At 72.6% G+C, this 111,705-nt stretch carries 111 protein-coding genes, 2 pseudogenes and 1 riboswitch (2 of these 114 only partly in view); of the genes and pseudogenes, 68 read left to right on the top strand and 45 right to left on the bottom strand.

Annotated features, from left to right (window positions below; genetic code table 11):
• The 4 genes from ADK65_RS31050 to ADK65_RS31035 all read left to right on the top strand — a co-directional run.
• On the top strand, positions 1-1,706 hold the 3' portion of the coding sequence (locus tag ADK65_RS31050; protein ID WP_053674312.1) for an ABC transporter transmembrane domain-containing protein. Its footprint begins 100 nt before the window's first position; only the last 1,706 of its 1,806 coding nucleotides appear in the window; the start codon falls outside the window, past its left edge; its stop codon occupies positions 1,704-1,706.
• Positions 1,703-3,484 (top strand): ABC transporter ATP-binding protein, encoded by a 1,782-nt coding sequence (locus ADK65_RS31045; protein ID WP_053674311.1) that lies wholly within the window; start codon positions 1,703-1,705, stop codon positions 3,482-3,484. Before ADK65_RS31050 ends, ADK65_RS31045 begins: the two co-directional genes overlap by 4 nt.
• A gap of 208 nt (positions 3,485-3,692) precedes the next feature.
• The gene (locus ADK65_RS31040) at positions 3,693-4,163 is read left to right on the top strand and encodes a DUF5709 domain-containing protein (protein WP_053674363.1); all 471 of its coding nucleotides are present in this window, start codon (positions 3,693-3,695) and stop codon (positions 4,161-4,163) included.
• Between the two features lie 66 nt (positions 4,164-4,229).
• A complete protein-coding gene (locus tag ADK65_RS31035) occupies positions 4,230-4,475 on the top strand; it encodes a type B 50S ribosomal protein L31 (protein WP_053674310.1) in 246 nt (81 codons plus the stop codon).
• 83 nt (positions 4,476-4,558) lie between these two features.
• On the opposite strand, the gene ADK65_RS31030 is transcribed toward ADK65_RS31035, so the two are convergent.
• Positions 4,559-5,353: a metal-dependent hydrolase gene (locus ADK65_RS31030; protein ID WP_053674309.1), complete on the bottom strand. Its 795-nt coding sequence runs from the start codon at positions 5,351-5,353 to the stop codon at positions 4,559-4,561.
• A gap of 145 nt (positions 5,354-5,498) precedes the next feature.
• Between ADK65_RS31030 and ADK65_RS31025 the strand changes: the two genes are divergently transcribed.
• The 3 genes from ADK65_RS31025 to ADK65_RS31015 all read left to right on the top strand — a co-directional run bounded on the left by ADK65_RS31025 (position 5,499) and on the right by ADK65_RS31015 (position 9,940).
• The gene (locus ADK65_RS31025) at positions 5,499-8,012 is read left to right on the top strand and encodes a DEAD/DEAH box helicase (protein ID WP_053674308.1); all 2,514 of its coding nucleotides are present in this window, start codon (positions 5,499-5,501) and stop codon (positions 8,010-8,012) included.
• A gap of 37 nt (positions 8,013-8,049) precedes the next feature.
• Positions 8,050-8,922 carry an acyl-CoA thioesterase gene (locus tag ADK65_RS31020; RefSeq protein ID WP_053674307.1) on the top strand — a complete coding sequence of 291 codons (873 nt, stop codon included), beginning with the start codon at positions 8,050-8,052 and terminating at the stop codon, positions 8,920-8,922.
• Positions 8,923-9,043: 121 nt separating this feature from the next.
• On the top strand, positions 9,044-9,940 hold the full coding sequence (locus tag ADK65_RS31015) for a DMT family transporter (protein ID WP_053674362.1): 897 nt from the start codon (positions 9,044-9,046) through the stop codon (positions 9,938-9,940).
• A 109-nt stretch (positions 9,941-10,049) separates the two neighbouring features.
• Here ADK65_RS31015 and ADK65_RS31010 read toward each other — a convergent pair whose 3' ends face one another.
• The 5 genes from ADK65_RS31010 to ADK65_RS30990 form a co-directional block, all read right to left on the bottom strand.
• Complete coding sequence (locus ADK65_RS31010) at positions 10,050-10,292, bottom strand: hypothetical protein (protein ID WP_234353007.1); 243 nt, start codon at positions 10,290-10,292, stop codon at positions 10,050-10,052.
• Positions 10,293-10,466: 174 nt separating this feature from the next.
• Entirely contained in the window at positions 10,467-11,252 is a 786-nt protein-coding gene (locus ADK65_RS31005) for an Fpg/Nei family DNA glycosylase (RefSeq protein WP_053674305.1), read from the bottom strand.
• 10 nt (positions 11,253-11,262) lie between these two features.
• Positions 11,263-11,634: a VOC family protein gene (locus tag ADK65_RS31000; RefSeq protein ID WP_053674304.1), complete on the bottom strand. Its 372-nt coding sequence runs from the start codon at positions 11,632-11,634 to the stop codon at positions 11,263-11,265.
• Positions 11,635-11,755: 121 nt separating this feature from the next.
• Positions 11,756-12,760, bottom strand: a complete 1,005-nt coding sequence (locus ADK65_RS30995) for a DUF6397 family protein (protein ID WP_053674303.1) — start codon at positions 12,758-12,760, stop codon at positions 11,756-11,758.
• 151 nt (positions 12,761-12,911) lie between these two features.
• Positions 12,912-13,325 (bottom strand): roadblock/LC7 domain-containing protein, encoded by a 414-nt coding sequence (locus ADK65_RS30990; RefSeq protein ID WP_053674302.1) that lies wholly within the window; start codon positions 13,323-13,325, stop codon positions 12,912-12,914.
• Positions 13,326-13,429: 104 nt separating this feature from the next.
• On the opposite strand from ADK65_RS30990, the gene ADK65_RS30985 reads away from it, so the two are divergent.
• Positions 13,430-13,858 carry a PPOX class F420-dependent oxidoreductase gene (locus tag ADK65_RS30985; RefSeq protein WP_053674301.1) on the top strand — a complete coding sequence of 143 codons (429 nt, stop codon included), beginning with the start codon at positions 13,430-13,432 and terminating at the stop codon, positions 13,856-13,858.
• A gap of 21 nt (positions 13,859-13,879) precedes the next feature.
• Here ADK65_RS30985 and ADK65_RS30980 read toward each other — a convergent pair whose 3' ends face one another.
• The 5 genes from ADK65_RS30980 to ADK65_RS30960 all read right to left on the bottom strand — a co-directional run bounded on the left by ADK65_RS30980 (position 13,880) and on the right by ADK65_RS30960 (position 19,084).
• Positions 13,880-14,485, bottom strand: coding sequence for a GTP-binding protein (locus ADK65_RS30980; protein ID WP_053674300.1), 606 nt, complete (start codon positions 14,483-14,485; stop codon positions 13,880-13,882).
• 122 nt (positions 14,486-14,607) lie between these two features.
• A complete protein-coding gene (locus ADK65_RS30975; protein ID WP_053674299.1) occupies positions 14,608-15,018 on the bottom strand; it encodes a DUF742 domain-containing protein in 411 nt (136 codons plus the stop codon).
• A 22-nt stretch (positions 15,019-15,040) separates the two neighbouring features.
• A complete protein-coding gene (locus ADK65_RS30970) occupies positions 15,041-15,478 on the bottom strand; it encodes a roadblock/LC7 domain-containing protein (RefSeq protein ID WP_053674298.1) in 438 nt (145 codons plus the stop codon).
• Complete coding sequence (locus ADK65_RS30965; RefSeq protein ID WP_053674297.1) at positions 15,475-18,081, bottom strand: nitrate- and nitrite sensing domain-containing protein; 2,607 nt, start codon at positions 18,079-18,081, stop codon at positions 15,475-15,477. Before ADK65_RS30965 ends, ADK65_RS30970 begins: the two co-directional genes overlap by 4 nt.
• Before the next feature lie 229 nt (positions 18,082-18,310).
• The gene (locus ADK65_RS30960; RefSeq protein WP_053674296.1) at positions 18,311-19,084 is read right to left on the bottom strand and encodes an MHYT domain-containing protein; all 774 of its coding nucleotides are present in this window, start codon (positions 19,082-19,084) and stop codon (positions 18,311-18,313) included.
• A gap of 152 nt (positions 19,085-19,236) precedes the next feature.
• Here ADK65_RS30960 and ADK65_RS30955 point away from each other — a divergent pair, with 152 nt between their 5' ends.
• Positions 19,237-19,836: a class I SAM-dependent methyltransferase gene (locus ADK65_RS30955; RefSeq protein WP_053674361.1), complete on the top strand. Its 600-nt coding sequence runs from the start codon at positions 19,237-19,239 to the stop codon at positions 19,834-19,836.
• Positions 19,837-19,919: 83 nt separating this feature from the next.
• On the opposite strand, the gene ADK65_RS30950 is transcribed toward ADK65_RS30955, so the two are convergent.
• Entirely contained in the window at positions 19,920-20,819 is a 900-nt protein-coding gene (locus ADK65_RS30950; RefSeq protein ID WP_053674360.1) for an oxygenase MpaB family protein, read from the bottom strand.
• A 97-nt stretch (positions 20,820-20,916) separates the two neighbouring features.
• Here ADK65_RS30950 and ADK65_RS30945 point away from each other — a divergent pair, with 97 nt between their 5' ends.
• Both ADK65_RS30945 and ADK65_RS30940 read left to right on the top strand, forming a co-directional pair.
• Positions 20,917-21,213, top strand: a complete 297-nt coding sequence (locus ADK65_RS30945) for a hypothetical protein (protein ID WP_053674295.1) — start codon at positions 20,917-20,919, stop codon at positions 21,211-21,213.
• Between the two features lie 135 nt (positions 21,214-21,348).
• Positions 21,349-22,215: a hypothetical protein gene (locus ADK65_RS30940; protein WP_053674294.1), complete on the top strand. Its 867-nt coding sequence runs from the start codon at positions 21,349-21,351 to the stop codon at positions 22,213-22,215.
• A 54-nt stretch (positions 22,216-22,269) separates the two neighbouring features.
• Here the strand turns inward: ADK65_RS30940 and ADK65_RS30935 are convergent, their stop codons facing one another.
• Complete coding sequence (locus ADK65_RS30935) at positions 22,270-22,452, bottom strand: hypothetical protein (RefSeq protein ID WP_010040978.1); 183 nt, start codon at positions 22,450-22,452, stop codon at positions 22,270-22,272.
• 362 nt (positions 22,453-22,814) lie between these two features.
• Here ADK65_RS30935 and ADK65_RS30930 point away from each other — a divergent pair, with 362 nt between their 5' ends.
• Genes ADK65_RS30930 through ADK65_RS30920 form a run of 3 tightly spaced genes read left to right on the top strand, consistent with a single transcriptional unit; the run spans position 22,815 to position 27,408 of the window.
• Complete coding sequence (locus ADK65_RS30930; RefSeq protein ID WP_053674293.1) at positions 22,815-25,553, top strand: DEAD/DEAH box helicase; 2,739 nt, start codon at positions 22,815-22,817, stop codon at positions 25,551-25,553.
• Entirely contained in the window at positions 25,550-26,824 is a 1,275-nt protein-coding gene (locus ADK65_RS30925; RefSeq protein ID WP_053674292.1) for an SWF or SNF family helicase, read from the top strand. The genes ADK65_RS30930 and ADK65_RS30925 overlap by 4 nt, the downstream gene beginning before the upstream one ends.
• Positions 26,821-27,408 (top strand): GNAT family N-acetyltransferase, encoded by a 588-nt coding sequence (locus ADK65_RS30920; RefSeq protein WP_053674291.1) that lies wholly within the window; start codon positions 26,821-26,823, stop codon positions 27,406-27,408. The genes ADK65_RS30925 and ADK65_RS30920 overlap by 4 nt, the downstream gene beginning before the upstream one ends.
• Before the next feature lie 44 nt (positions 27,409-27,452).
• Here the strand turns inward: ADK65_RS30920 and ADK65_RS30915 are convergent, their stop codons facing one another.
• Together ADK65_RS30915 and xylA are read right to left on the bottom strand one after the other, a co-directional pair.
• Complete coding sequence (locus tag ADK65_RS30915; protein ID WP_053674290.1) at positions 27,453-27,815, bottom strand: hypothetical protein; 363 nt, start codon at positions 27,813-27,815, stop codon at positions 27,453-27,455.
• Positions 27,816-27,962: 147 nt separating this feature from the next.
• Positions 27,963-29,129, bottom strand: a complete 1,167-nt coding sequence (gene xylA / locus ADK65_RS30910) for a xylose isomerase (protein ID WP_053674289.1) — start codon at positions 29,127-29,129, stop codon at positions 27,963-27,965.
• Between the two features lie 129 nt (positions 29,130-29,258).
• Between xylA and xylB the strand changes: the two genes are divergently transcribed.
• From xylB to ADK65_RS30880, 6 genes are all read left to right on the top strand, one after another.
• Positions 29,259-30,704, top strand: a complete 1,446-nt coding sequence (gene xylB, locus ADK65_RS30905; protein WP_053674288.1) for a xylulokinase — start codon at positions 29,259-29,261, stop codon at positions 30,702-30,704.
• 15 nt (positions 30,705-30,719) lie between these two features.
• A complete protein-coding gene (locus ADK65_RS30900; protein WP_053674287.1) occupies positions 30,720-31,928 on the top strand; it encodes an ROK family transcriptional regulator in 1,209 nt (402 codons plus the stop codon).
• A 224-nt stretch (positions 31,929-32,152) separates the two neighbouring features.
• Positions 32,153-32,752 (top strand): N-acetylmuramoyl-L-alanine amidase, encoded by a 600-nt coding sequence (locus tag ADK65_RS30895; protein WP_053674286.1) that lies wholly within the window; start codon positions 32,153-32,155, stop codon positions 32,750-32,752.
• A gap of 120 nt (positions 32,753-32,872) precedes the next feature.
• Complete coding sequence (locus ADK65_RS30890) at positions 32,873-33,271, top strand: luciferase family protein (RefSeq protein ID WP_053674285.1); 399 nt, start codon at positions 32,873-32,875, stop codon at positions 33,269-33,271.
• A gap of 3 nt (positions 33,272-33,274) precedes the next feature.
• Complete coding sequence (locus ADK65_RS30885; protein WP_053674284.1) at positions 33,275-34,453, top strand: bifunctional class I SAM-dependent methyltransferase/NUDIX hydrolase; 1,179 nt, start codon at positions 33,275-33,277, stop codon at positions 34,451-34,453.
• Between the two features lie 127 nt (positions 34,454-34,580).
• Complete coding sequence (locus ADK65_RS30880) at positions 34,581-35,816, top strand: phosphodiester glycosidase family protein (RefSeq protein WP_053674283.1); 1,236 nt, start codon at positions 34,581-34,583, stop codon at positions 35,814-35,816.
• Between the two features lie 2 nt (positions 35,817-35,818).
• Here the strand turns inward: ADK65_RS30880 and ADK65_RS30875 are convergent, their stop codons facing one another.
• From ADK65_RS30875 to ADK65_RS30850, 6 genes are all read right to left on the bottom strand, one after another.
• Positions 35,819-36,013: a hypothetical protein gene (locus ADK65_RS30875; RefSeq protein ID WP_053674282.1), complete on the bottom strand. Its 195-nt coding sequence runs from the start codon at positions 36,011-36,013 to the stop codon at positions 35,819-35,821.
• A gap of 122 nt (positions 36,014-36,135) precedes the next feature.
• Positions 36,136-36,999, bottom strand: a complete 864-nt coding sequence (locus ADK65_RS30870) for a phosphatidylinositol-specific phospholipase C/glycerophosphodiester phosphodiesterase family protein (protein ID WP_053674281.1) — start codon at positions 36,997-36,999, stop codon at positions 36,136-36,138.
• Between the two features lie 204 nt (positions 37,000-37,203).
• On the bottom strand, positions 37,204-38,304 hold the full coding sequence (locus tag ADK65_RS30865; protein ID WP_053674280.1) for an acyl-CoA dehydrogenase family protein: 1,101 nt from the start codon (positions 38,302-38,304) through the stop codon (positions 37,204-37,206).
• Positions 38,283-39,464, bottom strand: coding sequence for an acyl-CoA dehydrogenase family protein (locus tag ADK65_RS30860; RefSeq protein ID WP_053674279.1), 1,182 nt, complete (start codon positions 39,462-39,464; stop codon positions 38,283-38,285). The genes ADK65_RS30865 and ADK65_RS30860 overlap by 22 nt, the downstream gene beginning before the upstream one ends.
• Complete coding sequence (locus ADK65_RS30855) at positions 39,461-40,426, bottom strand: NADPH:quinone oxidoreductase family protein (protein ID WP_053674278.1); 966 nt, start codon at positions 40,424-40,426, stop codon at positions 39,461-39,463. Before ADK65_RS30855 ends, ADK65_RS30860 begins: the two co-directional genes overlap by 4 nt.
• Before the next feature lie 128 nt (positions 40,427-40,554).
• A complete protein-coding gene (locus tag ADK65_RS30850) occupies positions 40,555-41,127 on the bottom strand; it encodes a helix-turn-helix domain-containing protein (protein WP_053674277.1) in 573 nt (190 codons plus the stop codon).
• 77 nt (positions 41,128-41,204) lie between these two features.
• On the opposite strand from ADK65_RS30850, the gene ADK65_RS30845 reads away from it, so the two are divergent.
• From ADK65_RS30845 to ADK65_RS30810, 8 genes and pseudogenes are all read left to right on the top strand, one after another.
• Positions 41,205-42,134, top strand: coding sequence for an NAD(P)/FAD-dependent oxidoreductase (locus ADK65_RS30845; RefSeq protein WP_053674276.1), 930 nt, complete (start codon positions 41,205-41,207; stop codon positions 42,132-42,134).
• Positions 42,135-42,280: 146 nt separating this feature from the next.
• Complete coding sequence (locus ADK65_RS30840) at positions 42,281-43,819, top strand: ATP-dependent DNA ligase (protein ID WP_053674275.1); 1,539 nt, start codon at positions 42,281-42,283, stop codon at positions 43,817-43,819.
• Entirely contained in the window at positions 43,816-44,274 is a 459-nt protein-coding gene (locus ADK65_RS30835; RefSeq protein WP_053674274.1) for an NUDIX domain-containing protein, read from the top strand. Before ADK65_RS30840 ends, ADK65_RS30835 begins: the two co-directional genes overlap by 4 nt.
• A gap of 76 nt (positions 44,275-44,350) precedes the next feature.
• Complete coding sequence (locus tag ADK65_RS30830) at positions 44,351-45,736, top strand: NADP-dependent succinic semialdehyde dehydrogenase (protein ID WP_053674273.1); 1,386 nt, start codon at positions 44,351-44,353, stop codon at positions 45,734-45,736.
• A gap of 25 nt (positions 45,737-45,761) precedes the next feature.
• A complete protein-coding gene (locus ADK65_RS30825) occupies positions 45,762-45,998 on the top strand; it encodes a DUF6213 family protein (RefSeq protein WP_033307522.1) in 237 nt (78 codons plus the stop codon).
• Between the two features lie 204 nt (positions 45,999-46,202).
• Positions 46,203-47,270, top strand: a pseudogene (locus ADK65_RS30820) (type III polyketide synthase); the annotation flags it as partial.
• A 1-nt stretch (position 47,271) separates the two neighbouring features.
• Positions 47,272-48,171, top strand: a complete 900-nt coding sequence (locus ADK65_RS30815; RefSeq protein WP_053674271.1) for a hypothetical protein — start codon at positions 47,272-47,274, stop codon at positions 48,169-48,171.
• Between the two features lie 7 nt (positions 48,172-48,178).
• Positions 48,179-48,700, top strand: a complete 522-nt coding sequence (locus ADK65_RS30810) for a cupin domain-containing protein (protein WP_053674270.1) — start codon at positions 48,179-48,181, stop codon at positions 48,698-48,700.
• On the opposite strand, the gene ADK65_RS30805 is transcribed toward ADK65_RS30810, so the two are convergent.
• Entirely contained in the window at positions 48,697-49,923 is a 1,227-nt protein-coding gene (locus tag ADK65_RS30805; RefSeq protein WP_053674269.1) for an acyl-CoA dehydrogenase family protein, read from the bottom strand. The genes ADK65_RS30810 and ADK65_RS30805 overlap by 4 nt on opposite strands.
• A gap of 172 nt (positions 49,924-50,095) precedes the next feature.
• Between ADK65_RS30805 and ADK65_RS30800 the strand changes: the two genes are divergently transcribed.
• A complete protein-coding gene (locus tag ADK65_RS30800) occupies positions 50,096-50,740 on the top strand; it encodes a TetR family transcriptional regulator (RefSeq protein ID WP_053674268.1) in 645 nt (214 codons plus the stop codon).
• Positions 50,741-50,857: 117 nt separating this feature from the next.
• Here ADK65_RS30800 and def read toward each other — a convergent pair whose 3' ends face one another.
• Positions 50,858-51,397, bottom strand: coding sequence for a peptide deformylase (def, locus tag ADK65_RS30795; RefSeq protein WP_053674267.1), 540 nt, complete (start codon positions 51,395-51,397; stop codon positions 50,858-50,860).
• A 158-nt stretch (positions 51,398-51,555) separates the two neighbouring features.
• Between def and ADK65_RS30790 the strand changes: the two genes are divergently transcribed.
• The 5 genes from ADK65_RS30790 to ADK65_RS30770 all read left to right on the top strand — a co-directional run bounded on the left by ADK65_RS30790 (position 51,556) and on the right by ADK65_RS30770 (position 56,177).
• Complete coding sequence (locus ADK65_RS30790) at positions 51,556-52,794, top strand: MurT ligase domain-containing protein (protein ID WP_053674266.1); 1,239 nt, start codon at positions 51,556-51,558, stop codon at positions 52,792-52,794.
• A 23-nt stretch (positions 52,795-52,817) separates the two neighbouring features.
• The gene (locus ADK65_RS30785) at positions 52,818-53,546 is read left to right on the top strand and encodes a type 1 glutamine amidotransferase (protein WP_033307231.1); all 729 of its coding nucleotides are present in this window, start codon (positions 52,818-52,820) and stop codon (positions 53,544-53,546) included.
• A 203-nt stretch (positions 53,547-53,749) separates the two neighbouring features.
• Positions 53,750-54,775, top strand: a complete 1,026-nt coding sequence (locus tag ADK65_RS30780) for a 6-phosphofructokinase (protein ID WP_053674265.1) — start codon at positions 53,750-53,752, stop codon at positions 54,773-54,775.
• A gap of 191 nt (positions 54,776-54,966) precedes the next feature.
• Positions 54,967-55,917, top strand: a complete 951-nt coding sequence (locus ADK65_RS30775) for a cytochrome c oxidase assembly protein (protein WP_053674264.1) — start codon at positions 54,967-54,969, stop codon at positions 55,915-55,917.
• Between the two features lie 80 nt (positions 55,918-55,997).
• Entirely contained in the window at positions 55,998-56,177 is a 180-nt protein-coding gene (locus ADK65_RS30770; protein ID WP_030835374.1) for a hypothetical protein, read from the top strand.
• A gap of 4 nt (positions 56,178-56,181) precedes the next feature.
• Here ADK65_RS30770 and ADK65_RS30765 read toward each other — a convergent pair whose 3' ends face one another.
• From ADK65_RS30765 to ADK65_RS30750, 4 genes are read right to left on the bottom strand one after another with little or no spacing between them, the layout of a single operon-like run.
• Positions 56,182-57,396 (bottom strand): sensor histidine kinase, encoded by a 1,215-nt coding sequence (locus ADK65_RS30765; RefSeq protein ID WP_053674263.1) that lies wholly within the window; start codon positions 57,394-57,396, stop codon positions 56,182-56,184.
• Positions 57,393-59,105 (bottom strand): cation acetate symporter, encoded by a 1,713-nt coding sequence (locus ADK65_RS30760; protein ID WP_053674262.1) that lies wholly within the window; start codon positions 59,103-59,105, stop codon positions 57,393-57,395. The genes ADK65_RS30765 and ADK65_RS30760 overlap by 4 nt, the downstream gene beginning before the upstream one ends.
• Positions 59,106-59,132: 27 nt before the next feature.
• The gene (locus tag ADK65_RS30755; protein WP_053674359.1) at positions 59,133-59,495 is read right to left on the bottom strand and encodes a hypothetical protein; all 363 of its coding nucleotides are present in this window, start codon (positions 59,493-59,495) and stop codon (positions 59,133-59,135) included.
• Between the two features lie 2 nt (positions 59,496-59,497).
• Positions 59,498-60,247, bottom strand: coding sequence for a LytR/AlgR family response regulator transcription factor (locus ADK65_RS30750; RefSeq protein WP_053674358.1), 750 nt, complete (start codon positions 60,245-60,247; stop codon positions 59,498-59,500).
• Positions 60,248-60,369: 122 nt separating this feature from the next.
• Between ADK65_RS30750 and ADK65_RS30745 the strand changes: the two genes are divergently transcribed.
• The 5 genes from ADK65_RS30745 to ADK65_RS30725 all read left to right on the top strand — a co-directional run bounded on the left by ADK65_RS30745 (position 60,370) and on the right by ADK65_RS30725 (position 67,493).
• Positions 60,370-60,885 (top strand): Lrp/AsnC family transcriptional regulator, encoded by a 516-nt coding sequence (locus ADK65_RS30745; RefSeq protein WP_053674261.1) that lies wholly within the window; start codon positions 60,370-60,372, stop codon positions 60,883-60,885.
• A 126-nt stretch (positions 60,886-61,011) separates the two neighbouring features.
• On the top strand, positions 61,012-61,842 hold the full coding sequence (gene ddaH, locus ADK65_RS30740; RefSeq protein ID WP_053674260.1) for a dimethylargininase: 831 nt from the start codon (positions 61,012-61,014) through the stop codon (positions 61,840-61,842).
• On the top strand, positions 61,839-63,092 hold the full coding sequence (gene rocD / locus ADK65_RS30735; protein WP_053674259.1) for an ornithine--oxo-acid transaminase: 1,254 nt from the start codon (positions 61,839-61,841) through the stop codon (positions 63,090-63,092). The genes ddaH and rocD overlap by 4 nt, the downstream gene beginning before the upstream one ends.
• 636 nt (positions 63,093-63,728) lie before the next feature.
• Positions 63,729-66,197, top strand: a complete 2,469-nt coding sequence (locus ADK65_RS30730; RefSeq protein WP_053674258.1) for a SpoIIE family protein phosphatase — start codon at positions 63,729-63,731, stop codon at positions 66,195-66,197.
• Between the two features lie 57 nt (positions 66,198-66,254).
• Complete coding sequence (locus ADK65_RS30725; RefSeq protein ID WP_053674357.1) at positions 66,255-67,493, top strand: PP2C family protein-serine/threonine phosphatase; 1,239 nt, start codon at positions 66,255-66,257, stop codon at positions 67,491-67,493.
• A 1-nt stretch (position 67,494) separates the two neighbouring features.
• Here ADK65_RS30725 and ADK65_RS30720 read toward each other — a convergent pair whose 3' ends face one another.
• Complete coding sequence (locus ADK65_RS30720; protein ID WP_053674257.1) at positions 67,495-67,950, bottom strand: RpiB/LacA/LacB family sugar-phosphate isomerase; 456 nt, start codon at positions 67,948-67,950, stop codon at positions 67,495-67,497.
• A 354-nt stretch (positions 67,951-68,304) separates the two neighbouring features.
• Here ADK65_RS30720 and ADK65_RS30715 point away from each other — a divergent pair, with 354 nt between their 5' ends.
• Positions 68,305-69,024, top strand: coding sequence for a lysophospholipid acyltransferase family protein (locus ADK65_RS30715; protein ID WP_053674256.1), 720 nt, complete (start codon positions 68,305-68,307; stop codon positions 69,022-69,024).
• Positions 69,025-69,082: 58 nt separating this feature from the next.
• A complete protein-coding gene (locus ADK65_RS30710) occupies positions 69,083-70,114 on the top strand; it encodes an NAD-dependent epimerase/dehydratase family protein (RefSeq protein ID WP_199825733.1) in 1,032 nt (343 codons plus the stop codon).
• A gap of 50 nt (positions 70,115-70,164) precedes the next feature.
• Here ADK65_RS30710 and ADK65_RS30705 read toward each other — a convergent pair whose 3' ends face one another.
• The 8 genes from ADK65_RS30705 to ADK65_RS30670 form a co-directional block, all read right to left on the bottom strand.
• Positions 70,165-71,766, bottom strand: a complete 1,602-nt coding sequence (locus ADK65_RS30705; RefSeq protein WP_053674254.1) for an alpha/beta hydrolase — start codon at positions 71,764-71,766, stop codon at positions 70,165-70,167.
• A 178-nt stretch (positions 71,767-71,944) separates the two neighbouring features.
• Entirely contained in the window at positions 71,945-72,712 is a 768-nt protein-coding gene (locus tag ADK65_RS30700; RefSeq protein WP_420709111.1) for an urease accessory protein UreD, read from the bottom strand.
• The gene (gene ureG, locus ADK65_RS30695; protein ID WP_053674252.1) at positions 72,709-73,386 is read right to left on the bottom strand and encodes an urease accessory protein UreG; all 678 of its coding nucleotides are present in this window, start codon (positions 73,384-73,386) and stop codon (positions 72,709-72,711) included. Before ureG ends, ADK65_RS30700 begins: the two co-directional genes overlap by 4 nt.
• Before the next feature lie 135 nt (positions 73,387-73,521).
• Entirely contained in the window at positions 73,522-74,196 is a 675-nt protein-coding gene (locus ADK65_RS30690) for an urease accessory protein UreF (RefSeq protein WP_053674251.1), read from the bottom strand.
• A 10-nt stretch (positions 74,197-74,206) separates the two neighbouring features.
• Positions 74,207-75,928, bottom strand: coding sequence for an urease subunit alpha (locus ADK65_RS30685; protein WP_053674250.1), 1,722 nt, complete (start codon positions 75,926-75,928; stop codon positions 74,207-74,209).
• Complete coding sequence (locus tag ADK65_RS30680; RefSeq protein WP_053674249.1) at positions 75,921-76,232, bottom strand: urease subunit beta; 312 nt, start codon at positions 76,230-76,232, stop codon at positions 75,921-75,923. The genes ADK65_RS30685 and ADK65_RS30680 overlap by 8 nt, the downstream gene beginning before the upstream one ends.
• 13 nt (positions 76,233-76,245) lie before the next feature.
• Positions 76,246-76,548, bottom strand: a complete 303-nt coding sequence (locus tag ADK65_RS30675) for an urease subunit gamma (protein ID WP_053674248.1) — start codon at positions 76,546-76,548, stop codon at positions 76,246-76,248.
• Between the two features lie 128 nt (positions 76,549-76,676).
• Positions 76,677-77,309, bottom strand: coding sequence for a TetR/AcrR family transcriptional regulator (locus ADK65_RS30670; protein ID WP_053674247.1), 633 nt, complete (start codon positions 77,307-77,309; stop codon positions 76,677-76,679).
• A gap of 149 nt (positions 77,310-77,458) precedes the next feature.
• On the opposite strand from ADK65_RS30670, the gene ADK65_RS30665 reads away from it, so the two are divergent.
• From ADK65_RS30665 to ADK65_RS30650, 4 genes and pseudogenes are all read left to right on the top strand, one after another.
• Positions 77,459-78,451 (top strand): hypothetical protein, encoded by a 993-nt coding sequence (locus ADK65_RS30665; RefSeq protein ID WP_053674246.1) that lies wholly within the window; start codon positions 77,459-77,461, stop codon positions 78,449-78,451.
• Between the two features lie 189 nt (positions 78,452-78,640).
• Positions 78,641-78,835 (top strand): annotated as a pseudogene (locus ADK65_RS39495) (ATP-dependent Clp protease proteolytic subunit); the annotation flags it as partial.
• A 461-nt stretch (positions 78,836-79,296) separates the two neighbouring features.
• Positions 79,297-79,509, top strand: a riboswitch (cyclic di-AMP (ydaO/yuaA leader).
• A 3-nt stretch (positions 79,510-79,512) separates the two neighbouring features.
• Positions 79,513-79,986, top strand: coding sequence for a C40 family peptidase (locus ADK65_RS30655; RefSeq protein ID WP_053674244.1), 474 nt, complete (start codon positions 79,513-79,515; stop codon positions 79,984-79,986).
• An 82-nt stretch (positions 79,987-80,068) separates the two neighbouring features.
• Positions 80,069-80,686: a DUF6328 family protein gene (locus tag ADK65_RS30650; RefSeq protein ID WP_053674243.1), complete on the top strand. Its 618-nt coding sequence runs from the start codon at positions 80,069-80,071 to the stop codon at positions 80,684-80,686.
• A 174-nt stretch (positions 80,687-80,860) separates the two neighbouring features.
• On the opposite strand, the gene ADK65_RS30645 is transcribed toward ADK65_RS30650, so the two are convergent.
• On the bottom strand, positions 80,861-81,319 hold the full coding sequence (locus ADK65_RS30645) for an ATP-binding protein (RefSeq protein WP_053674242.1): 459 nt from the start codon (positions 81,317-81,319) through the stop codon (positions 80,861-80,863).
• Positions 81,320-81,532: 213 nt separating this feature from the next.
• Here ADK65_RS30645 and ADK65_RS30640 point away from each other — a divergent pair, with 213 nt between their 5' ends.
• Together ADK65_RS30640 and ADK65_RS30635 are read left to right on the top strand one after the other, a co-directional pair.
• Positions 81,533-82,393, top strand: coding sequence for a helix-turn-helix domain-containing protein (locus ADK65_RS30640; RefSeq protein ID WP_053674241.1), 861 nt, complete (start codon positions 81,533-81,535; stop codon positions 82,391-82,393).
• A 9-nt stretch (positions 82,394-82,402) separates the two neighbouring features.
• Positions 82,403-82,633 (top strand): DUF397 domain-containing protein, encoded by a 231-nt coding sequence (locus tag ADK65_RS30635; RefSeq protein WP_053674240.1) that lies wholly within the window; start codon positions 82,403-82,405, stop codon positions 82,631-82,633.
• Positions 82,634-82,696: 63 nt separating this feature from the next.
• Here the strand turns inward: ADK65_RS30635 and ADK65_RS30630 are convergent, their stop codons facing one another.
• On the bottom strand, positions 82,697-83,824 hold the full coding sequence (locus tag ADK65_RS30630; RefSeq protein WP_053674239.1) for an 8-amino-7-oxononanoate synthase: 1,128 nt from the start codon (positions 83,822-83,824) through the stop codon (positions 82,697-82,699).
• A gap of 150 nt (positions 83,825-83,974) precedes the next feature.
• On the opposite strand from ADK65_RS30630, the gene bioB reads away from it, so the two are divergent.
• The 5 genes from bioB (at position 83,975) to ADK65_RS30605 (ending at position 88,946) form a co-directional block, all read left to right on the top strand.
• Complete coding sequence (gene bioB, locus ADK65_RS30625) at positions 83,975-85,147, top strand: biotin synthase BioB (protein ID WP_053674238.1); 1,173 nt, start codon at positions 83,975-83,977, stop codon at positions 85,145-85,147.
• On the top strand, positions 85,140-86,420 hold the full coding sequence (locus ADK65_RS30620) for an adenosylmethionine--8-amino-7-oxononanoate transaminase (protein WP_053674237.1): 1,281 nt from the start codon (positions 85,140-85,142) through the stop codon (positions 86,418-86,420). Before bioB ends, ADK65_RS30620 begins: the two co-directional genes overlap by 8 nt.
• 1 nt (position 86,421) lies before the next feature.
• Positions 86,422-87,147, top strand: coding sequence for a dethiobiotin synthase (bioD, locus tag ADK65_RS30615; RefSeq protein WP_053674236.1), 726 nt, complete (start codon positions 86,422-86,424; stop codon positions 87,145-87,147).
• An 83-nt stretch (positions 87,148-87,230) separates the two neighbouring features.
• Positions 87,231-88,130: a class A beta-lactamase gene (bla, locus tag ADK65_RS30610; protein WP_063788067.1), complete on the top strand. Its 900-nt coding sequence runs from the start codon at positions 87,231-87,233 to the stop codon at positions 88,128-88,130.
• Between the two features lie 141 nt (positions 88,131-88,271).
• The gene (locus ADK65_RS30605) at positions 88,272-88,946 is read left to right on the top strand and encodes a class I SAM-dependent methyltransferase (protein WP_053674235.1); all 675 of its coding nucleotides are present in this window, start codon (positions 88,272-88,274) and stop codon (positions 88,944-88,946) included.
• Here the strand turns inward: ADK65_RS30605 and ADK65_RS30600 are convergent, their stop codons facing one another.
• Both ADK65_RS30600 and ADK65_RS30595 read right to left on the bottom strand, forming a co-directional pair.
• A complete protein-coding gene (locus ADK65_RS30600; protein ID WP_053674234.1) occupies positions 88,947-89,321 on the bottom strand; it encodes a hypothetical protein in 375 nt (124 codons plus the stop codon).
• A 4-nt stretch (positions 89,322-89,325) separates the two neighbouring features.
• On the bottom strand, positions 89,326-89,601 hold the full coding sequence (locus tag ADK65_RS30595) for a hypothetical protein (RefSeq protein WP_053674233.1): 276 nt from the start codon (positions 89,599-89,601) through the stop codon (positions 89,326-89,328).
• Positions 89,602-89,734: 133 nt separating this feature from the next.
• Here ADK65_RS30595 and ADK65_RS30590 point away from each other — a divergent pair, with 133 nt between their 5' ends.
• The 8 genes from ADK65_RS30590 to mug all read left to right on the top strand — a co-directional run bounded on the left by ADK65_RS30590 (position 89,735) and on the right by mug (position 99,118).
• A complete protein-coding gene (locus ADK65_RS30590) occupies positions 89,735-90,556 on the top strand; it encodes an ABC transporter ATP-binding protein (RefSeq protein WP_053674232.1) in 822 nt (273 codons plus the stop codon).
• Between the two features lie 4 nt (positions 90,557-90,560).
• Positions 90,561-93,128: an ABC transporter permease gene (locus ADK65_RS30585; protein WP_053674231.1), complete on the top strand. Its 2,568-nt coding sequence runs from the start codon at positions 90,561-90,563 to the stop codon at positions 93,126-93,128.
• Positions 93,129-93,183: 55 nt separating this feature from the next.
• Complete coding sequence (locus tag ADK65_RS30580) at positions 93,184-93,609, top strand: GNAT family N-acetyltransferase (RefSeq protein ID WP_053674230.1); 426 nt, start codon at positions 93,184-93,186, stop codon at positions 93,607-93,609.
• A gap of 176 nt (positions 93,610-93,785) precedes the next feature.
• Positions 93,786-95,126: a hemolysin family protein gene (locus tag ADK65_RS30575; protein WP_053674229.1), complete on the top strand. Its 1,341-nt coding sequence runs from the start codon at positions 93,786-93,788 to the stop codon at positions 95,124-95,126.
• Positions 95,123-96,136 carry a hemolysin family protein gene (locus ADK65_RS30570; RefSeq protein ID WP_053674228.1) on the top strand — a complete coding sequence of 338 codons (1,014 nt, stop codon included), beginning with the start codon at positions 95,123-95,125 and terminating at the stop codon, positions 96,134-96,136. The genes ADK65_RS30575 and ADK65_RS30570 overlap by 4 nt, the downstream gene beginning before the upstream one ends.
• A 108-nt stretch (positions 96,137-96,244) precedes the next feature.
• A complete protein-coding gene (locus tag ADK65_RS30565; protein ID WP_053674227.1) occupies positions 96,245-97,024 on the top strand; it encodes an SGNH/GDSL hydrolase family protein in 780 nt (259 codons plus the stop codon).
• 92 nt (positions 97,025-97,116) lie between these two features.
• Positions 97,117-98,559, top strand: coding sequence for an adenylosuccinate lyase (gene purB / locus ADK65_RS30560; protein WP_053674226.1), 1,443 nt, complete (start codon positions 97,117-97,119; stop codon positions 98,557-98,559).
• Positions 98,560-98,572: 13 nt separating this feature from the next.
• A complete protein-coding gene (gene mug / locus ADK65_RS30555) occupies positions 98,573-99,118 on the top strand; it encodes a G/U mismatch-specific DNA glycosylase (RefSeq protein WP_053674225.1) in 546 nt (181 codons plus the stop codon).
• 4 nt (positions 99,119-99,122) lie between these two features.
• Here mug and ADK65_RS30550 read toward each other — a convergent pair whose 3' ends face one another.
• From ADK65_RS30550 to ADK65_RS30540, 3 genes are read right to left on the bottom strand one after another with little or no spacing between them, the layout of a single operon-like run.
• The gene (locus ADK65_RS30550; RefSeq protein ID WP_053674224.1) at positions 99,123-99,554 is read right to left on the bottom strand and encodes a hypothetical protein; all 432 of its coding nucleotides are present in this window, start codon (positions 99,552-99,554) and stop codon (positions 99,123-99,125) included.
• A gap of 55 nt (positions 99,555-99,609) precedes the next feature.
• Positions 99,610-100,335: an ABC transporter permease gene (locus ADK65_RS30545; protein WP_053674223.1), complete on the bottom strand. Its 726-nt coding sequence runs from the start codon at positions 100,333-100,335 to the stop codon at positions 99,610-99,612.
• A gap of 2 nt (positions 100,336-100,337) precedes the next feature.
• Positions 100,338-101,258: an ATP-binding cassette domain-containing protein gene (locus ADK65_RS30540; protein WP_053674222.1), complete on the bottom strand. Its 921-nt coding sequence runs from the start codon at positions 101,256-101,258 to the stop codon at positions 100,338-100,340.
• Positions 101,259-101,372: 114 nt separating this feature from the next.
• On the opposite strand from ADK65_RS30540, the gene ADK65_RS30535 reads away from it, so the two are divergent.
• The 3 genes from ADK65_RS30535 to ADK65_RS30525 all read left to right on the top strand — a co-directional run bounded on the left by ADK65_RS30535 (position 101,373) and on the right by ADK65_RS30525 (position 104,459).
• Positions 101,373-102,542 carry a sensor histidine kinase gene (locus ADK65_RS30535; RefSeq protein WP_053674355.1) on the top strand — a complete coding sequence of 390 codons (1,170 nt, stop codon included), beginning with the start codon at positions 101,373-101,375 and terminating at the stop codon, positions 102,540-102,542.
• A 14-nt stretch (positions 102,543-102,556) separates the two neighbouring features.
• A complete protein-coding gene (locus tag ADK65_RS30530; RefSeq protein WP_053674221.1) occupies positions 102,557-103,219 on the top strand; it encodes a response regulator in 663 nt (220 codons plus the stop codon).
• Positions 103,220-103,310: 91 nt separating this feature from the next.
• Entirely contained in the window at positions 103,311-104,459 is a 1,149-nt protein-coding gene (locus ADK65_RS30525; RefSeq protein ID WP_053674220.1) for an ROK family transcriptional regulator, read from the top strand.
• Positions 104,460-104,559: 100 nt separating this feature from the next.
• Here ADK65_RS30525 and ADK65_RS30520 read toward each other — a convergent pair whose 3' ends face one another.
• Positions 104,560-105,321 carry a GntR family transcriptional regulator gene (locus tag ADK65_RS30520; RefSeq protein ID WP_053674219.1) on the bottom strand — a complete coding sequence of 254 codons (762 nt, stop codon included), beginning with the start codon at positions 105,319-105,321 and terminating at the stop codon, positions 104,560-104,562.
• A 168-nt stretch (positions 105,322-105,489) separates the two neighbouring features.
• Complete coding sequence (locus tag ADK65_RS30515) at positions 105,490-106,374, bottom strand: RNA polymerase sigma-70 factor (protein WP_053674354.1); 885 nt, start codon at positions 106,372-106,374, stop codon at positions 105,490-105,492.
• Positions 106,375-106,484: 110 nt separating this feature from the next.
• Between ADK65_RS30515 and ADK65_RS30510 the strand changes: the two genes are divergently transcribed.
• From ADK65_RS30510 to ADK65_RS30490, 5 genes are all read left to right on the top strand, one after another.
• Entirely contained in the window at positions 106,485-107,138 is a 654-nt protein-coding gene (locus ADK65_RS30510; RefSeq protein WP_053674353.1) for an NADPH-dependent F420 reductase, read from the top strand.
• Positions 107,139-107,245: 107 nt separating this feature from the next.
• Positions 107,246-108,076, top strand: coding sequence for an alpha/beta fold hydrolase (locus tag ADK65_RS30505; protein WP_053674218.1), 831 nt, complete (start codon positions 107,246-107,248; stop codon positions 108,074-108,076).
• 41 nt (positions 108,077-108,117) lie between these two features.
• The gene (locus tag ADK65_RS30500) at positions 108,118-109,557 is read left to right on the top strand and encodes a PLP-dependent aminotransferase family protein (protein WP_053674217.1); all 1,440 of its coding nucleotides are present in this window, start codon (positions 108,118-108,120) and stop codon (positions 109,555-109,557) included.
• A gap of 126 nt (positions 109,558-109,683) precedes the next feature.
• Entirely contained in the window at positions 109,684-111,246 is a 1,563-nt protein-coding gene (locus ADK65_RS30495) for an alkaline phosphatase D family protein (protein WP_053674216.1), read from the top strand.
• Positions 111,247-111,376: 130 nt separating this feature from the next.
• On the top strand, positions 111,377-111,705 hold the beginning of the coding sequence (locus ADK65_RS30490; protein ID WP_234353015.1) for a GNAT family N-acetyltransferase. It continues 907 nt past the right edge of the window; 329 of the gene's 1,236 nt are visible here — the first part of the coding sequence; its start codon is at positions 111,377-111,379; its stop codon lies beyond the right edge, outside the window.

Genomic DNA, 111,705 nt, shown 5'->3' with positions numbered 1-111,705 from the left:
AGCTCAAGTCGCTCAGCTGGGGGCTGCTGCACTTCGCCTCCGTCGCCGCCCTGCCGTTCTGTGTCGGGGTCGCCGTGCAGGCCGTCGTCGACCGCTCCGGTACCCGGCTCGCCTGGGCGGGCGGCCTGTTGGCCGTGGCCTGCGTCGGCAACGCGGTCGGTGACACCTACCTGCACCGCACCGCGATCACCAACTGGATCACCGCGGCCGCCCGCGTCCAGCAACTGCTCGCCCGCAGGACCGCCCATCTGGGCTCGGCGCTGACCCGGCGGGTCGCGGCCGGCGAGGTGGTGGCGGTGTCGACGGGTGACGTCGAGAAGATCGGCTGGTTCGTCGAGGCCCTGTCCCGCTTCACCGCGGCCGTGGTCACCGTCGTGCTGGTCTGCGCCGGCCTGCTCGTCTACCAGCCGGCGCTCGGCATCGTCGTCGCCGTGGGGCTGCCCGCGCTGGCGCTCGCCGTGCTGCCGCTGCTGCCCCGCGCCACCCGGCGGGCCGACACCCAGCGCGAGAAGGCCGGACGCGCCACCGAACTGGCCTCCGACACCGTCGCCGGTCTGCGGGTGCTGCGCGGCATCGGCGGCGAGGAGCTGTTCCTCGACCGCTACCGCAGCGCCTCCCAGGAGGTCCGCCACGCTGCCGTACGCAGCGCCCGGATGTGGTCCCTGATCTCCGCGATCCAGGTCCTGCTGCCCGGGCTGCTGCTCATCGCCGTCGTCTGGTACGGCGTGGGGCTGGCGCGCGAGGGCCGGATCACCGTCGGCGAACTGGTCACCGTCTACAGCTCGGTCATGGTCCTGACCTATCCGCTGCGGCACTTCGAGGAGATCGCCATGGCGTACTCCTTCTCCCGGCCGTCCGCCAAGCGGGCCGCGGGGGTGCTGTCGCTGCAGCGGCCCACGGACACCGCCGGGTCACGCGCGGCCGAGGTTCCCTCGGGCGACCTGTACGACCCGCAGACCGGGCTGCTCGCGCCCGCCGGCCGGCTCACGGCCGTGGTGTGCGGCGACCCGGACGCGGCGGGCCTGCTGGCGGAACGGCTGGGCGGACACCCCTCCCACGAGGGCACCTCGGTGCTGCTGGGCGGCGTGCCGCTCGACGAACTCCCGCTGGACAGCGCGCGTACGGCCGTCCTGGTCCAGGACAAGGACCCGGTGCTGCTGTCCGGCACGCTGCGCGAGCTGCTCGACGTACCCGCGTCGGGTGCGGTGGCTCCGCGGGAGGCGCTGGCCGCCGCGCAGTGCGACGACGTGCTGGCGGCGCTGGTGCAGGGCTCCCTGGACGCGGCCGACCCGATGGACGCCCGGATCACCGAACGCGGCCGGTCCCTGTCCGGCGGCCAGCGCCAGCGGCTCGCGCTCGCCCGGTCGCTGGTCACGGACCCCGAGGCACTCGTCCTGGACGAGCCGACCTCGGCCGTCGACTCGCACACCGAGGCGCGGATCGCGCAGGGCGTGCGGGAGCTGCGCGCGGGGCGCACGACCGTGGTGTTCACCTCCTCCCCGCTGCTGCTGGACTGCGCCGACCGCGTGGTGTTCCTGCACGACGGGAAGGCCGTGGCGGTCGGCGCCCACCGCGAACTGGTGAGCACCGAGCCGCGCTACCGGGCGGTGGTCACCCGCGAGACGGACGACGAAGCCGCACTGAACGGCTCCGTCGCTCTCGAGGACGTACTGCAGGAACTGGAAGAGATCGAGGAGAAAGCATGATCGGCGTCGCGCCACCGGCCTACGACCCGGCGGCCCCGACGACGGCGAACACCCTGCCGGTCGGCGCCCCCGAGACCGTCCGCGGCTACGTGGCCGAACTGCTGCGCCGGCACCGGCGGGCGTTCCTGCTGCTGGTCGCCGTCAACACGGCCGCCGTGATCGCCTCGATGGCCGGCCCCTGGCTGCTGGGCGGACTGGTGGAGCGGGTGTCCGACGGGGTCGGGAACCTGCGGCTGGAGCTCACGGCCGGCCTCTTCGTGGCCGCGCTGGCCGTCCAGGCCGTGTTCGTCCGGCAGGTGCGGCTGCGCGGCGCGATGCTGGGCGAGCGGATGCTGGCCGACCTGCGCGAGGACTTCCTCGTCCGGTCCGTCGGACTGCCGCCCGGGGTGCTGGAGCGGGCGGGCACCGGTGACCTGCTGTCGCGCATCACGACGGACATCGACCGCCTGGGCAACGCCATGCGCGAGGCCGTACCGCAGCTGTCGATCGGCGTGGTGTGGGTGGTCCTGCTGATGGGCGGACTGGTGATCACGGCGCCGCCGCTGGCGCTGGCGGTGCTGCTGGCCCTGCCGCTGCTGATCGCCGGCTGCCGCTGGTACTTCCGGCGGGCGCCGTCGGCCTACCGTTCCGAGGCCGCCGGGTACGCCGCCGTGGCCGCCGCGCTCGCCGAGACCGTGGACGCCGGGCGCACCGTCGAGGCCCACCGCCTCGGCGAGCGCCGCGTCGCGCTGTCGGAGCGCCGGATCCGGGAGTGGACGGCGTGGGAGCGGTACACGCTCTGGCTGCGGTCGGTGCTCTTCCCGGTCATCAACACCACCCACGTGACCGTGCTCGCGTCGGTCCTGATGATCGGGGGCGTGTTCGCCCTGCACGGGTGGATCGACGTGGGTCAGCTGACGACCGGCGCGCTCATCGCGCAGATGCTGGTCGACCCGGTGGGCATGATCCTGCGCTGGTACGACGAGCTGCAGGTGGCCCAGGTGTCGCTGGCCCGGCTCGTAGGAGTCCGGGACATCGAGCCGGACGCCGGGGATCCGAGTGTGGCCCCCGACGGGCGGCATGTGCACGCCGACCGGGTGCACTTCGGCTACCTGGAGGGCGTGGACGTCCTGCGCGAGGTCTCCCTGGAGGTGGCCCCCGGTACCCGGCTGGCCCTGGTCGGCCCCTCGGGTGCGGGCAAGTCCACCCTGGGCCGGCTGCTCGCCGGGATCTACGCGCCCCGGGACGGCCGTATCACCCTGGGCGGCACCGAGCTGTCGAGGATGCCCGCCGAGCACGTCCGCTCCCACGTGGCCCTGGTCAACCAGGAACACCATGTCTTCGTGGGCTCCCTGCGCGACAACCTGCGGCTCGCGCGGACCGGTGCGGTCGACGCCGAGCTGTGGGCGGCGCTGGGCGCGGTCGACGCCGACGGCTGGGCCCGGGCGCTGGAGGACGGCCTGGACACCGAGGTCGGCTCGGGCAGTCTGGCGCTCACCCCGGCCCAGGCCCAGCAGATCGCGCTGGCCCGCCTGGTGCTGGCCGACCCGCACACGCTGGTCCTGGACGAGGCGACCTCCCTGCTCGACCCGCGAGCCGCCCGCAACCTGGAACGCTCCCTGGCCCGGGTCCTCGACGGCCGCACCGTCGTCGCCATCGCCCACCGGCTGCACACGGCCCACGACGCGGACGTCATCGCCGTCGTCGAGAACGGCCGGATCAGCGAGCTGGGCAGCCACGAGGAACTGGTGGCGGCGGACGGGGCGTATGCGGCGCTGTGGAGGTCCTGGCACGGGTGAGCACCTCGTCGCGCCGGGCGGCGTGCGCCTCCTCGGGGGCGGCCACGTCCTTGGCGTTGCGCAGGAGCGAACCGGGGTGGAAGGCTGGAATCAGGCACCGGCTCGGGGAACGCCCGGGAAACAGTGGTCCGGGCGGCGTCAGTGCTCCGTGGCGGCCGCCCGGCACGGGTCCCGTGAGAAGGGGCCCGTCCACCCCCTGGAGGTACCCGTGAACAGCTCCGACGGCTGGGGAGACGACGTCTACCAGCCGGACCAGGACGAGCAGAGGGAGGACACGGGGCTGCTCGACGCCGAGGACACCCTGGAGAACGACGGCGTCGAGGATCCCTTGGACCGGGGCTGGTCCCCTCCCGAGCGGCCCTGGGCCGTCGAGCACCTCGGAGTGACGGCGGCCGAGCGGCAGCGGGGCGAGACGCTGGACCAGCGGCTCTCCGAGGAACTGCCCGACGCCGCCGCCCCGGACGGTGACGGCATCGGGGACTGTGCGGGCACCGACGGGGAACTGCTGGACAACGAGGTCGGCGCCGCACGGTCCGGTCGGCTCGTGGCACCCGACGAAGGCGCCCACGAGGACGAGGAGGAAGCCCTGGTCGCCATGGACGTGGGCATCGACGGCGCCGCCGCGTCGGCCGAGGAGGCCGCCGTGCACATCGTCGACGAGGACACCCTGTCCGGCTGACCGCGAAACCGGCCGAGCCGCTCGAGGAGCATCCATCTCGAGGAGCATCCATCTCGAGGAGCATCCATGCAGCAGGACAAGCACCCCGACTACCACCCCGTCGTCTTCCGCGACCGCGCCGCCGGGTACGCCTTCCTCACCCGGTCCACCGCGAACAGCGATCAGACCATCGAATGGGACGATGGCGAGACCTATCCCGTCGTGGACGTGGAGATCTCCTCGGAGAGCCACCCCTTCTACACGGGCAAGGCCCGCACGGTGGACTCGGAGGGCAGGGTCGCCGCGTTCGAGCGGCGCTACGGCGGCGGCTGAGGCGCGTTGCGTGGCGCGGCCGCGCTCAGATGAAGTGAGCGGGCGTTCCGGGGTGCGCTCCGAGGTCAGGCGTAGAGGCGCGCTCAGATGAAGTTGAGTGCCGCGGCGCAACCCACTCCGCCGAGGAGCATGAACACCGGCATCAGCACCTTGAGCTCGACCCAGCTGCCGGCCCGGAAGCGCATGGCCTTCGGCGGCCCGACCGGGTACCAGCGCTTGCGCCCGACCGGGATGGGCCACAGGATCGGGCAGCCGGACACGGTGAGCGCGTCTCCGATGTCGTGCACGATCGCCCCCAGCACCACCGGCAGCCCCAGCCACAGGTACTCCTGGCCCGGTGCCGTGAACAGCCAGTCCGCACCGTTGCCCGGCTGGTCCAGTATGCCCGCCAGGATCCACGCGGTGGTCGCGGCCAGCAGCCACACCAGCACCTCGCTGCTGGAGCCGCGCGTCGCCCGCCACAGCAGGCCCTCGATGGCGAGGACCATGTGCACGAACAGGACCGCGAGCACGCCCCAGCGGTCGCTGGTGATCGCCACCGCCGAGGTGCCCGCACCGATCAGAACCGCCCACAGCCAGGTGTGCGTCAGCGTGCGGTGCCCGCCGGAGCGGCGCGGGTCACCCTGCTTCTTGGTGGCCTTGTAGACGGCGTACGACAGCTTGTCGACGATCTCGCAGAGCCAGCGCGACAGCGGTCCGAAGGACCGGGAGATGGTGGCCGCCTTGTGGTCCAGGTCCGGGGCGAGTGCGGCTCCGGCGCAGATCAGGGCGCCGACGAGGAGGACCGGCCAGGGCATCGGGTGCCCGGCCGCCGCGGCGGCCGCACCGACGCCGAGCCAGGCGGCGGCTCCCGACAGTGAGTGTGCTGGTCCCATCATGGCCGCTGCCCGCCTCATTCCTCATGTGCCGCTGTCCAGTTGACCGGGCGCGCTGACGTCCCGTCGGCGACCCAGCGTAGCGTTCGTGATCTTCGGGCCCGCAGCCGATTCCCGCATCGGGCACCGGGCCGGGCAAGATGGGGGCGTGACCCTCATCGATCAGCTGCCACGGACCCCCGACCCCGACGCCCTGTACGAAGCCTTCGAGTCGTGGGCCGGCGAGCGGGGTCTCACGCTCTACCCGCACCAGGAGGAGGCGCTGATCGAGGTGGTCTCCGGTGCGAACGTGATCGTGTCGACGCCCACGGGTTCCGGCAAGAGCATGATCGCGGCGGGCGCGCACTTCGCGGCCCTCGCCCGTGACGAGGTCACCTTCTACACCGCACCGATCAAGGCGCTGGTGTCGGAGAAGTTCTTCGAGCTGTGCAAGATCTTCGGCACCGAGAACGTCGGCATGCTGACCGGCGACGCGTCGGTCAACGCCGACGCTCCCGTGATCTGCTGCACCGCCGAGGTGCTGGCGTCGATCGCGCTGCGCGACGGCAAGGACGCCGATGTCGGCCAGGTCGTGATGGACGAGTTCCACTTCTACGCCGAGGGCGACCGCGGCTGGGCCTGGCAGATCCCGATCCTGGAGCTGCCGCAGGCGCAGTTCGTGCTGATGTCGGCGACGCTCGGCGACGTCTCCTTCTTCGAGAAGGACCTCGCCCGCCGCACCGGCCGCCCGACCGCGGTGGTCCGCTCGGCGACCCGCCCCGTGCCGCTGTCCTACGAATACCGGTACACGCCGCTCACCGAGACCCTCACCGATCTGCTGTCCGCCCGGCAGGCGCCCGTCTACATCGTGCACTTCACGCAGGCGCAGGCCGTGGAGCGTGCGCAGGCGCTGATGAGCATCAACATGTGCTCGAAGGAGGAGAAGGAGCAGATCGCCGAGCTGATCGGCAACTTCCGCTTCACCACCAAATTCGGCCGCAATCTCTCCCGTTACGTCCGGCACGGCATCGGCGTGCACCACGCCGGCATGCTGCCCAAGTACCGCCGGCTGGTGGAGAAGCTCGCCCAGGCCGGTCTGCTGAAGGTCATCTGCGGCACCGACACGCTCGGCGTGGGCGTCAACGTCCCCATCCGCACCGTGCTGTTCACGGCCCTCACCAAGTACGACGGCACCCGCGTACGCACCCTGCGCGCCCGGGAGTTCCACCAGATCGCGGGCCGCGCCGGGCGGGCCGGGTACGACACGGAGGGCTTCGTCGTCGCGCAGGCGCCCGAGCACGTCGTCGAGAACGAGAAGGCCCTCGCCAAGGCGGGCGACGACCCCAAGAAGCGCCGCAAGGTCGTCCGCAAGAAGGCCCCCGAGGGCTTCGTGGCCTGGTCGGAGCAGACCTTCGAGAAGCTCATCGGCTCCGAGCCGGAGCCGCTGACGTCTCGCTTCCGCGTGACGCACACCATGCTGCTCTCGGTGATCGCCCGTCCCGGCAACGCCTTCGAGGCGATGCGGCGGCTGCTGGAGGACAACCACGAGCCGCGCAAGCAGCAGTTGCGGCACATCCGCCGGGCCATCGCGATCTACCGCTCACTGCTGGACGGCGGCATCGTCGAGAAGCTCGACCGGCCGGACGCCGAGGGCCGCATCGTCCGCCTCACGGTCGACCTCCAGCAGGACTTCGCCCTCAACCAGCCGCTGTCCACCTTCGCGCTCGCCGCGTTCGAGCTGCTCGACCCCGAGTCCCCGTCGTACGCGCTCGACATGGTGTCCGTCGTGGAGTCCACGCTCGACGACCCGCGGCAGATCCTCGCCGCCCAGCAGAACAAGGCGCGCGGCGAGGCCGTGGCCCAGATGAAGGCGGACGGCGTCGAGTACGAGGAGCGCATGGAGCGTCTCCAGGACATCACGTACCCGAAGCCCCTGGAGGAGCTGCTCTTCCACGCGTACGACACGTACCGCAAGAGCCACCCCTGGGTCGGCGACCATCCGCTGTCGCCGAAGTCCGTGATCCGCGACATGTACGAACGGGCGCTTTCCTTCACCGAGCTGGTGTCCCACTACGAGCTGGCCCGCACCGAGGGCATCGTGCTGCGCTATCTGGCCAGCGCGTTCAAGGCCCTCGACCACACCGTCCCGGACGACCTCAAGTCCGAGGACCTCCAGGACCTGATCGCCTGGCTGGGCGAGATGGTGCGCCAGGTCGACTCCAGCCTGCTGGACGAGTGGGAGCAGCTCGCGAACCCCGCGGAGATGACGGCCGAGGAGGCCCAGGAGAAGGCCGACGAGGTCAAGCCGGTCACCGCCAACGCGCGCGCCTTCCGCGTCCTGGTCCGCAACGCCATGTTCCGCCGCGTGGAGCTGGCCGCCCTCGACCAGGTCGGCGAACTGGGCGAGATGGACGCCGAGTCCGGCTGGGACGCCGACGCCTGGGGCGAGGCGATGGACAAGTACTGGGACGAGTACGAGGATCTCGGTACCGGCCCCGACGCCCGCGGCCCGAAGCTGCTGCTCATCGAGGAGGAGCCGGAGAACGCCCTGTGGCGGGTCCGGCAGATCTTCCACGACCCGAACGGCGACCACGACTGGGGCATCAGCGCGGAGGTCGATCTCACGGCCTCGGACGCGGAGGGCCGCGCGGTCGTCCGCGTCACCGACGTCGGCCAGCTGTGACGGGCCGGGCAGCAGCGAGCACAGGAGAATCCCACCCATGACGACGAACCCGGCCGAGAGGCTCGTCGACCTGCTCGACCTGGAGCAGATCGAGGTCGACATCTTCCGCGGCCGCAGCCCGCAGGAGTCCCTGCAGCGGGTCTTCGGCGGTCAGGTGGCCGGGCAGGCGCTGGTCGCCGCCGGCCGCACCACCGAGGGCGACCGTCCCGTGCACTCGCTGCACGCGTACTTCCTGCGCCCCGGCCGGCCGGGCGTGCCGATCGTGTACCAGGTCGAGCATGTGCGCGACGGGCGGTCGTTCACCACCCGCCGGGTCACGGCCGTCCAGCAGGGCCGCACGATCTTCAACCTCACCGCCTCCTTCCACAAGCCGGAGGAGGGCAGCTTCGAGCACCAGCTGCCCCCGGCCCGCAAGGTGCCGGACCCCGAGTCGCTGCCCACCGTCACGGACGAGATCCGCGAGCACCTGGGCGCACTGCCCGAACAGTTGGAGCGGATGGCCCGCCGCCAGCCCTTCGACATCCGCTATGTGGACCGGCTGCGCTGGACCGCCGAGGAGGCCCGCGACGCCGAGCCGCGCAGCGCCGTGTGGATGCGCGCGGTCGGGCCGCTCGGCGACGATCCGCTCGTGCACACCTGCGCCCTCACCTACGCCAGCGACATGACCCTCCTGGACGCCGTGCGCATCCCGGTCGAGCCGCTGTGGGGCCCGCGCGGCTTCGACATGGCGTCGCTGGACCACGCCATGTGGTTCCACCGCCCGTTCCGCGCGGACGACTGGCTCCTCTACGACCAGGAGTCGCCGATCGCGGTCGGCGGCCGTGGCCTGGCCCGGGGCAGGATCTACGACCGCGAGGGCCGTCTCGTCGTGTCCGTGGTGCAGGAGGGGCTGTTCCGGAAGCTGGGCTGACCTGCGCGAAGGGGAGACCTGGCCCCCCTGGGCCCCGATCGCGTCCCCGACCGGATGCGGCGACCATGGCAGGAGCAGGCACCGCAGGCGTCACACGCCCGCCGCTCCGGAGGTGGCCACGCTGCACACCGTGCTCCCCGTCGTGTTCGCGATCTGCGCCGCCTTCAGCAACGCGGTCGCGACCGTACTCCAACGCAAGGCGGCGCTCACCGTGCCCGCCTCCCAGGGGTTGCGGGCCGGGCTGATCGTCGATCTGCTGCGCCGGCCGGTGTGGCTGGCCGGCATCCTCGCGGTGATCGGCGCAGCCGTCTGCCAGGCGCTGGCGCTGGCCACAGGGCCGCTGACCATCGTGCAGCCGCTCTTCGTGCTGGAACTGCCGCTCACCCTCGTCGTCGCCTCTGTGCTCATGCACCGGCACCTGCCGAGCAAGGGCTGGCTGGCCGTCGCGGTGGTGGTGGCCGGTCTGGCGGTCGCGCTCGCCGCCGCCGCTCCCGCCGGCAACCGCACCCATGTGGCGCTGGACCGCTGGATCCCCGCGCTCGCCGTGTGCGCGGGGGCGGTGGTCGCCCTCGCCGTCGCGGCCCTCCGGCGGCCCGCGGGCCGGGCCCGGGCGGCCTGCCTGGGCGCCGCGACGGCGATCAGCTACGCCGTGACCGCGGCCCTGATGAAGGCCGCCACCCACATCCTCGACGATCAGGGCCTCGTGGGCTTCCTCACCGCCTGGCAGACATACGCCTTCGCCGCCACCGGGGTGTGCGCGCTTTTCCTGCTGGAGAACGCCATGCAGGCGGGCCCGCTGGTCGCCTCGCAGCCCGCGCTCACCCTGGGCGACGCCCTGGTGAGCCTCGCCCTCGGCATCACCCTGTACGAGGAGACCATCCGCTCCGGGTGGTGGCTGCTGCCCCAGCTGGCCGGCGTCGCGCTGATCGCCGCGGGCGTGCTCGCGCTGGCGCGGATCCCGTTCACCCAGTCGCTGGTGGCCCCCGACGACGAGCGCGAGACCGCTGCGGCACCCTGAACCTGAGCGGAGACGGTCCGCCCCATGGCGCCTCGGCCGGCCGGCGACTCGCAGGGACACCTCCACCGGGCGGGCGCACGCGGGTCGGCTTCGTCCCCGCGAGGGTGAGTCAGCCCGTCGCTGTGATCAGCCGCCCCACGGTCACGGCCGCGCCCGCCAGCGCGGTCGCCACGGCGACCTTGCGCAGCGCGGTGCGCCGTCGCCCGCCCCAGCCGCCGTGGACCGCGCCCTCGCCGGGTGCCGGTACGTGCAGCGCGCCGTGCGTGGCGGGAGCGTCCTCGTCGTGGTCCAGGTGGGTTTTGTCCGTCTGCGTCTGCGCGGGCCGGGCGCCTGGTGCCCGCCTCCGCGGCACGCCGGGTACCCGACCCGTGCGCGCCGGCACGGGCTCGGAGGGTGCGGGGTCTCCGGCGTGCCCCATGCGCAGGGGCAGCGCTTGTGGCGGGTGTGCTGCGCACGTCGGGCCAGGACATCCATGGGGCTTCCTCAGCGTCAGGGCGACCTTCGTCACCGACGTGATCCGGCCGGGTCACCGGTCCGGCTGGCACCGCGGGCACCACACCGTGCCCCGGCCCGCCATACGGGTCCGGCGCAGCCCGGCGCCGCACCGCGGGCACCTCGGGTCACGGTCGTCCCGGTGGCCGGTAAGCCAGGAGTCACGCGGCGGTACGCAGCCGGCGGTGACCGACGAGCGCAGGGTGCGGCGCATCTCGCCGTACAGCCGACGGCGGTCCTCCGGGGTGAGATCACGCGCCCCCTGGTCAGGACGCAGTCGGGCCCGCCACAGGATCTCGTCGGCGAGCAGATTGCCGAGCCCGGCGAGCACGGACTGGTCGGTGAGGGCCGTCTTGAGATGCCCCCGGCGCGACGTGAGCACCTCCTCGAAGTCCGGACGGCCCACCGTCAGCGCGTCGGGCCCCTGCCTCCGCAGCAGCCGGTCGATGTCGGACTCGTCGTGGGCCAGCCACAGCCCCTGCAGTTTGCGCTGGTCACGGAAGCGCAGCTGGCGGCCGCCGCCCAGGGTGAACAGGACGCGGTCATGCGTTTCGACGGGATCGTCGGCGTGCCCGCAGACCAGCCGTCCGGTCATGCCGAAGTGCAGGACGAGGGTGGGGCCGCCGGTACGGGCGAGCAGCCACTTGCCGTGCCGATCCGGCGTGCCGAACCGCCGCCCCTCGAGCGCGTCCCGCAGCCGCCTCGTGCCGACGCCGTGCAGGACACCCGGGTCTCGCACGTCGACCCGGCGGATGACGCGTCCCCTCGCGCAGGACTCGAGCACCTGCCGGAAGCCTTCGACGTCGGGAAGCTCGGGCACGACCGGCGCGTCAGGTTTCCTGCAGGACGGAGAGCACGTTCCCCGCCGGGTCGGTGAACCAGGCGATCAGCGGGCCGCCGCCGCGGAAGATGCCCTTGTCGTCCGTCTTGAGGTGGTCGTAGCGCTCGAAACGCACGCCTTTCCCGCCCAGCTCGTCGACCGCGGCCTCGATGTCGTCGACCGGGAAGTTGAGGATGGTGAACGTCGCCGGCGTGTGGTCCGGCTTGGGGTAGACCACGGTGTCCCGGTCACCCGCGATGTGCAGGATCAGCAGCCCGTTCTGTTCCGACACCCGGAGCCCGAGTGTGTCGGCGTAGAACGCCTTGGCCGCGTCGATGTCGTCCACCGAGAACCCGCTGAACGCTTTCGTCGTACCGAACATGGTCGCCTCCCGGTCACAGTCTCCTGAGGGTCTGACCCCGGCGCATCCGGAAAGTCATCGGTCGACGGGCCAGGCGGTGGCGCGTTGCCTCGGCCGTGACCGCCTCATGGGCATCGCCGGGTCACTCGGCCTGGCGCCGGCCTCTGCGGCGGAACCAGCCCAGCGGGCCGCGGGGGGCAAGAGGGTCCGAGGGCGTGGGCCGCTTGGACGGTGGGGCGGGAGGCGAGGCGGGCGACTCCGACGCCGGGGGCCGGATCCGGGGTGAGACGAGCGGCCGCGACCGTGGTCGCGGTCCCCGGGCCGGCGCTGGGGGTTCCGCGGCTGAGGGCGGCGTCGGGGCAGGTGCCTCGGTTTCGGGGGCGTGCCGGCGGGCCGTCTCCATCGTGTGGGCCAGGTCCGCGCGGAACCAGGCCACCTCGTCGGGCTCGCTCGCCGTCATCAGCGTCCCGGCCAGCTCGGCGGTGGGTGAACCGGGCGTGCCGTGCTCCGGGAGCCGAGGACGGCAGCGGTCCAGGCGGGCTCGCTCGTCGGGAGCCGGGACGACGTCCGTCACGTCGGCCGGATCGAGGAGGGAGGCGACCGCCGCCGCATGCGCCCACGGGTCGTCGCCGGCCTGCCGCGTCAGGAACCCGACGTGACGCCCCCGCCAGTTGCGAGGCCGCCGGTCCATTCCGGTCTTCAGCCCTTCCCGGATCTCCATGGGTGTGCGGCGGGCGGCCAGCAACCGGGCGTTGCTCCGCTCGGCGGCGAACTGCCTCAGTTCTTCGGCCAGATACAGCCAGACGACGGTCCGGTAGCGGTTCAGGTAGAACGTCACCGGAACCAGCAGGCCGTAGCGCGCGAGGCTCGTGAACCGGCTGGGCGCCACCCCCATGAGCTCGGCGCCCTGCGTGGTGCCCACGGTCGCGACGCGTTCGCGCAGGGTGCCCGGGAAACCGTCCGCGGAGCGCCATCGGTCGATCTCGGCCCGGGCCACCTGCCTGCCTCCGCCTCCCTCGTCGGGAACGGTCCGGATGAGCCCCAGGTTCACCGCGAGGTCGAACTCCCGTCGTTTGAGCTCCAGTTCACGGGCGGCCCGGCTCGGGGCGCAGGTGGTGCGGTCGGATGCCGTGCTGATGCGTGCCATGGTCGGTCTCCCCCGTGGAGTCAGCGGCTCACGCCGTGTGCGATGGCCGTGTGCGGCGGCCGTATGCGTCGGCCGTGCAAAAACCGTAGCCGCTTCGGCGGATCTCGTGGCGAGCCTGTGGATAACTCCACGGGGATGACGAACGGGCAGGTCAGAGGTCTGTGATCGGTTTCGGTTCGGGCTGGCGCGCATCGACGTCGAGACGCTCGCCGACCCGGTTGACCAGCAGTGTCATCTCGTAGGCGATCTGGCCGATGTCGGCCTCCGCGCCGCTGAGGACGCACAGACAGCTGCCCGTGCCGGCCGCGGTGACGAACAGCACCGCGTCGTCGAACTCGATCATCGTCTGGCGCACGCTGCCCGCGCCGAAGTGCCGTCCGGAGCCCTTGGCCAGGCTGTGCAGCCCGGACGACACGGCCGCGAGGTGCTCGGCGTCCTCGCGGCGCAGTCCGGTGCTCGCGCCGGTCACCAGGCCGTCGTTGGACAGGACGAGTGCGTGCCGCACCTCGTGGACGCGCTCGGTCAGGTCGTCCAGCAGCCAGTCGAGTCCCTGGTTCTGCGTCATCTTCCGGTCTCCCCGTTTTCTCCCCGTGCGAATTCCCTCCTGGCCGGAGGATTTCCTTGTCAGCCTTCCCCACGACCGCGGTCGGGGCAAGGAGGATGGGAGCCATGGCAGAGAAGATGACCGACGCGCATTGGCGGGAGTTCGTCTCCCACGGAACCCGCACCGCAAAGCTCTCCACGGTCCGGGCCGACGGCAGCCCGCACGTGGTTCCGGTCTGGTTCCTTCTGGACGGCGACGAGTTGGTGTTCAACACCGGCAAGGACAGCGTGAAGGGGCGCAACATCGTCCGGGACGGCCGGGTCGCCCTGTGTGTGGACGACGACCGGCCGCCGTACTCCTTCGTGGTGCTGCGAGGCCGGGCCCGCGTCTCGGAGGACCTCGACGAGATACGGCACTGGGCGACCCGGATCGGCGCCCGGTACATGGGTGAGGAGCGCGCCGAGGAGTTCGGCGCGCGCAACGGCGTCCCCGGCGAACTCCTCGTCCGTGTCACCGTCGACAGGGTCCTGGCCGAGCGGGACGTCGCGGACTGACGCCCCGGGCCTGCGGCTTGCTCAGCCGACCGAGTCGAGCAGCCGGGCGGTGTGCATCCGCCCGGCGTACTCGACGAGCCGGATCAGCACCTCCTTTCCCGAGTCGCGGTCACGGGCGTCGCACAGCACCACGGGCGTGCCCCTGTCGAGGTCGAGTGCGCGCGAGACGTCCGGGGCGCCGTGCCGCCGGGCGCCCGCGAAGCAGTTGACGGCCACGACGAACGGGATGCGCCGGTGCTCGAAGTAGTCGACCGCTGGGAAGCAGTCCTCCAGACGGCGGGTGTCCGCGAGGACCACCGCACCGAGCGCCCCCTGCGACAACTCGTCCCACAGGAACCAGAAGCGGTCCTGCCCCGGCGTGCCGAACAGGTACAGGGAGAGGCCGGACCGGATGGTGATGCGTCCGAAGTCCATGGCGACGGTCGTGGTGGTCTTGTGGTCCACGCCGTCCGTGTCGTCCACCGACTGTCCGGCTTCGCTGAGGAGTTCCTCCGTGCGCAGCGGCCGGATCTCGCTGACGGCGCCCACCAGGGTGGTCTTGCCCACGCCGAAACCGCCGGCGACCAGAATCTTGAGCGCCAGCGCGGCGGTCTCGCCGTCCGGGGCGTCGGAGTGCTCGGAGACCATTGATCACTTCTCTCAGGAGTGCCGGGTGTCGTGAGTGCGTGGGTGTCGTGAGTGGGCGGGTGTCGTGAGTGGGCGGGTGTCGTGAGTGGGCGGGTGTTCAGGTTTTCCGCCGGTCTGCGGGGCTACAGCGCTCTCAGCCCCTCGATCACCTCGCGCAGGATGCGTTCGTCGGGCAGCTGCGCCGGTGGAACGGGACGGCTGACGGTGACGCAGCCGAGTTCGAGGAGGTCGCCGAGGAGGACCCTGACCACGCCGACGGGCAGATCCGCACCTGCGGCGAGTTCGGCGACCGACTGGGTCTCCGGGCGGCACAGGTCGATGAGGTTGCGGTGTTCCGGGCCGAGCGGGGCGTCCTGCAGTCCGGGTGCCCCCGGGTCCAGCGTGACCAGGGCGATCAGGTCGAACCGTACGCCGGTGGGGCCGGGCCGGGTGCGCCCGCCCGTCATGGCGTAGGGGCGAACGAGCGGGCCGGCCTCGTTGTCGTACCAGTGGCTGCCCTGCTCGCGAGGGGTGCCCGTCATGTCCTCGGTCATCTGCACGGACCGTTCTCCCGGTTCATCCGGCGGCGGGTGGCCGCGCGGCCGTGCGGGGCGCCGTGCCGAGGTGCTCGCCGACGCGTTTGACCAGGCGGGCCATCTCGTAGGCCACAAGGCCGATGTCGGCGGTGACGGCGGTGAGGAGGGCGAGGCAGGAGCCGTCGCCCGCGGCGGCCACGAACAGGAAGCCCTCGTCCATCTCCACCATGGTCTGGCGGACTCCGCCGGCGCCGAAGTGCCGTCCCGCGCCCTTGGCGAGGCTGTGGAAACCCGAGGCGACCGCGGCGAGGTGCTCGGCGTCCTCGCGGCGCAGGCCGGACGAGGCACCCACGGCGAGGCCGTCGTTGGACAGCACCACGGCGTGCCGGATGTCGCTCACGCGGAGCACCAGATCGTCCAGCAGCCAGTCGAGTTCGCCGGATCGCCGGGCGGACTGTGTGCTCGGGTCCTGGATCATGCGGGATCTCCTTCGCTGCTGTCGCTGCCCGTCGCGGGGCGGAGTGTGGAACCGCGGCCGGGTTGCCTGCCGCCGCCGCGCGTCCAGCCGTCGCGGTAGGCGGCCATGCGGTCGCGTACGCGTTCCGGCGTTCGCTCGTCGTCCGGTGGAGCGGGCACGGGCGGCTGTTCGGGGCGTTTGTCGCGCAGTTGGGGAGCGAGGCTGGCCTGACGGACGCGGCGCGGGAGGTCGTCGGAGTCTTCGGGCTGCGGTGGGCGGTGCAGTCGCAAGGTGGCGACTCCTGAGGGTGGGGTCTGGCTCGGGGTCTCGAGGTGACGCGGTCCGTCCGCGTGACCTGAGGTGTCCCCGTGGCGCGCGGTCTGCGCGCGACGTGAGGGAGCCGCGTGAGGCGTGGTCTCGGGCGCCGCGGCGGATGGCACGGGGGCCACGAGGGCGCGCCGGTCGCTCTGGGCGGGGACGGCGTCCTGGAGCGGGGCGTCGTCGGGCACCTGCGCGTAGGCGCGTTCCTCGGGCTGCCGCGCCGGGTTCACCGCTTCGGTTGAGCGTGGTGCCCCGCCCGTGTGGAGGAGCGCGGTGGGCAGCAGGACGACCGCGGTGGTGCCGCCGTACGGGGAGGTCCTCAGGTGAACCTTGACGTCGTGCCGGGCGGCGAGCCGGCTGACCACGAACAGGCCGAGCCGGTCGCTGTCGAACAGATCGAGTGCCTCGGACTGGGCGATGCGGCGGTTGGCTTCGGTGAGGCTCTCCTTGCCCATGCCGAGGCCGCGGTCCTCGACCTCGACGGCGTAGCCGTTGCCGACGGGTTCGCCGGTGACACGCACCCGCGTGTGGGGCGGGGAGAACTGGGCGGCGTTCTCGATGAGCTCGGCCAGCAGGTGGGTGAGGTCGGCGACGGCCGCGCCGGCCACGGCCGCCTCGGGGAGTTGCCGTACCTCCACGCGCGCGTAGTCCTCCACTTCGGAGACCGCGGCGCGGACCACGTTCGTCAGGGAGACCGGCATGCGCCAGGCCCGGCCCGGGGCGGCCCCGGAGAGGATGATCAGGCTCTCCGCGTGGCGTCTCATGCGAGTGGTGAGGTGGTCGAGCCGGAAGAGGTCGCTCAGCTCGTTCGGGTCGTCGGAGCGGCGTTCCATGCTGTCCAGGAGGGCAAGCTGCCGGTGGACGAGGATCTGGCTGCGGCGGGCGAGGTTGACGAAGACGCCGGAGATCCCGCTGGCCAGTTCGGCGCGTTCCACGGCGGCCCGCAGCGCCGCGCGGTGCACGGTGGTGAGGGCTTCCGCCACCTGCCCCGTCTCGTCCTCCGCGGGCGCCTCCTGCGGTGCCTCGGCGCGGATGTCGATCTCTTCGCCCGCGCGCAGCCTGCGCATGGCGTCGGGCAGTTTGCGCCGGGCGATCTCCAGGGCGCTGTTGCGCAGGCCTTCCAGTTCCACCACGAGGCCGCGGCCGATGCGCACGGAGATGACGAGCGAGGCCGCGACGGCGGCGAGGCCGAGCAGGACGGCGGCGCCGGCCGGGGTGAGCAGTCCCCGGGTAAACGGGTCGGCCCGCTCGGCGACCCCGCGCGCCGCGTCGTCCTCGATGGTGCGCATGCCGCTCTGCACGCGCGCGTGTGCCGTGTTCCAGCTGCTCTCGGGTGCCGCGTCGATGGCTCTCGCGCCCGGCCCGCGGGTGAGGACGGCGTCCTCGGTGTCGCCCAGGCCGGCGTAGGCGCTGCTGTCGGCGAGGGCATCCCACGCGGAGCGTTCGAGGCCGCTCAGGTCCGCGACGGCCGACTCGGTGAGCGTGCGACGCAGGTCGACGGCGCCGGTGAAGAGCCGCAGCCGCTCCCCCGTCAGGGTGCCCTCCAGGCGGGAGCTCGCCAGCAGCGCGTCCTCCCGGGCCAACGCCTCCCCCGCGCGGGCCAGTTCGAGCAGTACGCGCGCGTCGGATCCGAGGTCGGCGTCCCCGATGCCGGTCAGGGCGCCTTCGACGCCGAATGCGGCCGAGATGGTCCGGGTGTAGCGGTCGTACGTCTCCGCCCAGTCGGCGCGCCGGTCCCGTACCGCGGTGCGCAGTGGCCGCAGTTGCTCGGCACCGGAGACGAACGTCTTCAGCCGCTGGGCGACTTTGGCGGGCAGTTCCCCGCTGTCGGCGACGGTGGTGCCCTGTCCGAGACGGAGTTTCGCGACGGCCCGGTCGGTGCGCCGGGCGAGCTCGTCCAGTTCGTCGGTCCGGACGGCGGACGGGTCGGTGGCGTGACGTACGGCGGCGGCGCGTTCGGCCTGGAGAGCCGTGACGGCGGCGGACACGGGGGCGCGGACCGTGGCGTCCACGCGCTGTACCTGACGCAGCCGGGAGACGTCCTGAGCGGTGGTGACGGTGGCGTATCCCCACAGGGCCAGGAGGGAGACGACCGGCACCATCAGCAGGCAGACGATCTTGGCGCGTACGGTGCGGGGCCGTATGTGCCAGCGCTCCCCGTTCGCGGACACCTCGTCCGGGGCGGCGTCCGACGGCGTGTCGGGGCCCTCGTCCGCCGGTGGTCCGGCGTGTGCGCGGCGTCCGCGCGCGGGAGGGGACGGCGCCTCGGCGCCGGCTGCGGGGGTGCTACGGGATGTACGCATGGACTCCTCGCTCGGGAGTGGGTCGGAGGCTGAGGGCCGGCGTCCTGGCAGGGGCAGCGACGAAGCTCGGAGCGCATGGCCGGTGGGGCGAGGGGGCTGCCCGTGCGGGGTGTGCGCATCCGCCACCCGGGCCGTGGGACAGTCCCTCCTCGTCCGCCGGGCGGTCCGCGGAGAGGTGCGTCCCGGGCCGGGCACCGGCAACGGTCCGCGGCCCCGGACCACCTCGTGGCTAGGAGGCGGTGCTCTGAACCGGGCGCTGAGCCGAGGCGGACGCGGCACGCTCCCCCGCCGTCGGCGACAGCGCGACGAAGGCCGACGTCAGGAAGAGGTAGGAGCCGAGGCCGACGGCGAGGGGGAAGATGAACTGCATCGCCGAGGCCCCGGACAGGGCCTCCCCGGAGGGTGTGACGCGCACGCCCACCGCGAACATCCCGGTGTAGTGCATGCTGCTGACGGCGGCGCCCATGATCAGGGAGGCGATGGTGACCGCCACGGGCGACTTGATGTTGAGGGCCGCCCACAGGGCCGCCGTGGCGGCGACGACGGCGATCAGCACGGAGAGCGCGACGAGCAGCGGGTCATAGCTCACGTCGCCGTGCAGCCGGACGGCCGCCATGCCCAGGTAGTGCATGCTCGCGACGCCGAGGCCGGTGGTGAGCCCTCCGAGGAGCAGGGCGCGGCCACGGTCCTTGCCGTACCCGACGGCGAAGACGCCTGCGCAGACGACGACCATGGCGACGAGCAGGCTCAGCAGCGTGAGCGGCACGTCGTAGCGGATGTCGGTGCCCGTGACGCCGAAACCGAGCATGGCCACGAAGTGCATGGTCCAGATGCCGGTGCCGATCGCCGAGGCGGCGGTGACGAGCCAGTTGCGGCGCGAACGCCCGGTGGTGGCGAGCGCGCGGACTGTGCAGCGCAGACCGAGCGCGGCGCCTATGCAGGCCATCACGTACGACAGTGCGGGGGTCAGCCACCCCAGGGCTGCGTGGTCCAGGTGTCCCATGGCCCCGGGACGCTAGACCCGGGACGGGCGCCCGAAGGTGGCGCATTTCGAAAGGTGTTGGAATATGACCCGAGGCTGCACCGGAACGACCGGATCACGCTCGAACGTGTGCACTGAGGCGTCGTCCGTGCCGGTGAGCCATCATGCGGTACATGAGCGACGAGCAGACGCGTGTCCAGGAGTTCTTCACCGCCCGCGCCGCCGACTGGGACAGCCGTTTCCCCGACGACGGTCCGGCCTACGCGGCCGCCGTCGACGAGCTCGGACTGCGGGCGGGCGACCGGGTGCTGGACGCGGGGTGCGGCACCGGCCGGGCTTTGCCGCCGCTCCGGGCCGCCGTGGGACCCTCGGGAACGGTCCTGGGGGCAGATCTGACGCCGGCCATGCTGCGGGAGGCCGCGCGAGCCGGGCGGGACCGTGACGGGCAGTTGCTGCTCACGGACGTCGCGGCGCTGCCCCTGCGCTCGCGGTCACTCGACGCCGTGTTCGGGGCGGGCCTCATCTCGCACCTCGGGAGCCCGGCCGAGGACCTGCGGGAGCTGGCACGTGTGGTGCGCCCCGGTGGGGTGCTGGCGCTGTTCCACCCGATCGGCAGGGCGGCTCTCGCGGCACGCCACGGCCGCCCTCTCACCCCGGACGATCTGCGGGCCGAGCCCAGTCTCCGCCCGCTCCTGGCCGGTTCCGGATGGCGCCTGACGTCTTACGTCGACGAGGACTCCCGTTTCCTGGCGCTCGCCGTCCGCGAGGACTGAGCCACCGCGTCGCCGGGCCCGGGCGCCGGGTCGCCGGGCCCGGGCATCCGGCGCCGTCACCCCGCCCGGACGCCCCCGCCGCGTCACCCTGCCCGGGTGTCCGGCGCGGTGTGCCGCACGGGGCAGCCCCCGACGCCCGGGACGGGGCGGGTGCCGAGGTCGGCGACCCGGTAGCCGTACGGGTAGCCCTTGATCTCCCGGTTCTGGCGGGCGAAGTGCGGGGTGCGCCGGGGCGGCAGCAGCCGGACGGCACGCCCCCGGAGCCGGACGGCGCGCCGCACCCACGCGCGCGTGGCGGCACTCGGCGGGCTGTAGCGGAAGGCGTCCAGCAGCGAGTCGTCGAGCAGCGCGAGGGTCGTGGTGCGCAGCACGGGCGCGAGGGGGCCGGGATACCAGGAGGCCATCAGGTCGAGTGTGGCGTCCGAGACGCGCCGGGCGTCCTCGTCCCAGGCGAAGTGGGCGGCCTCGTAGGAGTCCAGACAGCTCTCGAACGTCTCGTACGTCTCGGGGATGTTCTTGATTCCCATGTGGCGGCCCAGCGTGCGGTAGTGGACCACACTGGCGACGATCTCGTGGCGTGACATCCTGCGCCAGCCATAGGCGTCGATCCACCTCTTGGGCATCACGACGAAGGTACAGAGCACATAGCGCATGTCGTCGTCGCTGATGTCGTAGCTGCGGTGCATCTGGTTGATGCGGCGGATCGCGGTCCTGCCCTGCTCACTGCCGAAACCGTGCTCGACGATGGCGTCCAGCAGCAGCGAGGTGTCGTCATAGCGCTTCTGCGCCCGGTCCGTGAGCTCCGCCGTACGCGCGAGCAGCCTGCCGATGGCGGGGACGGCGTACGTGCGGTACAGGGCCAGTTCCAGGGCGCGTGTGAAGTCCCAGGGGAACTCGTACGCCACGCTGAGCCGGTAGATCTCCGTAGCGTCCTCGTACGGGTCCATCCGCCGGATCTGTTCGAGCCGTGAGAAACGCCTCACCGTGCCGTCCCCCTTCTGCCACAGGTTCTGCAACTTTACGTTGGTGACCGGGAGATGAACGACCGGGCACGGCAGAGGCAGGGGAAGGGTGGTCAGCATGTGGGGCAGGTTCCGCAGAGCCGGGGGAAAGGTCGCCGATGCCTTGCGCACGGAGCCGAGAGCCGAGGGGGAGAACCGTCCCCACAACCTCTTCGAGGCGGCGGCGGCCTATGTCACGGCCTCTGCGGAGAACGACCCGGAGCGGGCCGACGAAGCGGCCGGCTGGGTGTCGCCCGAGGCGCTGTCGTTCGGTGTGAACGAGCTGGCCTGCAGGGCCGTGATCGCGCTGGCCCGTGAGCGCGGCCGGTCTCCGGAGGCCGTGGCCCGCGAGCTGCTGGGGCTGCCGGGGGCATGACGCGCACGTCCCGGACGGCCGATTCGCCCCGTCCGCCGGAAAACTGCAGCTCCGAGTGCGCCTGCGAGGCCGTGACAAGGGCCTTGCGGGCGCATTAGGGTGCGCGCCGGTGGACGAACCGATGGGGAGGCTGGGATGGCCGGGACGGACGAGGAAGCCGTCGCCGCCGCGGACGATGCGCTCTATGTGCTCACGGCGGTGCTGCTGACGCCGGCGAAGTTCCCGAGCGTGCTGGGCGACGACTATCCCGAGGCATGCGCGGCGCTCGGTCTCGCGCCGCTCGCCGACGGGTACGGGCTGGTGCTCGGCCAGGACGGCGAGGGCGCCCGGTGGACGGTGGCCATCGACGACGTCTCGCTGGTGGCCGTCGCGATCGCGTCGTGGGACTGCGGCATGGAGTACGAGCTGTCGCCCGACGAGCGCACGGTCGTCGCGGCCCTGCCCGGGTGGCCCCTCGCCGTCGCCGTCGCGGCCCCCGGGGTGCCCGCGCCGCACGATCCGGGTCCGGAGGCCGACGACCGGCCCCCGCTGACCCCACCGGACACCGGCGTCTGGGGCCCCGCCCAGCGACGCCTGGGCGCGGACGAGATCGCGCTGCAGTGGGCCACATGGCGGGAGCAGGTCGACGACGCGGAGTTCCCGGCGCCGAATTCCGAGGCCCCTGAGGCGCAGGGTGGCGGGGGCAGCGCGACCGACGGTCCGGAGGATGGCGGGGTGAACACGCGCGTGGGTGGCCACAGCGGCATCCGGCGCGTTCTCGCGGAGGCCCGCACCTACATCGACTCGCCGCCGCCGCTGGGCCGGGTCCGGTCGTCTTTCGCGCCGGGCGATGCCCGGACCCTGCGCGCAGACGGCCCGGGCTGGTCGCTCGTCGCCCGGACCGACGACATCGCGTTCGTCCTGCTCGACGAGGAGCCCGGTGAGGTCCTGCCGGTGGGCAGGGGGCCGGAACTGCCGAGTCTCCTGGAGGCCCTGGACAAGATGGCCGTACGGCCGAACTGAGCCGACACCGCCGGGCTCCTCGCGGGGCCCGGCCGGGCCGTGTGGAGCCGAGCCTCAGCGGCCGAGTTCCTTGCGGGTGGCGCGGCGCAGCCTGCGCCGCTGCGACGGGTCGAGTGTGAGGTAAGCGGCGGCCGGGACGCCCAGGATGATCAGGAGTGATGCCCACCAGGGCAGCCAGATCAGCAGGATGAGCCCGACCGCCACACCGCCCGCGGCGATCTTGGCGTTCTTCGACATGACTGTCGCCTCCTTCGTGGCCGCTGCCGCTCTCTGTCTCGAGAACGGACCCGCCCTCACGGCGGTTCCGGACCGCGACCCTGAGACATCCCTGAGGTGCGCCCCGGACGCACCCCTATGACCCTTATAGTGACTCATCTCACAGCACAGCCATACCCGTGTGCACCGAAAGTGCTGTATCCTCGGCGACTCCCCGCCCGCTAGTCAAATTTGAGGACTGCGTCATAGTCGAGCATCGGAACCACCCGGCACCCTCGTCCGACACCTCCGAACTGCCCTTCTGCCACTCCGTTTTCCTGCCCGGCGATCCCGCACGCACCGGTAGCGTCGCCTTCTGGCGGCCCGACGGCGCTCCCCTTCCGATGGTGGCGTCCGCGTCCGTCACGGACCTGGCGGTCGCCGTGCCTCATGACGGCGGAGTCGAGGAAACGAGCCTGCCCGCCGTCGTGGTGCCGGTGCGCACGGCCCTGCCGATCCTCACGCGCGCGCGTGTCGGCGGGCAGGGGCACCGGTCCACCGTCTTCTGGGGCGCGGCGGCCCTGCACGCCCTGCACCTCGTCGCCCGCGGGCTGCTGTTGCCGGGGCTGTCCGCGGGCGACCACGACGCCTGGCGCACGGGTCCCCTGCGCGCCCAGGACATCGAGGCCGTGCGCCGCCTCGCCACCGCGATGCCCCCCGAGGCGCACGCCGTGCCTCTCGAAGGCGCCCAGCCGCCGCGGCTGCCCGACCCGGAGCAGCTCGTGCGCGCCTTCCTCGACGCGGTCGCCGACACCCTGCCCCGCTCCCCCGCCGCACCACTGGTGACGGGCGGCCCCGCCTACGCCTCGCCGGAACCGGTGCGGTTGCCCGAGCAGCGCGCCTGGGCCGCCGACATCGCCGCGGGCCACGACGCGGGCGTCCGGTTGTCGCTGCGGATCGAGGCGGCCGGGCTGGCCGATGCGGCGGACGACGGCGCGGGCGTGACCTTCCGGGCCGTGCTGCAGGTGCACAGCGTCAGTGATCCCGCGCTGGTCGCGGACGCCGCGGACGTCTGGGCCGGGGCCCCGGGCGAGGCCTTCGGCCCGCGCGCCCGGATGGACGCGCTGCTCGCCCTGCGCCGTGCGGCCCGGGCCTGGGCCCCGCTCACGCCCCTGTTGTCGGCGGCCGTGCCGGACGCGGCCGAACTCGCCGACGAGGAGGTCATCGAGCTTCTCGGGGCGGGTGCGCGGGCGCTGAGGGCGGCCGGGGTCGATGTGCACTGGCCCAAGGGACTGTCCCGTGAGCTCAGCACGCACGCGGAAGTGGGGCCCCACGGCGGCGAGACCGACGGCGAACGGGAGTCCGGCGCGCCCCTCGCGGCCATGCCGTCGTTCCTGTCGGCCGACGCACTGCTCGCCTTCACCTGGTCCTTCGCCCTGGGCGACAGGCGACTGGACCGGGAGGAACTGAACCGTCTGGCCGAGGCGAAGCGACCCGTGGTGCGGCTGCGCGACCGGTGGGTCCTGATCGACCCTCAGGAGGCGCGGCGGGCCGGCTCCCGGCAGGACCGCCAGGTGACGCCGGTGGACGCCCTGGGCGCGGCCCTGACGGGCTGGACGGAAGTGGAGGGCCGCCGGGTCGCGGTGCGGCCCACGGGATGGCTGGCGGAACTGCGGGAGCGGCTGGCGAGTCCCGAGGCGCAGCGGTCCGTGGAGCAGCCCGCCGCCCTCGCCGCCACCCTGCGGGACTACCAGCGGCGGGGTCTGAACTGGCTCGCGAGTATGACGTCGCTCGGCCTGGGCTGCTGTCTCGCCGACGACATGGGACTCGGCAAGACGATCACCCTGATCGCCCTCCACCTGCACCGGCAGTCCGACGCCCGGTCCGCCGGGCCCACCCTGGTGGTCTCCCCGACCTCCCTGATGGGCAACTGGCAGAGGGAGATCGAGCGGTTCGCCCTCGGCACACCGGTGCGGCGCTTCCACGGGGCGCGGCGCGACCTGGACGACCTGGCCGACGGGGAGTTCGTGCTCACCACGTACGGCACGATGCGCATGGACGCGTCCCGGCTCGCCGGGGTGCCATGGGGCCTGCTCGTGGCGGACGAGGCCCAGCACGTGAAGAACCCGTACTCCTCGACCGCGCGCGACCTGCGTTCCATCGACGCACGCGCACGCGTGGCGCTCACCGGCACCCCGGTGGAGAACAACCTGTCGGAGCTGTGGGCGATCCTCGACTGGACGACTCCCGGACTGCTGGGCCGGCTCGGCGCCTTCCGCCGACGGTATGCCGAGGCCGTGGAGGGCGGCCAGGACCCGGCCGCAGCCGACCGGCTGGCCCGCCTCGTACGGCCGTTCCTGCTGCGTCGCCGCAAGTCGGACCCGGGCATCGCGCCCGAACTGCCGCCGAAGACCGAGACGGACCGCGCCGTGTCGCTCACCCAGGAGCAGGTGGCCCTGTACGAAGCCGTGGTGCGCGAGGCGCTCGCGGAGATCTCCGGCGCCGGCAGCATGGCCAGGCGGGGCCTGATCGTGAAGCTGCTGACCGGACTCAAGCAGATCTGCAACCATCCGGCGCAGTACCTCAAGGAGGAGCGCCCCGTGATCGCCGGGCGCTCGGGGAAACTGGAGCTGCTGGACGAGCTGCTCGACACGATCCTCGCCGAGGAGGCGGGCGTTCTGGTTTTCACCCAGTACGTGCAGATGGCCCGTCTGCTGCAACGGCATCTCGCCGCCCGCGGTACACCCTCGCTGTTCCTGCACGGAGGGGCACCCGTCGCCGAACGCGAGGCCATGGTGCGGCGCTTCCAGGAGGGCGAGACACCGGTGTTCCTGCTGTCGTTGAAGGCGGCGGGCACCGGGCTGAACCTCACCCGCGCGGAGCACGTCGTGCACTACGACCGCTGGTGGAATCCGGCCGTCGAGGCGCAGGCCACCGACCGCGCGTACCGCATCGGCCAGACCCGGCCCGTGCAGGTGCACCGGATCATCGCGGAAGGGACGATCGAGGACCGCATCGCCGAGCTGCTGCTGCGCAAGCGGGAACTGGCGGACGCGGTCCTCGGGGCCGGCGAGGCGGCGCTCACGGAACTGACGGACGCGGAACTGGCGGACCTGGTCGAACTGCGAGGAGGCCTGCGATGACACGGCACGAGGACGACACGGAACGCACCTTCGCCGCACTGCCGCCCGCGCACGGACGGGGCTTCGCGCAGACCTGGTGGGGCCAGGCCTGGCTGCGGGCTCTCGAAGGCACGGCACTGGACTCGGCGCAGCTCAAGTCGGGACGTCGGCTCGCCCGCGCGGGTGCGGTGGGCGCGGTGTCGGTTCGTCCGGGGCGGCTCACCGCCGTCGTCCTTGACCGCGACCGCACGGCGCACCGGGCCGACGTCCTGCTCGAGGAGCTTTCGCAAGGACAGTGGGACCGCTTCCTGGACATGGCGGCGGAGCGGGCCGGTCACGTGGCGGCACTGCTGGACCGCGAGATGCCGCCGCACCTGGTCGAGGACGCCGGGGACGCGGGCGTCGACCTGCTCCCGGGCCTGGGCGATCTGGAACCGCAATGTGATTGCGGTGCCTGGGACCACTGCGGGCACACGGCGGCGCTGTGCTACCAGGTGGCGCGCTTGCTGGACCAGGACCCGTTCGTGCTGCTGCTGATGCGCGGGCGCTCCGAAGCCGCCCTGCTGGAGGAGCTGCAGGCCCGCAGCGGGGCCTGCTCGGCGGGCTCCCGCGGGCCGGAGGGTGTGGACGCTGCCGAGGCGTACGCCGCCGGTGACATCCTGCCGCCGCTCCCCGACTTGCCCGGTCTCCCCGGTGAACCCGGGCTTCCACCGGCCCTCGACACCGAGACGCCCCCCGCCCCCGGCATCGACCCGGCCGCGCTGGCGTTCCTGGCCGCGCGAACCGCCGTGCGGGCCCACCGCCTGCTCGCGGAGGCGCTCCGGGGCACCTCCCACGAACAGTTGACGGCGGCGCAGGACGCGGTGCGGCTTGCCGCGGGTGACCCCTGCCGGGAGATACACGACCGCCTCGCCGAAGGGTCGGGACGCGGACGGGAGGGGCTGGCGACGGCCGTGCGCGCCTGGCGTCACGGCGGGGCCGCCGCACTCCGCGTCCTCGACGAGGAGTGGCGCGTGGAGGGCGAAACGCTCACACGCGCGCGTGCCGCCCTGGACTCGGCCTGGGACACCGCCGAACGGCCGGAGCTCCGGTGGCGGGGCAACCGGTGGACGGTCGCCGGTGCGCCGGTGCAACTGCGCCTGGGCCGGGACGGCCGCTGGTGGCCCTACCGCAAGGAGAGCGGCCGCTGGCAGCCCGCGGGAGGCGCCGCCCAGGACCCGGCGACGGCCCTGGCCTCCGCGGCCGCCCCGGCATCGGCAGAACTCGCCCCCTCGGAGAGGAACTCCCTGTGACACTCACGTGGTACGGCCCAGACGTCCTCACCGTCGCGGACGAACTCACCGAGGCGTACGCCGAGGTCTTCACGGCACCGCCCTGGGAACCCCGGGACTTCGAGGAGACGCGGGCGGAGTTCCGTGAGCGGCTGGAGACGGACGTGCACCGTCCGGGATTCCGGGCGGTGCTGGCGCTGTCGGAGGAGGGAGGGCTGGACGGATTCGCCACCGGCTGGACCACCCGGGCGCCCTTCCGTGCCGACCGCGCCTACGGAAAGGTCACCCGGCGGCTCGGTGCCGAGCGGGTGAGCGAGCTCCTCGTCGGCTGCTTCGAGATCGACGAACTGGGTGTGCGCTCCCGGGCTCGCGGTACGGGCCTGGGGCGGCGGTTGCTGTCCGCTCTCAGCTCCGCCGCACCGGGCGGCCGGGCCTGGCTGATGACCTGGATCGGCGCCCCTCAGGCCCTGGCCTTATACCGCCGGGCGGGGTGGCGGGAGCCCGAACCCCTGCCGGGTGAGGAGACGGACATGGTGGTGTTCGTCTCCCCGGGCCCGGCTGACGAGGAGGCCTCCGGCTCCGGCACGCAGGCGTCCGTGCCCTAGCTCGGTGCCGGAGCTCACGGCACCGACGCACCGGCGATCAGGCCTCACGACACCGACGCACCGGCGTCCAGACCCGGCAGGAGCGATGCGAAGCCGCTCGGCAGTTCGCTCGGGATCCGGGTCGGGAAGCCCGACGGAAGCCGGGTGGGCAGCTCGCTCGGCAACCCGGAGGGCAACCCGGTGGGCAACTCGCTGGGCAGCTCGGTCGGGATGCCGAAGGACGGCGCGGGAGTGCGGCTCGTGCTCCCGCCGGACGGCTTCTCGTCCGGCGGGTCGTCCCTTCCCGATGCCATCAGCACCACGAGGGACACGGCTGCGACGGCAGCGAGCACGGCGAGCAGGATCAGCAGCGGATTCCGGCGCCGGGCAGGCCGGGGCGGATGCGGAGGTACGGGCGGCAGGGCCATACGGACAGAGTCACCGCGCACCCCTCGGACCGGGAGGGGCGCACGGAAGCTGATGCGGACTCATGGCGTGGATCGCATGATTCCGCGGCACGACAGGGCCCGTCGGCCGGCCGGTGTGACCGGACGACGGGCCCTCGCGCGCGTGGCTCAGCCGCGTACCCCCAGCAGATGGTCCATCGCCAGCTGGTCCAGCTGCTCGAAGGCCATGCCGCGCGCGGCGGCCGCCTCCACGTCGAACGCCTCGAACGCCGAGCGATCCGCGAGCAGCGCCTGCAGGCCGTCCGCGGCGGTGGGCTGGGCCAGCTCGTCCAGACGGGCCGCGCGCAGCGCCTCCTGCACCTGCGGATCGGCGCGGAAGGCGGCGGCGCGCTCCTTGAGGATGAGGTAGTTGCGCATGCAGCCGGCCGCCGAGGCCCACACGCCGTCGAGGTCCTCGGTCCGCGGCGGCTTGAAGTCGAAGTGGCGGGGGCCGGAGTAGCCGGCCGACTCCAGCAGGTCGACCAGCCAGAACGCGGCCCGCAGGTCGCCTGCGCCGAAGCGCAGGTCCTGGTCGTACTTGATGCCGGACTGGCCGTTGAGGTCGATGTGGAACAGCTTGCCCGCCCACAGGGCCTGGGCGATGCCGTGCGGGAAGTTCAGCCCGGCCATCTGCTCGTGACCGACCTCGGGGTTCACGCCGTACAGCTCCGGACGCTCCAGGCGCTCGATGAAGGCCAGGGCGTGGCCGACGGTCGGCAGCAGGATGTCGCCGCGCGGCTCGTTCGGCTTGGGCTCGATCGCGAAACGCAGGTCGTAGCCCTGCGAGGTGACGTACTCGCCGAGCAGGTCGAAGGCCTCCTTCATCCGGTCCAGGGCCGCGCGGACGTCCTTGGCGGCACCGGACTCGGCACCCTCACGGCCGCCCCAGGCCACGTACACCTGGGCGCCGAGCTCGACGGCGAGGTCGATGTTGCGGATGGTCTTGCGCAGGGCGTAGCGGCGCACGTCGCGGTCGTTGGCGGTGAACGCGCCGTCCTTGAAGACGGGGTGCGTGAAGAGGTTGGTGGTGGCCATCGGGACCTTCATGCCCGTGGCGTCCAATGCCTGCCGGAAGCGCTTGACGTGGTTCTCGCGCTCGGTGTCGCTCGAGCCGAACGGGATCAGGTCGTCGTCGTGGAAGGTGACGCCGTGCGCGCCCAGCTCGGCCAGGCGCTGCACCGTCTCGACCGGGTCCAGGGCCCGCCGCGTGGCGTCGCCGAAGGGATCCCGTCCCTGCCAGCCGACGGTCCACAGGCCGAAGGTGAACCTGTCCTCGGGGGTGGGCTGGAAGCTCATGCCGCGGCTCCTTGCTCGCTGAGGCTATTTCGTCATGCCGATTTACAAATTAGTATGCGGGCATCTCTCTGGGAAGAGACAAGGTGCCTCCGAACGGGGTCACGTGCCGCGCGCAGTAGGGAGAAGCCGATGTCAGCAGCCGAGGGTCCGCTCGTCGTCGGTGTGGACTCGTCCACCCAGTCCACCAAGGCGCTGGTCGTCGACGCATCCACCGGCCGGGTGGTCGCGAGCGGCCAGGCGCCGCACACGGTCTCCTCCGGAGCCGGGCGCGAGAGCGATCCGCGCCAGTGGTGGGACGCACTGTGCGAGGCCCTGCGCCAGTGCGGGGAGGCGGCGCACGAGGCCGCCGCGGTGTCGGTGGGCGGGCAGCAGCACGGACTCGTCACGCTGGACGGCCGGGGCGAGCCGGTGCGGCCCGCCCTGCTGTGGAACGACGTGCGTTCGGCTCTCCAGGCCCGCCGGCTGACGGAGGAGCTGGGTGGAGCGAAGTTCTGGGCCGAACGCACCGGAAGCGTGCCCGCGGCGTCGTTCACGGTCACGAAGTGGGCCTGGCTGGCCGAGCACGAGCCGGAGGCGGTCCGTGCCACGAAGGCCGTGCGCCTCCCCCACGACTACCTCACCGAGCGGCTCACCGGGCAGGGCACGACCGACCGCGGCGACGTCTCCGGGACGGGCTGGTGGGCCTCCGGGACGGAGACGTACGACGAGGAGATCCTGGCGCACGTGGGTCTCGACCCGGCCCTGCTGCCGCGGGTGGTCCGGCCCGGCGAGGTGGCGGGTACGGTGCGCGACGGCCATGACCTGCCGTTCTCCCGGGGCACCCTGGTCGCACCCGGCACCGGGGACAACGCCGCCGCCGCACTCGGCCTCGGGGTGCGGCCGGGCGTGCCGGTGATGAGCCTCGGCACCTCGGGCACGGTGTACGCGGTGTCCCGGCGGCGGCCTGCCGACCCCAGCGGCACGGTCGCGGGTTTCGCCGACGCCCGCGGCGACTGGCTGCCCCTGGCCTGCACCCTGAACTGCACGCTCGCCGTGGACCGCGTCGCGACGCTGCTGGGCCTGGACCGCGAGGCCGTCGAGCCCGGCACGGCCGTGACGCTCCTGCCCTACCTGGACGGCGAGCGCACCCCGAACCTGCCGAACGCCTCCGGCCTGCTGCACGGCCTGCGCCACGACACGACCGCGGGCCAGCTGCTCCAGGCCGCCTACGACGGTGCGGTGCACTCCCTGCTCGGGGCTCTCGACCTGGTCCTCGACGGGGACGCGGACTCCTCGGAACCGCTGCTGCTGATCGGCGGCGGCGCCCGGGGCACCGCCTGGCAGCAGACCGTGCGGCGGCTGTCCGGACGTCCCGTGCAGGTGCCCGAGGCCAGGGAACTGGTCGCGCTCGGTGCCGCCGCCCAGGCGGCGGGGCTGCTCACCGGGGAGGACCCGGCGGCGGTCGCGCGCCGCTGGGACACGGCGGCCGGGCCGGTGCTCGACGCCGTCGAGCGGGACGAGGAGACGCTGGCCAGGATCGCCGGGGTACTCTCCGACGCGGCTCCGCTGCTGGAGCGGCCCACCGACACCCACTGAGGACTGGCGTCAGGCATGACCGCACCGCTGCACGAGGCCCGCCCCGCCGGACCAGGACGCGCACTGCCCGACACCCAGCAGGGCATGCGCCGCCGCAACCTCGCCCGTGTCCTGCACACCGTCAGCGCCGAGGGGCCGCTGTCCCGGGCCGCCGTCGCCTCGCGGATCGGCCTGACCCGGGCGGCGGTCTCGACGCTGGTCGACGAGCTCATCCGCTCGGGGCTCCTCGAAGAGCTGGGGCCCGAGCGGCCCGGCCGGGTGGGACGGCCCGGTTCCGCGCTCGCCGTCAGCGGACGCGGTCCGGCCGGCATCGGCGCGGAGGTGGGCGTCGACCATCTCGCGGTCTGCGCCGTCGACCTGCGGGGAACGACCCGGTCGCGGGTGACACGGCAGGGAGCGAACCGCGGCCGCTCAGCTCAGCCCGTGCTCGCGGAGCTCACCGACCTGATCCAGCAGGTCGTCGTCGAAGCGGAGAGCGAGGGCTTGTATCCGGCCGGACTCGCCGTGGCCGTGCCGGGACTGGTGGGGCGCGACGCCCGGACGGTCGTGCGCGCCCCGAACCTCGGCTGGCACGACATCGACCTCGGCCCGCTGCTGCCCGCGGACATCCCACTCACCGTGGACAACGAGGCCAACTTCGGTGCCCTCGCCGAACTCTGGCTGGGTGACGGCACTCCTCGGGACTTCCTGCACGTCTCGGCGGAGATCGGTATCGGCGCGGCGGTCGTGGTGGACGGCGTGCTGCTGCGCGGAACGCGTGGTTTCGCGGGCGAGTTGGGACATGTGCCGGTCCGGCCGGACGGGCCGGAGTGCGCCTGCGGCGGGCGGGGCTGCCTGGAGCAGTACGCCGGTGAGGAGGCCGTGCTGCGTGCGGCCGGTCTGGAACCCGGCGAGGACCGGGTCGGGCTGCTCGCCGGGCGCGCGGGCGAGGGAGACGAGGACGTACGCCGTGCCCTCCACGACGCGGGTAGGGCGCTGGGCGTGGCCCTGACCGGGGCGGTCAACCTGCTCGATCCGGAGAGCGTGGTCCTGGGCGGGGAACTGTCCGGGCTCGCGCCCTGGCTGCTGCCCTCGCTCCGGGACGAACTCGCGCGCCGGACGGCAGGTCCCGCCTGCCCCGTGTCCGTGTCGCGACTGGGCCCTCAGGGGCCGCTGCTGGGGGCCGCTCATTCGGTGGTGCGGGCAGTGCTGGACGACCCGGCGGCGTTCGCGGGACAGGCCTGAAACGGCGCGTCACCGCCGGTCGCAGACAGAGCTCCGCCTGCACCGACCACCCGACCGGGTGAGGGAGTTGTCCACAACCGGGGGCCCGTCCACCGAATCATGCCGCTCACTCCGGGCCGGCCGCAGGGCGCCGTAACTTGATCACGCGGGCCGCGCCCACCAGGGCCGCAGCTCCGTGCAGTCGAGCAAGAGACACCCATGTCGAGCCCGAAAGGCACCCACCCATGCCACGGACCACCCTTCTCCCCAGCAGGCGGGGCATCCTCGCGGGCGCCGCCCTCGCCGCCCTCCCCTCCGCCCTGCTCTGCGGCTCCCGGGCCGACGCCCGGCCCCGGGTCGTCGATCACCCCGGAGCGGCCTGGCGACCGGCGAGCCGCGGCAACTACACGCCGTCCCACCGCCCACGGGCCCATCCGTTGCGCTACGTGATCATCCACGTGGCGCAGACGACCTACTCCGGCACCCTGTCCGTCTTCCGCAACCCCGGCAACAAGGTGTCCGCGCACTACGTGGTGCGTTCCTCCGACGGGCGGGTCGCGCAGTGCGTGCGCGAGTCCGACATCGCCTGGCACGCGGGAAACTGGGACTACAACACCCGCAGCATCGGCATCGAGCACGAAGGCTGGGTCGACCGGCCCGGATACTTCACCGACGTCATGTACGAGCGCTCGGCCCGGCTGACCGCGGCGATCTGCCGACGGTACGGCATCCCGAGGAACCGCGCGCACATCATCGGCCATCACGAGGTCCCGGGAAGCGACCACACCGACCCCGGCCGGCACTGGGACTGGAAGCACTACCTCAGACTCGTCAAGGCGGCCTGAGAGCCCGGCTCGTCAAGTCCGCCCGAAATGCCGGATGTTCCCCCGGCCGCCCGCCTCACGTCCCGGTTACGAATCGCTCAACCCCTGGTTGCCGAGCGATGAGCAGGCGACGATGGGGCCATGACTCTGGCCCAGCGCGCCATGGAGCGCCTGCAGGCCTGGCCCGACCTCAAGGCGGGCCCGGCGAGTTGCGGTACCGGAAGGGCGCTTCGTTCCGCCCGTGACGAGATCGTCCACTTCCACTCCGCGCGGGACGTGGACCTCCACCTCACCCGCCGGGCCATACAGCGCTTCCACTACGATCTCGCCGGTTCGAGCGCGATCCACCTGCTGCCCGGATCGTGCTGGGTGACGGTCCACCTCGACTGCGAGGCCGACGTCGATCTGCTGCTGAGTCTGATGAGCATCGCCCTGAAAGCCCACCAGACGCCGCCCGCCGATGACGACGGACCGCGGCTCGCCGGGTGCAACTTCCACCGGGTCACGGTGCTGCCGCGTGACACCGTGGCGGGCGGCTGAGCCTTGGGGGGAGAACCGGGGGCGGAGGCAGCCAACGCCGAGGCGTGGGACGCGTACGGAGCACACCATCTGCGTCGGGGCACGGCGCTGCCCGAGGCGACCAGGATCGACTGGGGGTTCGCGGGCGGCGGCCCCGGGAGCGAGGTTCTCGGGGAGTTGACGGGCCGGCGGGTGCTGGATCTCGGCTGCGGTCCGGCCCGGCACGCCGCTTATCTGGCAAGGGCCCACGGGGCGCTGGTGGACGCGGTCGACGCCTCGTCGGGGCAGTACGAGCGGGCCCGCGCCCGCTACGACTCACTGCCCGGGCTGCGGCTGGTCCTCGCCGACGCGGTGGAGCACCTGCTCACGGCCGAGCCGTACGACGTCGTCTACTCCGTCAACGCCGTCCCGTACATGGATCCGCACCGGCTGCTGCCCGCCCTCGCCGGAGCGCTCAAGCCGGGTGGCACCTTCTGCTTCACGGTGCTGCACACCAACAGCCGGGGTGACGGGCCGTCGGACCGGGTCTCGGCCCGGCCGGAGACCCTGCGGCTCGCGGGTGGCGGTGAGGTCACCGTCCACATGTGGGTGCTCGCCCCGGAACTCTGGACGGCGCTGCTGACCGAGTACGGGTTGCGTGTGGAGGGGATCGATGTCCTCGACGCCCCGGAGGACGGCAACAGTGCCTCCTACCGGCTCTTCCGGGTGACCCGACCCGTCCGGGTCTCATCCCGGCCACGCGTCGACAGGCCACCGCCCGCGCATGCCGCGATCGGCGTGGGAGCCATCGTGTACGGGCCACGGGGGCTGCTTCTGGGCCGGCACCGGCGCGGGACGTGGGAGCTGCCCGGCGGGACGGTGGAGCCCGGGGAGTCGTTGCAGGGGACGGTCGTCCGCGAGCTCGGCGAGGAGACGGGGCTCGCGGCGCGGCCCGAAAACGTCCGGTTGCTCGGGACGCTGCTGGACGACGCGGGAGGTGTCGTCCGTATGACCGTGGCCGCCCGGGTCACCGCCTGGCGGGGTGAGCCGTCGGACCAGCCCGGGGAGAGCGTGGGCAGCTGGCGGTGGTTCGCACTGGACCGGCTGCCGGATCAGCTGTTCGTGTGCAGCGCGCAGGCCCTCACCCTGTGGCGGCCCGGGCTGCCGATCGATCACACGCCGGCGCATGTCACGCCGTTCGGCACCGGAACGGGGGACGGCTGAGGCACCCGGAGGGGTGCGTTTTTTCAGCCGTTCCCGCGTAGTGCGCGCTCAGCCGCCCTGCCGGACCGCGCCGTCTGGTCCACTGCCTCCGAGGGTCCCGACAGTTGACGAGGCATCAGGGGGCACGATGGCAGGTCGTCGCAGACGGTGGGGAGCAGGCAGATCGGCACTGGCGTTTCTCACGGCGTTCGCCGCACTGGCCGGTGCGGGACTGGCGGGGGCGGCTCCGGCCGGCGCCGTGCAGAAGGGCGGCCGGGTCGCGCCGGGCGTGACGTACGAGGAGTTCGACATCGAGGCGGCGAAGGGAGTGACGCACGCACATGTGCTGAGGGTCGACCTGGGCGACCCCCGGGTCAGGGTCGACCTGCTGCACCCGGGGGCCGTGGCCGCACGCGCGCGGGTCTCGGCGATGGCGGACACCCAGGGCGCGGTCGCCGGTGTCAACGGCGACTTCTTCAACATCACCGAGACACAGCATCCGGGCGTGGAGGCGACCGGCGCGAGTGTGGGTCCGGCGATCGCGTCCGGGCGGACGCTCAAGGCGGCCGTGCCGGTGGGGCAGCGTTTCGGGCCGGAGCTGCCGCCCGGCACGACCACCGAGGAGGTCTTCGGCGTCGGCACCGACGGACGGGCGCGGCTGGACCGGCTGACACTGGCCGGTTCGGTCCGTACGGCCGAGGCCCGGTTGCCGCTCGGCGGGCTCAACCAGTACGCGCTGCCGGTGGGATCGGTCGGAGCCTTCACCTCCGAGTGGGGCAGTGTGTCGCGGGTGCGCGCCACCTGCGGCACGGACACGGACCGCGCCGCGCCCTGCAGCGAGGACACCTACGAGGTGACGGTCCGCGACGGCATCGTCGTCTCGGCGGCCGACGCTCCCGGCGGTGGCCCGATCGCCGCGGGCACCACCGTGCTGGTCGGCCGGGAGGCGGGCGCCCAGCAGCTGCGCAAGTTCTCCACCGGTGAACGGGTCGAGGTCGAGCACAGCCTCGTGGCGGCGGCGGACGGCGTCGCGTACCGGCTCGCTCTGGGCGGCTACCCGGTGCTCTCGGGCGGGCAGCCGCTGCCGGGGCTCGACGACACGGCCTCGGCCGTCCGTACGGCCGTGGGGATCGCCGACGACGGGCGCCGCGTCGTGCTCCTCGCGCTGGACGGCGCCGCCGCCTACCGCAGCGGCCTGACCATCGCCGAAGTGGCCACCACGATGCGCGGCCTCGGCGCACAGGACGCCTTCAGCCTGGACGGCGGCGGTTCTTCGACGCTGGTCGCGCGGAAGCCGGGCGCGAGCACGGTGACCGTGCGCAACCACCCCAGCGGCGGCGCCGAACGCCTCGTCCCGAACGGCATCGGCGTGTTCTCGGGGTGAGTTCAGGGCCGCAGACCGCTGACGATCTCCGCGGTGGCCGTGAGGCCGCTGTGGATGGTGGGGGCGAGGCTGGTGCTGGCGAGATAGAAGCCGAGCAGCAGGCAGACCAGCGCGTGGGAGACCTTCAGCCCGCCGTTGCGCAGGAAGATCACCGCAAGGATCGCGAGCAGCAGCACCACAGAGATGGAAATGGCCATCGTCAACTCCTCCGCCACGCCGTCACGTCCGGTTCACGGCGTTCGGCCGCAAGTGTGGCGTAGCGGAGGGTTCGTCCGGGCGGCTGAGCTGTCCGCCGAACGTGTGGTGTCCTGCTGTCGCGCTAAGCAGCCCGCCGGGCGTCGAGGAACGCCTCCAGGCCTGCGAGGTCGTCGGTGTTGAGGTGGTCGACGCCGGCGGCGAGCAGTTCGGCCCACACCGCGTCGCGAGCGGGTCCGGCCAGGTCCGGGGTGGCCCAGAACCGCACCCGCTGCCCGCGCTCATGGGCGGCGCCGGTGATGCCTCGCAGCGTGCGGCGCTCGGCTTCGGGGAAGGGGCCCGCGCCCTGCCAGGTGAAGTTGAGCGTCCAGTTGTCGCTGATCAGCGGGAGGAAGGAGGCCGGGGCCGGGCCGCCGAGGTCGGCGAGGCGGCCGTCGTAGAAGGCGCGCCGGACGGTCTGGGCCTCCATGGGCGCGCGGGCCGCGCGGTCGCCGGAGACCACGGCGGTGACCGGGCCGCGGTGGACACGGCCGTGGGCGTACGTGGTGAACAGGTGCTGGTAGTCCCGGAGGTGGCGGTCGAGTGCGCGGTACGTCGAGGCGCCCTCGGTCTTGATGTCGATGAGCAGCTGCAGCGAGCCGCGGGTCCCCCGGTACACCGAGCCGTGGTGGGCCCGGACGCGGGCGGCGAGCGGGGCGAGGTAGAGGGATCGGAGGGTGCGGGACGGGTCGAGGTTCTCCGGGTCGTGGCCGACGAGGAGCTGGTCGCCCACGAGGTGGATGTCGGCCTCGACGCTGCCGAAGCGGTGGTCGAGGGCGTCGAGCAGCGGGCGGTGGTGCTCGTAGTCGTTGTGGGCGTGGGCGCGCCACAACGGGCGGGCCCGGCACACGCGTTCCCCGGCCGCTGCCGGGCCGGCGGGGAGCGCGATCGAGCCCGCGAGGGCCGCGCCGAGGGTGGTGAGGGCCGTGCGACGAGTGGTGAGGGCCATGCTCTGCCTCCCTGGAGATGCCGTACGGGAACCCTGTGAGTATGGGTCCCGACGGGCTCAAGGAGCAGGTGTGTGTGCGGAGTTGGCCGGACTGCCGCCCTGCGTTCACTTCACCCGGCCGAGGGCGCGCGAAAGGCCCGCCCCTGCCGGGACGGGCCTTTGCTGGTTCTCCGGGGCCGTGGCCCGCGGTCGGCGAGACGGACGTCAGGGGGCCTGGAGGCCGACCAGTGCGGCCAGGGCTTCCCGGTGAGCGCCCGGCGTGCCGTAGGCGATCGAGTCGGCCTTGGCGCGTTTGAGGTAGAGGTGCGCGGGGTGCTCCCATGTCATGCCGATGCCGGCGTGCAGTTGCACGGCCTCCTCGGCGGCGTGCACGGCCACGGGTGCCGCGTACGCCTGGGCGACGGTGACGGCCACGTCGACGTCCTCGCCGTTCGCCAGGGCGTCGGCGGCGTTGCGGGCGGCGGCGCGGGCGTTGACGACCTCCAGCCACACCTGGGCCAGCCGGTGCTTGATCGCCTGGAAGCCGCCGACGGGCCGGTTGAACTGCTTGCGTTCCTTCAGGTAGCGGACGGTCTCCGTGAGCGTCCACTCGGCCAGGCCGAACTGCTCGGAGGCCAGCAGTCCGGCGCCGGCGCGCAGGGCCCGGCGTACGGCGGGCTCGGCGTCGCCCAGCAGCCGGCCCGGCGCCCCGTCGAGGGTGACGGTCGCCAGCGGCCGGGTCAGGTCCAGGGAGGTCCGGGGCGAGATGGTCGCGGCGGAGGCGTCGACCGCGTACAGACCGCCGTCGTCGGCGGGCACGAGCAGCACGTTCGCCACGGCCGCGTCCGCGATGCCGGTGAGTTCGCCGCGCAGCAGACCGTCCTCGTGCCGGACGACCTTGTAGGCGGCGTCCGGCGCGACGCTGAGGGAGACCGCGAGGACGCCGATCGTCGCCCCGGTCGCGAGGTCGCGCAGGAGGTCGTCGGTGCCGCAGGCCAGCAAGGCCTCGGTGGCGACGACCGCGCTCGTCAGATACGGCACGGGCGCGACCGCGCGTCCGAGTTCCTCCAGCACCACGGCGGCTTCGCGGTGGGTGGCGCCCTGGCCGTCGAGTTCCTCGGGCACCAGCAGACCGGCCAGGCCCATGCCCTCGGTGAGGGCCTTCCACAGGGCCAGGTGGTGCGGGGTGTCCGACTCGGTGCGGGCGATGACGCCGGGTGCGTCGCACTGGTCGGTGAGCAGGTCGCGGACCGCGGCGCGCAGCGCCTCTTCCTCTTCCGAGTACAACAGGTCGCGCTCGTTCTTCACCGGGCCAGGTCCTTCCATGCGACGTCCTTGTCGGTGCGCGGTTCGGCGGGCAGGCCGAGGACGCGCTCGGCGACGATGTTCAGCAGGACCTCGCTGGTCCCGCCCTCGATGCTGTTGCCCTTGGAACGCAGGTAGCGGTAGCCGGCGTCGCGGCCGGTGAAGTCGACCAGTTCGGGGCGCCGCATGGTCCAGTCGTCGTAGAGCAGGCCCTCCTCGCCGAGGAGTTCCACCTCCAGGCCGCTGATCTCCTGGTTGAGGCGGGCGAAGGCCAGTTTCATACCGGCACCCTCGGGGCCGGGCTGGCCCGCGACGAGCTGCTGGCGCAGCCGCTCCGCGGTGAGGCGGGAGACCTCGGACTCCACCCACAGCTTCAGCAGCCGCTGGTGCAGGTCGTGGGTGCGCAGCTCGGGCCGCTCACGCCAGGTCTTCGAGATCGGGCCGATCATGCCGCCCTCGCGGGGCAGCCGCATCCCGCCGATGGCCACGCGCTCGTTGTTCAGGGTGGTCTGCGCGACCTTCCAGCCCTCACCGACCGCGCCGAGGCGGCGTGAGTCGGGGATGCGGACGTCGGTGAGGAACACCTCGTTGAACTCGGCCTCGCCGGTGATCTGCCGCAGTGGCCGCACCTCGACGCCCGGGTCGGTCATGTCGCACACGAAGTACGTGATGCCCCGGTGCTTGGGGACCTCCGGGTCGGTGCGGGCGATGAGGATCGCCCAGCGGGCCACATGGGCACTGGACGTCCAGACCTTCTGCCCGTTGACGACCCAGTCGTCGCCTTCTCGTACGGCCCGGGTGCCCAGCGCGGCGAGGTCGGACCCGGCGCCCGGCTCGCTGAACAGCTGGCACCAGACCTCCTCGCCCGTCCACAGCGGCCGGAGGTAGCGCCGCTTCTGCTCCTCGGTCCCGTACTGGAGGATCGTCGGCGCGGCCATGCCGAGGCCGATACCGATGCGCCGCGGGTCGTTGTCGGGCGCCCCGGCGGCCTCCAGCTCGGCGTCCACGACGGCCTGGAGGGAACGGGGCGCGCCGAGTCCGCCGAGGCCCTCGGGGTAGTGCACCCAGGCGAGTCCGGCGTCGAAGCGGGCCCGCAGGAAGTCCAGCCGGCCGGTGGTGGCGGGCGGGTGGGCGGCCAGCAACTCCCGGGTGCGGCTGAGCAGTTCTTCGGTGCCGGTCATGCTGCCTCCTCCATGACGACCGCGATCCGGCCGGTGGTCACCCCGTCCGCCACCTTCTGCACGGCGTCCGCCGCCCCGCCGAGCGGGACGCGTTGGCTCACCAGCGGCTTGATCGCGCCACGGGCGGCCAGCTCGGTGAGCTGTTCGTGGCAGTGCTGGACCAGCTTGGGGTTCTTGGTGTTGTACAGGCCCCAGTGCAGGCCGAGGATCGAGTAGTTCTTCACCAGGGCGTGGTTCAGGCCGGGGGCGGGGATCGTGCCGCTGGTGAAGCCGACGACGACGATCCGTCCCTCGAAGGCGACGACCTTGGTGGACTGCGCGTAGGCCTCGCCGCCGACCGGGTCGTAGACGACGTCGGCGCCCCGGCCGCCGGTGGCCTCCTTGACGGCGGCGACGACGTCCTCGGAGCGCCGGTCGATCACGACGTCGCAGCCCAGCTCGCGGGCGACGGCCGCCTTCTCGGAGCCGCCGACGACACCGATGACGGTGGCGCCGGCGGCCTTGCCGAGCTGCACGGCCGCGCTGCCGACCCCTCCAGCGGCAGCGTGGACGAGCAGGGTCTCACCGGCTTCCAGACCGGCCCGGCGGTGCAGACCGAACCAGCCGGTCTGGTAGCCGATGTGCAGGGCCGCGGCCTCGGCGTCGTCGAGGGCGTCCGGCGCGGGCAGCAGCGCGGCGGCGTCCGCGACGGCGTACTCGGCGAAGCCGCCGTGGGGCAGCGCCGGATTGGCGATCACGCGCCGGCCGTCCTCGGTCTCGCCGCAGATCTCCACCCCCGGGGTGAACGGTAGCGGCGGCCTGACCTGGTACTGGCCGCGGCACAGCAGGGCGTCCGGGAAGTTGACGTTGGCCGCGCGCACCTTCAGCAGGACCTGGCCGTCACCGGGGACGGGCGGCTCGACGTCGTGGAGCCGCATCACCTCGCCCGGTTCGCCGTTCTCGTGCACTTGCCATGCCTGCATCGGGGGCCTCCACGGGGGACTGCTTCGTCTGACCGGGGTCGGTTCGCATACTAAGCGGTCGCTTGCCCATCAGGGAACAGTCTCCGGCAAAGTCCCGCGCAGAGGTTTCGCCTCCGGGCCGCTCGGGGTCACGCGCCCTTGGGCCGGGCCCTCACATGCATCCGCTCCCCCTGCGGCCCGAACAGGCTGAGGAACTCCACGGGCCCCTCCCCCGTCGACCCGAACCAGTGCGGCACCCGGGTGTCGAACTCGGCGGCCTCCCCCGCCGTGAGCACCACGTCGTGCTCGCCCAGCACCAGGCGCAGCCTCCCGGACAGCACGTACAGCCACTCGTAGCCCTCGTGCGTCCGGGGATCCGGCTCCTGCTTGCGCTTCGGTTCGAGGACCTTGTAGGCCTGCAGGCCGCCGGGCTGGCGGGTGAGCGGCCAGTGGGTGCGGCCGCCCATGACGATCGGCTTGGACCGCACCCGCGGATCCCCGGTGTCCGGGGCACCGACCAGCTCGTCCAGCGCCACCCGGTGGGCGCGCGCGATGGGCAGCAGCAGCTCCAGACTGGGTTTACGCAGGCCGGACTCCAGTCGCGAGAGGGTGCTGACGGAGATGCCGGTGGTCTCGGAGAGGGCCGCCAGGGTCACCTCCCGGTCCTTGCGCATCTGCCGCAGCCGGGGGCCCACGCCCGCGAGTACCTCGTCCGTCGTCATGGTCGTATTGCAGATTCGGCAAAGAGGTTTGTCAATCCCGCAGCCCCGGGGCGACGCTCGGCAGCGGAGGTGGTCATATGGCCGAGAAGTACGCAGTGGTGGTCATCGGCGGGGGCGCGGCGGGTCTGTCCGCCGCACTGGTGCTGGGACGGGCCCGGCACCGCACGCTGGTGGTCGACGCGGGCGAGCCGCGCAACGCGCCCGCCGCGCACATGCAGGGCTACCTGACGCGGGACGGCATGCCGCCCGCCGAGTTCCTGGCGAGCGGCCGGGAGGAGATCGCGCGCTACGGCGTGGAGCTGGTGCGGGACCGGGTGGTGGAGGTCGAGAAGGACACGGACTTCACCGTGGTGCTGGCCGGCGGCCGGACCGTGCGGGCCCGTCGGCTGGTCGTGGCGACCGGCCTGAAGGACGAGCTGCCCGCGGTGACCGGGGTGGCCGGGCGGTTCGGCCGGGATGTGCTGCACTGCCCCTTCTGCCACGGCTGGGAGGTACGCGACCAGCCGTTCGGTGTGCTGGCCACCACTGCGGCGAGTGTGCACCAGGCGCTGATGGTGTCCCAGTGGTCGAAGGACGTGCGGTTCTTCCTGCACACGGTCGCCGAGGAGGACCTGTCCGACGACGATCTGCGCCGGCTCGCCGCGGCCGGGGTGGAGGTGGTGCCCGGGGAGGTGGCGGAGCTGGTGGTCGAGGACGACCGGCTCACCGGCGTCCGGCTCGCGGACGGCACGACGCATCCGCGCTCGGTGCTGTTCCTCGCCCCGCGGGCCGTTCCGCAGACAGGCCTGCTGGAGCGGCTGGGTGCCGAGCTGCACGAGACGCCGTTCGGGGCGTACCCGGTGGTCGACCCGACCGGGCTGACGACCGTGCCGGGCGTGTGGGCCGCGGGCAACGCGATCGGGTTCGCCGAACAGGTCGTGCACGCGGCGAGCGGCGGATACCGGGCGGCGTCGGCGATCGTCGGGGACCTGCTGATGACGGACCTGGAGGCGGTCGCCCGGGTGTAGGGGCCCCGGCTCGCACCCGGGTCCGCCCCTCGACCGCCGGCACGGTTCCCGGGGTGGCTGCGCCCGATCGTCGCGGACCTGCCGATGGCCGGCCTCGACGGACCCGCCCAGGTGTAGAGGCACCGTCTCAGGTGCACCATGACTGCATGCTGCTGCACCGGCTGGCCCGAGTGTCCCGGGAGGTCGCCGCCACCTCGGCGCGGTCCCGCAAGACGGCTCTGCTCGCGGAGCTCTTCCGGGACGCCGAGGCGGAGGACGTGCCGATCGTCATCCCGTACCTCGCGGGACGGTTGCCGCAGGGCCGGATCGGCGTCGGCTGGAAGGTGCTGAGCCACCCGGTCGCCCCCGCCGCCGAGCCGGGCCTGACCGTGCGGGAGGCGGACGCACGGCTCGCGGAACTCGCCAAGGTGTCCGGCCCGGGCTCCCAGGCGGAACGGACCCGGCTGGTCGGGGAGTTGATGGGCGCCGCCACCGAGGACGAGCAGCGGTTCCTGCTCGGGCTGCTCACCGGAGAGGTCCGTCAGGGTGCCCTGGACGCGGTGGCGGTGGAGGGGCTGGCCCAGGCGACCGGGGCGCCGTCGGCGGACGTGCGCCGGGCCGTGATGCTCGCGGGTTCCCTCCAGACGGTGGCCGAGGCGCTGCTCGCGGACGGGCCCGCCTCCCTCGACCGCTTCCGCCTCACCGTCGGCCGCCCGGTGCTGCCCATGCTGGCGCACAGCGCCTCCTCGGTGGCCGAGGCGGTGGACAAGCTGGGCGTCTGCGCGGTGGAGGAGAAGCTGGACGGCATCCGCGTGCAGGTGCACCGGGACGGCGACACCGTGCGGCTCTACACCCGCACCCTGGACGACATCACCGACCGCTTGCCCGAAGTGACGGCCGCCACGCTTCAGTTGCGGGGTGAGCGGTTCATCCTGGACGGAGAGGTGATCTCCTTCGACGCGGACGGACGCCCCCGCTCCTTCCAGGAGACCGCCGGCCGCGTCGGCTCCCGCACGGACGTGGCGACGGCCGCCCGTGCCGTGCCGGTCTCCCCCGTCTTCTTCGACGTGCTGTCCGTCGACGGCCATGACCTGCTGGACCTGCCCTTCGCCGAGCGGCACGCCGAGCTGGCCCGGCTGGTGCCCGAGCCGATGCGGGTGCGGCGCACCCTGGTGTCCGGGCCCCGCGACACGCCCGCGGCGGAGGAGTTCCTCACCGAGACGCTGCAGCGCGGCCACGAGGGCGTCGTCGCCAAGGCGCTCGACGCCTCCTACAGCGCGGGGCGGCGCGGCGCGTCCTGGCTGAAGGTCAAGCCCGTCCACACCCTCGACCTGGTCGTCCTGGCCGCCGAGTGGGGCCACGGCCGCCGCACGGGCAAGCTCTCCAACCTCCATCTGGGCGCTCGCACCGCCGACGGCGGCCTCGCCATGCTCGGCAAGACCTTCAAGGGCATGACCGACGCCATGCTCACCTGGCAGACCGAGCGCCTCCAGCAGCTCGCCGTCGACACCGACGACTACGTCGTGAGAGTCCGCCCGGAACTGGTCGTCGAGATCGCGTACGACGGACTGCAGCGCTCCACCCGCTACCCGGCGGGTGTCACCCTCCGCTTCGCGCGCGTGATCCGCTACCGGGAGGACAAGCGCCCCGAGGACGCCGACACGGTCGAGGCCCTCCTCGCGGCGCACCCCGGGGTGAAGCCGTGAAACGCAGCGCCGGCCTGCTGCTCTTCCGCCCCGCCGACAACGGCGTCGAGGTGCTGCTCGGCCACATGGGCGGCCCCTTCTTCGCGCGGCGTGACGCCGGGGCGTGGACCGTGATCAAGGGCGAGTACGAGCCGGACGAGCCAGCCTGGGAGGCCGCCCGCCGTGAGTTCCGGGAGGAACTGGGCCTCCCCCCGCCCGACGGCGAGCCCATCGACCTCGGCGAGGTGAGGCAGACGGGCGGCAAGGTCGTCACGGCCTGGGCGGTGCGGGCGGACCTCGACCCGGCGACGATCACGCCCGGCACGTTCCGGATGGAGTGGCCTGCGAGGTCCGGACGGCTCCAGGAGTTCCCCGAAGTGGACCGGGTGGCCTGGTTCGGCCTCGACCGGGCCCGCGCCGTGATCGTCAAGGCGCAGGCGGCGTTTCTCGACCGGCTGGCGGAGCACTCGCCCTGAGGAGACACTCCCGCGTTGCGGTCCCCTCCGCCGCGCGGGAAGGTCGAGACACAGCCCGCTCCGAGGGAGGTCGGTCATGCCCATCGCAACGGTGAACCCGGCGAACGGCGAGACGCTCAAGACGTACGAGGCCATGGACGAGCAGGAGATCGAGCGCCGGCTCCAGCTCGCGGAGGCCACGTTCCGCACGTACCGGACGACGACCTTCGACGAGCGGGCCCGGCTGCTGCACCGGGCCGCCGACCTCCTCGAAGAGGACCAGCAGGACATCGCCCGCGTGATGACCACCGAGATGGGCAAGCCGATCCGGCAGGCCCGCGCCGAGGCGGCGAAGTGCGCCAAGGCCATGCGCTGGTACGCCGACCACGCCGGGGAACTGCTCGCCGACGAGGAACCCGCCGACTCCGACGTGAAGGACTCCGGCGCATCCCGCGTACGGGTGCGCTACCGGCCGCTCGGCCCGGTGCTGGCGGTGATGCCGTGGAACTTCCCGCTGTGGCAGGTGGTCCGGTTCGCCGCTCCCGCGCTGATGGCGGGCAACGTGGGACTGCTCAAGCACGCCTCGAACGTGCCGCAGACCGCCCTCTACCTGGAGGACCTCTTCCACCGTGCGGGCTTCACCGAGGGCACCTTCCAGACCCTGCTGATCGGCTCGGCCGCGGTCGACGACATCCTGCGGGACGAGCGGGTCAAGGCCGCCACCCTCACCGGCAGTGAGCCCGCGGGCCGCGCGGTCGCCTCCACGGCCGGCGAGATGATCAAGAAGACCGTGCTCGAGCTGGGCGGCAGCGATCCGTTCGTCGTCATGCTCTCCGCCGACATCGACCGGGCCGCCGAGGTGGCGGTGACCGCGCGGGTGCAGAACACCGGGCAGTCCTGCATCGCCGCGAAGCGGTTCATCGTGCACACGGACGTCTACGACGCCTTCGCCGAGCGGTTCGCCGACGGCATGAAGGCGCTGAAGGTCGGCGACCCCATGGCCGACGACACTCAGGTCGGCCCCCTCTCCAGCGAACAGGGACTGCGTGACCTGGAAGAGCTGGTCGACGACGCGGTGCGCGGCGGCGCCCAGGTGCTGTGCGGTGGCGAACGGCCGGACGGGCCGGGCTGGTACTACACGCCGACGATCCTGGCCGGGATCACCCGCGAGATGCGGATCCACCGGGAGGAGGCGTTCGGCCCCGTCGCGACGCTGTACCGGGCGGCCGACCTGGACGAGGCCGTGCTGATCGCGAACGACTCGCCGTTCGGGCTGAGTTCGAACGTGTGGACGCGGGACGAGGGCGAGGTGGACCGGTTCGTACGCGATCTGGAGGCCGGAGGGGTCTTCTTCAACGGCATGACCGCGTCCCATCCGGCGTTCCCGTTCGGCGGTGTGAAGCGGTCCGGCTACGGGCGTGAGCTGTCCGGGCACGGAATCCGCGAGTTCTGCAACATCACCACTGTTTGGCATGGTGCGTGAGTGTTGCGGGGCTACGATCCCGTCTGTGAACCGCGAAGTGACTCTGCCTCTGATCGTCGACGACCGCGGGACCCTGCAGGTGGCTGCCGCGGATGTCAGCAAGCTCTTGCGGACGGTGGGAGGGCGCTGGGTGCGGCTCGTGGAGGGCGGGGAGTCGGGTCTGGACGAGGACACGGTCGCCGAGTTGGCCATCGAGCTGGCGAAGCTGGCCGACCGGATCGATGTGGCCTGTATCGCGCACAGCAGTGGGACCGCCACCTGAGTGGTGCGGGTGCCTGGGGTGCTCGTCGGGTTCCCCGCGCTCTTGCGGCACCTGACGCGCCCTGGTGCGGAACACGGCATCCCCGATACGGAGTAGCTCCGCGCGAAGTCGGCGTACCGGCGGGTGATCGTGAGTGGACCACCCCTTGAGGTGACCCACTTCTGACCGGGGGGCTCAGGGCCTTCCGGGCGGCGAAAGCAGGCGCGGCTCATGGCGACTTTGTGCAGACCCTCGGTGTCCGTTCCAGAGCACGTGATCACGATGGAGGAGACCCTGGAGCTGGCGCGTGAGCGCCACGCCGGGCACCCTCAACTGCCGCTGGCCCTGAGGCTGATAGAGAACACCGGGGTGCGCACCCGGCACATCGTGCAGCCCGTCGAGGAGACGCTGAAGCACCCCGGGTTCGAGGACCGCAACAAGCTCTACGAGGCCGAGGCGAAGGCCCGGGTGCCCGCGGTCGTCCAGCGGGCGCTCGACGACGCCGGGCTGCTCGCCTGTGAAGTGGACCTGATCGTCTACGTGTCGTGCACGGGCTTCATGATGCCCTCGCTCACGGCCTGGCTGATCAACGAGATGGGCTTCGAGCCGACGACCCGGCAGCTGCCGATAGCCCAGCTCGGCTGTGCGGGCGGCGGCGCGGCCGTGAACCGGGCCCACGACTTCTGCACGGCCTACCCGGAGGCCAACGCGCTGATCGTGGCGTGCGAGTTCTGCTCGCTGTGCTACCAGCCCACCGACATCGGGGTCGGATCGCTGCTGTCGAACGGGTTGTTCGGCGACGGCATCGCCGCCGCCGCGGTCCGCGGCCGGGGCGGTGAGGGCGTCCGGCTGGAGCGCAACGGCTCGTTCCTGATCCCCAAGACCGAGGACTGGATCACCTACGACGTGAAGGCGACCGGCTTCCACTTCCTGCTGGACAAGCGGGTACCGGCGACGATGGAACCGCTCACGCCGGTGTTGCAGGACCTGGCCGGTGATCACGGCTGGGACGCCTCCGACCTGGACTTCTACATCGTCCACGCGGGCGGCCCGCGCATCCTCGACGACCTCAGCACCTTCCTGCACGTCGACCCGCGCGCCTTCCGGTTCAGCCGTGCCACGCTCACCGAGTACGGCAACATCGCCAGCGCCGTCGTACTGGACGCACTGCGCAGGCTGTTCGACGAGGGCGGCACCGAGCACCGGGCCCGCGGCCTGCTCGCCGGGTTCGGGCCGGGCATCACGGCCGAGATGGCCCTGGGCCGCTGGCACAGCGCGGACGGGACGAGGTGACATGAGCGAAGAGACGATCACCGAGGATCTGCCCCCGGTGCTGGACCGGCCCGTGCCCGGCCCGGCCGGCGTCGACGTCGACCCGGGCGGTGACGCCGAACGCCTCCCGGACCTGTCGGCCGTCCCCCGGTCCCGCCGCGCCGTCGCCGCCGCGTTCACGGCGCGGAGGGTGGAGCGGGTGCGCGAGCGGTGCCGGCGCATGCTGGCGGAACTGGTCGACGAGCTGCTGCAGGACGGCCCGCCCGCCGATCTGACCGAGGCCGTGCTCAGCCCGTTCGCCGGCGCTGTGATGTGCGAACTGATGGGCGTTCCGCCCGCCGACCGGCAGGGCATCCACGCCTGGACCCGGCTGATCCTGTCCTCCGCACACGCCGCCGGGACCGGCGAGAAGGCCAGGAGGGAGATGGGCGCCTGCTTCTCTGATCTCATCGGCCGGCGCGAGGGCGGCTCCGGCGAGGACGTGACGTCCCTGCTCGGGGCCGCCGTGGGCCGGCGGGAAGTGACCCTGGACGAGGCGGTGTCTCTCGCGGTCCTCCTCCAGATCGGGGGCGAGACGGTCACCGAGCGATGTGTCCGGTTGTTCCACGTCCTGCTGACCCGGCCCGGCCTCGCCGAACGGCTGCGTGCGGAACCGCAGATCCGCCCCAGGGCCCTCGACGAACACGTCTTCACCGGCCCGCAGACGACCGGCCCCGCAAGCAGCCCGGACCCGCAGGTCTCCTTCGGCTGCGGCCCGCGCGACTGGCCCGGCGGCCTGCCGGCCCGGATGGTGGCGGAACTGCTGCTCGACGCGCTCCTCGACGGCGTACCGGGCCTTCGGCTCTCCGTGCCCGCCGACGAGCTGCCTCTCAGAACGGGCTCACGGCCCCACGGGCCCGGGGCCCTGACCGTGACCTGGTGACCCGGCGATGACGGCGACGGAAGGCCTGCTCGTCCCACCCGGACAGGGCCGGATCATGGAGACCCCCGCCCAGCGCGTGACCTTCAAGGTGACCGGCACGCACTCCCGCACGGCCTCCACCTTCGAGGTGGTCGTCCCGCCGGGCTTCGACGTCGGCGCCCATGTGCACACCCGCAGCGAGGAGTTGTTCTACGTGCTCGAGGGCGAGCTGGACGTCCTCGCCTTCGAGCCTCGCATCCGCACCCCCGACAACTGGCGGACGTGGGAGTCCGCTTCGGGCAACCGGGTGGTGCGGGCGACACCGGGAACGGTGATCGCCGTGCCCCCGGGATGCCCGCACGCGTTCGCCAACCCGACCGACACACCGGCGAAGGTGTTCTTCCAGGCGAGCCCGCCACCCGATCACGAACGGTACTTCGAGGAACTGCTGGAGATCCTCGGCGGCGGGGGCCCACCGGACCACGCGGCGATCGAGGACCTGCGGGCGCGCTACGACATCGAGCAGCTGACGCCCCTCCGGCACCGCTAGCGGATGGGCACCCCGGCGAGGGTACGGGCGATGACCAGCCGCTGGATCTCGCTCGTGCCCTCGAAGATGGTGTAGATGGCCGCGTCCCGGTGCATCCGCTCCACGGGGTACTCGCGGGTGTAGCCGTTGCCGCCGAGGATCTGGATCGCCTGGGCCGTGACCTTCTTGGCCGTCTCACTCGCGAAGAGCTTGGACATCGACCCCTCGGCCGCCGTGAACGGCTTGCCGTTGATCGCCATCCAGGACGCGCGCCACACCAGCAGCCGGGCCGCGTCGATGGAGGTCCGCATGTCGGCGAGCTGGAAGGCGACACCCTGGTTGTCGATGATCGGCCGTCCGAACTGCTCACGCGTCTTCGCGTAGTCGAGGGCGACCTCGTAGGCGGCGCGGGCCGTGCCGACCGCCATGGCGCCGACCGCCGGGCGCGAGGCCTCGAAGGTGGCCATGGCCGCGTTCTTCACACGTTCGCCGCCCGCCCTGGCCCGCTCCCGCGCCCGGGCCAGCCGCTCGTCCAGCTTCTCCTTGCCACCGAGCAGGCAGGAGCCGGGCACGCGCACGTTGTCGAGGATGACCTCGGCGGTGTGCGAGGCGCGGATGCCGTGCTTCTTGAACTTCTGGCCCTGCGCGAGGCCCGGCGTCCCGGGCGGGACGATGAAGGAGGCGTGCCCCTTGGAGCCGAGCTCGGCGTCGACGACCGCGACGACGACGTGGACGTTGGCGATACCGCCGTTGGTCGCCCAGGTCTTGGTGCCGTTGAGCACCCACTCGTCCTTGGCCTCGTCGTACACGGCCCGGGTGCGCATGGAGGCCACGTCGGAGCCGGCGTCGGGCTCGGAGGAGCAGAAGGCGGCGACCTTGACGTCGTTGGCGTCGCCGTACATCTGCGGGATCCAGGTGCCGATCTGCTCCTCGGTGCCGTTGGCGAGGACGCCGACGGCGGCGAGGCCGGTGCCCACGATGGACAGGGCGATGCCCGCGTCGCCCCAGAACAGCTCCTCCATCGCCATGGGGATGCCGAGACCGGTCGAGTCGAAGTACTGCTGGGCGTAGAAGTCCAGGGAGTAGATGCCGACCTTGGCGGCCTCCTGGATGACCGGCCAGGGAGTCTCCTCACGCTCGTCCCATTCGGCGGCCGCGGGGCGGATCACATCGGCCGCGAAGCCGTGCAGCCAGTCCCGGACCTCCTTCTGTTCGTCGTTGAGCTCCATGGTGAACTCGGCCATGTCGTCCCCTCCAGCGGCACACATGCATGTTACTTGCGGTAACAGCAGTCTGTTACCGGTGGGTAGTCGAAGTCAACTCCTACCGACCGGTCGGCACCCGTTCGGTGTCGGGGGCACGCTTCAGTGTTAGTTTTCGCAGGCGTCATGGAAACAGCACGGGTGGGGAGAGACCATGGACACCACGCAGCGGACCGATCAGCAACGGTCCGCCGACCGCCGCCGGCGTGAGCTGCTGGAGGCCGCCGACCGGGTGGTGCTGCGCGACGGACCGCAGGCATCGATGAACGCGATCGCGGCGGAGGCCGGCATCACCAAGCCGATCCTCTACCGGCACTTCGGCGACAAGGGCGGACTTTACGCGGCCCTTGCCATGCGGCACACCGACGCCCTGCTGGACTCGCTGCGGGCGGCGCTGGACGCGCCGGCGGACCGGCGGGAGCGGGTCGAGGCGACGCTGGACACGTACCTCACGGCGATCGAGTTGCGGCCCCAGGTGTACCGGTTCCTGATGCACCCCGCGGAGGGGGGCCAGCCGGGGGACGCGGGGTTCGATGTCGGCAAGCACAGCGCGCCGTTGCTGCGGCGGATGGGCGAGGAGCTGGCGCAGGTCATCGAGGAGCGGCTGGATCTCGGGCCGGGCGGGCAGCAGCTGGCGCGGGTGTGGGGGCACGGGATCGTCGGCATGATGCATGCGGCCGGGGACTGGTGGTTGGGGGAACGGCCTTGTTCGCGGGCCGAGTTGGTTCGGAGTCTGGCTGATCTGTTGTGGGGCCGGCTTGCGGCTGCGGGGGATCGGGTCGGGGGGCCGGGGTTCTGACCGTCGTGTCCTGGCTGACTGCCGGTGGGGGTTGTTCGCGCAGTTCCCCGCGCCCCTGAGGCGTTGCCGCTCGGGCGCGGCAAGAGCCCGGGCGGCAACGGCGCCCTGCGATGGCGCTCAGGCGTTCCAAGAGGCCCGGGAGACTTGTCGCATCAGTCTGCGGTGGCGCCAGCCGCTCAGGTGGTCCGCGTAGATCCGGCCCTCCAGGTGGTCGCACTCGTGCTGCAGGCAGCGGGCGAAGAAACCCGTGCCGTGGACGGTGACGGGTTCTCCCGTCACCGTGAAGCCCTCGACGACCGCGTGGTCGTGTCGTTCCGTGCCCGCTTCCAGGCCCGGGAGGGACAGGCAGCCCTCCGGGCCCCTGATCACGATGCCGTCCGCTTCGGTCAGGCGGGGATTGACCACATGGCCGACATGGCGGACGTCCTCGTCGTCCGGGCAGTCGTAGACGAAGACCCTCAGCGGCTCGCCGACCTGGTTGGCGGCGAGGCCGACCCCTTGGGCGGCATACATCGTCGCGAACAAGTCCTCGACGAGACGGGCCAGTTCGGGGCCGAAGTCGGTGACCTCCGCGCAGGGTGAGTGCAGGAGCGGATCGCCGTGCAGGGTGAGGGGTCTCACGCGGCCGCGGGCGCCGGGGATGGAGCTGTGTCGCATGGCGGCAAGAGTAAGGTCCTGTCGGTCCGCGTCTCCCACACGAGTTCGCCACAGTGCCACGGTTCGGGAGTGCGAATGGATCTCGATAGGCTGAGGTCCACACCACGTGGCCGTCAGGCTTCAAAGCGCGGCGCGTACGCAAGGAGGATCGAGAACTGATGGCAGGCAACTCGGACCCGCTCTCGCCGCGGGCCAAGCTGGCCGTGACCGCGGGCAAGGCGGTCGCGGCGGCGTCACGCGCCGCAGGGCGCGGCAGCGGTTCGGTGATCGGCGGCCGGGTCGCGCTGAAGCTCGACCCCGACCTCCTCGCCCGGCTCGCCCAGAACCTGGACGTGATCCTGGTCTCCGCGACGAACGGCAAGACCACCACCACCCGGCTCATCGCCGAGGCCCTGCGCGCTGCGGGACCCGTCGTGTCCAACGCGCTCGGCGCCAACATGCCGGCCGGCATCACCTCGGCCCTCGCCGGCAGCTCCGACGCCCGCTACGGCGTCATCGAGGTCGACGAGAAGTACCTCGCCGGCGTCGCCCGGGACACCGCCCCGAAGTGCATCGCGCTGCTCAACCTCTCGCGCGACCAGCTCGACCGTGCCGCCGAGACCCGCATGCTCGCCGAGAACTGGCGGGAGGGCCTCGCGGGCTCCAAGTCGGTGGTCGTGGCCAACTGCGACGACCCGCTGGTGGTGTGGGCGGCCTCGTCCTCCCCCAATGTGATCTGGGTCGCCGCGGGGCAGATGTGGAAGGACGACGCCTGGTCCTGCCCGTCGTGCGGTGGCGTGATGCAGCGTCCCGGCGACGACTGGTTCTGCGGCGAGTGCGGCTTCCGCCGTCCCACCCCGAGCTGGGCGCTCTCCGGTGACCACGTGCTCGACCCGCACGGTTCGGCCTGGCCGATCCACCTCCAGCTGCCGGGCCGGGCCAACAAGGCCAACGCCGCCTCCTCGGCCGCCGTCGCCGCCGTGTTCGGGGTACCGCCGCAGGTCGCTCTGGAGCGCATGTACCAGGTGCAGGCGGTGGCCGGGCGGTACGACGTCGTCCAGTTCCAGGGCCGCGACCTGCGGCTGCTGCTGGCGAAGAACCCGGCCGGCTGGCTGGAGACGTTCTCCCTGATCGACCCGCCGCCCACCCCGGTCATCCTGTCGGTGAACGCACGCTCCGCCGACGGCACCGACACCTCCTGGCTGTGGGACGTCGACTACTCGCGCCTGACCGGTCACCCGATCTGCGTCGTCGGTGACCGGCGACTGGACCTGGCGGTGCGTCTGGAGGTCGCCGACCAGCACTTCCAGGTCTACGAGAACCTCGACCAGGCCGTGGCGGCGTGCCCGCCGGGCCGGATCGAGGTCATCGCCAACTACACGGCGTTCCAGGACCTGCGCCGCCGCGTCGGCAACTGAGCACGAGACGTCAGGGGACTTTTGTGAGCGACAACCAACTGCGCATCGTCTGGATCTATCCCGACCTGCTCAGCACCTACGGCGACCAGGGCAACGTGCTCGTCGTCGAACGCCGGGCGCAGCAGCGCGGCCTGGACGTGGCCCGGCTGGACGTGCGCAGCGACCAGCCGATCCCCACCTCCGGTGACATCTACCTGATCGGCGGCGGCGAGGACCGGCCGCAGCGGCTCGCCGCCGAGCGGCTGCGCCGGGACGGCGGGCTGACCCGGGCCGTGGAGAACGGCGCGATCGTGTTCTCGGTGTGCGCCGGTTACCAGATCCTCGGCCACGAGTTCATCAACGACCTCGGCCAGCGCGAGCCCGGTCTCGGGCTGCTGGACGTGGTGTCGGTGCGTGGCGAGGGCGCGCGGTGCGTCGGCGACGTGCTGGGCGACGTGGACCAGCGCCTCGGCCTGCCCCCGCTGACGGGCTTCGAGAACCACCAGGGCGTCACCCACCTCGGCCCCACCGCCCGCCCGCTCGCCCAGGTCCGGTTCGGCAACGGCAACGGCACGGGCGACGGCACGGAGGGCGCGTACAACGACACCGTCTTCGGCACGTACATGCACGGGCCGGTGCTCGCGCGCAACCCGCTGATCGCGGACCTGCTGCTGAAGCTGGCCCTCGACGTCAACGCGCTGCCGCCGACGGACGACCGCTGGTACGAGGCCCTGCGCAACGAGCGCATCGCCGCTGCTCAGCAGCCCGCCTAGCCGCGGCGCCGCCGCGTGCGCGAAGCACGCGTCAACCTGCTGGTCAACAGCCCGTATGACGACCCATCCGCACAGGTGAGCGGGGTCGTCCAGCAGGCGGACGCGTGCTTCGGTCCGGCCCCTCGGTGCCGCTAGGGTGGCGGGGATTCCAGCCGGACAACGTGGTCCGGTCCCCGGCCCACGTTGAGAAGGTATTTCGGGCTATGCGCATTGGTGTCCTCACGTCCGGCGGCGACTGCCCCGGCCTGAACGCCGTCATCCGGTCCGTCGTGCACCGCGCCGTCGTCGACCACGGCGACGAGGTCATCGGCTTCCGGGACGGCTGGAAGGGCCTCCTGGAGTGCGACTACCTCAAGCTCGACCTCGACGCGGTGGGCGGCATCCTCGCCCGCGGCGGCACGATCCTCGGGTCCTCCCGGGTCCAGCCCTCCCATCTGCGGGACGGTGTGGAGCGGGCCAAGGGCCATGTCGCGGAACTCGGCCTCGACGCGATCATCCCCATCGGCGGCGAGGGCACCCTCAAGGCCGCGCGGCTGATGTCGGACAGCGGTCTGCCCGTCGTGGGTGTGCCGAAGACCATCGACAACGACATCGCGGTCACGGACGTCACCTTCGGCTTCGACACGGCCGTGGGCGTGGCGACCGAGGCCCTGGACCGGCTGAAGACCACCGCCGAGTCCCACCAGCGGGTCCTGGTGGTCGAGGTCATGGGCCGGCACACCGGCTGGATCGCGCTGCACTCCGGCATGGCGGCCGGTGCGCACGCCATCGTCGTGCCCGAGCGGCCCTTCGACATAGAGGAACTGACCCGGCGCGTCGGCGAGCGGTTCGAGGCGGGCAAGCGCTTCGCGATCGTCGTGGCGGCGGAGGGGGCGAAGCCCCGGGCCGGGAGCATGGAGTTCGACGAGGGCGGCAAGGACATCTACGGCCACGAGCGGTTCGCCGGGATCGCCCGGCAGCTGTCCGTGGAACTGGAGGGGCGCCTCGGAAAGGAGGCCCGCCCGGTGATCCTCGGGCACGTGCAGCGGGGTGGCACGCCGACCGCGTACGACCGGGTGCTGGCGACGCGGTTCGGGTGGCATGCGGTGGAGGCGGTGCACCGGGGTGAGTTCGGGCACATGACCGCGCTGCGGGGGACCGACATCGTGATGGTGCCGCTGGCGGAGGCCGTGGAGACGCTGAAGACCGTTCCGGACGACCGGTACGACGAGGCGGAGACTGTTCTCTGAGGCTGTGCCCGTCTGCCGGGTGCGGGTTGTGTGTGGTTGATCGCGCCCACGTGGCGGAGCCGCAGATCCAATACAACCCCGCGCCCCTGAGGGACGCCGAACCGCCCCCGGTCGTAGCCGCGACCGGGGGCGGTTCTACTCTTGGGGGCGGACAGACTGCTGCACACCCCCACGAATCAGGAGCCGGCGGAATGGATCACAGCGGGCACGGCATGACCATGGATCTGCCGCCGTTCACGCTGGGGCGAGGTCTGGAGTGGTCGGCGGACCCGTTCTTCCTCGTCGCGTGCCTGGCCGGGCTCGCCCTGTACGGGTGGGGCGTCGTACGGCTCGTCCGGCGCGGGGACAAGTGGCCGGTGGGGCGCACGGTCGCCTACGCCCTGGGCGTGCTCAGCATCATGCTCATGATGTGCACCGGGCTGAACGACTACGGCATGGTCATGTTCAGCGTGCACATGGTGCAGCACATGGTCATCAGCATGGTGTCGCCCATCCTCATCCTGCTCGGGGCGCCGATCACGCTGGCCTTGCGGGCGCTGCCCACCGCGGGGCGGGGCCGCAAGGGGCCGCGTGAGCTGCTGCTGATGTTCCTGCACAGCCGGTACATGCAGATCATCACGCACCCGGCGTTCACGATCCCGCTGTTCATCGCGAGCCTGTACGGGCTGTACTTCACTCCGATCTTCGACACCCTGATGGGCTCCAAGGCGGGCCACATCGCGATGATGGTGCACTTCCTCGCCGTCGGCCTGGTGTTCTTCTGGCCGATCATGGGCGTGGACCCGGGCCCGCACCGCCCGGGCTATCTGATGCGGATGCTGGAGCTGTTCGCGGGCATGCCGTTCCACGCGTTCTTCGGGATCGCGCTGATGATGGCGTCCGAGCCGATGGTCGAGACGTTCAAGAACCCGCCCGCCTCGCTCGGCATCGAGGCGCTGTCCGACCAGAACGCGGCGGGCGGCATCGCCTGGGCGTTCAGTGAGATTCCCTCCGTGCTGGTGCTGGTGGCCCTGCTGTTCCAGTGGTACGCCTCGGACCAGCGGCAGGCCAGGCGCACCGACCGGGCCGCCGACCGCGACGGGGACAAGGAGCTGGAGGCGTACAACGCCTATCTGGCCTCGCTGAACACGCCGGGGCGCTGAAGACCTCTTCGGTACGGGCCGTGCGCGCCGGGCGTCCGCCGGGCACCATGGAGGCACCGGACCATGAGGAGGGTGTTGCGATGCCCGGTTCCACGAACGGTTCCAACTCGACCAAGACCATGGGAGCGCTCACGCTGGGCGGGCTGGTCGTGGTGACGGCCTACACGGTGGCGCTCGGGAGCAACGGCTGGCTGTGGTTCGGCTGGGTCGTCCTGGGCCTGATCACGCTGGGACTGGTGGTCACGACGCGCAGCACGTGACGGCTCACTCCCGGGTCAGCCGCCCCGCCGAGTGCACGCCGGGCTGGTACTTCGGGAGCCGGACGGTGATCTTCATGCCGGCTCCCACGGCGGTTTCGATGACGAGCCCGTGGCCGTCGCCGTAGACCTGGCGAAGCCGGTCGTCGACGTTGGAGAGGCCGATGCCGCCCGAGGGGCTGGCCTCGCGGGCGAGGATGCGGCGGAGCAGGCCGGGGTCCATGCCGGCGCCGTCGTCCTCGATGACGACGAGGGCCTCGGCGCCCGTGTCCTGCGCGGTGATCTGGATGTGGCACTTGCCCGAGGACGGGGCTTTGCCCTCCAGCCCGTGCTTGACGGCGTTCTCGACGAGCGGCTGCAGGCAGAGGAAGGGCAGGGTCACCGGCAGCACCTCCGGCGCTATCTGGAGGGTGACGGAGAGGCGGTCGCCGAAGCGTGCCCGCACCAGGGCCAGGTAGTGGTCGATGGCGTGGAGCTCCTCGGCGAGGGTGGTGAAATCGCCGTGCCGGCGGAACGAGTAGCGGGTGAAGTCGGCGAATTCGAGGAGCAGCTCACGGGCGCGCTCGGGGTCGGTGCGGACGAACGAGGCGATCACCGCGAGCGAGTTGAAGATGAAGTGCGGCGAGATCTGGGCCCGCAGCGCCTTGATCTCGGCCTCGATGAGGCGGGTGCGGGACTGGTCCAGATCGGCCAGTTCCAGCTGGACGGAGACCCACCGGGCGACTTCGCCGGCGGCCCGCACGAGCACGGCCGACTCGCGGGGCGCGCAGGCGACCAGGGCGCCGTGCACCCGGTCGTCGACGGTGAGCGGGGCGACGACCGCCCAGCGCACCGAGCAGTCGAGCCGGTCGCAGGTGAGGCGGAAGGCCTCGCCGCGGCCGGTTTCGAGGGCGCCCGCGAGGCGTTCCATGATCTCGGTGCGGTGGTGGGAGCCGTCACCGTCCCAGACCAGTACCTGCCTCCGGTCGGTCAGGCAGAGGGCGTCCGTTCCCAGCAGGGAGCGCAGTTTGCGGGCGGACTTGCGGGCGGTCTCCTCCGTCAGGCCCGCCCGCAGCGGGGGCGCGGCGAGGGACGCCGTGTGCAGGGTCTCGAAGGTGGCGTGCTCGACGGGGGTGCCGAGGCCGGCGAGGCTCTTGGCCCGTGCGGAGCGCCGGCCGAGCCAGACCCCGAGGGCCAGCACCGGGAGCACGGCGACGCACAGGCCCGCCAGGAATCCGCTCATGCCGTCACCTCGGTGCGCAGTTCCTCGGGCAGGTGGAACCGGGCCAGGACCGCCGCCGTGCCGGGCGGGACCCGGCCGGGGGTGGCCAGGGACACGAGGATCATGGTGAGGAAGCCCAGCGGCACCGACCACAGCGCGGGCCAGGCGAGCAGGGCGTGCAGGGCCGCTCCCTCACCCGGGTAGCCCGCCATGGTCGCGGCGACGGCAAGCAGGGCGGAACCGCCTCCGACCAGCATCCCGGCGGCCGCGCCGGGCGGGGTCAGCCGCCGCCACCAGATGCCGAGGACGAGCAGCGGGCAGAACGAGGACGCCGAGACGGCGAAGGCGAGCCCCACCGCGTCGGCGACCGGCAGCCCGCCGACCAGGACGCTCGCCGCGAGGGGCACGACCATGGCGAGGACCGTCCCGAGGCGGAAATGCCGTACGCCCCGGGACGGCAGGACGTCCTGGGTGAGGACGCCCGCGACCGCCATGGTCAGGCCCGAGGCGGTGGAGAGGAACGCGGCGAAGGCACCGCCCGCGACGAGCGCGCCCAGCAGGTCGCCGCCCACTCCCCCGATCATGCGGTCGGGCAGCAGCAGGACGGCGGCGTCCGGGTCGCCGGTGAGGGTGAGTTCGGGGGCGTAGAGGCGGCCCAGCGCGCCGTAGACCGGGGGCAGCAGGTAGAAGGCGCCGACCAGGCCGAGGACCGCGACGGTGGTGCGGCGGGCGGCGACGCCGTGCGGGCTGGTGTAGAAGCGGACCACGACGTGTGGCAGTCCCATGGTGCCGAGGAATGTGGCGAGGATCAGTCCGTACGTGGCGTACAGCGGGCGTTCCCCTCGGCTCTCGGCCTGCGACGGGGACAGGTCCCCGCCACCGCGCTCGGCGTCGGGGACGGGCGCGCCCCGGGCGAAGGTGAGCCGGGTGCCGCGCTCGACGCGGTGGCTTCCGGCGGTGAGTTCCAGGCGGGTGCCGGTGTGCGTGCGGCCGTCGACGGTGCCGGTCACCGTGACGCTCAGGGGCCGGTCCAGCCTCAGGTCGATCGAGTCGTCGACACGCACGACGCGCTGCTCGCGGAAGGTGGCCGGTTCGTCGAAGGCGTGCCGGGGTGCTCCGTCGCCCTGCCAGGTGAGGACGAGGAACAGGGCGGGGACGAGCAGGGCGGTGAGTTTCAGCCAGTACTGGAAGGCCTGGACGAAGGTGATGCTGCGCATGCCGCCGGCGGCGACGGTGGCGGTCACGACCACGGCGACGATCACTCCGCCGAGCCAGTCGGGCGCCCCGGTCAGCACGGTGAGGGTGAGTCCGGCGCCTTGGAGCTGGGGCAGCAGGTACAGCCAGCCGACGCCGACGACGAAGGCACCGGCGAGGCGCCGCACGGCCTGGGAGCCGAGGCGGGCCTCGGCGAAGTCGGGGAGGGTGTAGGCGCCGGAGCGGCGCAGCGGGGCGGCGACGAAGAGCAGCAGGACCAGATAGCCGGCGGTGTAGCCGACCGGGTACCAGAGCATGTCGGGGCCCTGCACGAGGACGAGGCCCGCGATGCCGAGGAAGGAGGCGGCGGAGAGGTATTCGCCGCTGATGGCGGCGGCGTTGAGGCGGGGGCCGACGGTGCGGGAGGCGACGTAGAAGTCGGAGGTGGTGCGGGAGATGCGCAGGCCGAAGGCACCGACGAGGACGGTCGCGACGACGACCAGGGCGACGGCGGGTATGGCGTAGCTGGAGTTCATGGGCGGCCGGGGTTCATCGATGGGGCTTCAGCGGTCTTCGACGAGACGTACGAAGTCGCGTTCGTTGCGCTCGGCGCGGCGGACGTACCAGCGGGCCAGCAGCACCAGGGGGACGTAGAGGCCGAAGCCGAGGACGGCCCATTCGAGGCGACGGGTGCCGGGCATCGCCGCGAAGAGCAGCGGGAGCGGGCCGACGAGCAGGACGAGAACCGCGAACACGGTGAGGGCGGCGCGCAGTTGGGTGCGCATCAGGGAGCGGACGTAGGTGTGGCCGAGGGTGGTCTGCTCGTCGATCTCGGTGCGCGGGCGGTAGTAGCCGGAGGAAGTCCGGCGGACTTGCCGGGGCGGACCGGTGACGACGACGCGGCGTTCGGAGTGGTCCTGGGGCACCGTCACGGCCTCCGCATGAGCAGGTCGCGCAGTTCACGCGTGTGGCGCCGGCTGACCTGGAGTTCCTCGGAGCCGACGAGGACGCTGACGGTGCCCGCGTCGAGGCGGAGTTCGCCGATGTGGCGCAGTGCTACGAGGTGGCGGCGGTGGATGCGGACGAAGCCGCGGGTGCGCCAGCGCTCCTCCAGGGTGGACAGCGGGATGCGTACCAGGTGGCTGCCCTTGTCGGTGTGCAGGCGGGCGTAGTCGCCCTGGGCCTCGACGTGGGTGATGTCGTCGACGGCGACGAAGCGGGTCACGCCGCCGAGTTCGACGGGTATGTGGTCCGGGTCGGGTTCGTGCACGGGGATGCGCGGGGCGGCGCCGCGCAGTTCGGCGGCGCGGCGGACGGCCTCGGCGAGGCGTTCCTTGCGGACCGGTTTGAGGACGTAGTCGACGGCCTTGAGGTCGAAGGCCTGCACGGCGAAGTCCTCGTGGGCGGTGACGAACACGACGAGCGGTGGCCGGGCGAAGCCGGTGAGCAGGCGGGCGAGGTCGAGACCGTCGAGGCCGGGCATCTGGATGTCGAGGAAGACGACGTCGATGGCCTCGGGCCCGCCCGGGCCGGACTCCAGGGCGCGGTTCATGCGGCGTAGCGCCTCGGTCGCGTCGCCGGCGCCCTCGGCGCTGCCGATGCGGGGGTCGGCGTGCAGGAGGTAGAGCAGCTCCTCCAGCGAGGGGCGTTCGTCGTCGACAGCCAGGGCACGCAGCATGAACCCGGAGTGTAGGGGTGATCCGAACATCTGGACATGCGCCGGGGGTGGACGTCTCCGCCGGACGCGGAGCCCGCGCCCGGCGGGGCGCGAGCCGGGGTGCCGGTGGATACAGTGCGGCCATGAACAGCAGGTCCACGCCGTTCGACGAACTCGACCGGAAGATCATCACCGCGTTGATGGCGAACGCGAGGACATCGTTCGCCGAGATCGGCACGTCGATCGGGCTGTCGGCCACGGCGGTCAAGCGGCGGGTCGACCGGCTGCGCGAGACGGGCGTGATCACCGGGTTCTCGGCGACGGTGAAGCCGTCGGCGCTGGGCTGGCGCACGGAGGCCTACGTCGAGGTGTACTGCGAGGGCGCCGCCCCGCCGCGGCGGCTGGCCGAGGTGGTGCGCGACTATCCGGAGATCGCCGCGGCGATGACCGTGACGGGCGGTGCGGACGCGCTGCTGCACGTGCGGGCGCGGGACGTGGAGCACTTCGAGGAGGTGCTGGAGCGGATCCGGCAGGAGCCGTTCATCCGCAAGACGATCAGCGTGATGGTGCTGTCCCATCTGCTGCCGGAGAGCCCGGAGGCGGGGGCGAGTCATCCGGCCCCGGAGGAGGTCTCCGGCGGCGCAGCAGACGTGCGCTGAGCGTCGGTAAGACGCAGCGTTCCTGCGCGGACGCGCAACCTTTGTTTCTTGTCGGACACCGCCGCCGGTTCCTACCGTTGTGTCAACCACCAGTCACACACCGTGAGGAAGCGGAGGGACCCCTCTGTGCCCGACTCCCGTGTGCCGCGCCGGCGGCGCTACCTCGTCTGCGAACCCAGACACTTCGCCGTGCAGTACGCGATCAACCCGTGGATGCATCCCGACGAACCCGTCGACGTCATCCGAGCCCTGGACCAGTGGCAGGCGCTGGTCGACACCTACCGCGTCCACGGCCATACCGTGGACAGTGTGAAACCCGTTCCGGGCCTGCCCGACATGGTGTTCGCGGCGAACGCGGCGGTCGTCGTCGACGGCCGCGTCTTCGGCTCGCTCTTCCACGCGCCCGAGCGCCGTCCCGAGTCCGTGCCGTACGAGGCGTGGTTCAAGACGGAGGGCTACGACGTCTACCACCCCGAGTCGGTGTGCGAGGGCGAGGGCGACCTGGTGCCGGCCGGCCGCTGGATCCTGGCCGGGACGGGCTTCCGGACGACCCGGGAGGCCCACAGCGAGGTGCAGGAGTACTTCGGGACGCCGGTGGTCAGCCTGACGCTGGTGGATCCGTACTTCTACCACCTGGACACGGCGCTGTTCGTCCTCGACGAGGAGCACGACGGGAACATCGTCTACTACCCCGAGGCGTTCTCGCCGGGCAGCCGCGAGGTGCTGGCCCGGCTGTACCCGGACGCGGTGCTCGCCACCCGCGAGGACGCGATGGCGTTCGGGCTCAACTCCGTCTCCGACGGGCGCCACGTGTTCATCTCGCCGGGGGCGACGGGTCTGGCCGGGCAACTGGCCGAGCGCGGCTACGTCCCCGTCCCCGTCGACCTGTCCGAGTTCCACAAGGCCGGTGGCGGCATCAAGTGCTGCACCCAGGAGATCCGGGAGATCCGCTCATGACCGCACCCGTCCGCACCGAGGACCCGCAGGGAGGCCGTGACGCGCGGCAGACGCGTGGCTCGCAGGAGCTGATCCGCGCGGAGGAACCGGTCCTCGCGCACAACTACCACCCGCTGCCGGTGGTCGTCGCCCGCGCCGAGGGCACCTGGGTGGAGGACGTGGAGGGACGGCGCTACCTCGACATGCTGGCCGGCTACTCGGCCCTGAACTTCGGCCACCGGCACCCGTCGCTGATCGATGCGGCCCACCGCCAGCTCGACCGGCTGACCCTCACCTCGCGTGCCTTCCACAACGACCGGCTGGCCGAGTTCGCGGAGCGGCTGGCGGCCCTCACCGGCATGGACATGGTGCTGCCCATGAACACCGGTGCGGAGGCGGTCGAGAGCGGGGTGAAGGTGGCCCGCAAGTGGGCCTACGACGTCAAGGGCGTGCCGGCCGACCGGGCGACGATCGTGGTCGCAGCGGACAACTTCCACGGGCGGACGACGACGATCGTCAGCTTCTCCACCGACGAGACGGCCCGGGCGGGCTTCGGGCCCTTCACCCCGGGGTTCCGGGTGGTGCCGTACAACGACCTGGCCGCGATGGAGGCCGCGGTCGACGAGACGACGGCGGCGGTGCTGATCGAGCCGATCCAGGGCGAGGCGGGGGGGATCATCCCGGACGAGGGTTATCTCGCCGGTGTGCGGGAGCTGACCCGCCGCAAGGGCTGTCTGTTCATCGCCGACGAGATCCAGTCCGGACTCGGGCGCACGGGCCGGACGCTGGCGGTCGAGCACGAGCCGGTGGTGCCGGACGTGCTGCTGCTCGGCAAGGCGCTGGGCGGTGGCATCGTGCCGGTGTCGGCGGTGGTCGGGCGCCGAGAGGTGCTCGGGGTGCTGCACCCGGGTGAGCACGGCTCGACCTTCGGCGGCAACCCGCTGGCCGCCGCGGTCGGTACGGCGGTGGTGGAGCTGCTGGAGACGGGCGAGTTCCAGCGCCGTGCGGCGGAGTTGGGCGTGATCCTGCGCGACGGTCTGACGGCCCTGATCGGCAGGGGCGTCGTCGGCTTCCGCTCGCGCGGTCTGTGGGCGGGCGTCGACATCGACCCGGCACTGGGCACCGGCCGCGAGATCAGCGAACGCCTGATGCGCCAGGGGGTCCTGGCGAAGGACACCCACGGCTCGACCATCCGCCTGGCCCCACCACTCACCATCACGGGCGAGGAGCTGACGGGGGCACTCGGGGCGCTGGAGAAGGCGCTGGGGTAAGGGGGGTCGGGTCGCGGGGGCCGGGGGGTGGACGGCATCCCGCCAGCTCGCGGGGCGGGGGCGGCGACTCGGGCCGGCCGCTCTCGGCGGGGCCGGGGGGGCCACCCCCGCCGGTTCACGGGATGGGGGCCGCGCCTCGGGCCGACCGCTCGTCGGGGCGGGGCGGCGGGGTTGGATCGCTCCCTCTGCGAGGCGGCGCACGGATGCGTCCGGCCCTCTGCGCGAGGCGGCACGGGGACGGGTGCGGTGTCGACCGGGCGGGTGCCGCACAGGCGTGCACACCGGCCGCCTGCCCGCCCCTCGTCGACCGGCCCTTTCGCCGCGCTCACGGAGCCGGACCGGCGTGCTGGTCCCGGGCCGGCCGCCCCACACCCACCAGCCCCGCGCCGCGCGCACCAAGCCAGGCCGGCGTGCCGGTCCCAGGCCGGCCACCCCCGTCGGCCGGCTCTCTCGCCGCGTGGACGGAACCGGGCGGCCGTGTCCGGCCGGTTCCGTCCCTCGGTCCGGCCGCAAAACGCTCCTCACCGCGCCGTGCCCCGGGCCCCGACCGGCCCGCACAAGCCGCCCCACGTCGCCGGAAGGGTGAAGATTGAGGCAAGAGGTGGTAGACCACTCTCAGCGACAGAGAGGTCGGCCGTGGGCGCAGACGAGGTGGGCGGTGTTGCCCGGCAGAGGTTCGACGTGGCCGACGCGGCGCCCCTGTTGCTCGATCCACAGGGTGTGGTGACGGGCTGGACCGACGATGCCCGGCGGCTGCTGGCGTACCCGGCTGCCGACGCGGTCGGCAGGAAGCTGGCCGACCTGCTGGTCGCCGAGGACGCGCAGCGCGTACCGGACCTGGTCGAGCGGTGCCGCAGGAACGGTTGCTGGACGGGGCTGCTGACGGCCCGCCGCAGGGACGGGCAGCCGGTGAGGGTGGCGGCCCGGATCGCCTCGGCCGAGGAGGCACAGGGCGGCGCGCAGTGGCTGTTGCTCTTGTCGGAGCTGTCCGGCGCCCCCGGCTGGGACATGAGCCGCACGGTTCTGGAGCAGATGGCGGCCGGTGCCCCGGTCGGGATCGCGATCGTGGACACGGACCTGCGCTTCGTGTGGTCCAACGCCGCGTTGGAGCAGTTCGGCGGCGGCCCGGCGGCGCGCCGGCTCGGGCTGCGCTTCGCGGATGTGCAGCCGGGCATGGACGCCCAGGCGGTCGAGGCGCAGATGCGGCACGTGCTGGAGACCGGCGAGCCGGTGGTCGGCTACGAGCACGTGGGCCATGTGCGCTCCGCCCCGCTGCGCGAGACGGCTCACATGCTGTCGTTCACCCGCCTCGAGGACGACCGGGGCCGGCCGATCGGCGTGTACTACACGGTCGTGGACATGACTGAGCGGCACCGTGCGCGACAGCGGCTCGCGCTGCTCGACCGTGCGGGCGAGAGCATCGGCCGCAGCCTGGACCTCACGCGCACCGCGCAGGAACTGGCGGACGTGGCCGTGCCGGGGCTGGCCGACTTCGTCACCGTGGACCTGCTGGAGTCGGTGCTGCGGGGCGGCGAACCGGTGCCCGGACCGCTCGCGGACTCGGGGGAACCGGTGGAGCTGCGCCGCGCCGGCTACCGGTCCGCGCAGGACGATCTCGTGGAGGCGGTCATCGAGATCGGCGAGGGGGTGGCCTTCCGCGCCGGGACGCCGCCGTTCCGCTGTCTGGCCACGGGACGTTCGTGGCGCGCGGAGCGGCTCGATCCGCTGACCCGGGACTGGACCACGCGGACCCCGAGCGGCCGCCGGGCCACGTTCCGGGAGCTGGGCCTGCACAGTGTGATGACCGTGCCGATCCGCTCGCGCGGCATCACCCTGGGCATCACGACCTTCTACCGGCGCGACGACCGGGAGCACTTCGACGAGGAGGACCTGCGGCTCGCCGAGGACCTCGTCGCCCGCGCGGCCGTCTGCGTGGACAACGCCCGCCGCTACACGCGCGAGCGGGACGCGGCGCTCGTCCTCCAGCGCAGCCTGCTCCCCCACCGGCTGCCCGAGCAGGACGCCGTCGAGGTGGCCGCGTGCTACCGGCCGGCGGACGAGCTGACCGGTCTCGGCGGCGACTGGTACGACCTCATCCCGCTGTCCGGGGCGCGGGTCGCCCTGGTCGTGGGCGAGGTGCCGGGGCACGGCATCGACGCCGCCGCGGCCATGGGGCAGTTGCGGACCGCCGTGCGGACCCTGGCGGCTCTGGACCTGCCGCCCGCGGAGGTGCTGGCTCACCTCGACGACCTGGTGGCGCGTTCGGCGCGGGAGGAGGGCTTCGAGCCCGGGACGATGGGGTCCGCGGGCACGCAGGGCGTGGGCTCGGCTTGCCTGTACGTCGTCTACGACCCCGTCGACGGGGGGTGTGCGCTGGCCGCGGCGGGGCATCCCGCCCCGGCCGTGGTGCGGCCCGACGGCTCGGTCGTGTTCGTCGAACTGCCGCAGGGACCGCCGCTCGGCGTGGGCGGCCCGCCCTTCGAGGCGGCCGAGCTGTCCCTGGCGGAGGGCAGCACCCTGGCGCTGCACACCGACGGACTGCTGGCCCGGGGCGAGACCTGGGCCGTCGACGCCGGCCGGGAGCGGCTGCGCCGGGCCCTGGAGCAGAAGGGCCCGCTCGAGTCGTACTGCCGCTCCGTGGTCGACGCGCTGGTCCCGGATCGTCCGTACGACGACGTGGCCCTGCTGATGGCCCGGACGAAACGTCTCGGCAGCGGGCAGGTCGCGGCCTGGGACCTGCCCTCGGACCCGGCTGTGGTCGCCGAGGCCCGCCGCACGGCCACGCGGCAGCTCGCGCTCTGGGGCCTGGAGGAGCTGGCCTTCACCACGGAGCTGGTGGTGAGCGAGCTCGTCACCAACGCCATCCGGTACGCCACCGGGTCCATCCGGCTCCGGCTGATCAGGGAGCGTGCCCTGGTCTGCGAAGTCCTCGACGGCGGCGCCACGGCGCCCCATCTGCGCCATCCCCGGACGACGGACGAGGGCGGGCGCGGGCTTTTGCTGGTCGCCCAGCTCACCCAGCGGTGGGGAACTCGCTTCGTCCCCGAGGGGAAGATCATCTGGGCCGAGCAGTCCTTGACGGATCTCTCCGGTGCGGACGGTTGAGGTTCGCCCATACCGTGCGAAACTGGTGTGACCCCCGGCAGCGGTGAGGCGGCGGCCATGGCGGAGACGGCGATCGACTACGGCGCGGTGTTCAAGGCTCTGCCCGGCATGGTGGCCCTCCTGACACCGGAGCTCGTGTACGCGGACGTCAACGACGAGTTCGTCCGCGTCTCCGGTCGCTCGCGTGAGCAGCTGATCGGCAAGTACCTGTTCGACGTCTTCCCGGACAACCCGAACGACCCGGCCGCGACGGGCATGCGCAATCTGGCGGCCTCGCTGTACCGCGTCCTGGCCACCGGGGAGCGCGACGCCATGGCCCTGCAGCGCTACGACGTCGAGGACCCGGAGCGGCCCGGCGAGTGGTCGAAGCGCTACTGGAGCCCCGTGAACGCACCGCTGCTCGGCGCGGACGGCAAAGTCGTGCTGATCCTGCACCGCGTGGAGGAGGTCACGGAGCTGATCCGGGCCCGGGGCGGCTCTGCGGGGAGCCGGGGCAGCCGGTCGCGGGTGCTGGAGGCCGAGCTGTACACCCGGGCCCGCGAACTGCAGGAGCTCAATGAGCGGCTGCGCCAGGCGCACTCCCGGGAGCGGGAGGTGGCACTGGCGCTGCAGGAGGCGATGCTGCCCGCCCCCCGGCAGGTCCGCAATCACCCGGCCGCCGTCCGGTACCGCCCCGCGGTGGGCGCGCTCAACGTGTGCGGGGACTGGTACGACCTGGTCGACCTGGTGGGCGGTGACCGGATCGGTGTGGCCGTGGGCGACGTGGTCGGGCACGGCCTGGAGGCGGCCGGTGTCATGGGCCAGCTGCGCAGCGCGCTCACCGCGGCCTCCCGGGTCGCCGACGGGCCGGCTCAGGCCCTGGACGTACTGGGGCGCTACGCGCACGTCATCGACGGGGCCGAGTCGGCGACCGCCGCCACGACGTTCATCGACTGCGACCGGCACATCATCACGTACAGCAGTGCCGGGCATCCGCCGCCCGTGCTCGTCCACGCCGACGGGTGCACGGAGTTTCTCGACCGGGCCACGGACACGCCGCTCGACGCCCGCCCGGACCCGATCCCGAGGCCCCAGGCGGAGACCACGTTCGCACCGGGCGCCACGCTCGTGCTCTACACCGACGGCCTGATCGAACGGCGTCACGAGGACATCGACAAGGGCCTGGAACGGCTCGCCGACGCCCTGCGGGACCACCGCGACCAGGACCCCGAGACGCTGGCCGACACCGTTCTGCTGGAGTTGCTGCCGCCCGGCGGCGCCACCGACGACACCGCGCTGATCATCGTGAGCCTGTGAGCTACAACCTGGTCCTGCCGTGGTCGAGCAGCCGGACGCGGTCGACGTTCTGCCGGTCCTCGGCGTCCGCACTGGGCTCACCGGCGAACCAGGCGTCCAGGATCTCCGTCAGCAGCGGCTGCGACGTCAGCCGCAGGCTGAGTGCGAGCACGTTGGCGTCGTTCCAGCGGCGCGCCCCGTCGGCCGTGTAGGCGTCCGTGCACAGGGCCGCCCGTACACCGGGCACCTTGTTCGCGGCGATGGAGGCGCCCGTGCCGGTCCAGCAGCACACCACCGCCTGGTCGGCCGTCCCCCCGGCGACCTCGCGGGCCGCCGCCTCGGAGCACACCGCCCACTGCGGGTCGTCCCCCGGGCGCAGCGCGCCGTGCACGCGCACCTCATGACCTCGCTCGCGCAGGGCGGCCACGAGGGAGCGGGCGACGGGTTCGTCCATGTCCGAGGAAACAGCGATCCGCATGCCTGGCAGGTTACTCTCCGGGGCTGCCGAGTCCGTCGGCCCACGGCGGCCGTCGCGCCCGCAAGAGCCACCCGCAGGTCAGGCACCCCCGCTATCACGCCAGGCCGCCCGCTCGGCTTGCCCGTCACCCGGGTGGCGCAGCACGCTGGTCCCGCGACCCTCCCCAGCCGCAGGAGGACCACCGGACTCCCCCGCCTGACTGACCATCAGTCAATTGGCGAAGGATATGTGTCCTCCGCCCGCACGAGGTGCCCGGCGCCCACGCCTGCACCTACACTGGCACCCCACGACATGCCGGTTGACCTGCTGGAACGCTGCGGTTGAGGCCGCCGCGAGAGTCGAGGAGCGCCCGCTTTGTTCTACTACCTGCTGAAATACGTACTCCTGGGCCCGCTGCTGCGACTGGTCTTCCGGCCTCGAATAGAGGGCCTGGAGCACGTCCCCGCGGAGGGCGCCGCGATCATCGCCGGCAACCACCTGTCGTTCTCGGACCACTTCCTGATGCCCGCCATCCTCAAACGGCGCATCACCTTCCTGGCGAAGGCCGAGTACTTCACGGGCCCGGGCCTCAAGGGCAGGCTGACGGCGTTCTTCTTCCGCAGCGCGGGGCAGATCCCGGTCGACCGCTCCGGCAAGGACGCGGGCCAGGCCGCGATCCGCGAGGGCCTCGGCGTACTGGGGAAGGAGGAGCTGCTCGGCATCTACCCGGAGGGGACCCGCTCGCACGACGGCCGGCTCTACAAGGGCAAGGTCGGGGTGGCGGTGATGGCCCTCAAGGCCGGCGTCCCGGTGATCCCCTGCGCGATGATCGGCACCTTCGAGGCACAGCCGCCCGGCAAGGTCATCCCCAACATCCACCCCGTGGTGATCCGCTTCGGCGAGCCCCTCGACTTCTCCCGCTACGAGGGCATGGAGAACGAGAAGGCCGTGCTGCGCGCCATCACCGACGAGATCATGTACGCGATCCTCTCGCTGTCCGAGCAGGAGTACGTGGACCGGTACGCGGCCGTGGTGAAGGCCGAGGAGGCAGCCGCCACGAAGGAGCGGAAGTTCCGGCGCATGCCCCTCAGTTGAGCTCTGCTCTCGGCAGAGGACCGTTCCAGGCCGAGGTTCGGCGATCTACGGTCGCGGCATGAGACGTGCTGTGGTGATCGGGGCGGGCGGGCAGATCGGCAGGCCGGTGGTGGCGGCGCTGGCGCGGGACGGCTGGGAGGTGACGGCCGCGTCGCGCGGCGGCCTCCGGGACGAGAACTGGCCCGCCGGGGTGCAGACGCCGCGCCTGGACCGCGAGGACGACGCGGCGCTCGGCGCGCTGATCGGCGACGGCTGCGACCTGGTGGTCGACCTGGTCGCCTACGGGGTCCGGCACGCACGGCAGCTCACGGGCCTGGCCGGCCGGATCGGTTCGGCCGTGGTGGTGTCGTCCGTGTCGGTGTACGAGGACGGCAAGGGCAGGGGCTTCGACACCATGGGAGAGCCGGACGGGCTCCCGCGGTACCCCGTGCCGATCACGGAGGACCAGGTCACGGTCCCGCCGGGGGACGCCACGTACAGCACCCGCAAGGTGGCCCTGGAGCGTGAACTCCTCGCGGCGGCGGACCGGTTGCCCACGACCGTGCTGCGCCCGGGCGCGGTCCACGGGCCGCACAGCCCGCTCCCCCGCGAGTTGTACTTCGTCAAACGGAACCTCGACGGCCGGCGCAGGCGTGTGCTCGCCTTCCGGGGTGAGAGCGTCTTCCACACGTCGGCGGCGCGCAACATCGCCGAACTGGTCCGGCTGGCAGCGGGACGGCCGGGCTCGCGGGTACTCAACGCCTGCGATCCGCGGCCGCCGGCCGTAGCGGAGATCGGGGCAGCGGTGGACGCGGTCATGGGGGTGGAGACGGAGACCGTTCTGCTGGACGGGCCCGCGCAGACGTCCGTGGGCCGTACGCCCTGGTCGGCGGAGCTGCCCGTGCTGTGCGACATGTCCGCCGCGGAACGGGAGCTGGGCCACCGGCCGGTCGTGTCCTACCCGGACAGCCTGCCCGAGACGGTCGAATGGCTCACCCGCCGGCTGTCCGGGCAGGACTGGCGGGCGGCGTTCCCCACCCTCGCCCGCGCCTACCCGGACCTCTTCGACTACGCGGCGGAGGACTCCTGGTTCGCGGCCCGGCGGACATGAGGAAGGGGCGGCCGGTGTCCCGGCCGCCCCTCACCACCGTCGGACGACGGCTACGGCTTCGGCGTGGCGTGCGGGGCGCAGGTCACGTCGGCGCCGTCCAGCTTGCCGGTGAGCAGGTAGCTGTCCACGCGGGGGTTGATGCAGGGGTTCACCAGGCCGGTGACGCCATGGGAGCCCGCGTCCTTCTCCGTGATCAGACGGGAGCCCTTGAACCGCTTGTGCAGCTCCACGGCGCCCTCGTACGGAGTGGCCGCGTCGCGCTCGGACTGGACGATGAGCACGCCGGGCAGACCCTTGCCGGACTTGACGTTCAGCGGCGTCTGCTGCTTGGCCGGCCAGGTGGCGCACGGCAGGTTCATCCAGGCGTTGGCCCAGGTCATGAAGGGGTGGTCCTTGTGGAGCCGCGTGTTGTCGCGGTCCCACGTGCGCCAGTCGGTGGGCCACTTGGCGTCGGCGCACTCCACGGCGGTGTAGACGGCGTTGCCGTTCTCCGAGGACGCGTTGCCGGCCGTGTCGGACAGGTCCGGGGCGGCGGCGTCGACGAGCGCCTGGGTGTCGCCGGCGACGTACTTGCCGAAGACCGAGGCGGTCGGCGCCCAGGCGGAATCGTAGTACGGGGCGCTCTGGAAGAAGGAGATGAGCTCGGCCGGGCCGACGACCCCGCCGATGGGGTTCTTCTTCGCGGTGGCGCGCAGCTGAAGCCACTTCGCCTGGACGGCGGCGCGGGTGGTGCCGAGGTGGTAGGTCGCGTCGTTCGCGGCGACCCAGTCCTGCCAGTCCTTCCAGCGGCCCTCGAACGCGACGTCCTGGTCCAGGTTGGCCTGGTACCAGATCTTGTCCCGCGAGGGGTTGACCACGCTGTCGACGACCATGCGGCGCACGTGGCCCGGGAAGAGGGTGCCGTACACGGCGCCCAGGTAGGTGCCGTAGGAGACGCCGAGGAAGTTGAGCTTCTTCTCGCCGAGGGCGGCGCGGATGACATCGAGGTCGCGCGCGGTGTTCGGCGTGGTCATGTGCGGCAGCATCGCGCCGCTGCGCTCCTGGCAGCCCTCGGCGTACTCGCGGGCCAGCTTGCGCTGGGCGAGCTTGTCGGCCTCGGAGTCGGGCACCGGGTCGGCCTTGGGGGCCTTGACGAACTCCTGGGGATCGACACAGGAGATGGGCGCGGACCTGCCGACGCCGCGCGGGTCGAAGCCCACGAAGTCGTAGGCCTTGGCCGCGTTGGCCCAGACGGCGTTCTTGTTGGTGACCCGGGTCGGGAAGCGCAGCCCGGAGCCGCCGGGCCCGCCGGGGTTGTAGATGAGCGCCCCCTGCCGCTCGGCCTTGGTGCCGGTGTTGCCGATGCGGTCGACGGCGAGCTTGACCTGCTTGCCGTAGGGCTTGGCGTAGTCGAGCGGCACGCTGACGTACCCGCACTGGATCGGCTTGGCCAGGTTCCAGTCGGCGGGGCAGTCCTGCCAGTCGATGCCGGCCTTCGCGGCCCGGGCGGCGGCGATCGCGGTGCCCTTGGCCTCTCGGTCCCGGCCGTGGCCGCTGCCCGCGCTCGCGTTCGCGGTGGGCGCCGCGACGGCGCCGGCTATCAGCGTGGCCGTGACGAGCGCGCCGGCCGAACCCAGCGCCGCCACCCGCCTCTTCGGTCTCGAACCCCTCAAGGGGGACCTCCCCGTACCTCGTTGAGATCAGTACGGGGATCCTCCCGGTTGTGGGGTCCCTGACAACAGAGTCGCGCGCTCTTCTTTGCCAATCCGATAAACGGAGAAGGTGTACTTCTCTACGGACACGGGCCTGCGAGGCCCGGTCGCCCCCGGCCCGCGGGGCGGACGCCCAGGTCTACCGCAGCGAGGCGAGGGCCTCGTCGAGCAGCCGCCTGAGCCGGAGGGCGTCCGGCGCCACCGCCGTCACCAGCGCGGCGGGCCCGGCGAGCGGCACCAGCGAGGCCCCCTCCCCCAGCACCCGGGCCGTCACCGGCTCGGCGGCGAACTCCGGTCGCACCACGACCAGTTGCCCGACGGCACGGTGCCCCGCCAGTACGGCGGGACCGTCCCAGCCGCCCGGCGCACCGGGCCCGCAGGACAGTTCCTGGTCGAGCACGGCCTGGCCGTCGACCCGCACCGTCAGACGGCTCGTGAGCCGCCCCGGTTCCTCACCTACGCGTCCGAGCACCTGTTCCTCGCGCAGCACGAGCCGGGCGGTCGCGGCGAGTTCGACGCGGGTGGTGACATGGAGGTCACTGCCCTGGGCCGAGATCAACTGCTCGGGAAGCCAGTGCAGTTCGCCGTGGTCGGCGACGGCGAGCCGGACGTCGTAACGGGCTTCGCCCTTGGCCTGTCCGGGCAGGGCGATGGTGGCGGCGGCCGACCCGACGGACAGCCGCGCGCCCTCTTCCACCCGGCCCCGAACGGTGAAGTGGTCACCACCGAGCGGCCCGCTCATCGCGCCGACCAGCATGACCCGCGCCCCGGTCTCCGTGGCCCGGGTGCGCCGCAGCGCCAGGGGCCCGTCGCTCTCCAGCACGGGCAGCGAGGTCCCGCCGCGCCCGTCGTCCCGGGCGACGATCCGCGCGACGGACCGCACCCCGGCACCGGCACGCACGCTCACGCCCTCCACGCGGCGAGCTGCGCGCGCACCCACGCCGCGACGTCCGTGACCCCGGCCTCGCTGCGCAACGACTGGAAGATCACGGGAAGTTCGGCGCGTTGCGCCTTGGCGTCGGCGGCCATGCGGGCGAGGTCGGAGCCGACGTAGGGGGCGAGGTCGGTCTTGTTGACGACGAGGAGGTCGGCGGTGGTCACGCCCGGGCCGCCCTTGCGCGGGATGTCGTCGCCCCCGGCCACGTCGATCACGAAGATCTGTGCGTCGACGAGCCCCTTGGAGAAGGTCGCGGTGAGGTTGTCCCCGCCGGACTCCACGAGCACGAGATCCAGCGGCCCGACCGCGTCCTCCAGATCCTCCACCGCCTCCAGGTTCGCGGAGATGTCGTCCCGGATCGCGGTGTGCGGACAGGCGCCCGTCTCCACGGCGGTGATCCGCTCGGGCGGCAGCACGGCCTCGCGGAGCAGGAACTCGGCGTCCTCCCGCGTGTAGATGTCGTTGGTGACGACGGCGAGTGACAGCTCCTCCCTGAGCGCCCGGCAGAGCGCGGCGACGGTGGCGGTCTTCCCGGACCCCACGGGGCCGCCGAGCCCGATACGGAGCGCTCTGCGGGTGCCGTCGGGGCGGTGGGCGTCGGCGCCGACGGCCGGTGGGACGTCGTGGTGGTGGTCGAGGTGCATGTGCGGCTCCTGGTGGTGGGCGAGCGAGGGGCCCGGGGTGGCGGGCGGTGGTGCCGGGGTGGGGTGCGTGGGGGGCCGGTCGCGCAGTTCCCCGCGCCCCTGAGGGGGATGGTCTGCGCGGCGTTCAAGGGGCGGCTACGAGGCGAACAGGCGCACCGGCCACGCCGCATGCACCTCCGCCCCGATCTCCAGCAGCGGCGCCGACACCGCGGGCAGCGCGTCGGCCCCCTCGCCGACCGCCTTCCGGGCCGCCTCCACCGCCCGGTCCGCGACCCGGTCCACCTCCGGCGCCAGCCGGGCCAGCACCCGCGTCGCGTCGAACGGATCCAGACTCAGCAACCGCACCGTCGCCGAGGTGGGCCCGCTCACACTCTCGTACGCCGCGCAGTACGCCGCGTCCACCGGACCCAGCCCCGCGGCCCGGGCGGCCAGCCCGAGCACCACCGGCTGGTGCGCTCCCTTGGGGAACTCCCTGCCGAGTCGGTCCAGTTCGGCGGACGGCCAGGTCGCCCGGGCGGCCCGCAGCAGCTGCCGGCCCAGTTTCCGGGCGGCGGTCCTCAGTGCGGGCGACGGCGTGCGCGCGTCGGCGGCACGGTCCAGCGCGACGGGGTCGATCCCCAGCGCCGCGGCCGCCGACAGCCCCGCCGCCGTCAGCCCAGCCGTGTGCAACCGCCCACGGCAGAACTCCCCCAGACTCGCCGCCCCGCTGATCCGGCCGGCCTTGACCGCCGCCTCGGCGCCGCCGGAGTGCGCATGCCCCCCGGCGGGAAATCGCCCGTCGGCCAGGACGAGAAGCGCCGCACGTGACATCAGACCACCCTCAGAACAGGAAGTACCTTTGTGCCATGGGAAGTTCGGCAGCGGGCGCCGCCTCGACCAGTTCCCCGTCGATGTACACGGCGAAGCTGTCGGGGTCGACGCGCACCTCGGGCCGCGCGTCGTTCTCGCGCATGTCGGCCTTGGTGATCCCGCGTGTCGACTCGATCGCCGCGAACCGCTTCCCGAGCCCCAGCCGCTCCGGCAGTCCGGCCTCGACGGCCAGGGGCGCGACGAAGTTGAGGGAGTTGGAGGCGGGAGCCCGCCCGATCGCCCCGTACATCGGCCGCGGCAGGATCGGCTGCGGAGTGGGGATCGAGGCGTTCGCGTCGCCCATCTGCGCATACGCGATCTGCCCGCCCTTGATGACGAGTTGCGGCTTGACGCCGAAGAACGCCGGCTCCCACAGCACCAGGTCGGCCAGCTTGCCGCTCTCCACCGACCCGACCTCCCGGGCCAGCCCCTGTGCGAGCGCGGGGTTGATCGTGTACTTGGCCACGTAGCGACGGACACGGCGGTTGTCGGCCCGTCCGTCCCCGGGCAGCGCGCCCCGCCTCCGCTTCATCACGTGCGCGGTCTGCCAGGTCCGCATGACGACCTCGCCGACGCGCCCCATGGCCTGGGAGTCCGAGGAGATGATCGAGATCGCGCCCAGGTCGTGCAGCACGTCCTCCGCCCCGATCGTGGACGGCCGGATCCGGGATTCGGCGAAGGCCAGGTCCTCCGGCACCGCGGGGTTGAGGTGGTGGCACACCATCAGCATGTCGAGGTGTTCCTCGGCGGTGTTGACGGTGAACGGCCGGGTCGGGTTGGTGGAGCTGGGCAGCACGTACGACTCGGAGACCACGGTCATGATGTCCGGTGCGTGCCCACCGCCCGCGCCTTCGGTGTGGTAGGCGTGGATGCCCCGCCCGGCGATCGCGGCCAGGGTGTCGCCCACGAAACCGGCCTCGTTGAGCGTGTCGGTGTGGATGGCGACCTGGATGCCCGTGCGCTCGGCGACGGTCAGCGAGGCGTCGATGACCGCCGGGGTGGAGCCCCAGTCCTCGTGCAGCTTCAGGCCGAGCGCGCCGCCGCGGATCTGCGACAGCATCGCCTCGTGGGAGACGGTGTTGCCCTTGCCGAGCAGGCCGATGTTGAGCGGGTGGGCCTCCATCGCCTCCAGCATCCGGGCGAGATGCCAGGGGCCGGGGGTCACGGTGGTGGCTTTGGACCCCTCGGCCGGGCCGGTGCCGCCGCCGACGAGGGTCGTGATGCCCGAGGAGAGCGCCTCGTCGGCGATCTGCGGGCAGATGAAGTGGACGTGCGCGTCGATGGCACCGGCCGTGAGGATCCGCCCGTTGCCCGCGATGATCTCGGTCTCCGGGCCGATGACCAGCTCCGGGTGGACGCCGTCCATGGTGTCGGGGTTGCCGGCCTTGCCGATGCCCGTGATCCGGCCGTCGCGGATGCCGACGTCAGCCTTGACGATCCCCCAGTGGTCGATGATCACCGCGCCGGTGATCACCGTGTCCGGGGTGCCCTCCGCGCGGGTGACCCACGCCTGGCCCATGGACTCGCGGATGACCTTGCCGCCGCCGAACACGGCCTCGTCACCGGCGAGTCCGGGGCCGCCGGAACGGTCCTCCTCGATCTCGACCAGCAGGTCGGTGTCGGCGAGGCGGATCCGGTCGCCGGTGGTCGGGCCGAACAGGTCGGCGTACGCGGCACGCGAGATCTCAGGCATCGAGGGCACCTCCGGTCTCCCCGCGCAGACCGGGCACCACGCGGGCCCCGGCCAGCGGAACGAGTTCGACGTCGACGGGGATCCCGGGCTCGAAGCGCACGGCCGTGCCGGCGGCGACGTTCAGCCGCTTGCCGCGCGCGGCGGCACGGTCGAACTCCAGGCCGGGATTGGCCTCGGCGAAGTGGTAGTGGGAGCCGACCTGCACGGGCCGGTCGGCGGCGTTGAGGACGGTGAGCCGGGTGACCTCGCGCCCCTCGTTGTAGGCAATCGGGTCCTCGGCGAAGAGGATCTCTCCGGGAATCACGGCGCTCTCCCCGTCAGACGATCGGCTCATGGACGGTGACGAGCTTGGTGCCGTCCGGGAAGGTGGCCTCGACCTGGACGTCGTGGATCATCTCCGGGATGCCCTCCATGACGTCGTCCCTGGTCAGGATTTTGCGCCCGGAGGACATGAGCTCCGCGACGGTCCGGCCGTCCCGCGCGCCTTCGAGGATGTGCGAGGTGATGAGAGCGACCGCCTCGGGGTGGTTGAGCTTCAGCCCGCGGGCCCGGCGCTTCTCGGCGACGTCCGCCGCCACGTGGATCAGCAGTCGTTCTTGCTCGTGCGGGGTCAGCTGCACGTCCCACCTCACAGTCGTCGCTCCGGGCCGTGCGGGGCCCGGTTGCCGCGGCCACGGGGCAAAGTGCCAGGTGGCGTGGAGCGGCAGGCTAGTGGGAGCGCGTTTCGGGCACGTTAACCGAGCTGTGATCAACCGGTCGGCGTGTCCCCGCCCCGCATGCCGGTCAGGGCACGCAGACCGTCCCGGAGGACCTCCACCGGTGCCGGTCCGAAGAGGGACTGCTGGGTGATGAACCCGAGCACGGCGGCGATCATCGTGCGGGCCACATGGTCCGGCTCCACGTCCGTCCTCATCATCCCGGCCTCCTGGTAGCGCTCGACGATCCTCCCCCAGGCCGCGCGGACCGAGCCGTAGCCCTCTTCGAGCAGCAGCGCCAGCTCCTCGTTGCGCAGGGTCTCCGTCCACACCTGGACGACGAGCCGGGGGAAGGCGGGCCGGCCGTCGACGACGAGGGACTCACGGGCGGCGAGCGTCCCGCCGAGGACGGAGGCGACGAGTTCGTCGGGCGGCGGGGGCGGACTCTGGCGCGCCGCCTCCTCAAAGGCTTCGCGGACCGAGCCGAGCACCTCGGCGACGATGGCGCCGATCAGCTCCTCCTTGCCGCTGAAGTAGCGGTAGACCGCACCGGCCGAGAGGTCGACCTCCTTCAGCACGTCCTGCATGGACGTGGCGTGGAAGCCGTTGCGGGCGAAGCAGAGCGCGGCGCCGTCGAGGATCTGGCGGCGGCGGGCGTCGAGGTGTTCCTGGGACACGCGGGCCATGATCCCCAAAGTAAAACGAATATTCATTCTTGACAAGACGCCGCGACCCGAGCACGGTGAAGGCGGAGCAAAACGAACGATCCTTCTTTTTAGCGTTCCCGGTTTCGTCCCGGTTCCGTTCCCGGTTCCGCTCGCCCCAGGAGACCCTCATGCCTTCCCGCAACCGCCAAGTGATCGCGGCCGTCGTCCTCGTGCCCGTCCTGGCCGCCCTCGCCCTGTGGGCCTTCGCCTGGCCGGCCTCCCGCATCGCACCCCGTGACCTGCCGCTGGGCGTGGCCGGACCAGCCACGGCGGTGACCCAGGTCGCGCGGCAGCTGGAGCGGCACGAGGGCGCCTTCGAGATCCATCGCTACGCCGACGAGGCCGCCGCCCGGGACGCCATCGGAGACCGGAGCGTCTACGGCGCGCTCGTGGTCACCCCACAGGGGCCGGAACTGCTCACCGCGTCGGCGGCCGGGCCGGCTGTCGCGCAGTTCCTCCAGCAGGCCGTGGCCCAGCGGGCAGCCGGTGAGGGCGCTCGGGTCCGGACGGTCGACGTCGTGCCCACCCCGTCCGGCGATCCGCGCGGCGTGGTGCTGAACGCCGCCATCCTGCCCCTCGCCCTGGCCGGCATCGCGGCCGGCGCGGCGGTCACTCTGCTGGGGCTGCGCGGACGCCGGGCCGTGCTCGCGCTGCTCGGCGCGTCCGCCGTGGTGGGCGTCGTCGCGGCGGGGATCGCGCACAGCTGGCTCGGGGCGCTCGGCGGAGCCTGGTGGGCGGAAGCCGGAGTGCTCGCCCTGTCCACGCTGGCCGTCGGCGGCGCCGTCGCCGGACTCGCCGCCCTCGCCGGCCCCGCCGGTACGGGCATCGGGGCCGCCCTGGTGATGCTGATCGGCAACCCCTTCTCCGGCGCCACGTCGGCCCCGCAGATGCTGCCGGAGCCGGCCGGCGCGATCGGGCAGTGGCTGCCGCCCGGCGCGGGCACGTCGCTGCTGCGCTCGGTGGCGTACTTCGACGGCGCGGCGGCGACCGGGCCTGCCCTGACGCTGACCTGGTGGGCGGTGCTGGGCCTGGGCGCCGTGCTGCTCGGCGGCGCGCTCAGGGCACGGAGGGTGGGCGCCGGGCCCGCGGCCGACCGCCGGGAGCTCTCGGCCGTCGCCTGACCGGCACCCGCATGAGGCGACCGTGCGTCCCCGCCGTAGCGGACGGGGGCGCGCGGTCTTCACGCCTGGCCGGGCTTCACGCATGCCCGGGCTGTACACCTGGCCGGGCTTCACACATGCCCGGACTCCGGTCTTCCCGAGGTGTTCGGCTGCCCGGGCCTCTTGTACGCCCGGGGCGGCCGGGCCGCGGGCAAGCGATTCGCGCTGCCCGACGCGCGCCTGGTGATCCGTCAGCCGGCGCTGCCCGGGCCGGTCCGGGGCCAGGCGAGCGATCCGGCCGTTCAGGCGTGCGAGTTGCCGCGCGTCCGAAGCCGGATGGAGGAGATCTTCGCGCGGCATTCGGGCCGCACCCGAGCGGACAAGGTCCTCAACGCACAGGAGGCGGTGGCCTTGATGCGCCAGCGAGGCGAGACGGAACAGTACGCCGCCACCCTGGCCCGGGCGCTCGGGTGCCGGACGGCGAGCGGCGCACCGCGCGACTCACCCTCCCCCCGGAATCCGTCAGTTGACGCGAAGCCGTCGTTCCGGAGGCACGCCGCGACGGCGGAGCATCCGGAGCTGAGTTGAAACGGACCAAAAGACGTACCCCTGTTCGGAGTAGGCGGGAGACCGATTTCGGGATGCTTCCGGTTGCGCAACGCGCGTAGTCCGAGGGCGTAATGGGGCATTACGCCGCTGGTCCGACGGTCCGCGAACCCGTGGACCGTGGCGCGAACGCACACGTGTCCACCCGAACGGGTGAGTGGTGAGTAACAACACAAATCCCCGGTTCCGTTGGGAAATCCGGACAGGCATGCGCCAAGATCCCTGTCTGACGACAAGCCCCCGCCGCTGTGGCGGGGCGATCCGGGCGGACGCCGAGTCCTGCCGCCGCCCGGATGACCGGTCGACAGGAGTGGATCGGCAGGAGTGGAGGACCCAAGCACGACGGGTCGCCGGGACGGTCACGCCATGACCGGACCCGAGCAGCCCTTGGGGTGAAGCCGCGTCAGCGGCCGGGCAACTTTGTCAGCCCGAATCCGACAGGTCATCCTTCACAGGCGGCTGACGAAGGGTTGCGCATGACTGCGCTCAATCGTGTCCCGTCGCTCATGGCCCGGGCCGGCACGGCCTCGGCGCTCACCATCGCCGCGGTGGGCGGCTCGATCGTGGCTCCCGGCTTCGCCTCCGAGGCCGCGGCAGCCACACCGGCGACCAAGGCACTCCAGATCGCGGCCTCCAAGAAGGGTTCGCCCTACAAGTACGGAGCGATAGGGCCGCACCGGTTCGACTGCTCGGGGCTCACGCTCTACTCGTTCAAGAAGGCCGGCAAGAAGCTCCCCCGCACGGCTGCCCAGCAGTACAACAAGACGCGCCACATCTCCGCCAAGAACCGCAAGGCGGGAGACCTGGTGTTCTTCCACTCGGGCAGCAACGTGTACCACGTCGGCATCTACGCGGGTAAGAACAAGCTCTGGCACTCCCCGAAGAGCGGGGACGTGGTCCGACTGCAGAAGATCTGGACCAAGAGCGTCTGGTACGGGCGCGTGAGGTGATCCGCCCGGCGTGCGGCGGCGTCCCTGAGGCGCCGCCGCACGCCGGAGCGTGACACGGGCTCGGATGGATACTCGTGCCGTCATGGCCGAGCACCGTCCCTGCACCGCGCGCAACGAGACTCCGCTCCAACGCGCCGACCGCAACTTCGTCGAGCTGCTCCAGGAACTCCGCGTCACCCAGACGGGTGTGCAGATCCTTTTCGCCTTCCTGCTGTCGCTGGCCTTCACCTCGCGCTTCGGCGACCTCGACACGGTCCAGCGCGTCACCTACGTCATCACGCTGCTGCTTGCGGTCCTGGCCGCCGCCCTCTTCACCGCGCCGGCCGCGCTGCACCGTTCGCTCTTCCAGCAGGGCGCCAAGCCCCGCATAGTGCAGGTCTCCTCGCGCCTGGCCACGACGGGTCTGTGCGTTCTGGTGTTCGCGTTCAGCGGTTCGGTGCTGCTGGTGGTCGACGTGACCACGGGCCGTACCGGTGGCCTCGCCGCGGGCGCCGGGACCTTCCTGGTCTGCGTCGGACTGTGGGGGGTGCTCCCCCGGCTGGTGCGACGGGCGGGGCTGCGGGGGGACAGGAACGGGGCCGAGGAGGAGCCGGAGGGGGCCGGGGTCAGGATCCCCGCACCGCTGCGGCGCACGGTCGGGCAGCCGTCAGGGCTTCGAGGGGCGGCAGCGCACCGGGAGGCGTCGGCTCGGCACCGGTGAGGGCCGCGGGCTCCGACGGATCGCAAGGCGTGGAGCGGGCCGCAAGGCGTGGAGCGGGCCGCGTAGAGCCGTGGGGTGGCCCGGATGCGGGTCGCGCGGGCCGGGGTGCGTGGAGGGCACCCGAGGGGGAGGCGATTCGGGTCTTCCGGGTGGGGCAGGTCCCGTGAGGGCCGGCTACGGCTCCTGCCGGCCCGCCGTCGTGACCGGCCGGACCGGAACGGCCCACGGGAGCTCGATCGAGATGGTCTTGCCGCCTTCGCGGGTCGGGCGGATACGCATTCTGCCGCCGCACTCGGCGGTCAGCCAGCGGATGATGACCAGACCGCGGCCGTTGTCCTGCTGGACGGCCGCGGGCAGGCGTCTGGGAAAGCGCGGGTGGCTGTCCGTGACACCGATGCGCAGGTGTTCGTCGCGGTCCAGTTCGACGTCCACGGTGAAGGTGGGCGACTGGCCGAAGGTGTGCTGGACGGCATTGGTCGCGAGTTCCGAGATGATGAGCCGGACGGTGTCGGACGCCTCCGTGTCCGCCGGCAGGCCCCACTCCGCCAGGGTGCTCACCACGTAGGCGCGCGCTGCGGAGACCGAGGCGGGATCGCTCGGCAGAGTGACGGATGCTTCCAAATGGTCTGCCATGGCGACGTCGTCCCTTTCCCACGGGACCGTAGCCCGACACGGAGCGGAGGGTTCGAGTACGGTCCCGGACTGGTGCTTCCTCGTCAGACTGCCACCAGAACACCCGTGAAGGTCGGCGATCCACCAAGATATGCATATATCTGTCGCTCAAAGCGGTGAACTCTGCGACGCGAGACCGTATTTGGGTGGCTCTGAAGGAGTAAGGAGGAGCCCATGCAGCACGGTCCCGCGGTGCGCCGCCGGAAACTGGGCGCCGAACTGCGTGCGCTGCGCTCCTCGGCGGGGCTCACGAGCGGTGAGGCGGCCCGGCTGGTGGGCTGGCACCAGTCCAAGGTCAGCCGGATCGAGACGGGCACGAGCGGGGTGAAACCGGCCGATGTGCGGTTACTTCTGGACGCCTACGGCGTGGGGGACTCCCAACTGCGTGAACTCCTCATGGCGTTGGCGGGATCCGAGGACAGCGGCGGCCGGCACCACTGGTGGCACGCCTACCGCGGGGTGCTGCCGCCGACCTACCGGGACTTCATCAGCCTGGAATCCCAGGCCGGCGCGATGCGCACGCTGGAGACCACGGTGGTCCCGGGCCTTCTCCAGACGCCCGAGTACGCGCGCGCGGTGACGCGGGCCGCGGTGGAGGGGCTGGCGGAGGACCGGCTCGACACGCTGGTCGAGGTGCGGCTGGCCCGCCAGGACGTGCTGCGCGCCGACCCCCCGCTGAAGCTGAGCGCGGTCCTGGACGAGGCGGTGCTGCGGCGGGAGGTGGGCGGGCCCGGGGTCATGGCCCGGCAGCTGGAACGGCTGGTCGAGGCGGCCCGGCTGCCCCAAGTGTGCCTGCAGGTACTGCCGTTCGCCGCCGGGGCGCACATCGGCGTCACTGGCCCTTTCGTTATTTTCTCATTTTCGAGCACTTCTGATCTAGACGTGGTTGTTCTCGACCACTTGACGAGTAGCCTCTACCTCGAACGGAAAGAAGACCTCCAGGCCTACACGGAGGCCTTCAACGCCCTTCAGATCCACGCCCTTTCGCCCGAGGACTCGTTGGATTTCATCGCCGGGACAGCCGCCGGCGCGTAAGGAGGCACCATGCGTGCACTGCCTCGTCACGTCCCCTCAAGCATCGAACTGCACGATGTGCGGTGGGTGCGCAGCAGCTACAGCACCGGCGCGAACAACTGCGTCGAGACCGCCCGTCCGGACACCCCGCCCTGGGCCGGACTGCTCGCCGTGCGCGACTCCAAGGATCCAGCCGGACCCGCGCTGCTCTTCTCCAGGGGGAGCTGGGCGGCCTTCACGGCCGGCGTGGACCGTATGTAGACGCGCCACCGGGCGCGTTCGATCAGACCCTCATCGTGCGACGCACGGCCGTGTCACGCCGACTCATGGCCGCGTCTCGCCGATCAGCCGTACAGCGCGATCGATCTGCTGACCGGTCAGGTCGGCGCGTGCGGTCAGCCTGAGCCGTGAGATGCCGTCCGGCACGGAAGGGGGCCGGAAACACCCCACGGCCAGGCCGGCCGCGCGGCACTGCGCCGCCCAGCGCACGGCGTCCTCGGGAGAGGGCGCCCGCACCGAGACCACCGCGGCGTCCGGACGGACCGCTTCCAGGCCCGCGGCGGTCAGGCGTGCGTGCAGTTCACCCGCCACCGCGCGGGCCCGCGCCGCCCGCTGCGGCTCACGGCGCAGCAGCCGCAGGGCCGACAGGGCCGCCCCCGCCGCCGCGGGGGCGAGTCCGGTGTCGAAGATGAAGGTCCGGGCCGCGTTGACGAGGTGGTCGACGACCCGGGCCGGGCCGAGGACGGCTCCGCCCTGGCTGCCGAGCGACTTGGACAGCGTGACCGTCGCGACGACGTCGTCCGCGCCCGCGAGGCCCACGGCGTGCGGAGCGCCGCGGCCGCCGTCGCCGAGAACGCCCAATCCGTGGGCGTCGTCGACGACCAGCCCCGCGCCGTGCTCCCGGCAGGCCTCGGCCAGGGCGGCGAGGGGGGCCGCGTCGCCGTCGACCGAGAAGACCGTGTCGGACACGGCGATGGCCGTGCCCTCGTGGGTGGCCAGCGCCTTGCGCGCGGCGTCCGGCTCGGCGTGCGCCACGACCTGGGTGGTGCCGCGGGCCAGCCGGCAGCCGTCGATCAGCGAGGCGTGGTTGCCCGCGTCGGAGACGATCAGTGAGCCGTGCGGGGCCAGCGCGGTGACCGCGGCGAGGTTGGCGGCGTAACCGGAGGAGAAGACGAGTGCCGCCTGGAAACCGCAGAAATCGGCCAGTTCCCGCTCCAGTTCGGTGTGCAGTTCGGTGGTGCCGGTGACGAGCCGGGAGCCGGTGGAGCCGCCGCCCCAGTCGCGCGCGGCCCGGGCGGCGCCCTCGGTGACCTCGGGGTGGCGGGCCAGACCGAGGTAGTCGTTGCTCGCCAGGTCGAGGAGCGGCGAGTCGGCCGGACGGGGGCGCAGAGTCCGGACGAGTCCGGCGCGGGCACGCAGCTGCGCCTGCTCGTCGATCCAGCCGAACGCCATGGGTGGTCCTCCGGGGAATTTGTAGGCAGTGCACAGACACTAGCGGGATCACCAGCAGGTCACTGTGTGGCAATACCCACACCTCGAAGCGACTCTGTTGTGCGAACTCTCCTTTGCCCCGGGCACCTCCTTAGGACAGGATCGGCTTCCATGGACCTGCTGAACACGCTGGTGGACAAGGGGCTTCGGCGCGAGCTGCCGACCCGCGACGAGGCTCTGGCCGTCCTCGCGACGTCCGACGACGACCTGCTCGATGTGGTGGCCGCGGCCGGAAAGGTGCGCCGGCACTGGTTCGGCCGACGGGTGAAACTGAACTATCTCGTCAACCTCAAGTCCGGCCTGTGTCCCGAGGACTGCTCGTACTGTTCGCAGCGGCTCGGCTCGACGGCCGGGATCCTGAAGTACACCTGGCTGAAGCCCGACCAGGCGTCCGACGCGGCGGCGGCCGGGGTGGCCGGCGGGGCCAAGCGGGTGTGCCTGGTGGCGAGCGGACGCGGCCCGACCGACCGGGACGTGGACCGGGTCTCCGAGACGATCAAGGCGATCAAGGACAACAACGAGGGCGTCGAGGTGTGCGCCTGCCTCGGACTGCTCTCCGACGGCCAGGCGGAGCGGCTGCGCGAGGCCGGCGCCGACGCCTACAACCACAACCTGAACACGTCCGAGGCGACGTACGGCGAGATCACCACCACGCACACCTACGAGGACCGCGTCGACACCGTGCAGAAGGCGCACGCGGCCGGTCTGTCCGCCTGCTCGGGGCTGATCGCCGGCATGGGCGAGACGGACGAGGACCTGGTGGACGTGGTCTTCTCGCTGCGTGAGCTGGACCCGGACTCGGTTCCGGTCAACTTCCTGATCCCGTTCGAGGGCACCCCGCTCGGCAAGGAGTGGAACCTGACGCCGCAGCGGTGCCTCAGGATCCTGGCGATGACGCGGTTCGTCTGCCCGGACGTCGAGGTGCGGATCGCGGGCGGGCGCGAAGTCCACCTGCGCACGATGCAGCCGCTCGCCCTGCACCTGGCCAACTCGATCTTCCTCGGTGACTACCTCACCAGTGAGGGCCAGGCGGGCAAGGCCGACCTGGAGATGATCGCGGACGCCGGGTTCGAGGTGGAGGGCACCGGCCAGGTGACGCTGCCCGAGCACCGGGCGGCCGACGGCTGCCACGACGGGGGCGGGGTGTGCGGTTCCGGCGGCGGGGCATGCGGCTCCGGCGAAGAGCCGCAGGTCGCCGACTCCTCCACGGGCGCCGCACCGCGGACCGACCTGGTCGCCGTGCGCCGCCGGGGCGCGGGGACGGACCTCGCTCCCAATGCCTGAGCCTGCCGTATCCCAACTACTGGAGCTGGACCGGCGGCACGTGTGGCATCCGTACGGCCCGATGCCCGGGCGGCAGGAACCGCTCGTCGTGGAGTCGGCGAGCGGGGTGCGGCTGCGGCTGGCCGACGGCTCGGGAGAACTGGTCGACGGGATGTCGTCCTGGTGGTCGGCGATCCACGGTTACAACCACCCGGTCCTCAACGAGGCCGCCCACGAGCAGCTCGGGCGGATGTCCCATGTGATGTTCGGCGGGCTCACCCACGAGCCCGCCGTGCGGCTGGCGAAGCTCCTTGTCGACATGTCACCCGAAGGCCTCGAGCACGTCTTCCTGGCCGACTCCGGGTCGGTGTCGGTCGAGGTCGCGGTCAAGATGTGCCTGCAGTACTGGCGTTCGCTGGGCCGCCCGGGCAAACAGCGGCTTCTCACCTGGCGCGGCGGCTACCACGGTGACACCTGGCAGCCGATGTCGGTGTGCGATCCCGAGGGCGGGATGCACGACCTGTGGACCGGGGTGCTGCAACGCCAGGTGTTCGCCGACCCGCCGCCGGCGGAGTACGAGGAGGCGTACGCCGAGCACCTGCGGTCGCTGATCGAGCGGCACGCCGGTCAACTGGCGGCGGTGATCGTCGAGCCGGTGGTGCAGGGGGCGGGCGGGATGCGCTTCCACTCCCCCGCGTATCTGCCGGTGCTGCGCGAGGCGTGCGACGCGCACGACGTGCTGCTGGTGTTCGACGAGATCGCGACCGGGTTCGGCCGTACGGGTGCGATGTTCGCGGCGGAGCACGCGGCCGTCACGCCGGACGTGATGTGCGTGGGCAAGGCGCTGACCGGCGGCTACCTGACCATGGCGGCGACCCTGTGCACCGCTCGGGTGGCCGACGGCATCTCCCGGGGCGAGGTGCCGGTGCTCGCGCACGGACCCACCTTCATGGGCAACCCGCTGGCCGCCGCCGTGGCCTGCGCCTCGATCGGGCTGCTGCTCGGCCAGGACTGGCTCGGGGAGGTCCGGCGGATCGAGACGGGACTGCGGGAGGGGCTCTCGGCCGCCTCGGACCTGCCCGGGGTGAAGGACGTGCGCGTCCTCGGCGCCATCGGCGTCGTCCAGCTGGACCACGCTGTGGACATGCAGGCGGCGACGCGGGCGGCCGTGCGCGAAGGCGTGTGGCTGCGGCCGTTCCGCGATCTGATCTACACCATGCCGCCGTACGTGACGGGCGACGCGGACCTGGCGCGGATCGCGCGCGCCGTGTGCGCGGCCGCTCGGGAGGGATGACATGCCGGTACTGGTGATCACGGGCACGGGCACGGAGGTCGGCAAGACGGTGGTGACCGCCGCCGTCGCAGCGACGGCGCTGGCGGCGGGCCGGTCGGTGGCCGTGCTGAAGGCCGCGCAGACGGGCGTACGGCCGGACGAGCCCGGGGACGCCGCCGAGGTGGCGCGCCTGGCGGGCCCGGTGACGACGGCCGAACTCGCCCGCTACCCCGAGCCGCTGGCCCCGGCCACCGCGGCGCGCCGGGCGGGCTTGGCCCCGGTCCATCCGCACGAGGTCGCGGAGGCCGCCGCCAAACTGGCCACCGAGCACGATCTGGTGCTGGTCGAAGGGGCGGGCGGACTGCTCGTACGGTTCGACGCGGCCGGAGGGACCCTGGCGGACGCGGCGCGGCTGCTGTCGGCGCCGGTGCTGGTCGTGGCGCCGGCCGGACTCGGCACGCTGAACTCGACGGAACTGACGGCGCGTGAACTGCGCTCCCGGGGGCTGGAGCCGGCCGGGATCGTCATCGGGAGCTGGCCCACGGCCCCGGATCTCGCCGCCCGCTGCAATCTGGCGGACCTGCCGGACGTGGCCGGGGCCCCGCTGCTGGGCTCGGTCCCGGCCGGGTCGGGCGTCCTCGCCCCCACCGTCTTCCGGGCGGCCGCGCCGCAGTGGCTGGCGCCCCGGCTGGACGGCTCGTGGGACGCGGAGGCGTTCCGGGTACGGGAGGCGCCCGGGGCGTTCTGAGGGGCCGGAGGGGAGCGCGGTGGAACCGGCGCGGGCGTGCTCGCGTGGTGCATCACGTACTGATCGCCTCCGAAGGGACCACCTTGCACGCGAACGGATTACGCCCGTCCCGCCGTACGGCTCTCGCGCTCGGCACGGCCGCCGCTCTCACGCTGGGCGGCGGCGCGGCCCGGGCGTCGACCCGCACCGCCGGTGTCACCGCGCGGCTGCGGGACCTGGAACGAGAGCACACCGCCCGGCTGGGCGTGTACGCCCGCAACATGCGCACCGGCCGGACGGTGGTGTACCGGGCCGACGAGCGCTTCCCCATGGCCTCGTTGTTCAAGACGCTGGCCGCCGCGGCCGTGCTGCGCGACCTCGACCGCGACGGGGAGTTCCTGGCCCGGCGCATCCACTACACCCAGGCCTGCGTCGACGCCTCGCAACACTCCCCCGTCACCAAGGACCACGTCGCGACCGGCATGACCGTCGCCGAACTGTGCGACGCCACCATCCGCTTCAGCGACAACACCGCGGGCAACCTGCTGCTGAAGGAGCTGGGCGGACCGACCGCGATCACGCGCTTCGCCCGCTCGACGGGTGACCGCGTCACCCGGCTGGACCGTTGGGAGCCCGCGCTCAACTCCGCGGAGCCGTGGCGCGTCACCGACACGACCTCGCCGCGTGCCATCGGCCTGACCTACGCCCGGCTGGTGCTCGGCGACGCGCTCGAGCCCCGGGACCGGTCCCGGCTCACGGACTGGCTGCTGCGCAACACCACGAGCCTGGAGAGGTTCCGCAAGGGTCTGCCGGCCGACTGGCTGCTCGCCGACAAGACGGGTGGCGGGCAGTACGGCAGCAACAACGACGTGGGCATCACCTGGCCGCCGGACGGCCCGCCGATCGTGATGTCGGTGCTGACCACCCAGCCGGAGGAGGACGCCCCGGGCGACAACCCGCTGGTGGCCCGCACGGCCGCGCTGCTGGCGGCGGAACTCGCCTAGCGGGCGGACCGGCCCCGCCCGGGCCCTGCCCGGCCCGCGCGGGGCCGCGTACTCCTGCGGCAGGCGGCGGGGATGCGCCGGGCTCGTCCGGGGGACAATCCCGGTAAGGCGCAAGGCCCGGCCTCGTCAGGGAGGTTCCCCATGCCGCTCCGCTCCGGCAAGGTGCCACGGGATGCCGTGCACCATCCGCTGTTCGCCCGCTGCTACGCCCGGATCAGCGTGGCCGCCGAGACCCGGATGGGCATGGGCCCGCTACGCGGGAGACTGCTCGACGGGCTGTCGGGGCGGGTGATCGAGATCGGCGCGGGCAACGGGCTGAACTTCGCGCACTACCCGGGCACCGTCGCGGAGGTCGTCGCCATCGAACCGGAGCGACGGCTGCGGCGCCTGGCCGTGGAGGCCGCGCTGCGGGCCGACGTGCCGGTGGACGTGGTGCCGGGCGCGGCCGAGGCACTCCCGGTCAAGAGCGAGGGCTTCGATGCGGCCGTGGTGTCGCTGGTGCTGTGCAGTGTGCGGGACGTGCCCCGGGCGCTCGCGGAGCTGCGGCGGGTGCTGCGGCCGGGCGGCGAGGTGCGGTTCTTCGAGCACGGCCGGGGCGGCGGCCGGGCCATGGCCTTCGCGCAGCAGGCGCTGGACCGGACGGTGTGGCCGGTGCTGAGCGGGGGCTGCCATGTGGCGCGGGAGCCGGTGCGGGCGCTGCGGGACGCCGGGTTCGAACTCGGCCCCTACCGGCAGGTGCTGATGCCGGAGGAGGGGCCGCGGCTGCCCACCTCGTACTGCGTGCTCGGGACCGCCTGGCGTCCGGTCGCAGGGTGATCACAGGCTCCACTGACGCAGCTCCTGTTCGATCTCCCGCACGGAGGCCTCGCCGCGCTTGACCAACTGGGCGAGGTCGCGGACCTGCTCGGGCGAGGTGACGACCTTGACCCCGCTGGCGACGAGGTACGCGTAGGCGACGGCGGAGGCGAACAGGGCGTTGGAGCGTTCCAGCGCGGGGACGTGGATCAGGAGCTGGAGCAGGGCGGCGGCGCGGGCGTACGGGCCGTCGTAGACGGGGACGTCGAACACGGCGGCCCGGTGGCGGGCGACGGCGGCGACGAGGGCTCCCCAGTCGGTGACCTGGGGGTCCCCCGGGGTCTTCTGCTCGGCGAGCATCAGGAGCCAGGCGAGGTCGATCTCGAGGTCGTCCAACGGTTCAGTGGCGACCTTCGCGCGTGTCCTCGCGGTCCTCCCCCACTCGCGGTCTCGTTCGAGCGGAGCCACCTCCGTCGAACTCCTCGGCGAAGACGGACTCGTACTGCTTCATGAAGTCCGCTGCGGCCTCCACGAAGGTGTGGCCCACCTCGCCGGTGTCCTGCCTGACCAGCTCCTCGATGTAGCGGTTGACGCTCATGCCGCGGGCCAGGGCGCGTTCACGGGCGGCGCGGGCGGTGCCCTCGTCGACGCGTACGTTCAGCTGGGTCTTCGCCATACCTCGAAGCTAGCGCCGAGGTGCTAGCACCGGCAAGGGCGGTGTCCGACCCGCGGAGGATACCGAGTGTGGGCCGAGTCACATTACTCTCGGGCAGGGTCGGGGCCCTGACGTCCCTCCAGAGGAGGCAGCCTTGTCCACACCCGCTGCGGAGCACGCTCCCGGCCTCGCGCCGGCCGACGGGATCGCGGCCCGCGCCCGCGGTCTGACCAAGGCGTACGGCGCGGGCGAGACGGCCGTGCTCGCGCTCGACTCGGTCGACGTGGACGTCGTCCGGGGCCGGTTCACCGCGGTGATGGGCCCGTCGGGGTCCGGGAAGTCCACGCTGATGCACTGCCTGGCCGGGCTCGACACCGTCTCGGCCGGTCAGGTGTGGCTGGGCGACACGGAGATCACCGGACTGAGGGAGCGCGAGCTGACGCGGCTGCGCCGGGACCGGATCGGGTTCATGTTCCAGTCGTTCAACCTCATCCCGACCCTGAACGCGCTGGAGAACATCACCCTGCCCATGGACATCGCGGGCCGGACACCGGACGGGAAGTGGCTGGACCAGGTGATCGACACCCTGGGCCTGCGGGACCGGCTGGGGCACCGTCCCTCGCAGCTCTCCGGCGGGCAGCAGCAGCGCGTGGCCTGTGCCCGGGCTCTGGCCTCCCGGCCCGAGCTGATCTTCGCTGACGAACCGACCGGCAACCTCGACTCGCGCGCCGGGCTGGAAGTGCTCGGCTTTCTGCGCGAGGCGGTGGACCGGCTCGGGCAGACGGTCGTCATGGTGACCCATGACCCGGGCGCCGCCGCCCACTCTGACCTGGTGCTCTTCCTCGGGGACGGCCGGATCGTCGACGAGATGCGGCGCCCGACGGCGGATGCGGTCCTGGAGCGGATGAAGAGGTTCGACGTGATCCGCACCCGCTCCGAGGACACCGGCGCCCCGGTGTCGCCCGAGGAGAACTGAGCCCGTGCTCAAGGCGACCCTGCGGAGCTTTCTGGCACACAAGGGGCGGCTGCTGCTCTCGGCGCTCGCCGTCCTGCTGTCCGTGGCGTTCGTCACGGGGAGCCTGATCTTCTCGGACACCGTCAGCCGCACGTTCGACCGGCTGTTCGCCTCCACCGCGGCCGATGTCACCGTCAGCCCGAAGAAGGACCTCGACGAAGCGCTGCCGTCGGGCCGGACGGCCACCCTGCCCGCCGCGCTCGCCGCACGGGTCCGGCAGGTCGACGGGGTCGCGGCGGCCCGCGCCGATGTGAAGGTGAACGGCCTCACGGTCGTGAACCAGGACAACGAACCCGTGGGCCCGACCACCGGGGCGCCGACGCTCGGCTACGCCTGGAACCCCAACGAGCGCAGCCCCGTGCGACTGACCTCGGGCCATGCCCCGCGCGGATCCGCGCAGACGCTGCTCGACTCCGAGACCGCCGGCCGCAGGAACGTGCACATCGGTGACACCCTCACGGTCATCGCACCGCCCGGCTCGTTCCGGGTCCGGGTGGTCGGCATCGTCACGTTCACCACCACGAACCCCGGATCCGCACTCCTCTACTTCGACACCCCCACCGCCCAGCGGAAGCTGCTGGGCCGGACGGGCACGGCCACGAGCATCTCGGTCGACGCGGCTCAGGGGGTCGGCGACGACCGGCTGAAGCAGCGCGTGGCCGACGCGCTCGGCGCGCACACCTACGACTTCAGGACGGCCGGCGAACAGGCCGAGTCGGACGTGGAGCAGCTGGGCGGGTTCCTCGACGTCATCAAGTACGTGATGCTCGGCTTCGCCGGGGTCGCCGTCCTGGTCGGCGTGTTCCTGATCGTCAACACCTTCTCCATGCTCATCGCCCAGCGCACCCGTGAGCTGGGCCTGCTGCGCGCTCTGGGCGCCGACCGCCGCCAGGTCCGCGCCTCGGTGCTCACCGAGGCGCTGCTGCTCGGGCTGGTCGGCTCCACACTGGGGCTCGCCGCGGGCATCGGGCTGGCGGCCGGGCTCATCGGGCTGATGGGCACGCTCGGCATGAACATCGACGCCGACGAGATGCAGATCGGCTGGGCGACCCCCGTGGCGGCGTACGTGGTCGGGCTCGGCGTCACCTTCGTCGCCGCGTACCTCCCGGCCCGGCGGGCCGCGGGCGTCTCGCCGATGGCCGCGCTCTCGGACGCCGAGGTGGCCGGGGTGGGCCGGCCACTGCGGGTGCGTGCGGTGGCGGGCGCCATCGTCGGGGCGGCCGGCGTGGCGGCCCTCGCGGGCTGCGCGGTGTCCCGGCAGACGTCGTCGGCGGCGTCATTGCTCGGGCTAGGCGTGGTGCTCACCCTGATCGCGACGGTGATCGCCGGGCCGCTGCTGGTGCGTCCGGTGATCCGGGTGCTGGGCGCGGCCTTCCCCGCGCTGTTCGGTCCGGTCGGCCGGATGAGCCAGCGCAACGCCCTGCGCAATCCCCGCCGCACCGGAGCCACCGCGGCGGCGCTGATGGTGGGGATCGCCCTGGTCGGCGGGATGTCGGTGGCGAGCGAGTCGATGACCGCGTCGTTCGACCGGCAGATCGACACGACGCTCGGCGCCGATTTCGTCGTGCAGAACACCAACTTCCAGCCGTTCCCGCAGGAGGTCACCGACAAGGTGCGCCGCACCGACGGTGTGGGCCTGGTCGTGCGCGGGAGGTTCACACCGGTCGCGGTGCGCCTCCCGGACGGCGACCGCGTGGAGACGACTGCGGCGGGCTACGATCCGCGGCTCGACGAGGTCGCCGATATCACCTACGCACAAGGGGACTCGGCGGCCGCGCTCGCACGCGGGCACCTGGCCATGGACCGGGACTTCGCACGCGACCACGGCGTACGCGTGGGCAGCGTCCTCCCGGTGGAGTTCCCGGGGGGCCGCAGGGCCGGGCTGACGGTCGGCGCGCTCACCGACCAGGACACCGCCGAGGGGTTCGGCACCCAGGGCGGGCTGTTCTTCGGGCTGGACACCCTGGAGCGGTACGCGCCGGGCGGGCGGGACTCCGCGCTGTACGTCAACGCCTCCGCCGGCACGAGCGACGACGATCTGCGCGCGCACCTGGAGAAGACCCTGGAGCGGTACCCGCAGGTTCAGGTGCGGGATCTGGCCGACTACAAGCAGCTGGTGCACGACCAGATCGCCGTCCTGCTGTACCTCGTGTACGCGCTGCTCGGACTGGCGATCATCATCGCGGTGCTGGGCGTGGTCAACACCCTCGCGCTGTCGGTCGTCGAACGCACCCGGGAGATCGGGCTGCTGCGGGCGATCGGGCTGGCCCGGCGTCAGCTGCGGCGGATGATCCGGCTGGAGTCGGTGGTGATCGCGGTGTTCGGCGCGGTCCTCGGGCTGGCGCTGGGGCTGGTCTGGGGTGTGTCCATGCATCGGGTGCTGGCACTTCAGGGCATGACGGTCCTGGCGATCCCGTGGGTCACGATCGTGCTGGTGGTGGCCGGATCGGCGGTGGTCGGGGTCGTGGCGGCGCTGCTGCCGGCGTTGCGCGCCTCACGCATGAACGTCCTGGCGGCGATCGCGCACGAGTGACATCCGGATGGTGAAACGGTCTGACGCGGGCGGGCGCGAGTGCTGTGATCTTGGCATGACCGACTTGCGCATCCGGGCCGCGACGCCCGAGGACCTCGACACCGTTCTGGCCTTCTGGAAGGTGGCCGCCGAAGGCACGAGCATCAGCGACGACCGCGGCGGGGTGGAGCGGCTGGTGGCACGCGACCCCGAGGCGCTGATCCTGGCCGAGCGGGGCGGCGAACTGGCGGGCACGGTGATCGCCGGGTTCGACGGCTGGCGCTGCCATCTGTACCGGCTGGCCGTGCACCCGGAGCACCGCCGCCGGGGCATCGCGACCGCGCTGCTCGCCGCCGCGGAGGAGCGGTTCGTGCGGCTCGGCGGGCGCCGCGCGGACGCGATGGTGCTCACGCGCAACGAGACCGCGCACCGGACGTGGGGAGCGGCCGGATACGGGGCAGAGGAGCAGTGGCGACGCTGGGTGAAGCCGCTCACCAAGTAGTCGCGGCCGTGAGGCCGTGATCGCGACCGCAGGCGGACTTTGCCCATCCTTTACTCTTGAATGGCCACTCGGTCCTGCATGAAAGGTTGTGAGCCTCCGCCCATGGGCGAGCCTCCCCGCGCGCGGCACCGCGCGATCCGCCCCGTCCTGGAGAACCATGGAACGGGGGTGAACCGATGACCGAAGTGCTCCTCCTGCTGGCGGCGATCGCGCTCTCGCTCGCCTGCGGCGCCTTCGTGGCGGCCGAGTTCTCCCTCACCACGGTCGAGCGCGCCGAGCTGGAGCAGGCCGTCGAGCGCGGCGAGCGAGGCGCGCAGGGTGCGCTGAAGGCCGTACGGAACCTGACGTTCCAGCTGTCCGGGGCGCAGCTCGGCATCACGGTCACGAATCTGGTGGTCGGCATGCTCGCCGAGCCGTCGATCGCCGCCCTGATCGCCGGACCGCTGGAGGACCTCGGCGTCTCGCGTTCGGCGTCGCACAGCATCGCGCTGGTGATCGGCACCGCCCTGTCCACGGTGTTCCTGATGGTCGTCGGCGAGCTGGTCCCCAAGAACTGGGCGATCTCCTCGCCGCTGACCGTCGCCAAGACCGTGGGCAACGCCCAGCGCTGGTTCAGTGCCGCGTTCCGGCCGTTCATCACTCACCTCAACAACACGGCGAACCGGGTCGTACGGCGGATCGGCGTGGAGCCCGCCGAGGAACTCGCCTCGGCGCGCGGGCCGCAGGAGCTGGCCGCCCTCGCCCGGCACTCCGCCAAGGAGGGCGCCCTGGAGGCGGACACCGCCGAGCTGTTCGTGCGCACGCTGAACCTCGCCGACCTGACGGCGGAGAACGTGATGACGCCCCGGGTGCAGGTCGTCGCGCTGGAGGTGCAGGCGACCCTGGAGGACGTGGCGAACGCGACCCGGGCGACCGGCCTGTCCCGGTTCCCCGTCTACCGCGGGACCCTCGACTCGGTCGTCGGCACGGCCCACGTCAAGGACGTGTTGGCGGTACCGGCCGAGCGCCGGACCCGGATCTACGTCGCCGAGCTGATGCGCGAACCCCTGCTGGTCCCGGAGACGCTCACCGTCGACCGGCTCCTGGACCGGCTCTCCGGCAAGCGCACGATGGCCGTCGTGATCGACGAGTACGGCGGCACGGCGGGCGTGGCCACCCTGGAGGACATCGTCGAGGAGGTCGTCGGCGAGGTGCGCGACGAGCACGATCCGCACGAGACACCCGACCTGGCGCCGGCCGGCACCGACGAGTCCGGGCGCGCGCTGTACTCGGCCGACGGCTCGGCACGCGTGGACCACCTGGAACGGATCGGACTGCGCCCGCCGGAGGGGCCCTACGAGACGCTCGCCGGGCTGGTGGCGACGGTGCTCGGCCGGATACCGGCCGCCGGTGACACCCTCGAGGTCGCCGGCTGGCACCTGGAGGTCCTGGACGCCACGGGTCGCCGGGCGGCCCGCGTGCGGCTGCGCGCCCCTCTCGACGACCACAAGCCCGACGAGAAGGGGGTGGAGCTGTGACCGCCGTCCAGCTGCTGATCGGGCTGGCGACACTCGTCGTCAACGCCTTCTTCGTCGGCGCCGAGTTCGCCTTGATCTCCGTGCGCCGCAGCCAGATCGAGCCCTATGCCGACCAGGGTGACCGGCGCGCGAAGAGCGTGCTGTGGGGCCTGGAGCACGTGTCCGCGCTGATGGCCGCCGCCCAGCTCGGCATCACGCTGTGCACGCTGGTGCTGGGCGTGGTGGCCGAGCCCGCGATCGCACACCTGCTGGAGCCGGTCTTCCACGCGGTGGGCGTGCCCGAGGGCGCGGGGCACGCGGTGTCCTTCGTGATCGCGCTGTCGCTGGCGACCTATCTGCACATGCTGCTCGGCGAGATGGTGCCGAAGAACATCGCCCTCGCCGAGCCGGTCCGCAGCGCGCTGGCGCTCGGACCGCCCCTGGTGGCGCTGTCCCGCGCCCTGCGTCCGGTGATCTTCACGGTGAACGCGTTCGCCAACACGCTGCTGAAGCTGCTGCGGGTGGAGGCCCGGGAGGAGGTCGCCGCCTCCTACTCGGACGCGGAGATAGCGCAGATCGTGAAGGACTCCGGCGAGGCCGGCCTGATCGACGACCGCGCCCAGGAGCGGCTGCGCGACGCGCTGGAGCTGGGCCGCCGTCCGGTGCGGGACGTGGTGCTGCCACTGGAGCGCGTGGTGTACGCGAGTGTGGGCGTCACCCCGGAGGAGCTGGAGCGGCTGTCGGCGGAGTCCGGGTTCTCCCGCTTTCCCGTGGTGGACGAGGGACGCCGGATCGTCGGCTACCTGCATGTGAAGGACGCCCTGGACGCCATCGGGCGTGACGTGCCGTTCCGGCTGCGGGACATGCGCCCCATCGCCCGCGTGCGCGAGCACACGCCACTGGACGACGTCCTCACGGCCATGCGGGGCAGCCGTACGCACCTCGCGGCCGTGCTCGGGGCGGACGGGCGGCTGGCCGGTCTTGTGACCATGGAGGACGTCCTGCGGGAGCTGTTCGGTCAGCGGGCGTGAGGAAGCGGGCCCGGCGGGTTGTGGGAGCCGTTCGGTCGGCGGGTCCGGTCCCGCCCGGCGGGACCGACCGACTGCTGGGTATGTGCACGGGATACCATTTCCGTCGCCATGCAGACGAACCCCACCCACAGCAGCCTGGTCGCCCTCGGCGACTCCTTCACCGAGGGCATGTCGGACCTGATGCCCGACGGCACCTACCGCGGCTGGGCCGACCTGCTCGCCGCCCGGATGGCGGCCCGCACGCCCGGCTTCCGGTACGCCAACCTCGCGGTGCGCGGCAAGCTGATCCAGCAGATCGTCGACGAACAGGTCGATGTCGCGGCGGCCATGGGAGCCGACGTGATCACCCTGGTCGGCGGGCTCAACGACACGCTGCGGCCCAAGTGCGACATGGGCCGCGTCCGCGGGCTCCTCACGGAGGCCGTGGAGAAGCTGGCCCCCGCGTGCCGGCAGCTCGTCCTGATGCGCAGCCCGGCGCGGCAGGGCCCGGTCCAGGCGCGGTTCCGTCCCCGCATGGAGGAGCTGTTCGCCTGCGTCGACGACCTGGCCACCCGGCACGGCGCACTCGTCGTCGATCTGTACGGCGCTCCCTCCCTGAGCGATCCGCGGATGTGGGACGTGGACCGGCTGCACCTGACGCCCGAGGGCCACCGCCGGGTCGCCGAGGCGGTCTGGCAGACGCTGGGCCACGACCCCGAGGACGCCGAGTGGCACACACCGATGCCGGCGACGCTGCCACCGGGCTGGGTCGTGCGGCGGGTGGCGGACGCCCGGTTCGCCCGGCAGCACCTGCTCCCGTGGATAGGCCGCCGCCTGACGGGCCGCTCCTCGGGCGACGGGCTGCCCCCGAAGCGACCGGAGCTGCTGCCGTACGAGGGCCCGGCGTAGCCGCAGGTGGACGCGCCCGGGACACTCTCGTAGGTTCCGACAAAGACACCCGCGGCGCTGGCCTGCAGGAATCGACAGTAGAATCCGTACACGTGACTTCCGCTCCCGCCAAGCCCCGCATCCCGAACGTCCTCGCCGGACGCTACGCCTCCGCCGAGCTCGCCACGCTCTGGTCGCCCGAGCAGAAGGTGAAGCTGGAGCGGCAGCTCTGGCTCGCCGTGCTGCGGGCCCAGAAGGATCTCGGCATCGAGGTGCCGGACGCGGCGCTCGCCGACTACGAGCGCGTCCTCGACACCGTCGACCTGGCCTCCATCGCCGAGCGCGAGAAGGTCACGCGGCACGACGTGAAGGCGCGCATCGAGGAGTTCAACGACCTCGCCGGGCACGAGCACGTGCACAAGGGCATGACGTCCCGCGACCTCACCGAGAACGTCGAGCAGCTCCAGATCCGCCTCTCGCTGGAGCTGGTGCGCGACCGCGCGGTCGCCGTCCTCGCCCGGCTCGGCAAGCTGGCCGGCGAGTACGGCGAGCTGGTCATGGCCGGCCGCTCGCACAACGTCGCCGCCCAGGCCACCACCCTCGGCAAGCGCTTCGCCACCGCCACCGACGAGCTGCTCGTCGCCCACGGCCGTATCGAGGAGCTGCTGGGCCGCTACCCGCTGCGCGGCATCAAGGGCCCGGTCGGCACCGCGCAGGACATGCTGGACCTGCTGGGCGGGGACGCCGCGAAGCTCGCGGACCTGGAGCAGCGGATCGCCACGCACCTGGGTTTCTCGCAGGCGTTCACCTCGGTCGGCCAGGTCTACCCGCGCTCGCTGGACTACGAGGTCGTCACCGCGCTGGTGCAGTTGGCGGCGGCCCCGTCGTCGCTGGCCAAGACGATCCGGCTGATGGCCGGGCACGAGCTGGTCACCGAGGGGTTCAAGCCGGGCCAGGTCGGCTCCTCGGCGATGCCGCACAAGATGAACACCCGCTCCTGCGAGCGTGTCAACGGCCTGATGGTGATCCTGCGCGGTTACGCGTCGATGACCGGCGAGCTGGCGGGCGACCAGTGGAACGAGGGCGACGTGTCCTGCTCGGTGGTGCGCCGGGTCGCGCTGCCGGACGCGTTCTTCGCGCTCGACGGTCTGCTGGAGACGTTCCTGACGGTGCTCGACGAGTTCGGCGCGTTCCCCGCGGTCGTCGCCCGTGAGCTGGACCGCTACCTGCCGTTCCTCGCCACCACGAAGGTCCTCATGGGCGCCGTGCGCGCGGGCGTGGGCCGGGAGCTCGCGCACGAGGCGATCAAGGAGAACGCCGTCGCCTCCGCGCTCGCCATGCGCGAGCAGGGTGCCGAGCGCAACGAGCTGCTCGACAAGCTGGCCGCCGACGCGCGCATCCCGCTGGACCGGGACCAGCTGGACGCGCTGATGGCCGACAAGCTGTCCTTCACCGGTGCCGCGGGCGACCAGGTCGCCGCCGTCGTCGCCCGGGTCGAGGAGATCGTCAAGCAGCACCCCGAGGCCGCGGGCTACACGCCCGGCGCGATCCTCTGACGCGTCTTCCCCGATGGTGCGTTTCACGCCCGAGGAACTGCAGGCCGCCCGCGACCGCGTCGTGCCCGACGTGGTCGCGGAGGGCCTGCACGTCCTCTTCTGCGGTATCAACCCCGGTCTGATGACGGCCGCGACGGGCCATCACTTCGCCCGGCCGGGCAACCGCTTCTGGCCGGTGCTCCACCGGTCCGGGTTCACACCGAGGCTGCTGAAGCCGTCCGAACAGGAAGAGTTGCTGTCGTACGGCCTCGGCATCACCAACGTCGTGGCGCGGGCCTCCGCGCGGGCGGACGAGCTCAGCGCCGAGGAGTACCGCGAGGGCGGGCGGCTGCTCGCGGCGAAGGTGGCGCGGCTGCGGCCGCGCTGGCTGGCCGTGGTCGGTGTGACCGCGTATCGCGCCGCGTTCGACGACCGCACGGCGCGGGTGGGGCCGCAGGCCCGGACGATCGGTGACTCCCGCGTGTGGGTGCTGCCCAACCCGAGCGGGCTGAACGCCCACTGGACGCTCGACACGATGGCCGAGGAGTTCGGCCGCCTGCGGGAGGCCGCCGGGGACTGATCCGCTACGGCGGGTCCGTCTCCGTGACCAGAGCCAGCAACTGGACCTCGCGTGAGGCGTCCCGGTCCGCGACCGCCACGGCGACCCAGCGGCCCGTGCCCTCCACCTCCCACAGGTGGGCGACGCCGGCCCGCGCGCTCAACTCGGCCCACGGCCCGGGTACGTGCTCCCGCTCGGTGCGCAGCAGCACGGTCTGCAGGTTGTAGGGGTCCGTGTCGCCCCAACGGGAGGCGAGGAGCTCGTGGACCGCGTCCCGGTCCTTCTCGAACTGGTCGACGGTCACCGCCCGGGCCCCGGGGTCGCCCTCGGTCCCGGCCGCTAACACCGCGAGGTGGTGACCGGGCCCCGAGACACCGACGTCCGACGGGCCGTGCTCCGCCGGAAAGGGGCGGTGGCACAGCTCGTCGATGAGGGCGAGGTGCTGTGCGATGTTCATGGGTCCAGTAAACCCGCCGCCACTGACACTTGGCGGGGCGTCATCCGGCTTCCCGTCAGGCGTCCCTGCGGCGTAGGCTCCAGGCTCCCGCGAGCAGGGCCGCGGCCGTCCACAACGCGGTCACCGCGAGCCCCGACCACGGGCCGAGGGTGCCGTCGTACGTCTCCCGGAGGACCAGCTGCCCGGCCTTGTCGGGCAGGAAGTCGGCGACGGTGCCCGTCGCGTCGCCGATCACGAACGAGACGACGAGGATGAACGGGATCAGCAGGGAGAGGGTGGCCGTGCCGCTGCGGAGCAGGGTGGTGATCCCCGCGGCGAACAGGGCCATCAGCATCAGGTAGACACCACAGCCCACCACTCCGCGCACCTGCTCGCCGGTGCTGAGCCCGTCGGCCGCCGCGCCGAGCCCGGCCCGCCCTGCCAGGAGGGCGGCGAGGGCCGTGACCAGCCCCACCAGGAGCGCCGGCAGGGCGATGACGGCGGCCTTGACCGCGAACCAGCGTCCGCGCTGCGGCACTGCGGCCAGGGAGAGCCGCAGCGCGCCCTGGTGGAACTCCGACGACACGGCCATGGCCCCGAACGTGACGGCCGCGATCTGCCCCGGTATGACGCCCGACAGGGCCGTGAACAGCGGATCGAACCCCGGGTCCGAGGCATCGGAGATTCCGGCGATCGCGGAGAACGCCGTCGTCACGACGAGCAGGGCCAGCAGGGCCCCCGGGAGCGAGCGCAGGGTGCGGACCTTCAGCCATTCGGAGCGCAGTAGGGGTGTGCATTCCATGGTCAGGCCTCCTGGGGCTGCGCGGTGAACTCGGCCTCGGCCCCGGTGAGGTCGAAGTAGGCCTGCTCCAAGGTGCCCTCCTCTGCGGCCAGTTCCAGGACCGGCACACCCGAGGCCGAGGTGATGCGGCCGATGTCGTCCACACGCGCGTCGTGCACGGTCCAGTGTCCGTCCGCGTGTTCCTCGGCCGTGCGGCCGTGCCGGGCGAGCGCCGATGTGAGGGCGCCGGGGTCGGTCGTACGGATGCGGACACGGGGCTGCACGCGTGCGTGGATGAACTCCCGCATCGGGGTGTCGGCGAGCAGCCGGCCCCGGCCGAGGACGACCAGGTGGTCGGCGAAGGACGCGGTCTCGTTCATCAGGTGGCTGGAGACCAGGACCGTGCGGCCCTCTCCCGCGAGGCGGCGCAGCAACCGCCGGATCCACACGATGCCTGCGGGGTCGAGGCCGTTGGACGGCTCGTCCAGCATGACGACCTCGGGATCGCCCAACAGGGCGGCGGCGATGCCGAGCCGCTGGCGCATGCCCAGGGAGTACGTCCGTACCCGCCGCCGGGCCACCGACGCCAGGCCCGCCTCCTCCAGGACCTCGTCGACCCGCGCGTCCGGGATGCGGTTGCTCGCCGCCAGGACGCGGAGATGGTCGCGGGCGGTGCGTGAGCCGTGCGCGGCCCGCGCGTCGAGCAGGGCCCCCACGTGGCGCAGGGGTTCACGCAGCGCCGGGTAGGGCCGGCCGCCGATCGTGGCGGAACCGGCGGTCGGCCGGTCGAGGCCGAGCACCAGCCGCATGGTGGTGGATTTCCCGGCTCCGTTCGGGCCGAGGAAGCCTGTGACGCGGCCGGGCAGCACACGGAAGGTGAGCCGGTCCACGGCTCGCCGGTCGCCGAACTCCTTGGTGAGGTCCTGCACGTCGATGCTGGTCATGCCAGCATCGTCGCGGCCGGACCGGGGTGCGGTCCTCCCCCGGTGGTGGAGATCGTCTCCCCCCTGTGGGGGAGGCCCGTCGCCGGTCGCCGCTGGCACGATGGCGTGATGGTCCTGGTCCGCATGCTGCGTCCGTTCACCCGTGCGGTGACGTACACGCGATGGCTTCATCTCTCGATTGCCATCGTGTGGCCGTCTCTGTGGCTGTTCATCGACGAGGCGTGGTGGACCGTGGGCACGGCGACCGTGCTGCTCGGCCTCGCCGGCCTGGTCCCGGCCATGCGGGTCGTGGAGGGTTTCCAGGCCAGGCTGCTGCTGACCGGCCGTCGGGACGGGGGCGAGAGCGAGGAGATCGTCGTCACCCCCTCGGCCACCTGGGGCGACCGTGGACGGATGGTGGTCTGGCTCCTGACGAGGCTGGTCCTCGGCGCCCTGGCGTCGCATCTCGCCGTCCAGCTTCTCCTCCTCACGATGGACCTGGTGTCGACCGCACTGGGCGGTGGGCGGGCAGGCGGCGCCTGGCTGCCCGTCGAGGGCCGCCATGGGTGGCATGCCCTGCTGGTCCCCGTGCCCGTGGTCCTGGCAGCCGCGGTCGTGGTCGGTTCGGGAAACCTCGTCACCCGCGTCGCCCTGCGCCTGCTCGGCCCCTCCCCCTCCGAGCGGCTGGCCGCGCTGGAGGAGCGTACGGACCAGCTCCTGGAACGCACCCGGATCGCCCGCGAGTTGCACGACTCCATCGGGCACGCGCTCACGGTGGCGGTCGTGCAGGCGGGTGCCGCCCGGGCGGCGGGTGATCCGGCCTTCACCGACCGGGCGCTGGTCGCCATCGAGGAGACCGGCCGGGCCGCCCTGGAGGATCTGGAGCGGGTGCTCGGCGTCCTGCGCGAGTCGGGGACACCGGCGAGCGGGAGGCCGACCCTGGCGGATGCGGACCGGCTGCTGGAGTCGGCCCGCGCCTCCGGGGCGAAGGTCGACGCCGAGGTGACGGGCCCGGTGGAGACGGTGCCCGGGCCGGTGTCCCGGGAGGGCTACCGGATCCTCCAGGAGTCGCTGACCAATGTGCTGCGGCACGCGGGCGCGGTCCCGGTGCGCGTCCGCGTCCAGGTGGCAGACGCCACCGTGCTCCTCGCGATACGCAACCCCCTGCCGTCCGGGGCGACCACTTCCGGACGCGGCAGCGGCCTGCGCGGTATACGCGAGCGCGCGGCACTGCTCGGCGGACGCGCGCGGACCGGGCCCGACGAAGGCGACTGGCAGGTCCATGTCGAACTCCCGTTGAGTTGATCTAGTCTGACCGGATGCCGGTCACCGTTCTCCTCGTCGACGACGAGCCTCTCGTGCGCGCGGGTCTGCGGGCCGTCCTGGAGGCGCAGCCCGACATCGAGGTCGTCGGGGAGGCCGCCGACGGGGCGGCGGTGATCCCGCTCGTGCGGCGGCTGCGGCCGGACGTGGTCGCCATGGACGTGCGGATGCCGCTGCTGGACGGCATCGAGGCCACCCGGGCGCTGCTGCGGACGGTCGACGCCCCTCCTCGGATCCTCGTGGTGACGACCTTCGAGAACGACGAGTACGTGTACGAGGCCCTGCGGGCGGGCGCCGACGGGTTCCTGCTCAAGCGGGCCCGGCCCGCCGAGATCGTGCACGCGGTGCGGCTGATCGCCGAGGGCGAGTCGTTGCTGTTCCCGGCCTCGGTGCGGCAGCTCGCCGCCGAGTACGGCGAGACCGGCGGGAACCGTGCGGCCCGGGCCGTGCTGGAGCGGGCCCAGCTGACCGAGCGGGAGGCCGAGGTGCTGCGGCTGATGGCGCGGGGCCTGTCGAACGCGGAGATCGCCGCCCGGCTGGTCGTGGGTACCGAGACCGTGAAGTCGCACGTCAGCTCGGTGCTGGCGAAGTTGGGGGCGCGGGACCGCACCCAGGCGGTGATCGCGGCGTACGAGTCGGGGTTCGTGGCGCCCGGCTGACGGCGGGCGGGGCCGGGGCCCGCCCCTCGCCGGGGTGTGCCGGACCGAAGTACGATCCGGCCAACACGCGCACGACCTGGGAGGACGGACGGTGGGGCGGCTGACCGGCGGGGATCCCTCGCTGCTGCGAAGGATCAACTCCGCGGTGGTGCTGCACGCGCTGCGTGCCACGGACTGCGCGACGCTGACCGAGATCACCCGGGTGACGGGGCTGTCCCGGCCGACCGTCGAAGGTGTCGTCGAAGGACTCATCGAAGCCGGGCTCGTGGTCGAGAAGGCGGCCGAGGAGGGGGCTGCCCGGCGGCAGGGGCGTCCGGCGCGGCGGTTCCGGTTCCGGGCGGAGGCCGGGTATCTGATGGGGCTGGAGATCGGGGCGCACCGGGTGGCGGCGCTGCTGTCCGACCTGGACGGCCGGGTGATCGGCGCCCAGGCGAAGGACGTCCCCGAGACGGCCGGGGCCGATGAGCGGCTGGAGCGGCTGCGCGGGTCGGTCGCCGAGCTGCTGCGACGGGCCGGGGTCGCCCGCGGCTCGCTGCGGGCCGTGGGCGTGGCGACGCCCGGGATCGTCGAGGCCGACGGCACGGTGCGGCTGGGCACGGCGCTGCCGGGGTGGACGGGGCTACGACTGGGTGAGCGGCTGAGCCGGTCGTTCAAGTGCCCTGTCCTGGTCGAGAACGACGCCAACGCCGCTGTCGTGGCAGAGCACTGGAAAGGAGCGGCCACCGAGTCGGACGACGTGGTCTTCGTGCTGGCCGGGCTCAGCCCGGGCGCCGGTTCGCTGATCGGGGGGCGGCTGCACCGCGGCTACGGCGGGGCGGCCGGCGAGATCGGGGCGCTGCATCTGCTGGGCCGCGGGGTGACGCCCGAGACGCTCCTGTCGACCACGGACGAGCCACTGCACCCACTCGACGAGCAGGCGGTCGCCGGGGTGTTCGCCCAGGCCCGCGAGGGCGACCAGCGGGCCCGGGCCGCCGTCGACCGCTTCATTCAGCGCCTCGTCCACGACGTGGCGGCCCTCGTCCTCGCCCTGGACCCGGAGCTGGTGGTGATCGGCGGCTGGGCGGCGGGCCTGGACGGCGTCCTGACCCCCCTGCGCGAGGAACTCGCCCGCTACTGCCTGCGCCCCCCGGAGGTCACCCTGTCGCGCCTGGGGGACGCGGCCGTGGCGACGGGAGCCCTGCGCCTGGCCTTGGACCACGTGGAGGAGCAGCTCTTCGCGGTGGAGCAGCGCCCCCTTTAGGGGTGCGGGACCCCGTCGACATGCGGCACCGCCGCGTGGGCGCGACAGGCCACGACGAACCCGCAGCGCCCCACTCACCGCACCGCCCACGGCGCCAAGGTCAGGAAGCCTGCCGCTGAATCCCGGCGTGGATCTCGACTCCCCCCGGATCACCGAAGGTGAGACGGCACGTATCAGCGCGATAGGTCGCCACGGACAGCGCAGCAGTACGCCCCAGGGCGATGAAACGAGTCGTTACGACAAGGACCGGCGCCCCGGGCAGCCGGTCCAGCTCCTTCGCCTCCTCGGCCCCGGCGGAGCCGAGTTCCACCGCGTTCTCCTGCCGCTCCAGCTCCAGCCGCTGCAACTCCCGCAGCACCGCACGCGCGCGTGCCGCTCCGGACGGCGCGTCGATCCCGGAGAGCTCGGGGACCGAGGACCGCGGGATGTACAGCAGCTCCGCGGCCACCGGCCGGCCGTGCGAGACGCGGGAGCGCCGCACGATGTGCACGGTCTCGTCCCGGCCGGTCTCCAGCGCGTCGGCGACCCCCGCCGGCGGCACGGCCGCCGTGCAGTCGGCGGGCTGCCAGGCGTCCTCGGGGCCGCCCGGCCAGGCCTGCGGGCCGGTGCCGAGGGAGACGCCCTCGCGGGGCGGCGCGACGGTCGTGCCGACACCGCGCCGCCGCTGGAGCCTGCCTTCGAGTTCGAGTTGTTCCAGGGCCTGGCGGAGCGTGGCACGGGCGACTCCGAAGCGGGCCGCGAGGTCGCGCTCGTTGGGCAGGATCTCCCCCACGGAGAACTCCGAGTCGAGCGCCTCACTGAGCACGGTCTTGAGGTGCCAGTACTTCGGTTCCTGCACCGATTCCAGCTGCGTGGTCCCCACCCTGTCCTCCGCATTCGCCGTGGTCGGCAACGTTTTGGCGCCCTTGTTTATTAAAGGTTGTTGCACTTCTCTGCGACCATAGGGCGGCCCTGATTCTTGGTCAAGACCAATGGCCGGGAACGTTCACGGGGCGTTCATGAAGGGCCGTGGGCCGGTCCCGCGGTGCGTCTAACCGGCGTCCAGGGACCGCAACTTGTCGGGATTGCGGATGATGTAGACGGACTGGACGCGGCCGTCGGCGACATCGATCTGGACGACGGAGTCGGGTCTGCCGTCGGAGAGGATCAGCGCGGCCGGGCCGCCGTTGAGCTCCAGGAAGCGCACGGTCAGGCCGGGCAGGCTCTTCTGCGCGGCGCCGACGAGGAAGCGGCCCACCTTGCCGGCGGTCCGCAAAACCCGCAGCGGCGCCCGGGACTTGCCGCCGCTGTCGCCGACGAGCCGGACCTCCGGGGCGAGCAGCGCCATGAGGCCCTCGAGGTCGCCGCCGGCCGCCGCGGCGAGGAACCGCTCGGTGAGGTCCCGGCGCTCGGCGGGGTCGACCTCGTAGCGCGGGCGTCGCTCCTCGACGTGCTTGCGGGCCCGCCCGGCCAGTTGGCGCACCGCCGGTTCGCCGCGGTCGAGCATGGTGGCGATGTCGGCGTAGGGGAGGCAGAAGGCCTCGCGCAGCACGAACACGGCCCGCTCCAGCGGTGACAGCGACTCCAGTACGACGAGCACGGCGAGGGAGACGGAGTCGGCGAGCACGGCACGCTCGGCGGTGTCCGGCACGGTGTCTCCGAAGTCGGTGAGGTACGGCTCGGGCAACCAGGGGCCGACGTACGTCTCGCCGCGGGCCTTGATCCGGCGGAGCCGGTCGATGGCGAGGCGGGTCGTGATCCGCACGAGGTAACCGCGCCGTTCGCGCACGTCGCCGCGGTCGCTGCCGGACCAGCGCAGCCAGGCCTCCTGGACCACGTCCTCCGCGTCGGCCACGCGTCCCAGCATCCGGTAGGCGACGCCCAGCAGGACGGGGCGGTGTGCTTCGAAGACGTCGGTAGCGGTCTCGGTGGTCACGGGCTCCATCCCAGCCCACCGCTGCTGCCCTGTCCAGGCGGAATCACCCCTTGCCGGACAGAATGGCCGAGAGGGATCCGGTGATCGGCGGTACGGCTGCGGAGGTGGCGATGCGGTACGGAGTGCTGGGCACGGGACAGGTCGGGCGTACGCTCGGCGGGCGGTTGGTGGAGCTGGGGCACGAGGTGCGGCTGGGCTCGCGCACGGCGGACAACACGGCCGCCGTGCAGTGGGCCGCCGCCGCGGGTCCCCGGGCGGGCGCGGGGACGTTCGCACAGGCGGCGGAGTTCGGGGAGGTCGTGGTCAACGCGGTCGGGGGGCGGGTGGCCCTGGCCGCGCTGGAGGCGGCGGGTGCTCGGAACCTCGACGGCAAGGTCGTCGTGGACGTGTCCAACCCGCTGGCTTTCGAGGAGGGCGAGCTGCGGCTGTCCCCCGTCGAGTCGGACAGTGTCGGCGAGCAGATCCAGCGTGCCTTTCCCCACGCGCGCGTGGTGAAGTCGCTCAACACGGTCAACTGCCGGGTGATGGTGGATCCGGGCAGCGTGCCCGGCGAGCACAACGTCTTCGTCTGCGGGGACGACCCGGACGCCAGGGAGCAGGTCACGGCGCTGCTCGGGGAGTTCGGCTGGCCGGCCGAGCGGGTGCTGGACCTCGGCGGCATCCGCGCGGCCCGCGCCGTGGAGATGTGGCTGCCCCTGTGGGCCCACCTGTTCCAGAAGTTCGGGCACGGTGCGTTCAACCTGGAGGTGCGACGGTCGCGTTGAACGGGCCGGCGCGGCGAAGGTCGCCTCCCCCTGGGGCTACCCGCGGGTAGTAATTGCTGACAAGCTGTCTACGGCGTCCGTCAGCGAGTACAGCCGAGGAGCACCCCATGTCCGCCACCGTCTCCTTCAAAGTCGCCTCCGCGCAGGGCGAGCAGAGCGTGACCCTGTCCTACACGCGCCGGGGCAGTGGCGAACCGCTGCTCCTGCTGCACGGCATCGGTCACCACCGGCAGGTGTGGGACCCGGTGATCCCGGCGCTGGCGGCCGAACGCGACGTGATCGCCGTGGACCTGCCGGGCTGCGGTGCGTCGCCGGCGCTCCCCGACGGCATGGCGCACGACCTGCCCACGATGAGCACGGTCCTGACCGCCCTCTTCGAAGCGCTGGAGATCGACCGGCCGCACGTGGCGGGCAACTCGCTGGGCGGTCTGCTGGCGCTGGACCTGGCCCGGGCGCAGCTCGTCCGCTCCGTCACCGCCCTGTCCCCCGCCGGGTTCTGGAACGAGGCCGAGCGCCGCTACGCCTTCACGGTGCTGATGGCCATGCGGCAGATCGCCCGGCGGATGCCGCCGCCCCTGGTGGAGCGGCTGGCCCGCCCGGCCCTCGGCCGCACCCTGCTGACCAGCACCATCTACGCCCGCCCGGGCCGCCGTTCGCCCGAGGCCGTGGTCGCCGAGACGCTCGCCCTGGCCCGCGCCCAGGGGTTCTCCGAGACGCTGCGCTCCGGCCGGACGGTGCAGTTCACCGACGACATCGTGGGGACGCCGGTCACCGTGGCGTGGGGCAACCGGGACCGGCTGCTCATACCCCGCCAGGGTGTGCGCGCCAAGGGCGTCATACCCGGGGCCCGGCTGGTGCGGCTGCCCGGTTGCGGACACGTTCCGATGAACGACGATCCGGCGCTGGTGGCCCGGGTGGTGCTCGACGGCAGCCGCTGACCCCGCACGAAGGGGCGGCGAAGCCTCTAAGGTCTCTCCTCATGAGGCCGACGCGGAGCGACCCGGGCGACGGTACGGCGTCCGCCGCCTGGGAGCTGCTGCTCCCCGCCGCTTCGGCACCGGCCCGCACACGTGGTCGTTCCCTGCAGGCGGCACTGCGCGAGGCGGTCCGCTCGGGCCGCCTCGCGCCGGGCACCCGGCTGCCGTCGAGCCGGGACCTCGCGGCGGACCTGGGGGTGTCCCGCGGGCTGGTCACGGAGACGTACGAGCAGCTGACCGCCGAGGGATACCTGCGCAGCGGCCGGGGCGCCGGAACGTGGGTGGGCGCGGCCGTACGGGCCGCGCGGCCACCGGCCCACGATCTCGCTCCGCGCTCGCCGGGTGCCGTGGCGGACTTCGTGCCCGGGACGCCGGACCTCGCGCTGTTCCCGCGCGCGGCGTGGGCCGCCGCGCAGCGCGCCGTGCTCGCGGACCTGCCGCACCAGGAGCTGGGCTACCCCGATCCGCGCGGGCTGCCGAGGCTGCGTACCGCGCTGGCCGAACTGCTCGCCAGGCGGCGGGGCGTGGCGGCGGACCCCGAGCGGATCGTGGTCGTCTCGGGCGTGGCCCAGGCGACGGCCCTGCTCGGCTCCGCACTGCACGCGCGCGGGATGCGCGCCGTCGGAGTGGAGGACCCGGGCAGCCCCCAGCACGACGCGCTGTACGCCTCGGCCGGGGTCGCCGCCGTGCCCTTGCCGCTCGACGACGAGGGTGTCTGCCTGGAGGCGCTGCGGGCGTCCGGCGTACGTGCCGTGGTGACGACCCCGGCCCACCAGTTCCCCACCGGCATCGCCTGTTCGGCCCGGCGGCGCGCCGGACTGCTGGACTGGGCGCGGTCCGTGGACGGCATCGTCCTGGAGGACGACTACGACGGCGACTTCCGCTACGACCGTGCCCCCGTCGGTGCGCTCCAGGGCCTCGACCCGGACCACGTGGCCTACACGGGCTCGGTCAGCAAGTCCCTCGCGCCGGGCCTGCGGCTGGGCTGGCTGTTGGTGCCGGAGTCCTGGACGGAGGAGGTCGTCGAACGCAAACGCACGATGGATCTCGGCCACCCGGCCCTCGACCAGGCCGTGTTCGCCCGCTTCCTGGAGCGCGGCGACTACGACCGTCAGCTGCGCCGCTGCCAGCGCGCCTACCGCGAACGGCGTGACGCGCTGGTCGCGGCCCTGGACGCCCGCTTCCCCGGAGCGGAGGTGTCCGGGATCGCCGCGGGCCTGCACGTGATCGCCACTCTGCCTGAGCGGTACGGACCCGAGGAGCGGTTTCTCACGCGCACGGCGGAGGCGGGGGTGGCGGTGCGCCCGCTCTCGGCCTACGCCCACGGTCCGGCCGGGCCCGAGGCGGCCGGGGAGGTCCGGCTGGTCCTGGGCTACGCCCATGTGCCGCCCGCGAGGATCGCCGAGGGCGTCCGCCTGATGGCGCGGGCCGCGAACGGGTGAGGCGACCGGTTCGCGCGTTCCCCCACCCTGCGGTCGGTTGTTCACTTGAGGTTCGTGTGTGCGCCGCGATGTGCCCGTAGGTGTGGCTCTGCACACTTGGCCGGATCCCGTCCCGGAGGCGTATCCATGTCGCACCGTCCCTCGCCCGCACGCCGCAGCGTCCTGCGTGGCTCCCTCGCCGCGTCGGCGGCCCTGACCCTGCCCACCGCTCTCGGCGCGGCGCCCGCCTTCGCACGCTCCGGGCGCCCGGCCGCGGGGTGGGGGGTGCAGGCGGGCGACGTGACCCAGGACTCCGGGCTGGTGTGGGTGCGTTCCGACCGGCCGGCCCGGATGATCGTCGAGACGTCGGCGACCGAGGCGTTCCGCAACCCGCACCGGTGGCAGGGCCCGCTGCTCGGTCCGGGCACCGACTTCACCGGCACGACCCGGCTGCGCGGGCTGCCGTCCGGCGAGCAGATCCACTACCGCGTGCTGCTGGCCGACCCGGACGACCCGCGCCGCACGGGCGAACCGGTCACCGGCACGTTCCGCACGGCGTCCGCCAAGCGCCGCGACGGCGTGCGGTTCGTCTGGTCCGGCGACCTGGCCGGGCAGGGCTGGGGCATCAACCCGGAGTCGGGCGGCTACACGATCTACAACGCGATGGCCGCCCTCGACCCGGACTTCTTCCTCTGCAGTGGCGACAACATCTACGCCGACGGCCCGATCACCGGGACCGTGCCCCTGCCCGACGGCCGGACCTGGCGGAACGTCACGACCGAGGAGAAGGCGAAGGTCGCCGAGACGCTTGCGGAGTTCCGCGGCAACTTCCGCTACAACCTGCTGGACGAGAACCTGCGCGCCTTCAACGCCCGGGTCCCGTCCATCGTCCAGTGGGACGACCACGAGGTCGTCAACAACTGGTACCCGGGCGAGATCCTCACCGACGCCCGGTACACCGAGAAACGCGTCGACGTGCTCGCGGCCCGGGCCCGCCAGGCCTTCTCCGAGTACTTCCCGATCTCCACGCTGCGCCGTCCCGACGGCCGGGTCTACCGTGTGCAGCGCCACGGCCCGCTGCTGGACGTGTTCGTCCTGGACATGCGCACCTACCGCAACGCGAACTCGCCCGGCGACCAGACCACCGACCCGCAGGGCATCCTCGGCCGGGAGCAGTTGGAGTGGCTCAAGCGCGAGCTGTCCCGCTCGCGGGCGGTGTGGAAGGTGATCGCCTCCGACATGCCGATCGGTCTGGTCGTCCCGGACGGCCAGAACATCGAGGCCGTCGCGCAAGGCGATCCCGGCAAGCCCCTGGGGCGTGAGCTGCAGATCGCCGAACTGCTGCGATTCGTCAAGCACCGGCGGATCACGGGCACGGTGTGGCTGACGGCCGATGTGCACCACACCTCGGCGCAGCACTACCAGCCGTCGAAGGCCGCCTTCACGGACTTCGAGCCGTTCTGGGAGTTCGTCTCGGGTCCGCTCAACGCGGGCGCCTTCCCGGCGAACGCGCTGGACGGCACCTTCGGCCCGGACCGCGTCTTCGTGAAGGCGCCGGCCACCGCCAACGTCTCCCCCGCCGGTGGCTACCAGTTCTTCGGCGAGGTCGACATCGACGGCCACAGCGGCGAGCTGACGGTGCGTCTGCGGGAGCAGGACGGCACCGTGCTCTTCACGCAGGCGCTCCAGCCGGGCCGGGTCGGCCAGTAGGTACGGAACTCAACGTTTGAAGCGTCGATAAAGAGGGCAAGATGGGCCCTTTACCCATCGGTCACAATGCGTTCGCGATCACGCAACACCGTTCGGTCACAGTGGGTGCATGACGCGAGAAGTGACCCGGATGACGCACGCCGAAGCCGACCGCCACCCCGCCACCTCGTGGCGGAAGGTCGCGGCGGCGTTCCACGCCTGGCGAACACGACGCCAGGAACACGCGCCGCCCACGAGTGATACCGGGTCCCCGGCACCGGAGCAGGTGCCGGGGGCGAACACCCTGTGGCGGATGCGGACCACGGTTCAGGAGGAACCGGGGTCGCTGGCGGCGCTGTGCGGCGCCCTGGCCGCGCAGCGCGTCGACATCCTCAGCCTGCAGACGCACCCGCTGGCCGATGGCACGGTCGACGAGTTCCTGCTACGGGGCCCGGACGGCCTGCCGGCGTCCGCGATCAC

The organism is Streptomyces sp. NRRL B-1140 (genome assembly GCF_001280065.1).
Lineage (GTDB): Bacteria > Actinomycetota > Actinomycetes > Streptomycetales > Streptomycetaceae > Streptomyces.
This window is presented reverse-complemented; position numbering and strand designations above follow the sequence as displayed.

Bases quoted from the DNA above. Each gene is read 5' to 3' on its own strand.
- ureG (WP_053674252.1), bottom strand. From the start codon at position 73,386: ATGCACCTCGACCACCACCACGACGTCCCACCGGCCGTCGGCGCCGAC.
- ADK65_RS30580 (WP_053674230.1), top strand. From the start codon at position 93,184: ATGACCGACTTGCGCATCCGGGCCGCGACGCCCGAGGACCTCGACACC.
- ADK65_RS30990 (WP_053674302.1), bottom strand. From the start codon at position 13,325: ATGACGCAGAACCAGGGACTCGACTGGCTGCTGGACGACCTGACCGAG.
- ADK65_RS30945 (WP_053674295.1), top strand. From the start codon at position 20,917: ATGTGGGGCAGGTTCCGCAGAGCCGGGGGAAAGGTCGCCGATGCCTTG.
- ADK65_RS30685 (WP_053674250.1), bottom strand. From the start codon at position 75,928: ATGCCTGAGATCTCGCGTGCCGCGTACGCCGACCTGTTCGGCCCGACC.
- ADK65_RS30855 (WP_053674278.1), bottom strand. From the start codon at position 40,426: ATGCAGGCATGGCAAGTGCACGAGAACGGCGAACCGGGCGAGGTGATG.
- ADK65_RS30545 (WP_053674223.1), bottom strand. From the start codon at position 100,335: ATGGAATGCACACCCCTACTGCGCTCCGAATGGCTGAAGGTCCGCACC.
- ADK65_RS30530 (WP_053674221.1), top strand. From the start codon at position 102,557: ATGCCGGTCACCGTTCTCCTCGTCGACGACGAGCCTCTCGTGCGCGCG.
- ADK65_RS30980 (WP_053674300.1), bottom strand. From the start codon at position 14,485: ATGGTCTCCGAGCACTCCGACGCCCCGGACGGCGAGACCGCCGCGCTG.
- ADK65_RS30900 (WP_053674287.1), top strand. From the start codon at position 30,720: ATGACCGCACCGCTGCACGAGGCCCGCCCCGCCGGACCAGGACGCGCA.
- ADK65_RS30630 (WP_053674239.1), bottom strand. From the start codon at position 83,824: ATGGCGTTCGGCTGGATCGACGAGCAGGCGCAGCTGCGTGCCCGCGCC.
- ADK65_RS30845 (WP_053674276.1), top strand. From the start codon at position 41,205: ATGGCCGAGAAGTACGCAGTGGTGGTCATCGGCGGGGGCGCGGCGGGT.
- ADK65_RS30575 (WP_053674229.1), top strand. From the start codon at position 93,786: ATGACCGAAGTGCTCCTCCTGCTGGCGGCGATCGCGCTCTCGCTCGCC.
- ADK65_RS30605 (WP_053674235.1), top strand. From the start codon at position 88,272: ATGCCGCTCCGCTCCGGCAAGGTGCCACGGGATGCCGTGCACCATCCG.
- ADK65_RS30790 (WP_053674266.1), top strand. From the start codon at position 51,556: ATGGCAGGCAACTCGGACCCGCTCTCGCCGCGGGCCAAGCTGGCCGTG.
- def (WP_053674267.1), bottom strand. From the start codon at position 51,397: ATGCGACACAGCTCCATCCCCGGCGCCCGCGGCCGCGTGAGACCCCTC.
- ADK65_RS30655 (WP_053674244.1), top strand. From the start codon at position 79,513: ATGACTGCGCTCAATCGTGTCCCGTCGCTCATGGCCCGGGCCGGCACG.
- ADK65_RS30805 (WP_053674269.1), bottom strand. From the start codon at position 49,923: ATGGCCGAGTTCACCATGGAGCTCAACGACGAACAGAAGGAGGTCCGG.
- ADK65_RS30815 (WP_053674271.1), top strand. From the start codon at position 47,272: ATGAGCGAAGAGACGATCACCGAGGATCTGCCCCCGGTGCTGGACCGG.
- ADK65_RS30865 (WP_053674280.1), bottom strand. From the start codon at position 38,304: ATGGAAGGACCTGGCCCGGTGAAGAACGAGCGCGACCTGTTGTACTCG.
- ADK65_RS30760 (WP_053674262.1), bottom strand. From the start codon at position 59,105: ATGAACTCCAGCTACGCCATACCCGCCGTCGCCCTGGTCGTCGTCGCG.
- ADK65_RS30955 (WP_053674361.1), top strand. From the start codon at position 19,237: ATGAGCGACGAGCAGACGCGTGTCCAGGAGTTCTTCACCGCCCGCGCC.
- ADK65_RS30725 (WP_053674357.1), top strand. From the start codon at position 66,255: ATGGCGGAGACGGCGATCGACTACGGCGCGGTGTTCAAGGCTCTGCCC.
- ADK65_RS30840 (WP_053674275.1), top strand. From the start codon at position 42,281: ATGCTGCTGCACCGGCTGGCCCGAGTGTCCCGGGAGGTCGCCGCCACC.
- ADK65_RS30925 (WP_053674292.1), top strand. From the start codon at position 25,550: ATGACACGGCACGAGGACGACACGGAACGCACCTTCGCCGCACTGCCG.
- ADK65_RS30965 (WP_053674297.1), bottom strand. From the start codon at position 18,081: ATGCGTACATCCCGTAGCACCCCCGCAGCCGGCGCCGAGGCGCCGTCC.
- ADK65_RS30765 (WP_053674263.1), bottom strand. From the start codon at position 57,396: ATGAGCGGATTCCTGGCGGGCCTGTGCGTCGCCGTGCTCCCGGTGCTG.
- xylB (WP_053674288.1), top strand. From the start codon at position 29,259: ATGTCAGCAGCCGAGGGTCCGCTCGTCGTCGGTGTGGACTCGTCCACC.
- ADK65_RS30640 (WP_053674241.1), top strand. From the start codon at position 81,533: ATGCAGCACGGTCCCGCGGTGCGCCGCCGGAAACTGGGCGCCGAACTG.
- ADK65_RS30645 (WP_053674242.1), bottom strand. From the start codon at position 81,319: ATGGCAGACCATTTGGAAGCATCCGTCACTCTGCCGAGCGATCCCGCC.
- ADK65_RS30895 (WP_053674286.1), top strand. From the start codon at position 32,153: ATGCCACGGACCACCCTTCTCCCCAGCAGGCGGGGCATCCTCGCGGGC.
- ADK65_RS30690 (WP_053674251.1), bottom strand. From the start codon at position 74,196: ATGTCACGTGCGGCGCTTCTCGTCCTGGCCGACGGGCGATTTCCCGCC.
- ADK65_RS30960 (WP_053674296.1), bottom strand. From the start codon at position 19,084: ATGGGACACCTGGACCACGCAGCCCTGGGGTGGCTGACCCCCGCACTG.
- ADK65_RS30650 (WP_053674243.1), top strand. From the start codon at position 80,069: ATGGCCGAGCACCGTCCCTGCACCGCGCGCAACGAGACTCCGCTCCAA.
- ADK65_RS30505 (WP_053674218.1), top strand. From the start codon at position 107,246: ATGTCCGCCACCGTCTCCTTCAAAGTCGCCTCCGCGCAGGGCGAGCAG.
- ADK65_RS30635 (WP_053674240.1), top strand. From the start codon at position 82,403: ATGCGTGCACTGCCTCGTCACGTCCCCTCAAGCATCGAACTGCACGAT.
- ADK65_RS30780 (WP_053674265.1), top strand. From the start codon at position 53,750: ATGCGCATTGGTGTCCTCACGTCCGGCGGCGACTGCCCCGGCCTGAAC.
- ADK65_RS30670 (WP_053674247.1), bottom strand. From the start codon at position 77,309: ATGGCCCGCGTGTCCCAGGAACACCTCGACGCCCGCCGCCGCCAGATC.
- ADK65_RS30810 (WP_053674270.1), top strand. From the start codon at position 48,179: ATGACGGCGACGGAAGGCCTGCTCGTCCCACCCGGACAGGGCCGGATC.
- ADK65_RS30880 (WP_053674283.1), top strand. From the start codon at position 34,581: ATGGCAGGTCGTCGCAGACGGTGGGGAGCAGGCAGATCGGCACTGGCG.
- ADK65_RS31045 (WP_053674311.1), top strand. From the start codon at position 1,703: ATGATCGGCGTCGCGCCACCGGCCTACGACCCGGCGGCCCCGACGACG.
- xylA (WP_053674289.1), bottom strand. From the start codon at position 29,129: ATGAGCTTCCAGCCCACCCCCGAGGACAGGTTCACCTTCGGCCTGTGG.
- bioB (WP_053674238.1), top strand. From the start codon at position 83,975: ATGGACCTGCTGAACACGCTGGTGGACAAGGGGCTTCGGCGCGAGCTG.
- ADK65_RS30710 (WP_199825733.1), top strand. From the start codon at position 69,083: ATGAGACGTGCTGTGGTGATCGGGGCGGGCGGGCAGATCGGCAGGCCG.
- ADK65_RS30850 (WP_053674277.1), bottom strand. From the start codon at position 41,127: ATGACGACGGACGAGGTACTCGCGGGCGTGGGCCCCCGGCTGCGGCAG.
- ADK65_RS30745 (WP_053674261.1), top strand. From the start codon at position 60,370: ATGAACAGCAGGTCCACGCCGTTCGACGAACTCGACCGGAAGATCATC.
- ADK65_RS30930 (WP_053674293.1), top strand. From the start codon at position 22,815: ATGGTGGCGTCCGCGTCCGTCACGGACCTGGCGGTCGCCGTGCCTCAT.
- ADK65_RS30620 (WP_053674237.1), top strand. From the start codon at position 85,140: ATGCCTGAGCCTGCCGTATCCCAACTACTGGAGCTGGACCGGCGGCAC.
- ADK65_RS30830 (WP_053674273.1), top strand. From the start codon at position 44,351: ATGCCCATCGCAACGGTGAACCCGGCGAACGGCGAGACGCTCAAGACG.
- mug (WP_053674225.1), top strand. From the start codon at position 98,573: ATGGTGCGTTTCACGCCCGAGGAACTGCAGGCCGCCCGCGACCGCGTC.
- ADK65_RS30915 (WP_053674290.1), bottom strand. From the start codon at position 27,815: ATGGCCCTGCCGCCCGTACCTCCGCATCCGCCCCGGCCTGCCCGGCGC.
- ADK65_RS30595 (WP_053674233.1), bottom strand. From the start codon at position 89,601: ATGGCGAAGACCCAGCTGAACGTACGCGTCGACGAGGGCACCGCCCGC.
- ADK65_RS31020 (WP_053674307.1), top strand. From the start codon at position 8,050: ATGACGACGAACCCGGCCGAGAGGCTCGTCGACCTGCTCGACCTGGAG.
- ADK65_RS31035 (WP_053674310.1), top strand. From the start codon at position 4,230: ATGCAGCAGGACAAGCACCCCGACTACCACCCCGTCGTCTTCCGCGAC.
- ADK65_RS31030 (WP_053674309.1), bottom strand. From the start codon at position 5,353: ATGATGGGACCAGCACACTCACTGTCGGGAGCCGCCGCCTGGCTCGGC.
- ADK65_RS31000 (WP_053674304.1), bottom strand. From the start codon at position 11,634: ATGTTCGGTACGACGAAAGCGTTCAGCGGGTTCTCGGTGGACGACATC.
- ADK65_RS30510 (WP_053674353.1), top strand. From the start codon at position 106,485: ATGCGGTACGGAGTGCTGGGCACGGGACAGGTCGGGCGTACGCTCGGC.
- ADK65_RS30975 (WP_053674299.1), bottom strand. From the start codon at position 15,018: ATGACCGAGGACATGACGGGCACCCCTCGCGAGCAGGGCAGCCACTGG.
- ADK65_RS30540 (WP_053674222.1), bottom strand. From the start codon at position 101,258: ATGACCAGCATCGACGTGCAGGACCTCACCAAGGAGTTCGGCGACCGG.
- ADK65_RS30870 (WP_053674281.1), bottom strand. From the start codon at position 36,999: ATGGCCCTCACCACTCGTCGCACGGCCCTCACCACCCTCGGCGCGGCC.
- ADK65_RS30495 (WP_053674216.1), top strand. From the start codon at position 109,684: ATGTCGCACCGTCCCTCGCCCGCACGCCGCAGCGTCCTGCGTGGCTCC.
- ADK65_RS30860 (WP_053674279.1), bottom strand. From the start codon at position 39,464: ATGACCGGCACCGAAGAACTGCTCAGCCGCACCCGGGAGTTGCTGGCC.
- ADK65_RS30940 (WP_053674294.1), top strand. From the start codon at position 21,349: ATGGCCGGGACGGACGAGGAAGCCGTCGCCGCCGCGGACGATGCGCTC.
- ADK65_RS30875 (WP_053674282.1), bottom strand. From the start codon at position 36,013: ATGGCCATTTCCATCTCTGTGGTGCTGCTGCTCGCGATCCTTGCGGTG.
- ADK65_RS30500 (WP_053674217.1), top strand. From the start codon at position 108,118: ATGAGGCCGACGCGGAGCGACCCGGGCGACGGTACGGCGTCCGCCGCC.
- ADK65_RS30985 (WP_053674301.1), top strand. From the start codon at position 13,430: ATGGCAGAGAAGATGACCGACGCGCATTGGCGGGAGTTCGTCTCCCAC.
- ADK65_RS30935 (WP_010040978.1), bottom strand. From the start codon at position 22,452: ATGTCGAAGAACGCCAAGATCGCCGCGGGCGGTGTGGCGGTCGGGCTC.
- ADK65_RS30995 (WP_053674303.1), bottom strand. From the start codon at position 12,760: ATGGCACGCATCAGCACGGCATCCGACCGCACCACCTGCGCCCCGAGC.
- bioD (WP_053674236.1), top strand. From the start codon at position 86,422: ATGCCGGTACTGGTGATCACGGGCACGGGCACGGAGGTCGGCAAGACG.
- ADK65_RS30550 (WP_053674224.1), bottom strand. From the start codon at position 99,554: ATGAACATCGCACAGCACCTCGCCCTCATCGACGAGCTGTGCCACCGC.
- ADK65_RS30775 (WP_053674264.1), top strand. From the start codon at position 54,967: ATGGATCACAGCGGGCACGGCATGACCATGGATCTGCCGCCGTTCACG.
- rocD (WP_053674259.1), top strand. From the start codon at position 61,839: ATGACCGCACCCGTCCGCACCGAGGACCCGCAGGGAGGCCGTGACGCG.
- ADK65_RS30565 (WP_053674227.1), top strand. From the start codon at position 96,245: ATGCAGACGAACCCCACCCACAGCAGCCTGGTCGCCCTCGGCGACTCC.
- ADK65_RS30800 (WP_053674268.1), top strand. From the start codon at position 50,096: ATGGACACCACGCAGCGGACCGATCAGCAACGGTCCGCCGACCGCCGC.
- ADK65_RS30970 (WP_053674298.1), bottom strand. From the start codon at position 15,478: ATGATCCAGGACCCGAGCACACAGTCCGCCCGGCGATCCGGCGAACTC.
- ADK65_RS30890 (WP_053674285.1), top strand. From the start codon at position 32,873: ATGACTCTGGCCCAGCGCGCCATGGAGCGCCTGCAGGCCTGGCCCGAC.
- ADK65_RS30770 (WP_030835374.1), top strand. From the start codon at position 55,998: ATGCCCGGTTCCACGAACGGTTCCAACTCGACCAAGACCATGGGAGCG.
- ADK65_RS30665 (WP_053674246.1), top strand. From the start codon at position 77,459: ATGCCTTCCCGCAACCGCCAAGTGATCGCGGCCGTCGTCCTCGTGCCC.
- ADK65_RS30750 (WP_053674358.1), bottom strand. From the start codon at position 60,247: ATGCTGCGTGCCCTGGCTGTCGACGACGAACGCCCCTCGCTGGAGGAG.
- ADK65_RS30720 (WP_053674257.1), bottom strand. From the start codon at position 67,950: ATGCGGATCGCTGTTTCCTCGGACATGGACGAACCCGTCGCCCGCTCC.